The sequence below is a fragment of the Roseburia sp. AF15-21 genome, from assembly GCF_003479505.1.
Lineage (GTDB): Bacteria > Bacillota > Clostridia > Lachnospirales > Lachnospiraceae > Roseburia_C > Roseburia_C amylophila.
The window spans coordinates 1-115343 of the sequence record NZ_QUHG01000001.1 but is presented as its reverse complement, the minus strand read 5'-3'; the positions used below and the strand labels follow the sequence as shown (position 1 = coordinate 115343).

Here is a 115343-nt window from a genome sequence, read left to right as displayed (position 1 = left end):
CTAACATCAATGCCTTCTCGCTTTCGGAATGTGCCGGAAGAATTGCTGCTGTTCCTGCTTCTTTTCCTGCTTCTTTATATTTGTTCAGAATGGATTTGATCCGGACAATCGTATAAAGAATGTATGGGCCTGTATTTCCTTCAAATGAAGTAAAACGGTCGATATCAAAAATATAATCCTTGGAAGCCTGATTGGAAAGGTCTCCGTATTTTACTGCGGAAAGTGCAACTACTTTTGCGGTTGCCTTTGCTTCCGCTTCTTCTACCGTACGGTTCTCTGTAATCTTGCGGTACATCTCATCATTGATGCTGGAAAGCAGTGTCTCTAACCGCATGACACCACCCTCTCTGGTCTTAAATGGTTTTCCGTCTTTTCCATTCATGGTACCAAAGCCTAAAAACTGAAGCTCTGTATCATCATCCACAAGATGTGTCTTTCTGGCACAACGGAACACCTGTGTAAAATACAGCTCCTGACGTTTATCCACTACATAGATAATTTTATCCGGATGATAGTCTTTCATACGCCATACAATCGTCGCAAGGTCTGTTGTGTTATAAAGAGAGGCCCCATCGGATTTTAAAATCATACATGGCGGGATCTCTTTCGTATCAGTCTCTTCTTTGACATCTACTACCAGTGCACCATCACTGATATATGCATAACCGTCATCCTTCATCTTCTGTACCATGTCCGGGATATATGGCTGTGCGTCAGACTCACCCTTCCATAATTCAAAAGATACATTTAAATTAGCATAATTCTTCTTTAAATCCGTTACAGATACATTTAAAATATGGGAAAGTAATGCCTGATAGCCTCTTCTTCCATGCTGCAGTTCATAGGTTGCCTGCATGGCAGCTTCTTTATAAGCTGCATCCTCTTTGGATTTTCCGCTGGCTGTCGGATAAATTTCTTCCAGCTCGGAAATGGTAAATGGAGGCTCAACCGGATATTCTCCCTCATAATTTTCATCAAAATAGCAAAGTTCCGGTTTACGGAGCTTTAACTCAGTAATAATCAGTCCCATCTGAAGACCCCAGTCTCCCAGATGCACATCACCAATCATATTGTGTCCCATGAATTTACCAATACGTTTGATGCTTTCACCGATAATAGCAGAACGTAAATGTCCTACATGAAGTGGTTTTGCAACGTTTGGTCCGCCATAGTCAATCATGATGGTCTTTGGATTTTCCACCTTATCACAGCCTAAACGCTCTGTATCCTCCTGCATCTTACTGATATAGGAAGCCACAAATTCATTATTCAGCTTTAAGTTAAGGAAGCCAGGTTTTACAGCTTCTACGGATTCAAACATTGCGTTATCCTTAAGCTGTGCTACTACTTCCTCCGCAATCATAATCGGTGCTTTCTTATATTCTTTTGCAGCAGCCATAGCGCCGTTGCACTGATATTCACATAAGTCCGGTCTGTTTGAAACAGTTACTTTTGCATATTTTGCATCAAGTCCGGCTGCTTCAAATGCTTTCACCATCTCATCTGTTATTAAATCCAGTATCTTTCTCATTCTTTCTCATGTTCCTTTCTGAGCATTCTATTTTTCCATTTTATACTCAAAGGCAAGCAGTTGTCAACTACGCCAGAAAGTGTTCTGCCATCAGAATTGTTCCGATTTTCTGCACCTCTCCAGTAAGGAACACGCTGCCATCCTCTCCGATTTCTATCAGTAACTGCCCACCCGGCATCGTGACTTCAATTCTGTCATCCACCAGTCCCAGCTTATGGGATGCTACCGCTGCTGCACAGGCTCCGGTTCCGGAAGCTAAGGTATATCCGGCTCCCCGCTCATAGATTTCCACCCGGATATGACCTCTATCCATTACTTTACAAAGCTGCATATTAATCCGGTTTGGAAAATAAGATGCATTTTCCACATAAGGTCCTAATTCCATTGCCTTTTCTTTACTGATTTCATCTAAATGAATCACGCAGTTCGGATTTCCCATGGAAACACAGGTTGCCCGGTAAGGATGGTCATGAAAAACCAGAGGCCTGTTTATAATTTCCGGAGGCGTACCTACATAAGCAAGTACCCCTCCGGTAAATTGTGGTATTCCCATATTTACTTTCATAAGACTTCCGTCTTCATTTAAAAAATCAATCCTTACTTCGCCTGCCTTGGTATAAAGGCTAAACGGTCTGTGTCTGATATATCCGGCATCTAATAAATATTTTGCAAAAATCCGAACACCATTTCCGCTGCGCTCTGCTTCACTTCCATCCGGGTTAAATATCTTTACATAAAGCTTCTCATCCTGCCATATCGGTCCATATAAAATGCCATCAGCTCCTGCGCCAATATTTCTTCTGCATAGCTTTACAATATGACGTTCCAATAAATGTATCTTATTCTTATTCGGGTCGAGTACAAGATAATCATTTCCTAATCCATGATACTTCTGTAACAACAAGGCATCATCCATACTTATGCTCCAGTTTTACTTCTTATTACAATATATGAATGAAATATTGTCCGTTAGAACCCGACTTATTCCTGTTCTGTTTCAACGGTCGCTTCTATGACCTCAGGCACTTGTTCTCCACTGTCTGTCTGTTTCTCCACCACCTGCGGTGTTTCCACCTCCTGTGACACTTCCGCTGCCTGCGGTGTTTCTTTTCGTTCAGGACTCTTTTCTCCTAAAATAGCAGATAACTTATCATCTGAAATCGTTCCATCTGCTTCTTCTTTCTGTAAACGTGCTCTTTCTTCCTCAATCTGCTGCCTTACTGCCGCATCAATCTCACGCTGCTTTTTTTCTTCTTCCTCTGCAGCCACTCTTGCAAGACGATCAAGAATCTCCTGTGCCCGCTGTTCATCCTGCTGTTTCTTGCGTGCGGCTAAAATCTCTTCTTCCGACATGTAATGAACATTCCAGCGTTTCACAATACTATGAGCAATTCGATCTCTTTCATTTCTCTTATCTATTGCATCCTGCATATTATTCCACTTCCATTTTTTCTCTTTATGTATATCATAGCTTTCACTCATTCGTTTTTCAAGATGAAAAATTATTAAATTTTTATTGTTTTCGGCATATTTTTATGTAAATAAGGACATCCTTTCTGTATCAGCCAATGGCTGCAAAAACATTTTAACCCGGAGGTACGCATCATGTCCGTCTACAAAGTTGAAATCTGCGGTGTAAATACCGCAAAGCTTCCAATCCTAAAGGAAGAAGAAAAGGCTGCTCTATTTGCCAGAATCAAACAGGGGGATATGACTGCAAGGGAAACATATATCAAAGGGAATCTTCGTCTGGTCTTAAGTGTGATTAAACGTTTTTCCGGAAATCAGGAAAATATTGATGACCTCTTTCAGATTGGATGTATCGGACTGATTAAGTCCATTGACAATTTTGATGATACACTGGGGGTAAAATTTTCCACCTATGCCGTCCCTATGATTATTGGCGAAATCCGCCGCTATCTGCGGGATAACAACAGCATCCGTGTCAGCCGTTCCCTGCGGGATACTGCCTATAAAGCCATTCATGCCAAAGAAATCCTGATGAAGAATTCCATGCAGGAGCCTACTTTACAGGAAATTGCAAAAGAAGCCGGACTTACCAAAGAGGAAATCGTCTATGCCCTAGATGCCATTCAAAGTCCGGTCAGTCTTTATGACCCGGTCTATACGGATGGTGGTGATACACTCTATGTGATGGATCAGATTAGTGATAAAAAGAATAAAGAAGATAACTGGGTGGAAGGGCTTGCCCTCTCCGATGCAATGAACCGGCTCAACGACAGAGAAAATCATATCGTTAAGCTACGGTTCTTTGAAGGCAAAACCCAGATGGAGATTGCTGATGAGATTCATATTTCCCAGGCTCAGGTCAGCCGTCTGGAAAAAACTGCTCTAAAGACTATGAAAAATTATCTTGCCCTGCATACCTGAGTTCTGATTTTTGGTGCAATTAAAATTGCCAGTGCCATTTTCACCAGGTCACCAGGAATAAAAGGAATTACACCAGCCCATAATGCTGCCATCATGTCCATCTTCGCTTCATAAGCAAGCCATGCTGTTCCTAATGCATAGCAGACAATCGTTCCAACAATCATTGCCAGCAGACATAAGAGCCATTTCTCAGTATATTTATCAATTACAATACCGGCAATGATTGCCATTGGAATAAATCCGATTAAATATCCACCGGTTGGGCCAAAAAGTTTCGCCGGTCCTGCGGTAAATCCTGAAAATACCGGTACACCAACCAGTCCAATCAGAAGGTAAATGACGTAGCTTAACGTTCCAAGCTTCCAACCCAGTAAATACAATGAGAAGTAAATAACCAGATTGGTAAGGGAAATTGGTACCGGACCAATCGGCAATGAAAATGGTGCCAGGATACAGGTCAGCGCTGTCATGATTGCTACCAGTGCCATCTGCTGTGTTGTTATTTTTCTTTTTTCCATAATAATGCTCCTATCATTGTGTTTTTTTCAGGCGATTATGAAAGGAAATACCCTATCATTCACTAAAATTTCAGCTATTCAAAGGACATATCTTTTAAGCCACCAGATGCCGCAATTCTAAACAGCATGTTTTCCTTTTTGCTATGAAAACAGTCTTTCCAATGTTTGACAAGATAGCGGTGCTGTCCGTTGAAGGTACGGATGCATTAGAATGACTGTTAGGGGCACTTGGAATTTCGTCTGTCACCCGGCAACGCTGGCACAGGGATGTGCCAGCGAGGCGCATCTGAACATGGATGTAAATATGCGCCGGTTGCCAGACGAATCCATATATGTTCCGAAATTCTTAGTGCCCCTTGCAGACGTTCGGCTGCATCCGTATTCAACGGACAGTGCCGCTATCTAAGTCAAAGCAACGGAAAGACAGTCTGCATTCAAGGAAAACATGCCGCTAAGAATTGCTGACATCTGGTGCCGGATAAAATATAGTCCTTTGAATATCTGAATATTTTATTGGTAATATTGGTATTTCTTTTCACAATCGCCTAAAAATACCCTATAGATTTTATCCATAGGGTATTATAGGGTATTCTGGCTTATATTGTCAACCTATATTTGCAAAAGGTTAACATTCCGTTTTTACGGTGCAGATTTATTTCTGTTTTTACGCTTCGTTTGATACCTTCACCAGCTCCGCTAACTTCCCTGCTGCTTTTCCACTGTCGATTGCTTCTTTTGCAAGGGTGATTCCATCTTCAATGGTGGATGCTGCTCCACCAACATACAGGGTTGCACCGGCATTCAGTAATACGATGTCACGTTTTGCGCCTTTTTCTTCTCCGGAGAGAATTTTCTTTGTGATAACGGCGTTTTCTGTTCCATCACCACCACACAGTTCTTCTAAGGAAGCACGTTTTAAACCAAACTGCTCCGGTGTTATGGTAAATGTATTTACTTTCCCGTCCTTGATTTCAGATATTACGGTCTCGGTTGTGGTTGTGATTTCATCCATATTGTCTTTGCCGCTTACTACAAAGGCACGTTCAACGCCAAGCCTGCTCATGGCAAGGGCAATTATTTCTGTCAGGGCTGCATCATAGACACCTACCACCATATTTTTTGCTCTGGAAGGATTGGCAAGAGGTCCTAAAATATTGAACACAGTACGCACACCCATTTCCTTTCTTGCCTGGCCTACATATTTCATGGATTTGTTAAAGAGCTGTGCAAACATAAATCCGATTCCGGCTTTCTCCACGCAGGCTTCTACTTTTGCAGGCTCTGCCATAATATTTACGCCCAGTGCCTCTAATACATCACCGGCTCCGCTCTTTGAAGAAATGGAACGATTGCCATGCTTTGCTACCGGGAGTCCGGCTGCTGCAACGACAAATGCAGAAGTGGTAGACACATTAAAAGTATAAGTACAGTCTCCACCGGTTCCAACCAGATCCACATAATTAGAAACCTTCGGTGAAATAGTATCTGCCTTATCCCGGAGTACTCCTGCAAACCCGGTTAATTCATCTAAGGTCTCACCTTTCATACGAAGTCCCATTAAAAAAGCACCAATCTGAGCCTGGGATGCTTCCCCGCTTAATAAGATTTCCATTGCTGCTTTTGCCTGTTCTTCTGTTAAATCTTTTCCTTCTGCAACCAGTTCAATATATTCTTTCATCGCAAATTCCTCCTTTACTGATTCAGTTCTTTTTTAAATGTGCCACAATAAGTTTCGATTGCCTGTAAATCATAATTATTTTCTTCCATCAGCTTGATGAAATGTGAGCCTACAATTGCTCCGTCGATAATATTTTTCATCGGTGCAACATCCTCTGCAGTGCGGATACCAAATCCCATCATGACAGGAATTTTTGATACCGCTTTCACACTGCCAAGATAATCTATTACACTCTTATGGAAGGTTGCTTTCTGTCCGGTTACACCCATGGAAGATACGCAGTAAACAAATCCTCTTGCATCCTTTAAAATCTCAGGGATTCTGTCTTTCGAAACCGGAGATACCAGTTGGATAAGAATCGGTGCATTTTCCTTCTGTAAAAATTCCTTTATCTCATCCTGTTCCTCTAATGGCAGATCCGGAATAATCAGTCCGTCTACTCCACTTTCGATACATGCATCCACAAAGGCTTCCACACCATAGTGAAGTATGGTATTGTAATACATCATAAATACGATTGGAATCTCAATTTTTGCACTGCGAAGCTTTTTCATGGCTTCTAATACTTTCTTTAAATTCACACCTTTTAAGATGGCATGATAGGAAGCATCCTGAATAACCGGACCGTCTGCTACCGGGTCTGAAAATGGAATTCCAAGCTCGATGATGTCTGTCCCCGCCTGCTCCTGTGTGCGGATAATCTCCTGCATTTTATCAAAGTCCGGCATTCCTGCTGTCATATATGTAATAAATGCTTTTTTGTTCTGTTCTTTTAACTGTGCTAATTTTTCTTCGATTCTGTTCATGCTGCACCTCCTAGTTTAAATAACCCTTTCCTGCAAGATAATCTGCAATTGTATTTACATCCTTGTCGCCTCTTCCGGAAAGGCAAACCACCATAATATCATCCGGCTTCATTTTCTTCGCCTGCTTCTTTGCATATGCCACTGCATGGGCACTTTCGATTGCCGGTATGATACCCTCTAATTTACAAAGCTCCATTAATGCATCCATAGCTTCATCATCCTTGATTGCAACATATTCTGCTCTGCCGCTGTCCTTAAGATAGGCATGCTCCGGTCCAACCCCCGGATAATCCAGTCCTGCGGAAATGGAATGGGCAAGCTGCACATTTCCATCCTCATCCTGTAATAAATAGGAACGCATACCATGTAATACGCCAGGCTCGCCCAATGCCATGGCACTGGCATGCTCCCCTGTCTCAATTCCCTTTCCGGCAGCTTCTACACCAATCAGTTTTACATCCTTTTCTTCAATAAAATCTGCAAACATTCCGATAGAATTAGAACCTCCGCCAACACATGCCATAACCACATCCGGCAGTCTTCCTTCCTGCTCTAAAATCTGTTTCTTTGCTTCTTTGCTGATGACGCTCTGGAAATATTTTACCATCTTCGGATAAGGATACGGTCCAACAGCGGAACCGATTACATAAAAGGTATCCTCTGCGGTTTTTGCCCAGGTACGAATTGCCTCATTGGTAGCATCCTTTAAGGTATTACTTCCGGATGTAACCGGCACTACTTTAGCTCCCAGCATTTCCATACGCATTACATTCAGCGACTGACGTTTCATATCCTCCGCTCCCATATATACGGTACATTCCATATTAAAAAGAGCTGCTCCGGTTGCAGTTGCCACACCATGCTGACCGGCTCCGGTTTCTGCGATTACCTTGGTTTTTCCCATTCTCTTTGCCAGAAGAATCTGACCGATTACGTTGTTAATCTTATGGGCTCCGGTATGGTTTAAATCCTCTCTTTTTAAATAAATCTTTGTTCCATATGCCTCACTCAGACGGCTGGCAAAATAAAGTGGTGTCTCTCTTCCTACATATTGTTTCAGATAATAGTCCACTTCCTTTAAAAATTCTTCATCCTTTGTATACTTTTCAAAAGCATCATCCAACTCTTTTAAAGTATTCATCAATGATTCTGCTACATACTGTCCACCAAATGCTCCATAATAACTCTTCTTATTCATGTTCTCTCACCTTTCTTACAAATGCTTCTACTTTTTTATAATCTTTTCCATGTTCTCCTTCTACCGAAGAACTGACATCTACTACATCAGGTTCAAATAACCGGATACCTTCTTCTACATTTTCACTGCTTAAGCCGCCGGCTAAAATAAATGGTATCCTTCTTTCCTGCCATTCCCTTCTTTTTTTCATCGGAAAATCCTGCCAGGAAAAAGTCTTTCCACTGCCATATTCCGGTGCGTCTAATAAAATGCCTGAAGTACCATCCAGAACATTTATTTCTTCTGCTTCTTTCCTGCTTCGCACCTGATATGCTACCCAGACCGGAATTTTAAGATTTTCAGGGAATTCCTGCATCTTATGAATCTGCAGAATATCAAAACCTGCTTCTATGATTTCATCTATCAAATCCAGTGCCGGATTTACAGTAACTGCCACAGTTTTAATCGAAGGCTTCAAATGTTTCTTAATTTCTTTTGCCTGCTCTATCGAAACGTTTCGTTTGCTTTTTTCAAAGAATACAAAGCCTGCATAATCTACCTGCATCCGGTTCAGCACTTCTGTCTCAGATTCTCTTGTGATGCCACAAATCTTAATCTTTGTCATGCCATTTCTCCTTACTTTGCGGCTTCCTTATAAACCTGTTTCCAGTGGGCTGCCAGTGCCTTGGGATTTTCATGTTCCATAAATGCTCTTCCGATTAAGAATCCGCTGACACCGCAATCTGCAAGATATGCCACATCATCATCTCTTACAATTCCGCTTTCTGCGATTAAGAGTTTATCCTTTGGCACCATCTTAGAAAGTGTTTTGGTTCGTTCCAGCGAAATGGTAAAATCTTTAAGATTACGGTTGTTGATTCCAATGATGTCTGCATCCAGCTTCAATGCCCGTTCCATTTCCCATTCATCATGGGTTTCCACCAGTACATCTAACTTTAATTCCTTTGCAAGCTGATAAAAGTCATACATTTCCTTGTCATCTAAGATTGCTGCTATCAGTAATACCGCATCTGCATCAATGGCTTTTGCTTCATAAAACTGATATTCCTCAATCATAAAATCCTTCCGTAACATTGGAAGCGGAGTCAGATTTCTTACTTTCCGGAAATAATCAGTATTTCCAAGAAAATGCTTCTCTTCTGTCAGGCAGGATACCGCATCCACAGAAGCGGTATAATCTTCCATCCGCTCTTCCAATGTAATCCTGCTTTCTATCTTTCCAAGGCTTGGGGATGCATTTTTAAATTCTCCGATAATGGAAAGTCCATCTTTGGCAAGATTCTGATAAAAGCTTCTTATCTTTTCTTTCTTTGCCGCCTCTTCTCTTAACTTCTCTTCCGCTAATGTCCGCATCACGGTCAGATCTGTTTTCTGCTTATCACGAAATAGCTGCTCTCTTTTATCTGCAACAATTTCATCTAATATCATGTTCTATATCCTCCCATTCAAGAAATTCTCTATCATACGCTTTCCATGCTGTGTATAAATGGATTCCGGATGGAACTGTAATCCAGCTACCGGATAATCTTTATGGCGCATTGCCATGATTTCTCCATCCTCTGTCTCCGCCGTTACCACAAAGCACTCCGGAAGACTATCTTTCTGAACAGCCAGGGAATGATATCTTGCCACCTGAATCGGGCTTTCAATTCCCTGAAAGATTCCTGTGCCGTCATGGGCAATCAGGGACTGTTTTCCATGATATAATTCCTTTGCATAGCTCACTACGCCGCCAAAGGCTTCCCCGATACACTGATGTCCTAAGCAGATGCCAAGGATTGGAATTGTCTTATAAAATTCCTTTACCACATCCATACAGATGCCGGCATCCTTCGGTGCTTTTGGTCCCGGAGAAAGAATGATGCGTTCCGGGTTTATGGTGCGGATTTCTTCTATTGTAATCTTGTCATTCCGTTTTACGATAATGTCCTTCGTAAAAGTTCCTATATACTGATACAGGTTATAGGTAAATGAATCGTAGTTATCAATCAGCAGTATCATAAGTTCTCCTCCTCAACCAAAGTCTTTGCCAATGCCATTACTTTATTGCAGCATTCATAATATTCATTTTCCTGTACGGAATCTGCTACGATTCCGGCTCCTGCCTGAAGGTATACCTCATTTCCTTTCTTTACCATGGTCCGGATTGTAATACAGAAATCCATGTCTCCACCGAAATCAATATATCCGGTTGCTCCACCATATAAGCCTCTTCGTACACTTTCTAATTCATCAATGATTTCCATGGCTCGAATCTTTGGTGCTCCGCTTAAGGTTCCTGCCGGAAGGAAGGATGCCACCAAATCTAATGGATGGGATTCTCCTTTCTTGCGTCCCTCTACCTGGGAAACAATATGCATTACATGGGAATAATTCTGTACTTCCATAAACTGTGTTACCTTTACGGTTCCAAATTCACTGATTCTTCCCATATCATTTCTTGCAAGGTCTACTAACATAACATGTTCTGCCCGCTCTTTTTCATCGGAAAGTAGTTCATCCCGTAGCCGTTTGTCTTCTGCTTCATCTTTTCCTCTCTTCCGGGTTCCTGCAATCGGACAGGTGAACACTTTATTTCCCTGCTTCTTTACAATCATCTCAGGTGAACTTCCGATTACTTCAAAGGTTCCGTAATTAAAATAATAAAGATATGGAGAAGGATTTAATTCTCTTAATTCCTTATATAATTCAAAACCGGTCTGTCTGGTTTCAATCGTCCAGCGCTGTGACAATACGGTCTGGAACACATGGCCTTCTCTGATATAATGTTTGATTTTCTCTACCTTTTCGCCATATTCTTCGATACTGTCTGACTTCTTAATAATTTTTCCATCGTGGTAGAAGTTCCGTTTGCATTCCTTCTTCTCCATGGCTTTCTTTATCATCTGTCCTGCCTTTTCCATTGCCTGCTCTCTTCCTTCTTCCGAAGGCTCTTCTAATACTACAGCAGTCAGTGTTTCTGCTACATGGTCTACCATAAGGAAAGAAGTCATCAACATCATCTGTATGGTTTCGATTCCGATTTCATCCGGGTTATTGTCCGGAAGCACTTCAGAATATCTTACGAAATCATATCCAAGATTTCCAACCAGTCCACCGGAGAAGGACAGCTCTTCATCCTCTTTTTCGATATGAAATTCACTGTAATATTCTTTCAGACGCTCCAGCGGATTTCCTTCTCTTACTTTCTCTGTGCCATCTGCTTTTGTAATCACCAGTGCATTTCCTCTTGATGTTACAATTTCTTCCGGCTCCATGCCAAAGAAAGTATAGCGGTCATAATTCTTATCGTAACTTTCTAACAGGAAGCCTTTTTTATCTCCTACCAGACTTTCGTACATGTCTGTTGATTTTTCATTGACAATGCTCACTGTTTTTTTGAATACTTTTCTGTTTCTTACCATAATCATCCTCCTATAAACCGGCTTTATAAATGCTGCTCGTGCAAAGAAAAAGTCCCTGACCGGAAAATGTTCTTTTCCAGTCAGGGACGCTTATCGCGTGGTGCCACCCATCTTCGCTATGTCTGCTTTTTACCTGTAAGTAACTAAAAAAGCGGATATTTTCAATCAGAAAATATCCGCCACTAATTCAAACATAACCTCTTGGATACAGAAGTCTCCTTCGATATCCTCGTCCCTGTAACGTGGGAAAACGGCATCCGCTACTATTGTTCACTTTGCATCTGACAAATCCATTCCGAATAAACTATCTTACCGGCTTCCACCAACGCCGGCTCTCTGTAAAGAAATCATTTACCGTACTACTTTTGCTCACTGATTTTATTTATTCAGTTCATTAATTGAGCATAGTTTATCACTGTAAAGTGATGATGTCAATGTATTTTTATAAATTTTTGATTTTTTTCTGTAAAAAAACGCAAAAAAAAGAAAAACATTGTCAAGCTGACTTTAATATGATACCTTAGTAGAGTGTAACCATTCACATAATATATGAAAAGGAGAAAGTTATGTATAATTTAAATGGAGAAAATGTAAACGACAACCCAAATGGTTTTTCCGGAAATGAACCTGCCGGAACTCCCAGCCCAGACAACAATGCTCAGATGAACTATGGTCAGCCGGCTCCTGAGCAGCAGATTTACAACCAGCCGGACAATGGTCCTCAGACCTATGATGCACCAAATGCAAATCAGCAGCAGGCATTCAACCAGAACGATTATAGTCCAAACAGCTTTAATCAGAACGACTATAATCAGTCTGCTTACAATCAGCCAAATTACGGACAGCAGGCATTTAACAATGGAAACACCTATAATGGAAACAGCTACAATGCAGCACCTTCCTACAATATCAACGGTGATGCGCCGAAAAAATCCTGTGTTTTTGGTGTCCTTGGTCTGATTCTTGGTATCGCTGCTTTACCTTTCGGATGGTTTGTTCCAATTATCGGAATCATTCTTGGTATCGCTGCTATCATTCTTTCCATTCTTGGAATGGGTAAGAACCGTGACCTTCGTGGTGCAGCAATTGCCGGATTAATCATTTCCATTCTGGCAACCATCTTTTCTATCGGTGTTATTGTATATGCAGTTATCAATGTTTCTAAAACCTTAAGCAATGCTGGAAAAGAACTTTTTGACAACAGTGGTATCACATCTGATCTTGATGACTTTGATTTTGATTCCGATTCAGATGATAGTGATGACTATGATGACAGTGATTACAGCTATGGCGATGACAAAGAAGTTCCTTTAGATAATGTTGTATTATACTCAGCTAATGATGTTACCATTACAGCTACCAGTATTGTATACAGCTACTATGATGATTCTGTAATTCCGGAAATTAAAGTTACTGTTGAAAACAATACTTCTAACGACCTTGGAATCAATGTTGATTATTGTGCAATCAATGGTGTAACCATGTATGGTTATATTTCAGGTGACGTCGCTGCCGGCAAAAAAAGCAACGAAGAACTTAGCATTTCTTCTGATGATTTCACTTTAACCGGTTTTGACAGCATCGATAATATTAAACTTCAGGTAAGCTTCTATGATTCTGATACTTATGATACTTTGATTGATGATGGTGTTGTACAGGATATCAATCTTTCCGATTCCTATACCCCATTCTCTATTTCCTCTGTTCCGGGTGCAGTTGCATTAGATTCCTCTAATGGCATCAATGCATATTATGTCGGCACAACAACCGGTTGGGATGATACACTTGTATTTGTATTCTATATTGAGAACACTACAGATAAAACCTGTGTTGCTGAATCCGATGATTTCTCAATCAATGACTTTATGCAGGATGATTACGGATATGGATATCTTCTTCCTGGAACCGGTACCTTTATGTCAATTGAAGCAAATGATGATATTACATCTATTGATGATGTAACCAATGCTTCTATTAAATTTGAAGTACGTGATTATGATTCTTATGAGACATTCTATTCCTCTGATGAATTAACATTTATCTCAAATAACTAAGGAATTTTAAAACAATACAAATCATCATAAAAGGACCTGCCACTTATCATAAGTGACAGGTCCCTTTTCATCGCTGTGAACACCTTTTCCGAAATGCACTTCAGCTTAAATATTCTTCCTGGCTTTACAGATTCTCCTGTAAGAATGCACTTAATTTTTCAATTGCTGCATCTTCATCTTCACCTTCAGCACGAAGTGTGATTTCTGCACCTTTCTTAGCACCCAGCCCCATAACGCCAAGGATTCTCTTTGCATCTACTTTCTTACCATCCTTTTCAATGGTAATTGCACTTGCAAATCCTGCAGCTTCCTTTACCAGTAATCCTGCCGGTCTTGCATGGATTCCCTGCTCATCTGTGATTGTGTAAGTAAATTCCTTCATGTTCTTCCTCCTAAAAAGTTATATTTTTTCCCGTTTTTTATACCATAGTTTTAATTTGCAAGTATTTTGACTCGCTTATGCTCACTATTCGTGAGTACATCATTTATTATATCATACAATCTTCTTTTTTAACAATCCCAAAAGCAGACAAGATACTGCTGAACCTACAATCAATGATAAAAGATACCAGATTGCATTACCCATTACTAAGAATACGAAGATTCCACCATGTGGTGCCATCAGTGTACAGTTAAATGCCATAGACATTGCTCCTGCAATTGCAGAACCTACCACACAGGCTGGAATCACGCGCAGCGGATCCGCTGCTGCAAACGGTATTGCACCTTCTGTAATAAAGGATAATCCCATAATAAAGTTTGTCGGTCCGGCTTTTCTTTCTTCTGCTGTAAATTTATTTTTGAAAAATAAGGTTCCAAGTGCAATGGCAATTGGTGGTACCATACCTCCAATCATAACGGCTGCCATAATATTATAGTTTCCAGCGGCAATGGATGCAGTTCCAAATACATATGCTGCCTTATTTAAAGGACCACCCATATCCACAGCCATCATTCCAGCTACCAATGCTCCCAGTAATACCGAGCTTACACCATTCATATGTGCCAGTCCTGTATTAATTGCAATATTCAAAGCTCCGACCGGTGGTTCGATGATAAAGGTCATCAATGCACCTATTAACAATACACCAAGCAGCGGATACAGTAGAACCGGTTTCAATCCATCCAGGCCTTTTGGCAGTTTGTCAAAGATTTTCTTTAATAACTGGATGATAAGACCTGCGGCAAATCCGGCTACTAAGGCTCCAAGGAAACCTGATTTTCCATTTGCTGCAATTGCTCCTCCAACGAAACCTACTACCAGTCCCGGACGGTCTGCAATACTCATGGCAATATAGCCAGCCAGTACAGGAAGCATAAAGCCAAATGCCAGTCCTCCAATGGACTTAAAGAATGCTGCTGCCGGAAGAATTGTACCAAAATTAGCACGCTCATCCGTAGGAAGTGATGCAAGGTCTACACCAAAGCTGTCGATTAAGAATGCAATGGCAATCATAATACCACCACCGACAACAAACGGAAGCATATGGGAAACACCGTTCATCAGATGCTTGTAAACTTTGTGTCCAAAACTTTCTCCGCCCATGCTTTCACTTTCTGATGCTTCGCCGCTGCCTTTATAAATTGGTGCATCCTTTGCCATAGCGCGCTGTATTAATTTATCTGCTTTACTGATTCCATCGGAAACCTGACAGATGATAACCGGTTTTCCGGCAAAACGATCCATCGGGACTTTGGTATCGGCTGCTACAATAATACAGTCTGCCTCTTCAATTTCTTTTGCAGTAAGCACATTTTTTGCTCCGCCGGAGCCTCTTGTTTCCACCTTAATAAAGCAACCTAATTCTGCTGCCTTCTTTTCCAGACTTTCTGCTGCCATGTATGTATGGGCAATTCCAGTCGGACATCCGGTTACTGCAAGAATCTTTTTCTGATTTTCTTCCGGTTCCTTTATTTCTGCTTCCTTCTGTTCTTCCTTTTCTTCCTTCTCAGACTCTGCTTCATCAATGACTTTTAAGAATTCCTCTACCGAAGCTGCCTGTTTTAATCCGTTGGTGAAATTCTCATCCATCAGAAGAACAGACAGACGGCTTAATACATCAAGATGTACATTATCTTCTGTATCCGGTGCTGCAATTAAGAATATTAAATGAACTTTCTCTCCATCTAAGGCATCAAAATCTACCCCATCCTTTAATACCATTGCACTTAATCCCGGTTTCTTTACGGCTGCTGATTTGCAATGAGGAATTGCAATGCCCTCTCCAATTCCTGTGGTACTCTCTTCCTCTCTTGCAAAGACTCCTTTCCGGTAAGTCTCTTCATCTGTAATTTTTCCACTCTTTACCATCAGGGAAACCATCTGGTTTAATACATCTTCCTTTCCGGTTGCTGAACCATTCAACTGAATGCTTTCCGGTGCCAGCAAATCTCTGATTCTCATATACCTTCCTCCTTTTTCTTAAAATGGAAATGCATGATTCTTTAATAATTGTTCTACTTCTTCTTTCGTTGCAAGTTCTTCTGAAAATGCACTGGCGCTTCCGGTACAGACTCCCATCTTAAACGCCTGCGCATAATCCTTATTCTTTAAATATCCTGCCAGGAAACCTGCCACCATGGAGTCTCCTGCTCCTACGGAATTCTTTACTTTACCCTTCGGAGCTTCGCTCTCAAAAGCTTTTCCCTCTTCTGTCAAAAGCACAGCCCCGTCACCTGCCATGGAAACAAGTACATTTCTTGCACCCTGCTCCTGCAGCTTCGCTGCGTATTTCTTTACATCCTCTTTGCTGCTGATTGTCACACCAAATAACTGTCCTAATTCATGATTATTCGGTTTAATCAGGAATGGATGAAGCGGAAGTACATTTGCCAGAAGTTCTCTGGTTGCATCTACAGCAATCATGACATCCTTTCCTTCCAGGTATTTCATGATATCCATATATATGGACTGCGGCATAACATCTGGTATACTTCCTGCCAATACCAGCACATCACCGGCTTTTAAAGCATCTAATTTAGCATAAAGTTTCTCGATATCTGTGCTGCGAATCATCGGTCCCTGGCCATTGATTTCTGTTTCTTCAGTGGACCGAAGCTTCACATTAATTCTTGATATTCCTTCCTCTACCTGAATGAAATCGGTATTTACACCCTCTTCATCCAGACGCTTACTGATTTCTTCTCCGGTAAAGCCAGCTAAAAAGCCCCAGGCGGTACTCTTTAATCCCAGATGATTCAGTACGATGGATACGTTGATTCCCTTTCCTCCCGGGAACATTTTCTCCTGTTCCGTCCGATTTACCTGACCGGTTTTGAAGTTTTTTACATCCACCACATAATCCAGTGACGGATTAAACGTTACGGTATAAATCATTCTTCCACCTCCTTTATATTTTTATACTTCCGATAAGATTCTAACGTAAGACCTGTTGTAATCACATCTGCTGAAGCAAATGATGCAAATGTCACACTGGATATCTGTGCAAATTTGCTCTTATCTCCCAGAATATAACACTGTCTGCAATTTGCCATTGCTTTCTTCTTTACCATGGCTTCTTTGACATCCGGTGTGGTATATCCTTTTTCTACATTAATTCCATTGGTTCCGAAGAAGCCTTTTGTAAAGTTATATTTATCCAAGGACTCCACTGCCTCAGCACCTACCACAGCTTCTGTGGATGCCTTGAACTCTCCGCCAATGATATAAACCTCACACCCCAGTTCAGAGAGCCGTTTTGCATGGGCTACTGCGTTGGTTACCACACAGGATGGCTTCACATCCATAAAATCAATCATACAGTCTGTTGTGGTTCCCGCATCAAGATAAATAAAATCATCTGCTGTAATTAACGATGCTGCATACTTCGCTATGACTGCCTTCTCATCACGATGCATGTTTCTTCGAAGTGGCACATCATCATCCTGTGTATGAAAAACTGTTCCTCTTAAAATTGCACCGCCATGAACCTTCAAAAGCTTTCCATTTTCGTCTAAAGCATTCAAATCTCTTCGTACCGTTGACTCGGAAGCATCGAAAAGCTGCATCAGCTCAGTTACTTTAACACTGCCCTGTTCTTCCAGCAGGGAAAGGATTTTTCCATATCTTTCCTCTGTCAGCATATCATCCCTCCCATTCCTTTTTTCTATTTTCTGCTTTCTATGGTTTTATTATACGTTCAAAAACCGTCATAGTCAATCATATTCCGTCATTTTCATTCACAAAAATCCATTTCACAATTTGTGCAAAATATACAAAACAGGATACACCTTGGTACATCCTCGCAGAGCGTTTTTTACGTTACAGGAAAGCAATTTCCTGTAACGTAAAAAAAGAAGCCTGCAAAAGCATCACCTTTTACAGACCTCTTCTCGCCTTTTTAAACCGTTTTCCAGTTCTTATTCTTATTCTTATTATCTTTTAGAAGCTTCGGATTTTCTCGTTCTCTTCTCCGGTATTTTCAATTTTACGGATTATAACATCATAACTGTAATCGTCATTTACCTTCACACTGACACGGTCTCCTACCTTATGACCAAGCACTGCTTTCCCCATAGGAGATTCAATACTGATTAATCCTTTCAGCGAATTTCCACGCATGGTAGTCACCAATTTGAAGGATTCTTCCATATCATCTTCTTCAATATAAACCGTCACCGTATTATTGATACCTGCCTCGTCTTCCTTAGAATCATCTGATACAACGACTGCAGTACGAATCATGCGCTCTAAATAACGAATTCTGCTTTCGTTTTTATTCTTATCTTTCTTGGCGGCATAATACTCGAAGTTTTCACTTAAGTCACCCTGTTCTCTTGCTTCCTGTACAGCACGGATTGCATTCTTTCGTACCACTAATTTCCGATATTCAATTTCTTCTTCCATCTTCTTGATATCACTTTGTGTTAATTCGTTATGCATACCGTCACCTTTTCATTCTAACAGCTTACGCTAATGCAGCTGTAATAATTGCCATGGAATATACTTCTGATGCATTACATCCACGGGATAAGTCATTGATTGGTGCATTTAATCCAAGAAGAATCGGACCATATGCATCAAAGTTACCAAGACGCTGCGCAATCTTATATCCAATATTTCCTGCATTGATATCCGGGAAAATAAATGTATTTGCATGTCCTGCCACTTTGGATTCCGGACATTTGGTACGTGCAACTCTTGGAGATACGGCTGCATCAAACTGAAGCTCTCCCTCGATTGGAAGCTCCGGATATTTTTCTCTTGTCTTGTTTGCAGCATTACGCATCTTATCTACATCCTCGCCCTTTCCGGAGCCTAATGTAGAATAGCTTAAGAATGCCACCTTTGGATCTACACCGAATATCTTTGCACACTCTGCTGCTTCTCCGGCAATTTCAACCAGTTCATCTTCTGTCGGATGAATGTTGATTGCACAGTCAGCCATTGCCAGTACTTCATTCTCGCCGGTTGCAGAAGGACGTACCAGAATAAAGCAGGATGATACAATGCTGTTACCCGGTTTTGTCTTAATTAACTGTAATGCTGGACGAACAGTATCTGCTGTAGAATAGGTTGCTCCACCTAACAGTGCATCAGCATATCCCATTTTTACTAACATGGTTCCGAAATAATTAGCCTGTGAAAGAATTCCTTTTGCCTGCTCCGGTGTTACGCCTTTGCTCTTTCTTAAATCACAGAACATGGTAACCATTTCATCAAATTTTTCAAAATGTAATGGATCGATAATCTTGGCTCCACGAATATTAAATCCGCTCTCCTCTGCTGCTTTCTGAATCTCAGCCTCATTTCCAACCAGAATCGGGCTTAAGAAATTACTTGCCAGCAGGCGGGATGCTGCCTCTAAAATTCTTGGGTCATTTCCCTCTGTAAACACAATTTTCTTTGGGCTTTTCTTCAAAATATCAATCAGTTGACCAAAACCAAACATATCTTTCTCTCCTCTTTTTCTATGTATTATTTTAACTGCATATTATTGTACCCTCTTTTAAATAAAAATCAAGTTTTGAATTCAGTACAATTTCTCAAGAGTGCATTTTCTTCTATTACAAATATGCATCTCTGTTCAGGCAAAAATGATTCTTCCGGAAAGAAAGCCGTCCCTCATCTCTTAATTTTCCAAGCTCCGTTGACATCGCACTCCGTTCCACAGAAAGATAATCTGCTAACTGCTGTCTGGAAAATGGAATATCAAACTCTGATGTTCCATGCTTCTGTGCCTCTGCTGACAGATAGGACAATAACTTTTCCCTGGTATTGCGTTTTCCCATATGGGTTAATTTTTCATTAAAGCGAAGATTCTTTTCTGCCATATTCTCTAATAAATTCCGAAGCAGAACCAGCTTCCAGCCTTCCGTTTCTCCATCTGCATCCAATATATTCCGAACGTTCAGCCACAGCACATTTGCTGCCTCTTCTGCAATCACACTTACATTAATATTCCGCCTCTGCATACAGGCAAAAGTCTCTGCAAAAACATCCCCCGGTTCTATTTTTGCAACCAGATTCCGGTTTCCCCAGAAATCCTCCTGCACAATCAAAAGTCCGCCAGAAACCAGCAGCCCCATTTCTTTTACCTGCTCTCCGCAGTGCAGAATATAATTTTCTTTATCATAAGTCATCTCATGGGCATCTAATCCCTTTAAAACTTTCTCCTCTTCTGTTTCCTCAATTCCTTCAAAAAAAGGTGAATTTTTCATTTCTACAGGAAATTTTTTCATTTTATAACCTCCGTTGTTTTTCCAACCGATTATTTATTGCTATTATAGTATACTGACTATACAAAATCAACGAGGAGGAATCTAAAATGATTCGTAAAATAATTCATATTGATAAAGAAAAATGTAATGGATGCGGTTTATGTGCATCCGCCTGCCACGAAGGTGCCATCGGCATGGTCGATGGAAAAGCCCAGCTTTTAAGAGAGGATTACTGCGATGGGTTAGGTGACTGTCTTCCGGCATGTCCTGCCGGTGCTATTACCTTTGTACAGAGAGAAGCCGCTGCCTATGACGAAGCCGCTGTAAAAGAGCACTTAAAGAACCGTGAAGCGGCTTCGGTAAAACCTGCAGTTTCAGCCAATCACGCAGCTCCGGTTTTCAGCGGATGTCCGGGCAGCCGGATGCGCTCCATGCAGCGTAAAAACACGGAAAATACTTCTGCTGGCTCTAATACCGCATCCGGTACTGCATCCAATGCAATCACAGCAGGAAACGCACCGGAAAGCCAGCTTACCCAGTGGCCGGTTCAGATTAAATTAGCACCTACAAATGCTCCGTATTTTGACAATGCAAGACTGCTGATTGCTGCAGACTGTACAGCTTTTGCCTATGGCAATTTCCATGAAAAATTCATAAAAAACCACATCACCCTGATTGGATGTCCCAAACTGGATGATGTGGATTACAGTGAAAAGCTTACTGAAATTATCCGCAATAACAATATCAGAGATATCAGTATTGTGCGCATGGAGGTTCCGTGCTGCGGCGGCATTGTAATGGCTGTCCAGAATGCCTTAAAGCAAAGCGGGAAAATGATTCCATGGCAGGTTGTTACCATCTCTGTTGATGGCAAGATTATGGAATAAATTTCCAGATTAAATTGCTTCCACAAATCTTACTTTTCTAATTCTAAGACAACGGTTTCACAGCTGTCTAATGTAATTGTTCCATTTAAGGCTGCCTCAGCATTGATTGCTTCCTGGCGGCCTTCATTGGTTAACAATACCTTGGCAATTCTTTGCTCTAATGTGATGGTATGCTCTTCTATTCCAAAGTTTGCAAGTATCAAAAGCTTCTGACCGCTTTCTTCATTTCCCCGTTCAAAAGCAAATATGTCATCTACATTTTCATACTTTGGTTTAAAAATACCATAAGTGAAAGTATCTTTGTATTCTTTTGCCTTACGCAGTGCAATTAATTTCCTATAATAAGCCAATACAGAATCTGCCTTATGCTCCTGGGCTGCTACATTGATTTCCATGTAATTCGGATTCATGGCAAGCCATGGAGTTCCATCGGTAAATCCGCCATTTTTTCCATCGGACCACTGCATTGGTGTTCTGGCATTATCACGGCTGTTCTCATAGCAGCATTTCAAGGCTTCTTCTTCACTGAGTCCTGCACGCAACGCCTCCTGATACTGGTCGATGGTGCTGATGTCATCATATTCTGAAATATCATTTCGTTTGCAGTTGGTCATCCCGATTTCCTGTCCCTGATAGATAAATGGAATTCCACGCAAAAGAACGGATACAGTTCCAAGCATCTTCTTTCCTGCATCATTTCTGGCATGCTCCGGCAGATAATGAGTTGCTCCTCTTGGTTCATCATGATTTTCAATAATGTTTGCCTTAAAGCATTTTCCCTGTAATTCCTGCTGGGAATCGAAAATTACTTTCCGCCATTCCTCAAAACGTAATGGTTTCTGGTCGTACCAGCCATGCTCACCAAAAGTAAGCACATGGGCACTGAAATCAAACATCGTAGAGAAATGTCCATCCTCTCCGATGAATTCCAAGAGCTCATCTTCTTTCATATTAAAGACTTCTCCTACCGTAAAGGCATCATACTTTTCAAAAGTCTCATGTTTTAATTCTTCGAGAAAATCTCCTACTCCATTTACCTCTTCTACCATCCTGATGCAGGTTACAAGTCCGTCCGGTCCATCCGGCTCAAAGGACGGGAAATTAATATCTTTCTTAATATTGATAATTGCATCAATACGGAATCCTGCCACGCCTTTGTCTAACCACCAGTTCACCATTTCATAGATTTTCTGACGCACTACCGGATTCTCCCAGTTTAAATCCGGCTGCTCTTTGGCGAACATATGAAGATAGTATTTATCACTGTTTGGCACCTTCTCCCAGGTACTTCCGCCAAAATAGGAACGGTAATTACTTGGAGCCTTGCCGTCTTTTCCTTTCACAAAATAGAAATAATCTGCATACTCTCCATCCGGGTCTGCCAGTGCTTTCCGAAACCACTCATGCTGGTCGGAGCAATGATTTACCACCAGATCCATTACGATATACATATCACGTTTCTTTGCTTCCGCAAGCAGCTCATCAAACTCTTCCATGGTTCCGAATTCTTCAGCAATATTATAATAATCTGAAATATCATATCCCTGGTCTACAAATGGGGATTTATAAATCGGTGAAAGCCATACGATATCGATACCCAGTTCCTTTAAATAATCCAGTCTGGATATGATTCCTCTCAAATCACCGATTCCATCTCCGTTGCTGTCCTGAAAGCTCTTTGGATAAATCTGATATGCCACCTTGTCATGCCACCATTTTTTCTTCATGTTCTCATCCTCCATATTTCCATTATTCCTGTATTTACACTTCGTTCTTTGTATGATACTGTTATTATATACGAAGTTTTAGGAAGTTTCTTCCGTGATATTTGCGTTTTTATTGCACAATCCTGCTCTTTTATGTAAAACAAAATAAACGATATGATTATGGATTTCAGATGCAGACGGTGGAAGGTAGGTTATAGGATACAAAATAGCAGCATTTCTTAGATACATTTTTTCTTGATTATAAACTGTCTTTCCGCTTGCTTTGACGAGGATATCTGCACCGTCCGTCGAGTGTGGATGCCGCATAAAGATAGTAAGGCGCACTAAGAATTTCAGTATTAATATTATTTTATCTGCCAACCGGCGCAAATTCACATCCATGTTCATATGCGCCTCGCCGGCACGTCCCTGTGCCAGCGTTGGCTATTGCTGTATGAAATTCTAAGTGCGCCTAACAATCCTTATCATGCATCCATACTTCGGCGAACGGTACAGATATCTTGTCAAACATTGGAAAGACTGTTTTTATCATAGAAAGAAAAAATGTATTTTAGAAATGCACTGTTTTGCATCAGACCTACCTTCCATCGTCTGCATCCAAAATTCCATTTCTTTCATTTTGTTTGTATAAAAAATCAGGATAAATGCTGTTTAAATAAGCAACATTAAAAGGAGATTCCCATGAAAGATAAAAAACAACTCCCTCTGGAACAAAAAGAAAAGGCCGTTCATGGCGAACGAATTTTTCCATTAAAGAAATATCTTACTACGTTGCAGGAACGGTATCCCATTGTTACGCCACACTGGCATGAAGAGGCTGAATTTACCCTGATTACCAGCGGTGTCTGTACGTATCAGGTTGACCTTGAAAGCTTTCAGGCTATGCCTGGAGATTTCGTTTTCATTCCTCCACTGGCTCTGCATTCCATTGCCATATTACCTGCCGGGCATATGCATTCGGAAACATATGTCTTTCACCTTGATTTCCTTGGTGCATCCTCTGCAGATATCTGTGCCATGCGATATCTGATGCCCCTTGCCAAGCAGCAGCTGATTCCCCCTTTTCATATAGTAAAAGAGCACCCGGTCTACCCGGATGCCCTCGCATTGTTCTATGAAATCAGCAGCTGTTATTCCGCTGCCCAGCCGGGATATGAACTGATGTTAAAATCCCTGCTGTTAAAGCTTCTTACCCTTCTACTTCCGTACTGCAGCAAAAGTTCTGAGCAGCCACAGCTTCAAAGCGAACATACCCAGAAGATTAAGGGTGTCTTAGAATATATCGGATTACATTATACCGAAAATATTTCTATTGAAAGCCTGGCATCCTCCTGCTATTTCAGCGAATATCATTTCATGCGCTTTTTTAAGAAATATGTCGGAATGTCATGCTTAGATTATATCAAGAGCCTGCGCCTGCAAAAGGCTGCCGACCTCTTAGAACAGCAGGAGCTATCCATTACAGATGCCGCCATGACTGCCGGTTTCAGCAGCCTTTCCTACTTCTACCGGGAATTTAAAAAACGCTATGGCATGACACCACGCCAGTTTATCCATTCCCTTCCGGAACGTCAGCATACGAATCGTACCTCTACTCCAGGCAGTCCTTTTTCTCCACTTTGATTTCCCAGTGGATTAAGAAAGTCAGGGCTGCCCGGAGTGCAATATATAGGGGTTCTTTTCCATATTGTATCCTGCCTTTTATTAATTATCTACGAAAATCTACATTCCAGCCAACCTGTTTTTCCTGTGGTGTAAATACATAATCGCTCATGCTGTCATATAACATATCCTGGATTTTCTTTTCCAGTTCTTCCAACGAACCAGCAGTAACCGTTACAAGCTCTTCACTCTTACCAGTTTTATCCGTGCTGTCAGTCCTGTCCGATTTCTTAACGGAAGATGTATCTTCATCCTCCTTATTCATTCGTTTCTCATAAGCTTCCTTCTGAGCTTTCTTACGTTCTGCACGGTTTTCTTCCTGTTTCTTTTCGATACGTTTCTTCTGAAGAGATAAAGACTTATCTACAACTGCAAAAAATGATGCATTGCCGCCATCATTTACCTGAATGCCATATGCCTTCACACCACTCTGTCCATTCGCAAACCGACTCTGCATGGTTGCAAGCTGACTGGATGCATTGGCTATAATTCCCTCGTACTGTTTCCGGTAAGACTCATCTTCTGCCATCCGCTCAATCTTCTCTTCATCAATTAGAACCACCATTTTGTTGGCATTGGCATACTGTCCTGCATTGGCTTTTGCTGTCTCTTTCATATCCTTGGATACCAGAATGAAATCCATCGTGCTAAATTTCTTTTTCAGCTTCTCATAATACTCTTTCGCCTTATCCGAAAGCTTTGGCTCTCCAATGGTTTTTCCGGAGACTTTGCTGCTCTTTTCCGATTCCGTATAACCAGAAACGTTTTCTGCCACCTGATTTACTGCGTTTGTGTTCATAAAAATTCCTCCTTGAAAATATCTATAAGCAAATCCTTTTGCTTAAAACAATCTGTTCCATTCTTTATATCGGAAGAATCTCTCATTTTCTTAAGCGGTTCCTATAGTGCAAAATAGCCTAAAACAATGGCTCCAAGAATAATCCGGTACCAGCCAAATACTTTAAAATCGTGTTTTTTGATATAGCCCATCAGAAAACGAATGACTACTACAGATACCGCAAATGCTACCACGCAACCTAAGCCTAAGACACAAAGTTCCTGAGCAGAAAACGCAAAGCCGAACTTAATAAGTTTGATCAGGCTCCAGCCAAACATAACCGGCACAGCCAGGAAAAATGTAAACTCTGCTGCAGCCACACGGGATACTCCGATTAAAAGTGCTCCGATAATGGTTGCACCGGAACGGGAGGTTCCCGGAATAATTGCAAGTACCTGAAAAAGTCCGATAAAAAATGCTGTCTGATAAGTAATATCATTTAAGCTTTCCACCCTTACTTTCCGCTTTTTATTCCAGTTTTCAATCAGAATAAACGCAAAACCATAGAAAATCAATGCAGCAGCAATCACAAGCGGTGTATGAAAATGTGCATCCACATAATCATCAAACAAAAGCGTTACCACAGCTCCCGGTATGCAGGCAGCTACAACCTTAAACCATAAAGAAAAAATATCTTTCCGGATGACCGGCTGTGTCTTGTCTTTAAACTGGAACGGAAACATTTTCTTCCAGAACAAAAGCACTACCGCAAGAATAGCTCCCAACTGTATCACCACGAAAAACATCTCTTTGAATGAATCTGTCATATCAAGCCTGATAAATTCATCCACTAAAAGCATATGTCCTGTGCTGCTGATTGGAAGCCATTCTGTAATTCCTTCTACAATTCCAAGAAAAATAACCTTCAGCATTTCTACAAAATCCAATAACATTACGTTGTCCTCTTTTCCTATTATTTCCGATTTCTCATTTTAACATACTATGCCGATAATATATATATTATTTTTCTTAAGATATTCTGTTTATTTGCGGAATGCTGAAAATAATCCCTTCTTCACATATGGTTCTTTTGTTACTTCTAACGCATCATATCCACTGTTTTTAATCACTTCTTTGATTTTTTCCTCCGGAATATCGGTATCGGTAATAATTACGGTCTCTTTTTTACTGTGGGATGAAGTTACTTTCTTTACCGGAAATGCTGCCCGCACTGCATCATTTACATGTGCCTCACACATTCCACACTGCATACCATCTACTTTTACTGTTATTTTCTGCATAAATCCTTCCTCCTTCTTTTCATTCCATCACATTATAATCTCTTTTTTTCTAAAAAAATATAGGATTAACGATATTTTTTCTCACCACTTTGCCACTATTTTCGCTCTTCCTTTTCTGAAAAAATTATTGTAAAATATTTCTTTGGGATTAAATTTTAAAAAGAAAGGATTTTATATATGAAGAAACCATTCCGTCTTCTTCTATGTCTTGCACTGCTTTTTGTGAGTGGATGCAGTGGTTATCAGAAAACCATCCGCTTTGGTGCCGCTGACATAGGTGGAATCTACTATACCTTTGCCAATACCTTTACCGGACTTGCCTCCTCGGAGGATGATACCTATCAGTTTGAAGTTAAGACAACCGCAGGCTCTGCTGCCAATCTAAGGCTGCTCTCCGGTGGATATATCGAACTTGGATTAGCCCAGTCTGACCTGATTGCCTCCGCCTATGAAGGCAGTGGAATTTTTGAGGGAGATCCTTGTCAGGGATATTCCGCTATTGCCGGGCTATATACGGAAGCCTGTCAGATTGTCATCCGTGCAGACTCCAATATTCAGACGCTGGATGATTTACAGGGCAAAACCGTCAGCATCGGTGCGGAGGATTCCGGTACTGAACAGAACGCTAACCAGATTCTGACCATGAGCGGACTTACCACTGAGCTGGTGAAAACAGTAAACCTCGATTATACCGATGCTGCTGACCAGCTTATCAATGGAAAAATCGATGCATTTTTCTGTACTGCCGGTATCCAGACAACTGTAATCGAAGAATTAGCCAAAGAATGTGATATCCGTCTTTTGGATATTGATGAGAAATGCAGGAATAAATTGCTGTCTGCTTATCCATCCTATAGTGAATATACCATTCCTGCCAATACTTACACCGGACAGACGGAAGATATCCATACCCTTGGTGTCAAAGCGGTTCTCCTTGCTTCCGACAAGCTCTCTTCCGATACGGTAGAGCACTTGACGGAATGGCTTTTTTCCCATGCGAAGGATTTACAGTATGCAACCTCTTTAAACCTGCAATTAGATGAAACTTATGCTACTGATGGCATGCCGATTCCATTCCATCCGGGAGCTGTTGCCTATTATGAGAAACAGGGCATTACACTTTCTTCCGAAAACGATACACAAAACCAGAAAGGAATACTATGAATATACATTTAGATATGTACCAGACCTTAGCTGTCGCTGTACTGGTACTCATGCTGGGGAGTTTTTTACGAAAGAAAATACATTTTCTGGAAAAATTCTGTATTCCGGCACCCGTTATCGGCGGTCTGCTCTTTGCGATTTTCACCTGTATCTGTTACAGTACCGGAGTTGCAGAATTTTCCTTTGATGATACCCTGCGGGAAGTATGTATGGTATTCTTCTTTACTTCCGTAGGATTTCAGGCTAACTTAAAAGTCTTAAAAAGTGGTGGGAAATCCATGGCAGTATTTTTAGGACTGGTCATTGCCCTTATTATTACCCAGAACTTTCTTGCCGTTGGATTATCCAAACTATTAGGATTAAATCCATTAATCGGTATGTGTACCGGTTCCATTCCAATGGTGGGCGGACATGGTACAGCAGGTGCTTTTGGACCGGTACTGGAGGATTTCAATATCCATGGTGCCACTACCATCTGTACGGCTGCTGCTACCTTCGGTCTGATTACAGGAAGTCTGATTGGCGGTCCTTTAGGAAAACGTCTTGTAGAAAAGAAAAATCTTCTCTCTACTGTTGCTTCCGAAGATGACAGCCTCTTAGTGGAAGATGAGAAAAAACACGAACGCCATACCAACATGTATGCTTCCGCTGTTTTCCAGCTTATCCTTGCCATTGGACTTGGTACTATTTTTTCCTATTTTCTAACAAAAACAGGACTGACTTTTCCAATTTATATTGGTGCCATGTTAGCAGCCGCACTGATTCGTAATATTGTGGAATACTCCCATGGCAATGCCACGATCCATATGGGAGAAATTAATGACCTGGGTGGTATTTCCCTGTCATTATTTCTTGGTATGGCTATGATTACTTTAAAATTATGGGAACTGGCTTCTCTGGCACTTCCGCTTATCATTTTATTAAGCTCACAGGTCATTCTGATTGCTGTATTTACTTACTTTATTGAGTTCAATATTATGGGGCGGGATTACGATGCAGCAGTCCTTGTTGCAGGTACCTGCGGATTCGGTATGGGTGCCACACCAAATGCCATGGCAAATATGCAGGCACTCTGTGACCGCTATGTTCCATCCGTCAAAGCATACCTTCTGATTCCACTGGTGGGAAGTCTGTTTGCCGATTTCATCAACAGCCTTGTAATTACATTTTTTATTAATATTTTGTAAATAAAGGAGCACCTTATGTTTCATTTTAAAAATAAAATCAAGAATGCAAGAAAAGAACGTGAAAAGAAAAATTATGATCTGACTTATGATAATGTTGCCATTCCGGAAGTACACAAAGCTGCTTCTGATGCCACTACTCATACAGCTGAGGAACAGAACTCCTCCAAGGATGAACATGCTTCCAGCGTCAGTTTTGATAATGTCGCTATTCCGGAAGTACATATCCGAAGAAAAAAATAAGCTTCTGGCAAAACAGCCTGCCCTATCCGGCACTTCTGATAATTCAGAGTGCCCGGTAAGGCAGGCTGTTTTTGTTTTTCTAATATATATATGTCCTTCCATCATTCATAACTTAATCCAGATATGTAGTTTGCAATGCCCGCTTGATGTCTTCTGGTTTTGTTCCACGAATTTTTAAATTCTTCAATTCACTTTCCGTAACATCAAACTGCTCTATAAATTTCTCCATATCCTTTCGCACTTCGTCCGGAAGGATACACTTCTGTATAAACATGTCAGATATAATTCGGATGATATCATTTCGATGTTTTTTAATATCCGATGAATCCACATCTTTTTTCTCTCTTAGGTCCAGCCATGCTTTTGCCTTAAATGGGATAATCCATTCCGGCTTTAACACAGAGATTCCTCTCATAATTTCTCTTCCATCCATTAATGCCTGGTAGTAAGCATCATTTAAGAGTATAGCAGAAAGACTTGAGACCGAATCGTCAATATGAATTGGGGTCAGTCCATTCTCCTCCTGTAACAGATAATTAGTTCTTGAAAATAATTCTATCATCTTAGGAAATCGTTCATCTTCTGGCTTATCAAATCTATAGAACTGTGGTTCCCCATTACTTTTTGCCCTGATTCTATATTTTCCGTCTTTGATAAATTTCCAGAAACGTTCTCCAAATTCTTTTGTTTGTGCCTCCACAATCAGAACAATATCAAGATCTTTTGTTGTTCGTCCAAAATTGATATCCTGTTCTTCAAAAGACACACTGCATGCTGCCCCACCAATAAGCACATACTGATCTGTATATTCGTTAAAATACTCTTGAAAAATGTCTATTCCTTTTACCATACAAATTCCTCCAACATTTCATTTACCGAACTTTCTACACGAGGATCTTTCATTTCCTCTTCGGACAGTATCAGTGTCAACGAAAGTGGATCTATCACATTGCCCTTCTCGAAGGGCAAAATATATCCCATTTCCTGCACTATACAGACTGGTTCTTCATTCTTTGGGATTTCCCGAATAGATTTTAACCCCAACGCTCCAACCTGAGCTTTACTTATAGCATATGTGACATAGTTATCCTCTCCCAACATGGAGTACTCTGCCAAGGCAGATATGCCACTTAAAACCATATCTGCATCAGGTTTTCTTTCTGGTCTGAATTCATGTATAATAGGATTTCGCAAAAACGGACGTATCTCCTCCCACATTACTATCTTATCATTTCTGGCAAAGAAACGTCTTGATCTTCCATTTATTTTTAAAAAAGGCATTCCCAAAGCATCAATTTCATCATAGCATCTGGTTATTGACATTCTGGACACTTCCAATTTCTCCGCTGCCCGTACCGCAGATACATCCTGCCAATTTTCATATAAGGCTTTCAGTAACATTTTCTGCGTCAAAAATGAAATAACAGAACAGTTCTTTGGTGTTCTCTGCTCATTATTTTTCAAAAGCATTCCCATAAACGGTAGATAAATCTGATGATTTTCCCATATAAAAGGAATTCCCTCTTCCACCATTTTAGGAATTGAATACCAATTTGCTTTTTTTAAATAGAACACACATCGATACCCTGTATACCGCTCCAGTTGAATTCGCATTTTTCGAAGTTCTGTCAAATTCATCGTATCTACCGGTGTTGCTAAAAGAATTTCCTGGTTTTGAATTTCTATGATTGTTAATTCAAATGCATTTCTGCATCCCAATGGTAATTTCTCCACAGAGTCATAAGGACGTTCCGTGATACTTTGATGCATTATTTGTTCTAAATACTCTCTCAAAGTTCCATCTCCTTTATATATTTGAATTGTAACTCTTTTTATGTTACAAGTCAAATATTTTCATTTGCACAAGTAGATTGCAAAGCGTGTTTCCTGTAGTTTTATCCAATCACCCTATTTTTGATTCATGATTTCCTGATAAATCTCTTCTGTCTCGGTATCGTCAATACCACTCATATAGTAGTTTTTTCCATTTGCAGTAAAATACAGGAACTTTTTATTCTGTGGATTTAAGAATACCTGGCATTCCCCTTCACCACTGATTTTAAAGGTTCCTTTTTCCAAGGTTTCCATGCCGGTTCCATTTACCCTTGACCAGTTTGGCAGCTCTGTCAGCATTTCCACATCATCTAATGCATCCAATGATATCTCATAATCTGTACGGATATGTTCTGCACAAAGGGACTGATTTTCAATTTCCAAATGAATCGGTGTAAATTCTTCTGCAATCACCCATACACAGACAAGTGGAAGCATCAGTAATGCTATTATAATAAACAATATCGTGCCTTTTCCTGCTTTAGTTGCCATATTGACCGTGGTTCCGATTCCAACCCTTTTATCCACGATGGTATGTGAATCCCTCGGATTATAGTAAAGCATGCCGCCAATCCAGTTTCTATCGTCTTCGATTCCTCCATTTAAATCATGTTTATCTTCATATGCCTTTTCTACTCTTCCTAATATCACAATGGCCGGAATGCACATAGCCGCCAGAAGAATTATAAATACAATCATGCCTGCAAGGTAAATCATTCCCACCTGCTTTTGCATAAAAGATACCAGAATCAAAAACAGGATTAATGCGGTATTCAGCCAGATTGCACACAGCCACATGTTCTTCCAGATTCTTTTCTTGGCTCTGGTATAATTAATGTTGATATCGCTGTTGCTGCTTATTACCTGTACCGGCTGCCGGTCCGTCCAGATTGCCACCAGCAGAAAAATATATCCACTTGTGGCACCAATGAGACAGAAGATTCCCATCACCTTAGCAAAAGGAATAACAGCAATTGCGGCGACTGTTCCCAGGGCAAGCGGTAAAAAAAACGGCAGAAAATGCATACAATGGACAGTTCCTGCATTTTTTAATTCCACATATCGTTCTGCTGACTGCTCTTCATAGTAGCCCATTTTCCGTTTCCATTGTTTCAGACGATTATTGGCAAATACAGTTGGAAGCATCAATAGAATAATCGCTACAATCAACCACACCATCCAGATTGTCATCTGTATGGAAAAGTATGGAATAAAAAGACAGCTAAACGGAATAATTGCAAGAATAAGACTATACCATATCATTTCTTTTTTAAAGCGCTTCTGGATTGCTTTTACATTCTCATCCTCTACCCATTCACGTTTCATATTTACAGCAAAAAGCATGCCATCTTTATAGGAATTCTGTAATGCAAATACAATGCATATGATAAATAAAACAGGATACAATGTTGCAAAAAATATAATATTAAGAAACATTTTTCTCACCCCTTATACATATTCTCACATATCTTTAAGAATTCTTCCTGTGTCATACCACAGATTTTGGCTTCGGAAATAATCTGCTGCAATAGTTCTTGGGATTTCTCCGATAATTCCTTTGCTTCGGAAAATTCCTTCCGCACATGGGCTCCATTCCGCCGGTCTGTATAAATATAACCTTCCTGCTTTAAAAGTGCATAGGCTTTATTCACCGTCATGGAATTGATTCCGATTTCTCCGGCCAATGCCCGTACAGTGGGAAGCTGCTCTCCCGGCTTTAATCTTCCATTGGATATTCCAAGTACAATCTGATTTCGAATCTGCTGATAAATTGGCACTTCCGACGTTTCATTTATGGATATAACCACCCAAGGTCCCTCCTTTCCGGTATTTTCGATATTCCCTTTTGGAATTTTCTTTTCTTCTCTTTGATATGTCAGTTTTCTTTTTGTATTATGCATTATAATACAAATAATACAAATTTACAAGGGAAATCTCTTTTGTTTTTTACTTTACAGGAAAGCAATTTCCTGTAAAGTAAAATAAACCCCTCCAACCGGAGGGGCTTATCTTTAACTATATAGCATCCAGGCAATGCCAGGAATACTACATATTATATTTTGTTCCATTCTTATTTGTTAGCGATTGCTGCCTGTGCTGCTGCTAATCTAGCGATTGGTACACGGAATGGTGAACATGATACATAGTCAAGACCAATCTTGTGGCAGAATTCAACAGATGAAGGATCTCCACCGTGCTCTCCACAGATACCAACGTGAAGGTTCGGATTAACTGGCTTACCAAGTTTCAGTGCCATATCCATAAGTTTACCAACACCAGTCTGGTCTAACTTAGCAAATGGATCGTTCTCGAAGATCTTCTTGTCATAGTAAGCATCTAAGAACTTACCAGCATCGTCACGGGAGAATCCAAATGTCATCTGAGTTAAGTCGTTAGTACCGAAGCAGAAGAAGTCAGCTTCTTTAGCGATTTCATCAGCTGTAAGAGCAGCTCTAGGAATCTCAATCATAGTACCAACTTCGTACTCTAATTTAACGCCTGCAGCTGCGATCTCAGCGTCTGCTGTCTCAACAACTACTTTCTTAACGTATTTAAGCTCTTCAACTTCACATACTAATGGAATCATGATTTCAGGTTTCACATTCCAATCTGCATGCTCTTTCTGAACTTCGATTGCTGCACGGATAACAGCTTTTGTCTGCATCTTAGCAATTTCAGGATATGTTACAGCAAGACGGCATCCTCTGTGACCCATCATTGGGTTGAACTCATGAAGTCCATCGATGATTGTCTTAATCTGCTCAACAGTTTTGCCCTGAGCATCTGCTAATTTCTTAATGTCAGCTTCCTCTGTAGGAACGAACTCATGAAGAGGTGGATCCAGGAAACGAATAGTAACCGGGCATCCTTCCAGTGCTTCATAAAGAGCTTTGAAGTCTCCCTGCTGATATGGAAGAATCTTCTCAAGAGCTGCTTCTCTTTCTTCTACAGTGTCAGAACAGATCATCTCACGGAATGCTGCAATTCTGTCTTCTTCGAAGAACATATGCTCTGTACGGCAAAGTCCGATACCTTCTGCTCCAAGCTCACGAGCTTTCTTAGCATCTGCAGGAGTATCTGCATTAGTACGAACTTTAAGTTTTCTATATTTGTCAGCCCAAGCCATAACACGGCCGAACTCACCAGCGATGGTAGCGTCAACTGTCTTGATTTCGCCATCGTAGATGTTACCTGTTGTACCATCGATAGAGATGAAATCTCCCTCATGGAATTCTTTTCCAGCAAGAGTGAATTTCTTATTCTCTTCGTCCATAGCGATATCGCCACATCCGGATACACAGCATGTACCCATACCACGGGCAACTACAGCTGCGTGAGATGTCATACCACCACGAACAGTTAAGATACCCTGGGAAGCTTTCATACCTGTGATGTCTTCTGGAGATGTCTCAAGACGAACAAGTACAACTTTCTCTCCGCGAGCGTTCCAAGCTTCTGCATCTTCTGCTGTAAATACGATCTTACCACAAGCTGCTCCAGGAGAAGCTCCTAAACCTTTTCCGATTGGTGTAGCTGCTTTTAATGCTGCTGCATCAAACTGTGGATGAAGAAGTGTATCTAAGTTACGAGGATCGATCATAGCTACTGCTTCTTCTTCTGTCTTATGTCCTTCATCAACAAGGTCACATGCAATCTTAAGAGCTGCTGGAGCAGTTCTCTTACCATTACGGCACTGAAGCATGTATAACTTCTTGTTCTCTACTGTAAACTCCATATCCTGCATGTCATGGTAGTGATTCTCAAGAGTCTCACAAACCTTGATGAACTCAGCATATGCTTCTGGGAATTCCTGCTCCATCTGAGCGATTGGCATAGGTGTACGAACACCAGCAACTACATCCTCACCCTGAGCATTGATTAAGAACTCACCCATTAATTTCTTCTCGCCTGTAGCAGGATCACGGGTAAATGCAACACCTGTACCAGACTCATCATTTAAGTTACCGAATACCATAGGCATTACGTTAACAGCGGTTCCCCAGGAATATGGGATATCGTTATCACGACGATATACGTTTGCACGTGGGTTATCCCATGAACGGAATACAGCTTCGATAGCTAATTTTAACTGCTCTACAGGATCAGATGGGAAATCGGTTCCTAACTGGTTCTTGTACTCAGCTTTGAACTGCTCTGCTAATTCTTTTAAGTCAGCGGCTGTAAGTTCAACGTCGAACTTAACTCCTCTGTCTGCTTTCATCTTATCGATGAGCTGCTCGAAATATTTCTTACCAACTTCCATAACAACGTCAGAGAACATCTGGATAAAACGTCTGTAAGAGTCATATACGAAACGCTCGAATTTAGGATCTGGGTTTCCAGCGATCATTGCTGCAACTACTTCGTCATTCAGTCCAAGGTTTAAGATGGTGTCCATCATACCTGGCATAGATGCTCTGGCACCGGAACGAACAGAAACAAGTAATGGATTCTTGAGGTCTCCGAATTTCTTTCCGTTGATCTCTTCCATTTTCTTAACGCCTTCCATAGCCTGTGCCATGATTTCGTCGTTAATCTTGCGGCCATCCTCATAATACTGAGTACAAGCCTCTGTTGTGATTGTGAATCCCTGTGGTACTGGAAGACCGATATCAGTCATCTCGGCAAGGTTAGCACCTTTTCCACCAAGGAGATTACGCATGGACATGTTTCCTTCACTGAACATGTAAACCCATTTGTTTGCCATTTTGAATTCCTCCTAATAAATTTACTTTGGTTTATTGATATGCGAACATCGTCTGTTATCAACAACAATTGATATCCACAATGTCACCCATTATGCGTGCCACTTGTCCACAAGCGCACATATTCATTTTATCATAATTTTATAGTTTCGCAACCATTTTTTCGAAATCAGACCATTCAGTCATGTAAAAAATAAAGTGTTTGATTTAGAAAGTGAATTTTTCTGCAAAATATGTATCCAAATCTTCGATTTTGATACGCTCCTGCTCCATGGTATCACGGTCACGTACCGTAACTGCTCCGTCTGTCTCGGATTCAAAATCGTAAGTTACACAGAATGGAGTTCCGATTTCATCCTGACGACGATAGCGCTTACCGATATTTCCTCTGTCATCAAATTCGCAGTTGTATTTCTTGGAAAGCTGTGTAAATACTTTTTCTGCGCCCTCATTTAATTTCTTGGAAAGTGGAAGCACACCAATCTTAACCGGTGCAAGTGCCGGATGGAAATGAAGAACGGTTCTCATATCCGGTTTCTCTTCTGTTCCGATGTTCTCTTCGTCATATGCCGCACAAAGGAATGCAAGTACCACACGGTCTGCTCCAAGAGATGGCTCAATAACGTATGGAATGTATTTTTCATTCTTGGTATCATCAAAGTAAGACATATCCTGACCGGATGTATTCTGATGCTGTGTCAGGTCATAGTCGGTACGGTCTGCAATTCCCCACAGTTCGCCCCATCCGAACGGGAATAAGAATTCAAAGTCGGTAGTCGCTTTACTGTAAAATGCAAGTTCTGCAGGATCATGGTCACGAAGACGTAATTCTTCATCTTTCATGCCAAGGCTTAACAGCCAGTTATGGCAGAAGGTTCTCCAGTACTGGAACCACTCAAGGTCGGTACCCGGCTCACAGAAGAACTCCAGCTCCATCTGTTCAAACTCTCTGGTACGGAAAGTAAAGTTACCAGGAGTAATCTCGTTACGGAAAGATTTTCCAATCTGTGCGATGCCGAAAGGCACTTTCTTACGGGATGTTCTCTGCACGTTTTTGAAGTTAACAAAAATACCCTGTGCTGTTTCCGGTCTTAAGTATACCGTATTCTTTGCATCTTCAGTTACACCCTGGAAAGTCTTGAACATCAGGTTGAACTGACGGATATCTGTAAAGTTATGTTTTCCGCAGGATGGACATGGAACACTGTTATCTTTGATGAAGTTCATCATTTCTTCCTGACTCCAGCCATCTACAGAAGTCTCTAATGTAATGCCATGCTCTTCTGCATAATCTTCAATAATCTTATCTGCACGGAAACGTTCATGACACTCTTTACAGTCCATAAGAGGGTCTGAAAATCCGCCTAAATGTCCGGAAGCTACCCATGTCTGCGGGTTCATAAGAATGGCACAGTCTACACCAACGTTGTATGGATTTTCCTGTACGAATTTCTGCCACCAGGCACGTTTCACATTATTCTTTAATTCTACACCAAGGTTACCGTAATCCCATGTATTTGCCAGTCCACCATAAATCTCGGAACCCGGATATACAAAACCTCTTGCCTTTGCTAAAGCTACAATTTTTTCCATTGATTTTTCCATAAAATTCTTCCTCGCATTCTATTTATAAATAATATATCTTGCTTCTGCTGTCTCACCAGCAGGAATTTCATCCACGGTTGCAGTGTTCTTATCCTTGACGGTTACCCCGGATGAAACATACTGCAGTGTTCCATCAACCGTAACATCTACACCCTTGCTTAATACGATAACATGATAGTCATCATTTTTCATGACATCTTTGCTGTCCGCTGCATCTCCGGCAGCTCCATCTGTTACCGCTACGAAATCTGTATTAAAATCATATCCGGCAGCAATTGCCTGTACCACCGTTCCGGTAAATACGGTATCTCCCACAAATGCAGAATATGCTGTGCTGTCACTGTAATGCATACCAAGCTTTGCGACTCCGTCTTTTACGGAAAGATTTTTTAATTTTACTGTCCCGGCGCCATCATTGTCTTCATATTCTTTGATGGAATCCTTTACATACTGTTCTAACTCATTCTCATCATAATTGTCTTTGTCAAAGTCGCCTACTGCAACTTCTGTGATTCCACCCTTTTTCTCCGGAAAGAGCGTTGTGGTATCTGCATCTTTTGTAGCACCGCAGCCGCCAAATATTCCACAGGCTAACAGCATTACAAGGAGTGCACTTATCTTCTTCTTCATACGAACCTCCAAATCCCTATATCTCATAATCTCAACAATTATACTATTTTCGGTTTGGTATTTCAAGCGTTACCTCAGGCAAAATGCCCGGCTTCTCCCATAAATCAGAAAAGCCCTTCTAAAAATTGCTCTGATTTAAATGTATGGGGTGCATATTTTTCCCGAAATTCCTTCACCGTCCGAATCAGTTCAAACAACACTTTTTCTGATACTGCAAAATGAAAAAGCTTTGCTGATTCCGTGGTAATAATATACTGCATCGTATAAATGGTAGATGTATCTAACCGTCTGCCATGCTCGGTTTCGCTGCAGAAATCACAAAGAAGCCCGGCGCGCTGCACACTGAAAAACTGCATCGGTTCCTTTTTTCCACATTTCTGGCAGGAAAAAAGATTCGGATATACTCCGTTTAACACCATCATTTTCAATTCATAAATCACGCGGACCAGCCGGTTATCAAAATTCTTCTTTCCAAGTGCTTTTAAGGACTGGTAAAGCAACTTTAGCATTTCCCGGTCATCACTGTTTTCCTGGGCATAATATTCTGCCATCTCAAGAAAATAAAATCCATAGTATGTATCATTCAAGTCTGTGGTGAGTTCGGTAAAATAATTTTTAATTTCTGCCCGCACCACATTGTAGGAGGTACGGCCTTCATAGACTTCAAACTGTCCGAAGGAAAAGGGATTGCAGGCTGCCAGCAGTGTACTGTTCGGTCTTCTTGCACCTCTGGCAAACGCCGTAATCTTTCCCCTCTCCAGGGTCAGTATCGTAATTCGTTTGTCATATTCACTGATTGGCATTGCGGTAAGCACCATACCCGTAACCATCACGTTTGTGCCCACGGTCCTGTTCACCTCTTACTTTCTCTTTCAGGCTGCCCAATCCATCCTGTTCTTCTTTTTCCTGTTCCTTAAACTTAAGATAATCATCTACACTTCCGGTCAAAGTAAAATGATTCCAGCTTGCTCTTACCATATGCTTCCTTCCTGCCCTTTCTTCATACTTGTATGAAATTAGGTTTTCCAGAAGCACTTAAGATAATACTGTCAATATTTAGAATTCCTCTTCCCGGTATCCGAAGTTCTTAATCATATAATCGCTGTCACGCCAGTCTTTTTTCACTTTTACCCAAAGTTTCAAATTAACCTTGGCATCTAAGAGGTGTTCAATTTCATATCTGGCATTGGTACCAATCTTCTTTAACATTGCTCCCTGCTTGCCGATAATAATTCCCTTGTGGGAATCCCGCTCACAGATAATCGTGGCATCGATGTCAAACATTTTCCTGCCTTTGCGTTTCTTCATCTGGTCAATGGAAACGGCAATTCCATGAGGAATTTCTTCATTTAAAGCATGTAAGGCTTTTTCACGAATCAGCTCTGCCACAATCTGACGCTCCGGCTGGTCGGTAATGGTATCCTCATCATAGAACATCGGACCATACGGCAGATATTTAAAAATCAAATCAATAATAACATCCGTATTTTCTCCACGCAGTGCAGATGCCGGTACGATTTCCGCAAAGTCATAAACTTTACGATAAGTGTCAATGTACTCAAGCATTTTATCCTTGTTATCCAAGGTATCTAATTTATTGATAACCAGAATAACCGGTGTCTTTACAGTTTTTAACTTTTCAATAATATGCTGCTCTCCTGCGCCGATAAAATCACTCGGTTCCACCAGCCATAAAATGACATCCACTTCATTCAATGTGTGTTCTGCCACATTTACCATAAATTCGCCCAGCTTATTCTTTGCCTTATGGATACCAGGTGTATCCACAAAAATAATCTGTCCTCTGTTTTCATCCGTATAAATAGTCTGGATACGGTTTCTGGTAGTCTGCGGTTTATTGGATGTAATTGCAATCTTCTGTCCAATCAGATGATTCATCAAGGTGGACTTTCCTACATTCGGCCGTCCAATCAGTGTTACAAAGCCTGATTTAAAATTTTCCGTCATACTTACTCCTTCTTATGTATGCTGCGGGACTATTACCCACAGCTTTTAATAAAGATTCTTTACTTCTAAGAACATATCTTTTTCTGCTTCTACATTTTCCTCTGCACCGATGACACACAAGGCATCCTGTGCGAGTACTGCTTCAATAAGCACTGCGAGATTTTTGATATTTTCCGGCTGTGCATCTAAAACTTCATTTCTCTCACGCTGTAATTCCTCATAAGAAATATTGGTAAGATAAGCACTTACGGAACGCATGCCCTTGGCAGCCGGATTCAACGGGGTATCCATATCACTTACTGTTCCGATGATATATTTTGTCATATCACGTTCATCTGCATCAAAAGCTCTTAAATATGCCGGGATACCTTCGTAAATCTCATTGGTGCTCTTAAGGTTCGGGTCACGGTAAGAAGTAAAATATGCATCTCCGTTCCGCATAAATCCGCTCATGCAGCCATATGCACCACCCTTTACCCGGACATTAATCCAAAGGTAATCATAGCTTAAAATTACTTTTAAGATACGAAGTGCTCCGGTATAGGAATATCCTTTCGATAAATAATTTCCGGCTCTGGATACATACTGTACTTTGGATGCATCTAAGAAGCCTTCATTCTTTTTCTCACAATGGAAGGTAACTGCTTCTCCCTCTTTCTCTCCATCCGGTAAAACAGTTAAGAACTGCGGGAATTTTTCTTCTAACAGCTGATATCCTTCTGCGTCTGCCGTCAGGGAAATCAACAGTCTGTTCTTTACAAAGATTTTCTCTGTAAGGCTTCTTAATTTATCCATTAAGAACTGCTTCTTCTCGTCAAAGTGTTCTTCTAATTCTGCAATGGTCCGGTACAGTGCAATTCCGCCAACCAGGTCATTGAATCGGGCTACCGGTGAGAAATAAGACATTGCCCGCATGGCAGATACGGAATGTCCGGCAGAGCTTAAGGACATCTGCAGTCTCGATTTGATACGCGCTAAAATCTCATAGAGACGTTTTTCATCTGTAATCTGTGTGCCCATCAGAATCTCAGAAAGAAGTCTAAGCCCCTCTTCTAAATTCTGATAAAGAATCTTGGAACGTACTTCGTATTTTGCATGGAAACTGTCTTTTTTCTTGGTATCCGCATAAATATTAATCTGGGATGAGATACCGCCGGTCTTAAGATCAATCTCATTTGCTAAGTCTGCATAGTTATAATGCTCCGTATCCATATAACCCAGTACAGCTTTTAACACCCCAAGGTATGGCAGTTCTTCTTCTGTAATATCACTGATATCAAACATCAGATTCAGATAATGAATGCCATTGGAATAAATGTTGGTATGAATGGTTTCGATGCCATTGCAGCTTACCTTTTCATATACCAGCGGCTGCGCTTCACGCTTCATGTCCTGCCGTTTTAACATCGGAATCTTCATCAGGTCTTCCTTTGGTGACGGCTCTTCCTGATACTGTTTTAAATGCTTTGTATCCTCTACTAACTTATCAATCTCTTCTTCTGATAAGTCTCTCTTATAAGCAGCCAGTTTCTCTTCTAATTCTTTTTCCAGCCTGGCATTTAAGCCTTTTTCCGGTTCAATGGATACATAGGATTTATGGCTGTTATCCAAAAGATATTTCTGAATCAGTTCTTCAAAATATCCTGTTTCAATCTTTTCCTTTAATGCTGCAAATACGTCTAATATTTTAAGATATAAGAATGGTTCGTCATCATCATAAAGCCAGCTGTCCATACAGGATAATCCATAAATTAATCCCTTCGGGAAATTACCGTAATCTGCTTCACGGAATTTGAATTCTTCACTGTTGATTCCTGCTAACAGGGATTTTCTATTGAGACCGTCTTTGACGATTTTCTTTAAAGTATCTTCGATAATTCCTACAAACTTCTCTTCGTCTTCTTTATTGGCATTCTTTGCCACCACTGAAAAGATTGGCTGTAAGGTGCTGTTATCAAATCCACCCATGATATCTTTTCCGATTCCTGCATCAATAAGTGCCTGCTTCAACGGTGCTCCCGGTGCACTTAACAGTGCATAATCCAAGACATCAAATGCCAGAGTCAGTTCACTCTCAAGATTCGTTCCGATTGCCACATTATAGGAAAGATATGCATTATCCTCTAAGCTTTCGGAAGATGCAATGGAATATGGCTTGCTGATGGTTACCGGCTTTTCAAAAGGAGCCTGCAGCTGAATTGCGGAATCTACTTCGATTTTATCATAATGGCTTAAATATTCTTTATCGAGAAATTCCAGTTTTTCGTCCATATCCATATTTCCATAAAGGTAAATATAAGAATTACATGGATGATAGAATTTCCGGTGGAAATCAAGGTACTGCTCATAAGTAAGCTCCGGAATTACTTCCGGGTCACCGCCGGACTCATTACTGTATGTGGTATCCGGGAACAGGGAATTTAATACTACACGGTCTAAGACACCTTCCGGAGAAGAAAATGCGCCCTTCATCTCATTGTATACCACTCCATTGATGGTAACCGGTGCATCTTTATCCTCTAATTCATAATGCCAGCCTTCCTGTTTGAAGATTTCTTCTTTCTTATAGATATTCGGATGGAACACAGCGTCTAAGTATACATCCATCAGATTAGCAAAATCTTTATCATTGCAGCTTGCCACCGGATAAACGGTCTTGTCCGGGTAAGTCATGGCATTTAAGAATGTATTTAAAGAACCCTTCACCAGTTCCACAAACGGGTCCTTCACCGGGAACTTGTCTGAACCGCACAATACCGTATGCTCAATGATATGTGGTACGCCGGTGCTGTCCTCTACCGGAGTACGGAATCCAATATAAAAGACCTTATTTTCATCATCATTGGAAATAAGGCTGATTTTAGCTCCACTCTTTTTATGTCGAAGCAGATATCCCTTTGCATGGATGTCTGTCAGATTTTCTTCTTTGATTAATTCATATGCTGTTAACGCTGCTAAATTCAAATGTTTTATCCTCCATGTTCTCATAATCTGACTCACAGTCTTTATCAGTATAACACATTTTTTTTACATTTACACCTGATAAACCTAAAAACAGGAAGACGGATATCCATCTTCCTGCTCTGCGCTTATTTCATATTCAACTCTATACGAATTAACCTAAGCGAACTACGTTAGCTGCCTGAGGTCCTTTTTCTCCTTCTACTACCTCAAATTCAACTGCTTCTCCATCTTTAAGCTCTTTGAATCCATCCATATTTAATGCGGAGAAATGAACGAATACATCATTTCCTTCTGCATCTGAGATAAATCCATAACCCTTCTTTGCGTTAAACCATTTTACAGTTCCCTGCATTTCTTTTTCCTCCTAATACACAATAAATCTAAAAAGTTGCACAAAATTGTGCACGACTACATGGCTAACAGTAGCATATTTTCCAATATTTGTCAAACTTTTTCACTTTTTTGCCCGATTTTATACCGGATTCTTTACGTTGACATCAAGCTGCGGGAACGGAATTTCGATTCCATTTTCATCCAGAGCATTTTTCATCTCCTCAGTCAGTGCCCAGCGGATATCCCAGTATAAATCAGTCGGCACCCACACTCTTGCACCAATGGTAACACTGCTGTCTCCCAATTCCGATACAAAGACCTGCACCGCCTCATCCTTAAGCCGGCGTTCTTCGGAAAGAAGCAACTGCTCTATCACAGCCTTCGTCTTCTTTAAATCCGCCGAATAGGACACCCCTACTTCCAGGTCAATCCTGCGTTTCTCACTGTAGGTTACATTGGTAAGGCTGCTGTTAGCTAAGATTCCATTTGGAATTACGATAATCTTATTGTCAACACTCTTTAACTTGGTGTAGAAAATCGAAATCTCTGTTACCGTTCCTTCGTTGCCATGGCTGTCTTCTACAATATAATCCCCCACTTTAAACGGTTTTAACATCAGTATTAATACGCCGCCGGCAAAGTTGGATAAGCTTCCCTGCAGTGCCAGGCCTACCGTCAGTCCTGCAGAACCTGCAATTGCCATTACAGATGTGGTTGCAATTCCAAAGAGCGAAAGAATGATTACAATCAAGAAGAAATATCCAATGCACTTGACCAGTGCATCCATAAACTGTTTTACACCCTTGTCAGCATCCTTTTTATCCAGCCATTTCCGGACGAGTTTCCGGAAAAGTTTGATTAACTTTACGCCAATGGCATATACCACGCAGGCAATCACCACCTGAAAGAGAAACGCCAGTAAATCCGGCACCAGCCCCTCCAGGTAAGTACGTATCACGCCCGGTTTCTTCATCTGTTCAATAGCATCGCTGACTTCTTCCGCTGTAATGCCCTCTGTGCTGGCCTCTAATGCGGTCAGATAAAATCCCATTTTAATATCCTCCAGTTATTTATGAAAGTTATTATGAAAGTGCATGAATAAATAATCCACTGCGAAGTTTTGGCTCAAACCAGGTGGATTTCGGCGGCATCAGTCTTCCGGCATCTGCTACTGCAAACAACTCTCCGATGCTGGTCGGATACATGGCAAATGCCACTTTACAGTCACTATGTACTCTGCGCTCCAATTCCTCCAGTCCACGAATTCCACCTACGAAATCAATCCGCTTATCGGTCTTCGGGTCTTCAATGCCAAGTACCGGATGCAGTAACACATTCTGTAAAATTGATACGTCCAGCCCATCTACCGGGTCACTGCTTAAATCCGCCTCTTTCATCCGGCAGGCATACCAGTTATCCCCAAGGTACATGCTGAAACTTCCTTTTTCAGCCGGATGAACCGCTTTCTTCTGTGGTGCTCCCACTTCAAACAGGTCGTTCATCTTTCCAAGGAATTCCTCTTCTGTCATTCCATTTAAGTCTTTTACCACACGGTTATAATCCATAATCATAAGCTGGTCATCCGGGAATAATACGGATAAAAAATAGTTAAATTCCTCAGTTCCGTCATAATCCGGATGCTCTGCTCTCCGCATCAGTCCTACCTTTACTGCGGATGCTGCACGGTGATGACCGTCTGCGATATAAATTTCTTTTATCTTTGCAAATGCTTCCTCGATAGCCGCAATATCTTCTGCCTCTGCAATTCTGTATACACGATGTCCGATTCCATCCTCTGCCACAAAATCATAAAGAGGTGCTGTCTTCTTTACCTTCTCTACCACTGCATTGATGACATCATTGGAACGGTATGCTAAGAAAATCGGTCCGGTCTGTGCATCACAGATATTTACATGGTTGATTCTGTCCTGCTCTTTATCTGCTCTGGTATTCTCATGTTTTTTAATGACCTGATTCTGATAATCATCAATCGAAGCACAGGCTGTAATACCGGTCTGCACCCTTCCGTCCATGGTCAGTTCGTAAATATAATAGCACGGTTTCTCTTCTTTTACGAAATCACCTTCTGCTACCATATCCCAGAGCATGTCATGGGCTTTCTTATATACCTCCGGTGCATAAGTGTCTACGGAATCATCAAACTGTGTCTCGGCACGGTCAATGCGAAGAAAGCTTTTGTCATGTCCTTCTACCACTTTCTTTGCTTCTTCTCTGTTATATACATCATACGGAAGTGCTGCAATCTCTGCCGCCTCATCCTCTCTTGGTCTGATACATAAAAATGGTCTGATATCTGCCATTGTTTTCTCCTTCCTGCGTAATTGCGAAAAACACGCTTTGTGAGTTTCCTGCGTAAGAGAAATGGACTGTCGCGGCGTAACCGGGCAGTCCATATATTATCTTTTTCTCACCTGCATTTATTATTTTACAATACGAACCTTTAATACACCATCTAAGGTCTGAAGTTTCTCTTCTACTTCTTTGGTAACAGGTGCATCTACATCAAGCAGTGTACATGCATAATCGCCACGGCTCTTATTGGTCATATCAGAAATGTTGATATTTGCATCTCCTAAAATAGAAGTATAGCTGCTGATCATTCCCTTTACGTTACGGTGTAACAGTAACAGTCTTCCTGCACTCTTGCACTCGCCCATATTGCAGTCCGGATAGTTTACAGAATGTGTAATATTTCCATTCTCTAAGAAATCACGAATCTCTTTTACTGCCATTACTGCACAGTTATCTTCGGATTCTTCGGTAGAAGCTCCAATATGAGGAGTTACGATACAGCCTTTCTTTCCAACTGTGGTTGGATTTGGGAAGTCGCTGACATATTTTGCAATCTTTCCTTCCTCTAATGCTGCTACCATTGCCTCTTCATCAACCAGTAAGTCTCTTGCAAAGTTCAATACTACAGTGGTAGGTTTCATCATTGCAATCGCTTCTGCATTAATCATTTTCTTGGTAGAATCTAAAAGCGGAACATGAATTGTGATATAATCACAGTTCTTGTAAATTTCTTCTACAGCATTTACATGATTTACATTGCGTGATAAGCTCCATGCAGCATTTACAGAAATGTATGGGTCATATCCGTATACTTCCATACCAAGATGTGTCGCAGCATTTGCTACTTTAACACCGATGGCACCAAGTCCGATAACGCCAAGCTTCTTTCCTGCAATTTCGCTTCCGGCAAAGTTCTTCTTCTGTTTCTCAGCAAGTTTTGCAACATCTGCATTGCCTTCCTCGCCTTTTACCCATTCGATTCCACCGACTACGTCCCGGGCTGCCAATAACATTCCTGCAAATACCAGTTCCTTTACACCATTGGCGTTTGCACCCGGTGTATTGAATACTACGATACCTGCTTCTGCACATTTATCCAATGGGATATTATTTACACCTGCACCGGCTCTTGCAACAACTTCCAAAGTCTTTGGAAGTTCCATATCATGCATTGCTGCACTTCTTACTAAGACTGCCTGTGCATCTTTGATATCATCTACTTTGTTATATTCATCTGACAAAAGGTCTAAGCCTACACCAGCGATTGGATTTAAACATGTATAGTTAAACATTATGCGTTCTCCTCCTCAAACTTCTTCATAAATGCCACCAGCTTCTCAACACCCTCTTTTGGCATTGCATTATAAATGCTGGCACGCATACCGCCAACGGTTCTGTGTCCTTTTAAGTTTACAAAACCAGCTTCGGTTGCTTCTTTGACGAATTTTGCATCTAAGTCAGCATCACCGGTAACGAATGGTACGTTCATAAGAGAACGGTCTTTTGGAACTACAGTTCCCTTGAATAACTTGCTCTGATCTAAGAAATCATAAAGAATCTTAGCTTTCTCTTCGTTACGCTGTTTCATAACTTCAAGTCCGCCCATCTTCTTTAACCATTTGAATACTTTACCACAGATATATATGCCGTAGCATGGTGGTGTATTGTAAAGAGAATCTGCGTCTGCCTGAGTCTTGTATTTTAACATGGTAGGTGTTCCCGGAAGAACATCATCTGTAATTAAGTCTTCACGAATGATTACGATTACAACACCTGCAGGTCCAACGTTCTTCTGAACGCCGCCGTAGATTACTCCGTATTTGGTTACATCAACCGGTTCTGATAAGAAGCAGGAAGATACGTCCGCAACAAGTGTATGTCCTTTGGTATTTGGAAGTTCTTTGAACTTGGTTCCATAAATCGTATTGTTTTCACAGATATATACATAATCTGCATCTTCCGGAATATCAAGATCTGAACAATCCGGAATATAAGAGAAGGTCTTATCTGCTGAAGATGCTACTTCTACTGCATCCCCATACATTTTTGCTTCCTGGTAAGCTTTCTTAGCCCACTGTCCAGTTACAATGTATGCAGCTTTCTTATTTTTCATCAGGTTCATTGGAATTGCAGCAAACTGCTGGGAAGCTCCACCCTGTAAGAATAATACCTTGTAATTATCCGGGATATTCATTAAGTCTCTTAAATCAGCTTCTGCCTCTTTGATGATGTTGTCATATACTTTGGAACGATGACTCATCTCCATTACGGACATTCCACATCCTCTGTAGTCTAACATCTCATCTGCTGCTTCCTGTAAAACTTCTTCCGGTAATACTGCCGGACCTGCAGAAAAATTATATACTCTGCTCATTTTCTAATTCCTCCTCACTTCTTACACATATCTTTCTATATGTAATGGCTTATTATTTTAAATCTTCCTCGGTAAACACCTCAGATATAGCTGCCCCCGGTGCTACCATTGGCCACACCTTATCATCACTATCAATTATACAGTCTATAACAACTGGTGTACTACTTGCAAGTGCTTTTTTCAAAATATCGACAAATTCTGCCTGACTGGCTGCACGATATCCCGTTGCTCCCATGGCTTCTGCCAGTTTTACAAAATCTACTCCATCGTCTAAAACAGTTGCAGAATAATGCTTCTCATAGAAAAGTGTCTGCCACTGTCTTACCATTCCAAGCACATGGTTATTAATGATAACTTCGATTAACGGAAGCTTCTGACGGACTGCTGTTGCAATCTCATTCATATTCATACGGAAACATCCGTCACCGGCAATATTGATAACCTGTTTATCCGGATTTGCTATCTGCGCACCGATTGCTGCCCCCAGTCCATAACCCATGGTTCCAAGTCCGCCGGATGTCAGAAGTGTTCTCGGCTGTTTGTATTTATAATACTGTGCTGCCCACATCTGATGCTGTCCGACCTCCGTTACCATGATAGCATCTCCGTTGGTCTGACGATAGATTTCTTCGATTACGAACGGACCGCTTAATCCTTCCGGATGATAGCTCAATGGATATTCTTTCTTGTATTCCATGATGTGCTCCATCCACTCTTTATGCTCCATCGGAGATAACATCGGATTGATTCTTGCAAGAATCTTCTTTAAATCACCAATCACGCTGTTTGTTACCATGATATTTTTATTAATCTCTGCCGCATCCACATCAAACTGTAAGATTTTTGCATGATGGGCAAATTTCTTAGCATTTCCAAGCACACGGTCTGAGAAACGGACACCTACTGCAATCAGAAGATCGCACTCGCTGACTCCAAGATTGGAAGTCTTGGTTCCATGCATTCCAAGCATTCCGGTATAACGTTCATCCGTTCCGTTAAATGCACCTTTTCCCATCAGGGTATCACAAACCGGTGCATCCACCTTATCCACAAATTCTCTCAATTCATCCGAACAGTCGGAAATCACGGCACCGCCGCCCACAAAGATATATGGTTTTTTCGCTTTCTGAATCAAAGCTGCTGCTTCTTCTAAATCTTCCTCCCGGATGGTTTCTGTCACACGCAGTACCGGTTCAATACGCTGTGCGTTATATTCTGCCCTGTTAGCAGTGACATCCTTTGGAATATCCACAAGAACAGGACCCGGTCTTCCTTTTTTTGCAATGCGGAATGCCCGGCGGATGGTATCTGCCAGATCATTGACATCTTTTACAATAAAGTTGTGCTTGGTAATCGGCATGGTAATTCCTGCAATATCAATTTCCTGGAAACTGTCTTTGCCAAGAAGCGGCACATTGACATTACAGGTAATTGCTACCATTGGAACAGAATCCATATATGCGGTTGCAATTCCGGTTACCAGATTAGTTGCACCCGGTCCGCTGGTGGCAAAGCACACACCAACTTTTCCGGTACTTCTTGCATATCCGTCTGCCGCATGGGAAGCTCCCTGCTCATGGGAAGTTAAAATATGTTTTATTTCATTACTATGTTTATATAACTCATCATATACATTTAAAATTGCACCGCCCGGATAACCAAATACCGTATCCACGCCCTGCTCTTTCAAACATTCTATTACGATTTCAGCACCTGTTAAGAGCATTGAAATTTCCTCTCTTTCCAACTTATCTTTCTGCTGTATATTTACAGATTACCGGTTCTTATTTTTCTTCCCCGGTACCTGGAATCTGTAAAATTGCACCGCGGTTTCCTGAAGTAACCATGGAAGCATAACGTGCCAGATATCCGGTTGTTACCTTCGGTTCTCTTGGCTGCCATTTTGCTTTACGGGCTGCCAGTTCTTCATCGGATACTGCAAGTTCTAACTTCATTTCCGGAATGTTAATCTTAATGATGTCGCCTTCTTCTACCAATGCGATTGGTCCGCCTACGGCTGCTTCCGGTGAAACATGACCGATGGATGCTCCACGGCTTGCGCCGGAGAAACGTCCGTCTGTAATCAATGCTACGGAAGAACCAAGTCCCATTCCTGCGATTGCAGAAGTCGGATTTAACATCTCACGCATACCAGGGCCACCTTTTGGTCCTTCGTAACGGATCACGACTACATCACCGGCAACAATTCTGCCACCCTTGATTGCTGCAATGGCATCTTCCTCACAGTCAAATACTCTTGCCGGTCCTTCATGAACCATCATCTCTTCTACGACTGCGGAACGTTTTACAACACCACCGTCCGGAGCAAGATTTCCCTTTAATACGGCAAGACCACCGGTCTTACTGTATGGATTATCCAGTGGACGGATAACTTCCGGATTCTTATTGACTGCATCTTTGATATTCTCGCCTACGGTCTTACCGGTTACGGTCATACAGTCTGTATGTAAAAGTCCTGCATCTGCTAATTCTTTCATGACAGCATAGACACCGCCGGCTTCATTTAAGTCTTCCATATAGGTCGGGCCTGCCGGTGCCAGGTGGCAGAGGTTCGGAGTCTTCTCACTGATTGGATTTGCAAAGGAAATATCAAAGTCAAATCCTACTTCATGTGCGATTGCAGGCAGGTGAAGCATACTGTTGGTAGAGCAGCCTAACGCCATATCTACGGTCAGTGCATTTAAAATAGCATCCTTTGTCATAATATCTCTTGGACGGATATCTTTCCGATACATATCCATAACTGCCATTCCGGCATGTTTTGCTAATTTGATACGCTCGGAATATACGGCAGGAATGGTTCCGTTTCCACGTAAGCCCATACCAAGTGCCTCGGTCAGACAGTTCATGGAGTTTGCGGTATACATACCGGAACAGGAACCACAGGTCGGACATACTTTCTCTTCGTATTCTCTTACTTCTTCCTCTGTCATTGTACCTGCTGCATAGGAGCCTACTGCCTCAAACATGGAAGATAAACTTCTCTTACGTCCCTTTACATGACCTGCTAACATCGGACCACCGGAAACAAATACGGTAGGGACATTAATTCTTGCTGCTGCCATCAGAAGTCCCGGTACGTTCTTATCACAGTTTGGTACCATAACCAGTGCGTCAAACTGATGGGCTAATGCCATACACTCTGTGGAATCTGCAATCAAGTCTCTTGTTACCAGGGAATATTTCATTCCGATATGTCCCATGGCAATTCCATCACAAACTGCAATTGCAGGGAATACAACCGGTACTCCACCTGCTTCTGCAACACCTAATTTTACAGCGTTTACAATTTTATCCAGATTCATATGGCCCGGTACGATTTCATTATAAGAACTTACGATACCAACCATTGGTTTCTTCATTTCTTCTTCGGTAAATCCCAAAGCGTTAAAAAGACTTCTGTGCGGAGCCTGCTGCATTCCGGCTTTTACATTATCACTCTTCATCTTCGTTCTTCCTCTCTTTTTTATTGTTCTGTCTGAAAATTTCTTATCTCTTACAGATTCTCTACGATTAAGTCACCCATTCTGGCTGTTCCTACCTGGGTTACGGTTGCTTTCTTTGCTTCTTCCTGTGGCATAATGTCAATGGTACGATAGCCTGCCTTTAATACCTTCTTTACGGCATTTTCAATGGCATCTGCTTCTTTATCGAGATCAAAGGAATATCTTAACATCATCGCTGCACTTAAAATGGTTGCAATCGGGTTTGCAATTCCTTTTCCTGCGATATCCGGTGCAGAACCGCCGCTTGGCTCATACAGACCGAATTTCGTATCATTTAAGCTTGCAGAGGATAACATTCCGATGGAACCGGTTACCATACTTGCTTCATCCGATAAAATATCTCCAAACATATTCTCAGTTAAAATTACATCGAACTGCTTCGGGTCTTTTACCAACTGCATGGCACAGTTATCTACCAGCATATGCTCATATGTTACTTCCGGATAATCCTTTGCTACTTCTTCTACAATCTTTCTCCAGAGTCTGGAGGAATCCAGTACGTTTGCCTTATCCACGCTGGTTACTTTCCTGCGGCGTTTCATGGCAATGTCAAATCCACGTTTTGCAATTCTGCGGATTTCATTTTCGTTATATGTCAAAGTATCGGTTGCTGTCATCACACCGTCCACTTCTTCTGTCTTTCTCTCGCCAAAATAAAGTCCGCCGGTCAGCTCACGCATAATCATCATGTCAAATCCGTCTCCGATAATATCATCACGCAGTGGACATGCTTCCTTTAATTCTTCATAAAGGTATGCCGGTCTTAAGTTAGCAAAAAGGTTCAATGCTTTTCTTAATTTCAAAAGACCTGCCTCCGGGCGAAGGGATGGCTCTAATTTGTACCAAGGGGATGTTGCTGTATTTCCTCCGATGGAACCCATCAGAACTGCATCTGCCGCTTTTGCATGCGCAATGGCATCATCGGTCAGCGGTACACCGGTTGCATCGATAGAACAACCGCCCATCAGTATCTCGTCATATGTAAAGGTGTGTCCGAATTTTGCTCCAATGGCATCTAACACCTTTCTTGCTTCGCTTACAATCTCCGGTCCGATTCCGTCACCGGCAATTACTCCAACATTATAATTCATGGGTAAATCCTTCTTTCTTTTCCTATTGCATGCATCCCAATTTCATAACTACTGATTATGGTAATGCTCATTATCCTATATCATAGCTTATTTATCCGAAGAATTCAATAAATTTTACCATTATAGTTTCTCATAGTTTTTATAAACTGTGGTTATATTCTGTTCTTTTGATATGATTTGTTGTTATTATACAAATCTTTTTCTTGTCAGATGGGGACTGGTACAGTAGACTTGAGGTAGGTATTTAATGAACCAATTAACTTATCAATTTGCAAGGAGGATTTTCAAATGCCATTTATTAACATGAAAACTACTGCGACTTTAGATATTGCAAAAAAAGATGCCCTGTCCAAGGAGCTCTGCATCATCACCAGAGACTGTCTCGGCAAAGGTGAAAACTGGGTGATGACCGGGTTCGAGGGGAATGCTTCTCTTTGCTTTCTAGGAAGCACCAAAGACATTGCTTATGTAGAAGTGAAATGCTACGGCTATCCGACCAAGCCACAGATGAATCTTATGACAAGGAAGGTCTGCACGCTCTTAGAAAATGAGCTTGGTATTCCGAAGAAGCGAATCTATGTTGCTTACTTCCCGACCGAGGACTGGGGATGGAATGACAGTAATTTCTAGGGGACTAGAAAAGGCATATCACACTAATAGCTATACGTTGTGTGATATGCCTGTCTTTTTGTGTTTTATTCTATGGCAACCCTATCTTATGATTTCCAGTTCCAGTCCTCTAAAAAGCTCATCAATTCATACCAGTTATCTACCGGTTCCCAGATTACAGGATCCTGATTATCAGGGTCTATACAACCCAAGCAAAACTCTTTTACTGGCTTTTCTTTCACTTTATAAAATTTCCATATGAGTCCATTTGTATAAATTACTTTTCCATAAGAATTAGGGTGTCCTTCTATCTGCTCTGTTATCTCCATATTATCATACGGTCGTTTTGCTTCTATGCACCCATATTTAGCTGCATCTCGACTTTTCTTCCTTTCCAGCACAACAAAATCAGGAAAACCTGCTTCCACTTCTAAATTCTTTGATAATTTGCTGTCTGCTAATTTGTGGAATACTATGAAGTCCAAAAAGATATCCCAATACCAGCTTCTAAAGATGGGCATTGATAATAAAACTCTGGATGGATTAAAACACAACAAAATATTACTGTACTCACCTTGGAAAAGCTCTGCACCATTATAGGCTGTACTCCAAATGATATTATTGAATTTAAATAGAGCGATACACCTTTGTCGATGTACCGCTCTATTTATGATATGAAACTATCTCATTTTCCTATATTCCATTTTACCACAAATCATATTTTTCCATGGTTTCCGCATTTCTGAATTCGTGCTTCTCATAGTAGCCAATCAGCTTTTCCTCGGCATCCCTTAAAGCAACCATATACACATCTTTATTCTGCTTCTCATTATGGGAGGTATAGATGAGATTGTGGCTTTCATCTGCAGAGAACCAGTCGATTACCTGCTGGATGCGTTTTTGCGATTCTTCATTATGGCAGTTTAAAAGGCTTCTTCCAACAAGGCTTTCACCGCCCCATTTCTCATAGCTTTTTACTGCAGTTGGATTCATATAAATGATTTCGTGCTTTAAATTGCATATCACAACGGAACAACGATCCTGGTCAATGATGCTTTTAAAATATGCTGCGTTAATATCTGTCTGCATGGTTATGCTCCTTTTCTTTCTGTCTTGAATTTCTATTATGCTTTGCTTAATATTCCTTTTCTATTTTTCCCTCAATTCCATACATTTTTCGGAACGTATCAAGGTCTGCCTCATTTCTTATCAGCATTACTTCTTCTATCTTTCCTGTATGGATATCTTTAAAGCCTGCCACCTGTTCTCCATTGCAGATGCTGGCTTTAACGATAGGCTTCTTGTTCATTTTATCATAAGGCAATGGTGTGGATTTTTTCTTGAATATTCTCATACTGTATATCCTCATAATTAAGATTCATTCTTATATTCCAATATATACTTTTCCACCAGTTTACCAAAACATTCCGCTGTTGCATGCACTGCATTGATAGCACGAAAAATAGCATAATATGCCCTGTTATTTGCTGCCTTATATTCCCCTGCATCTAATAATATTTTTGCTGCACGTAAGTCATCTTTTGCTGTTTCCATCCTATATTGGGCGAGTTCTTTTTTCATATCATCATTATTATGCTGCTCCATATAACCTTACTCCCTCTTTCCTTACATTCTCATAAAACGGATATGCTTCACTCCATTTGCGGAAATGTTCATCATTCTTTGTTATCGGCTTAATATCCAGGTCATTATCCATATTAAAATCGAATGTCGCATAAGATAACTGATGCTGATATTGCTTCATTTCCATATCTGTTATGTCAAGCAATATCATGATATCAATATCTGAATCTTCTTTAAAATCCCCTCTGGCGTATGAGCCATACAAAATCACTTCCTGCAAATGTGTTCCATATATTTTTTTAATTTCTGCTATATATTTATCTAACAATTCTTTCATGCTGTATGACATCATTCTCACCTCATTTTCTATGAATTTATAACAATTTCTATTTGTTGCAATTTTATTCTATTATAACATACCTGCATTTTTTCAGGCAACTGTCTGTTCCTTGTATACAAAAAATCCGTGGTTTGTACATCTCGCACACTCCACGGATTTTCTAAGGTCTTATCTTATTTCTTCTCTTTGGTTTCTTTTGCTTCTACTGCTTCTTCCGGTTTTTCGATTGCTGCAATTGCGGCTTTCTGCATTGGGATACGGCAGTTTCTGTTGCTGCCAAACTCAACGATAACAGTATCATCTTCAGATACGTCAATTACGATTCCGTAGAAACCGCTGGTTGTCAGTACGGTATCACCTACTGCCAACTCTGACATCATCTGCTCTTTCTTCTTTGCTTCTTTCTTCTGTGGACGAATCATGAAGAAGTATACAAATACAACCATAATTACTACCCACATAATAATGCTTCCCCAGGCCTGTGCCTGCTGTGATGCTAAAATAGACATTTCTTTTCCTCCTGAATTACAAACTTAAGTTCATGAAAAACATTGTACACAAAAAGACTGCGTTTCACAAGTATTTTCCCGATATTTCATTCTTTTTTTAGATTTGTGCCTCTTTTTCCCTGTTTATCTGGTTCATACCATAGAGTTTTTCCTCTTTGTATGACTTGTAGCTGCCGGCATCGATGGCGTCTCTGATTTCTTCCATCATGGTATTGTAGAAATACAGATTGTGCAATACGCAAAGGCGCATGCCAAGCATTTCCTTTGCCTTTAACAAATGGCGGACATAGGCTCTGCTGTAACGGCGGCAGGTCGGACACTGACAGCCCTCTTCGATTGGACGCATATCCTTTTCATATTTCTTATTAAAAAGATTAATCTTTCCCTGATTGGTATAAAGATGTCCATGGCGGCCATTACGGGTCGGATATACACAGTCAAAGAAATCCACACCACGGTCTACTGCCTCTAAAATATTTGCCGGAGTTCCGACACCCATAAGATAGGTTGGTTTCTCAAGTGGCAGATATGGAACGGTCTGGTCTAAGATATCATACATCTCTTCGTGGGTCTCGCCTACTGCAAGTCCACCTACTGCATAGCCATCTAAATCCAATTCACTGATTCGCTTTGCATGGTCAACCCGGATATCCGGATAAATGGCTCCCTGGTTAATTCCAAACAGCATCTGATTTTTATTAATGGTATCTTCCAACCCATTCAGTCTTGTCATTTCCGCCTTACAGCGTGCCAGCCAGCGGGTTGTTCTGGCTACGGATGCCTCTACATATCCACGGTCAGCCAGTGCCGGTGCACATTCATCAAATGCCATGGCAATGGTGGATGCCAGATTAGACTGTATCTGCATACTTTCTTCCGGTCCCATGAAAATTTTTGCTCCATCAATGTGGGAATGGAAATAGACTCCCTCTTCTTTGATTTTACGGAGTCCTGCCAGTGAAAATACCTGAAATCCACCGGAATCGGTAAGGATTGGTTTGTCCCACACCATGAACTTGTGCAGTCCGCCCAGCTCTTTGATTAATTTATCTCCCGGACGTACATGCAGATGATAGGTATTGGATAATTCCACCTGTGTCTTAATCTGCTCTAAGTCTTCGGTAGAAACAGCTCCCTTTATGGCAGCGACCGTTCCTACATTCATAAACACCGGGGTCTGTATATCACCATGTACGGTATGAAAAATGCCCCTCTTTGCTCTTCCATCCTGTTTTAATAATTCGTACATATAATCTCCTGTTTCTGTTCTTTTTACAAATACTATCCTAGCATACCTTGTTTTCGCACTTTTTGCAACTGTGGGATTGCCAGTATCTGAAAAATCTTCTATAATAGAGTCTGACTTTTTTACGAAAACAAATCAGGAGGATGCTATGGCAGGCTCAACTATTGGAACTAACTTTAAAATTACAACCTGGGGAGAATCACACGGATCAGGAATCGGTGTCGTAATTGACGGCTGTCCTGCCGGACTTTCCCTTTGTGAAGAAGATATACAGACCTATTTAAACCGGCGTAAACCGGGACAATCTGCTTTCTCTACCCCGCGAAAAGAGGATGATGCAGTACATATTCTTTCCGGTGTCTTTGAAGGCAGAACCACCGGAACTCCAATCTCACTGATTGTGGTAAATGAAAACCAGCATTCCAAAGACTACCGTGAGATTGCTTCCTACTATCGTCCGGGACATGCTGACTTTACCTTTGATGCCAAATACGGTTTCCGGGATTACCGTGGTGGCGGACGTTCTTCCGGCCGTGAGACTATCGGACGTGTGGCTGCCGGTGCGGTTGCCGCAAAGATTTTAAAGGAACTTGGCATTGAGATTCTCACCTACAGTAAGAGCATCGGTCCCATCACCATTGACGAAACCAGATTTGATGCTGCAGAAATTACGAAGAATCCGCTCTATATGCCGGATGCAGATGCTGCTGCAAAAGCTGCTTCCTATCTGGAAGAATGCAAAGCCATGCAGAACTCTGCCGGCGGTATTATCGAATGTGTTATTACCGGTGTTCCTGCCGGAATCGGTGACCCGGTATTCGAAAAAATCGATGCAAATTTAGCCAAAGCAATTTTCTCCATTGGTGCTGTAAAAGGCTTTGAAATCGGTGATGGATTTGCTGTTGCTGCTGCTACCGGACTTACCAACAACGATGCCTTTGTAACGGATGAAAACGGTTCTGTCACAAAAGAAACCAACCACGCCGGCGGTATCTTAGGCGGCATGAGTGATGGCTCGCCGATTGTATTCCGTGCTGCCATCAAGCCGACTCCTTCCGTTGCCTCCACCCAGAAGACCATAAATAAAAACGGCGAGGAAATCGAAATCAATATCAAGGGACGTCACGATCCGATTATCGTTCCAAGAGCTGTTGTGGTTGTCGAATCCATGGCTGCCATTACTATTTTCGATGCCATGCTTTCTAACATGAGTGCCCGGATGGATGGAATCAAAGATTTCTACAAGAAATAAAGGCTTCTATCAGAAATAGCAAAATCCCTGTCTGCTACAAGTCACAAACTCAGGTGACCTTCCGCTGACAGGGATTATTATTATTTTCTACGCCTGCATTTTGCTTAGAATCTCATCAAAGATAGCTGAAGCCACTTCATCCTTCGACATAATCGGAAGCTCTTTTTCTTCTGATTCTGTAATCAAAGTTACCACATTGGTATCGGTACCAAATCCGGCTCCCGCTGTCTTAAGATTATTGGCAACAATCATATCAAGCTTCTTCTTTTCTAACTTGGCTTTGGAATTTTCTTTCAGATGCTGTGTCTCCATGGAAAATCCACACAGGAACTGGTTTTCCTTCCGGGCAGAAACTGTTCCTAAAATATCTTTCGTGCGTTCCATTTCCAACGCCAGTCCGCCATCGGCCTTTTTGATTTTTTCATCCGCAACGGTCTTTGGACGGTAGTCTGCTACTGCTGCAGCCATGACTACAATATCCTGTTCTGCAAATGCATCTGTAACAGCCTGATACATCTCTTCTGCCGTAACCACCGGAATTGTATTTACAAAAAAAGGCTTTTCAAGGCTGGTCGGTCCGGTGACCAGTGTTACCTCTGCCCCTCTTCTTGCCGCATTCTTTGCCAGTGCATAACCCATTTTTCCAGTGGAATGGTTGGTCACATAACGTACCGGGTCAATTGCCTCCTGGGTGGCTCCTGCTGTGATGAGAACCTTCTTTCCTGTCAGGTCTTTCTCACAGGCAGCTTCCTGCAGAATATATTCTAACAGTTCTTCCGGTTCCGGAAGTTTTCCCCTTCCGGTATCGCCACAGGCAAGATAGCCTGAGGATGGCTCAATGATGTGATAACCATATTCTCTTAGTATCTTAAGATTATCCTGTGTTACCGGATTGTCAAACATATGTGTATTCATTGCCGGGGCAAGATATATCGGAGCCTCACAGGCTAACATGGTAGAAGTGAGCATATCATCTGCAATTCCATGTGCCAGCTTTGCAATGACATTGGCAGATGCCGGAGCAATCATCACCACATCTGCCTCCTGTGCCATGGCAATATGTGCCACATGATATCCGCTGTTACGGTCAAAGGTATCGTCAATCACCTTATTTCCGGTCAGTGTCTCAAAGGTAACCGATGATATAAACTGCTCTGCATTTTTCGTCATAATTACATGTACATCTGCGTGCTTCTTTACCAGCATACTGGCAAGCGAAGCCGCTTTATATGCTGCAATACTGCCTGTCACTGCCAGTAATATATTCCTGCCCTTTAACATATGAATTACCTCCTGTGTACTTTATTCAATACCATTCCAATAGCGGCTACCAGAACGGCTGCTACAATCGCTTCTATAATTCCATTAAAGCTGATAACGCCAAGGATTACACCCATAACTGCGCCCGGTTCAATGCTCAATGCATTGGCATATGCCTCTTTATAGAAAATATAAATCATCGGCATTACAAGCAGTGTATTGGTCAATGCACCGGTCACGCCGGCATAGACATAGCCCAGGAATCTGCCATCCTTCTTTCTTCCGGTCAATTCCACTGCAATAAAATAAATAACTGCTGCAGCTGCACCTGATATCCAGCCAATCATTTCCTTCGAATCTGTTGTCAGCATTTTAGCAAAGAACGCATGGATACCAACCAGTAAAAGTACACTGATTACAAGATTACTGATTACCTTTGCAGCCTTTGCATGGCTGGATGTGGTTAATTTTACAATTCCACGATATACGAAATATGGGATGATACCTACTAAAATTCGTGGTACAAAACAGATAATGGTACTCTTTACCACTCCTGCTGCGCCATCGATGCTGCTTGCCAGTATCGGTGAAAATACAAATGCTGACATAGAAGTTGGCATCAATGTATTTTTAATAAAACTGGTTAATCCAAATACAAATCCCAAAAAGGCACCTTTTTTCGGTCCGCAGAAAATTGCACCTAAAATAACCGGTATATGGATAATCGTTGCATTAATAACTACTAAAGGAATAAATCCTAACGGGGTAAATGCCATTACGACAATAATGGCGGTAAATAAAGCTGTCAGAACCAGCTCATAAGATTTTGGGATACTTCTGTCCCTGGTAAAAGCTACGTTTTTTTCACTCATAGTCTCTTCCTCTTTTCTTAAATTTTCTTTTTCTATTTTCTTTTTTCTCCGCATTTTAAGGCTTTGCGGCCAAGCACTTCCATTGATAGCCTCCGGACCGGTAGGCTTCAACTGTGTTATTCTATCATAGTTTTTCCCAAAAAGAAAGATGTCATCTGTTATTTTTTTAACAAACGACATCTTTTTACCCTTTTTACATGAATACCGAAAAATGCCTGGCTAAAGCATGTTTCCTGCAGTTCGCTTTTAACTTAGTTTATGGATATAAATACAATTCGGCTTGTCTACCGGAATCGGCTTCTCTTCCATCAGAATGTATTTCTTCTCATAATCTACCTTAAACATGGTAATCTCATTGGTCTCATTATTAAGGCTCATGAAATGCATTCTGTCCGGACAGATACCAATCATTTTCGGATAATCACCACTGATTTTCGAATTACACATCATGGTAAGACATCCACTCTCTTTATCAATTTCATAAATCGATACGGAGTTTGCACCTGCATTACTGCAGAATAAATATTCACCATCCATTGTCACTTCCAGACCGGATGCAGCACAGACATCAGCTTCCTTCGGTGTGGTCGTTGTAATGGTCTGAACCTTCTCGAAATGCGGCTGGTCATTTTCTAACGTATAGGAAAATACCTCTATCTGATTCAACAGCTCATAGAGAATATAAGCAAATCTTCCATCACGGCTGAAGCGAATCATATGCGGTGCAGATTCCAACGGACAACGGATGATATCTGCAAGCTTCATCCTGCCATTCTCATAGTCAATCCGGTAAATCTTTACATGATCTAATCCATTATCCACTGCACACAAGAACTTCTCGTCCGGTGTCAGCTTCACGCAGTCTACATGTGGCTTGGAACTTCGCTCTGCAATGGTCCGTCCTATTCCCTTATGAAAAATACCGTCTGCGATTTCTCCGATGCTGCCGTCTTCTTCCAACTTCATCATGGTCACTCTGCCATCATGATGACCGCCTACGAAAAGATAACGGTTCTTACTGTCCACTTCCACATAACAGCCACGCATACCGCCAATCCACTGCTTGTTCATTGGCTCAAGGTCTCCATCCGGCAGAATGTGAAATGCTTCCACGCCTTCATCTGCAATGGAATATAAGAATCTGCCATCCTTCGATACCAGCAAATCGGAAGGATTATTGATGGGAACCACTTTCCGTTCCTTCATTTCTCCGCTTTTTGCATCCAAATCATATAAATGGATTCCGATACTGTTCTCATGGGTATACGTTCCGACATAAACAACATACTTTTCTTCCATAGGTCATTCCTCCTGTCTGCGTAAAATATCATACATCTCCAGTTCCTGTCCTAAATCAATGTAAAGCACCTGTTTTGGATGTGGTGCTGATTCCATTTCATTTCCATCTTCGTCCACAATCCGTTTTACGGTAACCGGAATATTTCTTCCATCCGGTTTCATGACTTCAATCTGTTCCCCTACGGAGAATTTATTTCTCTGTTCAATCTGATATAATCCCTCTTCGTTGCGTTCTCCTACAATTCCAAGGTAGGTATACTCTTTGATATAAGTGTTATTATCGTAAATCTGGCTCTCTTCCGAAGGCTTTCCAAAGAAAAAGCCGGTGGTAAACTGGCGATAAGTACAGTTAGAAATCTGTTCTAAATACCAGTCCATATTTTCTTTATATTTCTCCGGTGAGGTAAGATAATCATCAATGGCTTTCCGGTAAGTACGTGCTACAGTAGCAACATAAAGTGCTGTCTTCATACGTCCTTCTATCTTAAAGGAATCAATACCTGCCTCAATCAGTTCCGGGATGTGCTCAATCATGCACAAATCCTTGGAGTTAAAAATATAGGTACCACGTTCATTTTCATAAACCGGCAGATACTCTCCCGGACGTTTTTCCTCTACCACTGCATATTTCCAGCGGCACGGATGAGTGCAGGCTCCCTGGTTGGCATCTCTTCCGGTAAAATAATTACTTAAAAGACATCTTCCGGAATAGGAAATACACATTGCTCCATGCACAAATGTCTCGATTTCCATTTCATCCGGAATATTTTTGCGAATCTCAGCAATCTCATTTAAAGAAAGCTCTCTTGCTGTTACCACACGCTTTGCGCCCTGGTTCCACCAGAACTGATACGTTCCATAGTTGGTATTATTGGCCTGGGTACTGATATGACGCTCGATTTCCGGGCAGATTTCTTTTGCAATGGTATAAATACCCGGGTCAGAAATAATCAGGGCATCCGGCTTGATTTCCTTTAACTGGGTAAAGTACTCTCTTACACCTTCCAAATCCCCATTGTGAGCCAGTATATTTGCTGTTACATAAACTTTTACACCATGCTCATGGGCAAACTGGATGCCCTCTGCCATATCCTCCATGGAAAAGTTTTTTGCCTTCGCACGAAGTCCAAATACTTCTCCGCCGATATATACGGCATCCGCTCCATAAATGACTGCAATTTTTAATACTTCCAGACTGCTGGCTGGAATCAGTAATTCTACCGGTCTCATTGATTTATTTCTCCTAATATTTCAATCTGTATCATCTATTTCTTAATGCTAATGGTAACACCGTCTCCAATCGGAAGCACCGATGTGGTAAGACTGTCATTGTGTGTCAGTTCATAAAGATATTCCCGCATTCTCTTATGAATGGTCCGGTTTCTTCTGGTTACTGCATAATGGGATTCGATAATATCTCCCTCCTGCAGCACATTGTCAGATACCAGTAATGCACCAGGCTTCATCAGCCGAAGAATATCCGGCAGGAAATTGATATACTGTCCCTTTGCCGCATCCATAAAAAGAAAATCATAAGAATCTTCTAACGTCTTTAACACCTCTGTGGCATCTCCCGGAATCAGTGTGATTTCTTTCTCTTTTCCGGCACGTTTGAAATTTGCCTGTGCAATAGGAATTCTTTTCTCGTAATTTTCTATGGTTGTAATCCGGCATGGCACCGGATTATATTCTTCCATCAGAAGTGCAGAAAATCCTACTGCAGTTCCCACTTCCAAAATCCGCTCCGGCCGCTTTAATGCCAGCATGGATTTTAAAAAGCTCTGCATTTCCTTACGGATAACCGGCACATAATTCTTCTTTGCCTCTGCCTCAATTTCCTCTAAAAGCGGTGTATTTCCACTGTCTAAGGAATTGATATACGTTACTAATCGTTCCTCTACTATCACGTTGTACCCTCTGTATCTTTTTCCGAAACCGGTGACATGGCTTCCATCATTTCTTTCGCTGTCATGGAAGTATTCAGCGTATATATTCCCGGTTTGATTTTTTTAGAATACGCAGAAAGCTTTAACTGCACTGCAAAAAGCCTGGCATCACGGATAAGTCCTTTCTCCTCTAACATACTTCCAATATCACTACCGGACATTCCAGCCTCTATCTGAACCACAATATCCTTGCCATCACCGGATGACACCGGCTGCTCTGTATACACGCGATATCCGAAATCATATGCATAGCTTCCTGCCTTAAAAAGTACAAAAATCACCAGTACAACAACAAGAACAGAAAAACTGATTCGGACAATTTTCATCACAATCTTACTGGCACTCATCGCACAACCTCTCCATTATCTTTCGTTTACAAAACCTACTTCAAAATTCAGGCCGCCAACCAGTCTGAAATTAATTTTCTGCAGCAGACGGCAGAATGCAAGCTCTGCTGTCATAAATTCTTCTGCAACCGGATTCTTGCGGATATCTATATTTTCCCGCTCCAGCTGGTCTACTTCCCAGAACAGATCCACATTTTTACTGTTCTGGATCTGGTAATTCTTCTGGCGGAATGCAAATACAATCTGCTCTAATTCCGGATTCGCATGCAGCTTATTCTTTGCTTCCTGATAACGCTTATATTCATTGGTATCCTGAATTGCATTTACAAGTTCTGTTACCTTATCTTCTACTACGCTCATGTTCATCCACCCACATTAAACTTCCATAATAATTGGAATAATCATCGGTCTGCGCTTTGTCTCTTTCCAGACAAAATCACCTAAAGCATCTTTGATTTCTGTCTTAATCTTGCTCCAGTCTGTAATATTCTTATCCATGCAGTGTTCCATGGTTCCCTCTAATACATGACGAGCTTCCTCCATCAGGCTTTCTGCCCCACGTACATAGACAAATCCTCTGGATACGATGTCCGGTCCTGCCAGCACCATTCCGGAGCCACTTTCCAATGTCATTACAACAATAATGATTCCTTCTTCTGCCAGATGCTGTCTGTCACGCAATACAATATTTCCTACGTCACCAACACCAAGTCCGTCTACCATGACATCGCCTACCTGTACATGTCCGGTAACTGCTGCGCTTTCCTCATCCAGTTCTAATACATCACCGGAAGACAAGAGGAAAATATTTTCTTTATCAATGCCAAGTTCTTCTGCAATCTTAGCCTGGGCAACCAGATGACGGTATTCTCCATGAACCGGAATTGCATATTTCGGTTTTACCAGTGAGTAAATAAGTTTGATATCCTCCTGACAGGCATGACCGGAAACATGAACATCCTGGAAAATAACCTCTGCACCTTTCATGGTCAGTTCATTAATGACACCGGACACTGCTTTTTCATTACCCGGAATCGGGTTGGAACTAAAAATAATGGTATCCTTTGGTTTAATTGTTATCTTACGATGCATGCCGGATGCCATACGGGATAATGCCGCCATGGATTCTCCCTGACTTCCTGTTGTAATGATAACCGTCTGCTCATCCGGATAATTCTTCAGCTGTTCAATATCAATCAGGGTCTGCTCCGGGATGGTAAGGTATCCCAGCTCAGACGCAATCGTAATGATATTTACCATGCTTCGTCCTTCAATCACTACTTTTCTGCCATACTTATTGGCAGAGTTCATAATCTGCTGTACACGGTCTACATTGGATGCAAAAGTTGCAATAATGATTCGTGTGTTCTTATGGTCAGCAAAAATATTATCAAAGGTCTTTCCTACGGTACGCTCCGACATGGTAAAGCCAGGACGCTCTGCATTGGTGGAGTCACACATCAATGCCAGTACACCCTTCTTACCAATCTCACCAAAACGCTGTAAATCGATAGCATCACCATATACCGGTGTATAATCCACTTTAAAGTCTCCGGTGTGGACAACTGTTCCTGCCGGTGAATAAATGGCAAGAGCTGCCGCATCCTGAATACTATGGTTGGTACGGATAAATTCCACGCGGAAGCAGCCTAGGTTAATATGCTGTCCGTATTTTACTACCTTACGTTTTACTTTCTTGAGCATATTATGCTCTTCTAACTTGTGCTCGATAATTGCAATCGTAAGCTTGGTTGCATAAATCGGCACATTGACTTCTTTTAAAATATAAGGGATTGCTCCGATATGGTCTTCGTGACCATGGGTAATAAAAAATCCCTTTACTTTGTCAATATTATCTTTTAAATAAGTCACATCCGGGATAACAAGGTCTACACCAAACATGTCATCCTCCGGGAATGACAGACCGCAGTCCACAACAATAATACTGTCTTCGTATTCAAAGGCAGTTATGTTCATTCCAATCTGCTCTAATCCGCCTAATGGAATGATTTTCAATTTTGAGTTTGCTTCTTTTTTCAAAATATTACCTCCATAAATTCTTTCTTTTCGCGCTCATTGCATTTGTCCGCAATTACATAAGTTCTCCTAGAATTCAATGTCTACATCTTCCATTAATTCTGCGAAAATTTTTGCAAGTGCTTCTAACTCTTTATCATCTTCCACCATTTCATAGATGGTATTGTGATCATCTTCATTCTGTGTTTCTTTTAAAATAAATGCATCCGAATCACCCTCTTCGTCTACTGTGACAAGAAGGTAATTGATTCCCCGTATGGTTGTCTGCTCTAATACATAAAATTCTGCTGACTCATTGGTATCCGGGTCTGTAAAATTTACTTTTTCCATATTTACTCCTGATTCTTTTCATTCTGCAGATAGTCAAGGTATCCCTGTAAAATAAAGGATGCCGCTATCTGATCCACATATTCTTTGCGATTCTCTCTTCGGATTCCGGCTTCCATCATAAGATTATCCGCCGCAACAGTAGTAAGGCGTTCGTCCCACAGCTCTACTGTAAGTCCGGTACGCCTTTCTAACATTTCTTTAAATTCTAAGGTTTTTTCACAACGCTCGCCTTCACTATTATTCATATTTTTCGGAAAGCCGAGAACAATTTTCTCCACGTTATATTCTTTGATTAATTCTTCAATACGTGCCAATGTCTGACGCAGCTTATTTTCTGATTTTCTGCGCACAATCTCAATTCCCTGTGCAGTAATAAGCAGTTCATCGCTAACGGCAACTCCAACGGTTTTAGAACCGAAGTCAAGACCGATTATCCGCATCAACTGCCTCCTACTTCCATGAATTTGTATGGATATATTCCTTTAATATCTCTTCTACAAGTTCGTCACGTTCTACTTTCATAATCAGACTTCTTGCATTATTGTGACTGGTAATATAAGTCGGATCACCAGACATAATATATCCAACAATCTGATTGACCGGATTGTACCCTTTCTCGGATAATGCCTCGTATACAATCTTAAGTACATCATGTACCCTGATTTCCGGTTCTTTTTCAACTCTAAAATATTGTGTGTTATTCATGTTCTGCATTTTTTCACGCCCTTATTTTGCTCTTTTGTTCTTCCTAATGAAAAAGCATCGCTAAATCTATTCTAATATAAAGTACTGCAAAATTCAACCATTATTCAAAATACACTTCTCATACACTTATCTTTTCCCGATAATTCTACTCTGCTTTTTCAATATTTTCCATCCGGTATACATCCGCTGAAATCCGTCCGGTCACTACACCTTTCACCAAAATATTTTCTTCCCCTTCTGCCTCCGGCACTGCTATCTTTACATATTCTTTGGTATATCCGGTAAAATATACATTTCCTGCGATTTCATCGGTTTCTTCTAATAATATTTCTTCCGGTCTGCCAACATAATACTCCCGGAATTCTTCTGACATTTCCTGTGCCAGTGCCAAAAGCACCTTACTGCGTTCTGTCTTCACCTGTTCTGGCACCTGATCCGGCATCACTGCTGCCTTCGTACCTTTGCGCTTGGAATACTTGAAAATATGCATCTCATAAAAATGAATCCGCTCTAAGAATTCCTTCGTTGCCTCAAATTCTTCCTCTGTTTCTCCCGGGAATCCTACGATAACATCTGTGGTAATTGCCGGATGGGTAAAATATTTCCGAATCAGCTTACAGCCTGCTTCATAAGTGGCTGTATCATATTTCCGGTTCATCCGCTTTAAGGTTGCATCACATCCGCTCTGCAGGGACAGGTGAAAATGCGGACAGATTTTTTCTAATTTTGCCAGCTCTTTCACAAAATTCTCATCGATGATTCCAGGCTCCAAGGAACCCAGACGAATCCGGCGGATACCTTCTACTTTATGCACTTCCTGAATCAGATGTAAAAGATTATCTCCATGGTCTAATCCATAGGAACTTAAATGGATTCCGGTCAGTACCACTTCCTTACAGCCATTTGTTGCAAGTGTCTCCACTTCACGCACGACCTCTTCTGCCTTACGGCTTCTGATTCTACCTCTCGCATATGGAATAATACAATATGTGCAGAACTGGTTGCAGCCATCCTGCACCTTTAAGAAAGCTCTGGTATGTTCTTCTGTCCGGCTGATAGACAGCGCTTCATATGCTCTGCCTTTCTCATTAATATCGCAGATATTTTCCTTCCAGTCATCCACTCCTTCAGTTTCTTCGTTTGCATTTTTCTTCTGGTTCATACAGTTTTCAATAAGCTCCACCAGTTCATGTTTCTTGTCATTTCCGATAATGATATCCACGGATAAATCCCTTGCTGCTTCTTCCGATGAAGTCTGGACATAACAGCCGGCAGCGACAACGATACTGTCCGGATTTTCTTTTTTTGCTTTATGAAGCATCTGGCGGGATTTCCGGTCTGCCATGTTGGTTACCGAACAGGTGTTAATCACATAGACATCCGCCTGTTCCGTAAAAGGAACAATCTCATAACCTGCCTGTTCTAATAACTGCTGCATAGCCTCCGTCTCATATGCGTTCACCTTGCATCCCAAATTGTGCAATGCTGCTTTTTTCATTCGATTTTTTCCTCACTTCTAGTTGACTTTTACCTCCAAAGAAGTTACTATTAAGAAAAAGTATTTATAGCAACCAAGGAGGTCTTACTATGAAAACAGTTCAAATTTCATTAAACTCAATCGATAAGGTGAAATCCTTCGTAAACGCAATCACACAGTTCGAATTTGATTTCGACTTAATCTCTGGAAGATACGTTATCGATGCTAAATCTATCATGGGTATCTTCAGCTTAGATTTATCCAAACCAATCGACTTAGCAATTCATGCAGAGTCTAATCTGGATGAGATTATGGAAGCATTAAAACCTTATCTTGTATAATTGAATTGATGTAAATGAATTGGGGGGATTGCGAAAGCAATCCCTTTTTTTATTTGTGCAGGAACCCGCTACGCTGTGCGGGTCCCTTATTTAATTCCGTTTCTATATATTGCTCTGCTTTTATATATTATCTGTTTCTACGTAATATTCTGCTTCTAAACAGCATTCTATTTCTATTCACACTACTCTGCTTCTACGTGAATCACTTCTACCGTATCAATTGCAGTCTGCATCAGTTCATCAATCTTCTCTTCTAACTTTGTTTCAGATTTCTTGATGTATTCAATGTTCGGTTTGGTAACCGGATGCTTTGCCACAAAAATGGTACAGCAGTCTTCAAACGGCTGGATAGATGTCTCATAGGTATCAATTTTTTCTGACACTTCTACGATTTCCTGCTTGTCAAATCCAATCAATGGGCGATATACCGGCATGGTACATACTTCGTTGGTTGCCGCTAATGACTGCATGGTCTGGCTTGCAACCTGTCCGATACTCTCTCCGGTAATCAGTCCTAAACAGCGGTTTTCTTTAGCAAAATGCTCTGCCAGTTTCATCATATAGCGGCGCATGATAATGGTAAGCTCCTCATGTGGACATTTCTCATAAATATAAAGCTGGATATCGGTAAAATTCACTACATGAAGATTGATAGGTCCGCTGTATCTTGCTACCAGTTTTGCCAGATCCACTACCTTCTGTTTTGCACGTTCTGAAGTATATGGCGGTGCATGAAAATAAGTTGCGTCCAACGCTACTCCACGTTTTGCAATCATATAACCTGCTACCGGACTGTCGATTCCGCCGGATAATAATAACATGGCTTTTCCGTTAGAACCTACCGGCATTCCACCCGGTCCCGGAATTTCCTTGGAATAAATATTGATAAGGCTTCTGATTTCAATGCAGACCATAACCTCCGGGTTATGCACATCTACCTTGCTCTCCGGGAACGCATCTAAGATTTTTCCACCCAGTTCAGCATTGATTTCCATGGAATCAAGAGGATAATTCTTTCTTGCTCTCCTTGCATTTACTTTAAAGGTAAAGTTCTTTTCCGGATATTCTTTACCTAGATAATCTACCACTGTCTCCGCTAATTTATCGAAGCCTTCATCCTCTACCTGAAGTAATGGACAGAATCCTACAATACCAAATACACGGCTTAATGCTTCTACGGTCTCGTCATAATCATAGTCATCGGATACTACATTGATATAGATTCTTCCCTGCTTTTTGGTTACTTCAAACTCGCCCTCTGCTGTCTTTAACGCATGGCGGATCTGCTCCATTAACATATTTTCAAAAATGTAGCGGTTCTTTCCCTTTACTCCGATTTCTCCATATTTTACCAGAAATGATTTATACATATGATTTCCTTTCTCTTTTAATGTCTTGTATATTTCTTCAATACCGGAAGCAGCTCTCCCAGTACTTCTAATGCGTAATCAATCTCTTCTTCCGTTGTATGCACACTGAAGGAAAAACGCAGTGTGGAATCCAGAAGGTTTTCCTTTAAATGAATGTTTCTAAGGGTCTTGCTTCCCTTCTGTTTGCCTGCATGATTATTGGAAGAACAGGCAGAACCGGAAGATACATAAATCCCCCTGTCTTCCAGTGAATGTAATAATACTTCACTTCGGATTCCTTCAAAGCTGACGCTGACGATATGTGGTGCAGAATCCTCTCCGGTCTTTCCATTTACATGGGTTCCTTCCAGCTTTTCGATTCCGTCGATAAAACGCTGCTTTAATTCGTAAAGATGCGCTCTCTTTTCATCGAGATTCTCATAGATTTCTTCTGCTGCTTCTCCAAGACCTGCAATTGCCGGTACATTTTCCGTTCCGGAACGCATTCCCTTCTGCTGCCCACCGCCTAATATCAGCGGCTTTAATTTCGTCTTTTCCTTCACCCAGAGGAATCCGCTTCCCTTTGGACCGTGAATCTTATGTCCGCTGACGGAAAGCATGTCTATGCCAAGCTTCTTTGGATAGATATACATTTTTCCATAAGACTGGATTGCATCTACATGAATCAGTGTATCCGGATTCTTTTTCTTAATAAGCTCTGCAGCTTCTGCAACCGGCTCAATGGCTCCGATTTCATTATTTACCTGCATCATGGAAACAAGAATGGTCTGTTCCGTCACTGCTTCTTCTAACTCTTCCAGTGAAATAATTCCATTCTCATCCACAGAAAGATAAGTAATGTCAAAGCCCTGCTCCTTTAAGAATTCCATTGGATTCTCTACGGATGCATGTTCAATGGATGTGGTTATAATATGATTTCCCGCTCTGCGGTTTGCCATTGCAGCACCGATAATCGCAAGGTTATTTGACTCCGTTCCACCGGATGTAAAGATAATTTCTTTTTCTAATACTCTTAATGTTTTTGCTATTTTCTTCTTTGCAGTCTCAACAAATCGTTCTGCCTCAATTCCTTTCATATGAAGGGAAGATGGATTGCCATAATCCTTCGTCAGAAGGTCTACCATTAACTGACACGCCCGGTCACTGCAGCGGGTGGTCGCAGAATTATCCAGATATGCTTCCATACTTTTCTACACTTTCTTACTGTTTTTTCGTTATATACGGCTCTCTAATTGCAGCATCAACATGGACATCATGCAGATACCTGCTGTATCTGTCCGAAGTATTCTTCTTCCTAAGGAAATGGACTGCATGGTCTCTCTTGCTTTTGCAATCTCTTCCTCTGCAAATCCGCCTTCCGGTCCTATCATAATGCTGATACTCTTCCCCGGTTCGATTTGCTCTAATACTGTCCTGGTTCCTTCCATGCCATTTTCATTTTCATAAGGCACTAAGCGGATATCACAGTTTTCTGCCAGCTTTAAGGCTTCCTTGAAAGATACTACTTCATGAATCTTTGGAATGATACTGCGCTTTGACTGTTTTGCTGCAGTCTCTGCCTGCGCCTGCCATTTTTGTACCCGTTGTGCTGCCTTTTTTCCTTCCAGTTTTACCACACAGTATTTCATGGCTACCGGAATGATTTCATAGACACCAAGTTCTACTGCCTTTTCAATCACCGTTTCCATCCGATCTCCCTTCGGCAGTGCCTGAAATAAATAGATTTTAGACGGAAGCTCGGTTCCTTCTTCGTCCACAGATACTATGTCTGCCTGCACGAAATTTTCTCCGGTTTCTGCAATCTTACAAAAATAATTGCCACCTTCCCGGTCACTGATGCGAATCGTCTCTCCGATTTTCATACGCAGTACATTCCGGATATGATTTACATCGCTTCCGGTTATGGTAACATATTCTTTGCCCACCTGGCTTTTTTCAACAAAAAACTGATGCATCTATTTTACCTCTGATTTTTCCGTGCAGTTACATTGACCCATTCGCCCTGATGGTTGACTTCTAAGATTTCAAAGCCTGCCTGCTCTAAAGCTTCTTTTACTTCGTTTTCTTTAAAATCAATAATTCCGGAAGTAATAAGCACTCCCTGCTCTTTCGCACACTGATAAAGTGCCGGTGCCATCGGAATAATAATATCCGCTAAAATATTCGCTACGACCAGATCATAACCTGTGCCAATCTTTTCCTGAAATGCTTTATCGTCAATCAGGTTTCCAACATAAAATTCACCTGAATTTTCTGCCAGATGATTGACTGTCATATTTTCATGAGTTGATGTGATACAATCTCCATCCACATCCGTACCCACTACGCTGCCTGCACCAAGCTTTAATGCTGCAATGGATAAGATTCCGCTGCCGCATCCTACATCCAGAACACGCTCGCCCTCTTTTAAATATTTACGAATCTGGCGGATACAAAGCTGTGTTGTCTCATGCTTTCCAGTTCCAAAGGAAATACCCGGGTCAATCTCGATTAAGAATTTATTTTTATCCTCTTCCTTTAATGGTTCCCAGGTTGGTTTGATTAAAATATCATCGATATAAAAAGACTGAAAAAACTGTTTCCAGTTATTAATCCAGTCAATATCCTCGGTCTGGCTGGAGGTAATATCTCCGCTTCCGATTTCTACCATGCTTCTTAACTGCTCTAAACCAATGCGGACTGCCTTTAAAGTCTCGGTATGGTCTTCGCCTGCCTCTAAATAAAAGCTGACTTTGCTTTTTCCTTCGTCTGGTGGAAGCTCCGGCGGAAAATCAATAAACATTTCTCCTGTTTCTTCTTTCGTCAATGGTACATTATCTTCGATTTCAATTCCTTCAATGCCATTTTCTGATAACATCATGCTGATAAAATCCTCAGCTTCTGTTGTTGTATCTATTGTATATTTATCCCATTTCATAGTTTCTGCTCCTGTTCTTATCTTAACCTTCTATTATAAAAAGCAAACATTTTAATCTTAACATAGCTTTTTATTTTTCGCAACTGTAAGGGAATCAACGGCAACCAGCAGACAGCTTCTTTAGATACATAGCGACGCCTATGCATGTCTGGTAACACAAAAACAGCGGAACATATTTCTTCTGCCCGCTGATTTTCCTGTTTATTGCTATGTCATTGCTGTGCTATTATTGCAATCTTATTACTGATATTTTACTTCCAGTTTCTGCATCAGCACCTGATATTCCCGGTTAATTTCCTGAATGGTACCGGTGTCTCCATTGAGATTATCCGGATGATATATTTTAATCAAATCCTTATAACGCTTCCGCAATGATTTTTCATTGCCCACGCCCATAAAGAACATTTCTCCCTTCACCACATTGGATGATTGGTTTCTATTCTCCTGTTCAAATTCATGTACTCTGCTGTAAAAGTCTCTCTGACGCTCCATTTTCTGCTTTTCGGCAGCAAGTTTCTGAAGTTCACTTTCTAATATTTTCCACTTCATGTCAAAAAGATGCTGTTCCCGCTTCATCCGCTCCTGTTCAAGATTCTTCTCCATCTCGAATTTCCGCTTCTGACGTTCTAACTCCCTCTGATGGTGTTCCATCTCGCGTTTGGAATTTTCCAGTTCTCTCCTTGTATGTTCCAGTTCCACAGTCTGCTGAAAACACCATTTATCAAACTGTGCTGCATCCTTCTTAATCACAGCGCTGTTATGCTGCTTCATAAATCTCTCTCCTTGTCTCATAAACGGTTGCCTAAATCAACATATGGTTACAAAAAACTTATGAATCAGAAACAGTATACAATATGTTGTCACAAAATGCAACAACGAGAAACTCACTTTTGCAGTTTTCCCGAGTTATCACAATACTCAACTACGAGAAACACGCTTTGCGAGTTTCTCGAGTTATCGCGGTGCTCGCCAAATCTGCATGCAAGCATGCGATTTTTCTCGCTACTCGCGTAAAAAAAGCTGCCTCCATTTTTCAGGAAACAGCTTTATCATTTTTATAAATCATCGAAGGACTCTTTAATTTTTCCCATAAATCCCTTTTTCTTTTTCGTGCCTGCCGCACCATTCTGTGTCTTTAATGAATTACCGGTCTCTGCATCAAACTGGCGCAGCGCCTCTTTTGCAGCTTCATTTAATCCGGTCGGGACCTGAACCACAAGTGTAACATACTGGTCACCACGGACTGCCTTGTTACGCAGGGATGGGATTCCTTTTCCTTTCAGACGGATTCTGGTGTCGGTCTGTGTACCAGGTTTTACTTCGTAGACCACATCGCCGTCGATGGTTGTAATTCTTACTTCTCCGCCCAATGCTGCCTGTGCAAAACTGATTGGTGCTGTTGAATATACATCCATGCCCTGTCTCTGAAGGATTGGATGGCGGGATACTACTACTTCTACCAGAAGATCTCCTCTTGGTCCGCCATTTACCCCCGGCTCACCTTTTTCACGGATTCTTACACTCTGACCGTTATCAATTCCGGCAGGAATGCTGACCTTAATCTTCTTCTTGCTGGCAATGTAGCCGGTTCCACGACAGTCCGGACATTTGTCACGAACAATTTTACCGCTTCCGTTACATTCCGGACAGGTCTGTACATTCTGTACCATACCAAATAAGGACTGCTGGGTATATACCACTTTTCCTTTTCCCTGACATTTGCTACAGGTCTCCGGACTGGTTCCCGGCTTCGCTCCTGTACCATGACAGGTCTTACATTCATCCTTTAATACTAAATCAATTTCTTTCTCACAGCCAAATGCTGCCTCTTCAAATGTAATTCTGACACTGGCACGTACATTGGCTCCCTTCATCGGTCCGTTGCTGCTGCTGCGTCTTCCGCCGCCAAAGAAATCTCCGAAAATGTCTCCAAAGCTTCCAAAAATGTCTCCCATATCCATACCTGAGAAATCAAATCCGCCTGCTCCGCCGGCACCTCCATCAAAGGCTGCATGGCCAAACTGGTCATACTGTTTTCTCTTCTCCGGGTCGCTCAGTACTGCATATGCTTCAGATGCTTCCTTGAATTTCTTTTCTGCTTCTTTATCCCCCGGGTTCATATCCGGATGATATTTCTTGGCAAGGACACGATATGCTTTTTTTATTGCTGCGTCATCTGCGTTTTTATCAACGCCTAAGACCTCGTAATAGTCTCTTTTCTGTTCTGCCATAATCTATTCCCTCTTTACCGTTTGTAAGGGTTGACAGTAAAACTGCCAACCCTTTCTACTGCTTTTTATCTGTAGAATTATACTTCTTTGTAATCAGCATCTACCACATCATCATCTGCGGAACCTGCAGCTGCTCCACCGGCTGCACCTGCTCCCATATCAGGGCCTGCACCAGCGGCTCCCTGAGCTGCCTGAGCATTCTCATACATCTTAGCAAATACTTTCTGTGCACTTTCCATCAGTTTCTCTTTTGCTGCTTTCATCTCAGCAACCTGATCCTCTGTCATGTTTTCAGCCTGTGGATTTGCATCTACTAAAGCTTTCAGTGCATTTAAGTCAGCCTCTACTGCAGATTTATCTGCCGCATCAAGGTTATTTCCAACCTGGTCTAATGCCTGCTGTGTCTGGAATACGAAAGCATCTGCATCATTTCTGGTGTCAATTGCTTCTTTTCTCTTCTTGTCCTGTGCTTCAAATTCAGCTGCTTCTTTTACTGCTTTATCGATATCTGCATCAGACATGTTAGATCCGGCAGTAATTGTAATATGCTGTTCTTTTCCGGTTCCTAAGTCTTTTGCAGATACATTTACAATACCGTTTGCATCGATATCGAAAGTAACTTCAATCTGAGGAACTCCACGACGTGCTGGTGGGATACCATCCAGACGGAACTGTCCAAGAGATTTGTTATCTCTCGCGAACTGACGCTCACCCTGCACTACGTTGATATCTACTGCTGTCTGATTATCTGCTGCTGTTGAGAAAATCTGGCTCTTTCTTGTAGGAATTGTTGTATTTCTCTCAATCAGTCTTGTTGCAACTCCACCCATGGTCTCGATAGACAGTGACAATGGAGTAACATCCAGAAGAAGGATATCACCTGCGCCGGCATCTCCTGCTAATTTACCACCCTGGATACAAGCACCAAGTGCTACACACTCATCCGGGTTTAAGGATTTACTTGGCTCTTTGCCTGTTAACTGTCTTACTTTATCCTGAACAGCCGGGATACGTGTAGAACCACCAACCAATAATACCTGGCCTAAGTCTGCATTGGTTACGCCTGCATCCTTCATAGCGTTCTGTACCGGGATTGCTGTTCTTTCTACTAAGTCATGTGTCAACTCATCGAATTTTGCTCTTGTCAAGTTCATATCAAAGTGCTTTGGTCCTTCTGCTGTTGCAGTAATGAATGGCAGGTTGATATTGGTTGTTGTTGCTGAAGACAACTCTTTCTTAGCTTTCTCTGCAGCTTCTTTTAATCTCTGAAGAGCCATCTTATCAGTAGATAAGTCAACGCCTTCTGCTTTCTTGAATTCGTCAATCATCCACTGTGTAATCTTGTTATCGAAATCATCTCCACCTAATCTGGTATCACCATTTGTAGATAATACTTCGATGACTCCGTCACCGATTTCGATGATAGATACATCAAATGTACCACCACCTAAGTCGTATACCATAATTTTCTGTTCTTTTTCGTTGTCCAGTCCATAAGCAAGTGCTGCTGCTGTCGGCTCGTTGATGATACGTTTTACATCAAGTCCTGCAATCTTACCTGCATCCTTGGTTGCCTGACGCTGTGCATCATTGAAGTATGCCGGTACAGTAATAACTGCTTCTGATACTTTTTCTCCTAAATATCCTTCTGCATCAGCTTTTAATTTCTGTAAAATCATTGCAGAAATCTGCTGCGGAGAATACTGTTTGTCATCAATGCTTACTTTGTAATCGGTTCCCATATGTCTCTTAATGGAAGAGATTGTTTTCTCTGCGTTGGTTACTGCCTGACGTTTTGCAGGTTCACCAATCAGACGCTCACCTGTTTTTGTAAATGCTACGATAGATGGTGTTGTTCTTGCACCTTCCTGGTTTGCTATAACGGTAGGTTTTCCACCTTCCATAACTGCCACACAACTGTTTGTTGTTCCTAAGTCAATACCAATAATTTTACTCATGTTCTTATCCTCCTATGCTTAATTCGCTACTTTTACCATGCTATGTCTGATTACATTTTCTTTGTACTTGTAACCTTTCTGTAACTCCTCGGCTACTACATTCTCACCGAGTTCTTCATCTTCCACATGCATTACTGCATTATGGAGATTCGGGTCAAACTCCTGACCGGCTGCTTCAATCGGTGTTACACCAACCTCTGTCAGCACTGTCATCATCTGCTTATAAATCTTATCCATACCTTCTACGAAGCCATTGTTTTTGTCTTCTTCCGGTACAGCTGCAAGCCCTCTTTCAAAATTGTCGATAACTGGAAGGATTTTCTCTAAGATTGCGCTGGCTCCCATGTCATACATCTGGCTCTTTTCCTTTTCCGTTCTCTTACGGAAGTTTTCAAATTCTGCCATCTGACGTTTCAGCCGGTCGGTTAAATCTTCAATCTGTTCGTCCTTCTTATCTTTCTTGTCTTTCTTTTTAAAGATACCTTTCTTTTTCTCCTCATCTTCTTTCTCTATTTCTTCCGGTTCAGATTCGGTATCTTCCGTTTTTTCTTCTGCCTCAACTTCTTTTTCTTCTGAGGCGGTATTCTGTGCTTCTTCCTGCTTTTTTGCATCCTCTGCTTCTAAGTCTTCTAATACTTCCTCAAGCACTTCTTCTTTCTTTTCTTCTGCCACTTCCTTACCACCTTTCTATGCTATTCTTTCTTCGGCTTATCAAATATGCCTTCTAGTTGTGATTTCAAATTTTTCAGATTATCCATGACGTTCTCATAATCCATACGCTTCGGTCCGATAATTCCTATCGTTCCCTTCACGCCTTTACCAAGTTCATAGGTAGCTGTTACCACACTGCAGTCCTTCATGGTCTGAATTGGAGATTCATCTCCTATATAAACCTGTATGCCGTTCTCCTCATTGCTGAGGTTATCCGTCACCAGACTTACTAACTGTTTCTTCTCTTCTAACGCATCTAAAAGCTCTCCTGCTTTCTGCGAATCCGATAACTCCGGATATTTTAAGATATTCGTTGCACCACTGGTATATATCTCCAAATCCTCATCTTCGCTGATTGCTTCTGCTACTGCATCCAATACATCACTGATGACTTTGGAATGGATACCGGCTTTCTCTTTCAACACTGCTATGGTGCCCAGATTAATCTGATCTAATGACAATCCATTTAAATGTGTATTCAAAAGCATGTTAAGTTTTAACATATGCTCATTATCTATCGGCTCTTCTATCGGAATCATCTTATTTTTCACAAGATTGCCTTCCAATACGACAACTGCCAGAATATGTTCATCATCCACATTGGATAACTGGATGAACTTCAGGCTGTTGTGGTGATACTGCGGTGCTGTTATCATGGTGGTGTAATTCGTGTTGTTTGCCAACAGCTTTGCCACCTGCTGCAATACCTGTTCCATCTTCTCCGTATGTTCAATTACGAACTCTTTCATATCGGATACTTCTTTGTCCTTCTCTGCAATCAGATTATCTACATAGAAGCGATATCCCTTATCGGATGGAATTCTTCCTGCCGATGTATGTGGCTGCAAAATATATCCCATCTCTTCCAAGTCCGACATCTCATTCCGGATTGTTGCGGAACTTAAGTTCAAATCCGTATACTTGGAAATGGTTCTTGAACCAACCGGCTCACCTGTTTCCAGATAGTTGCGAATGATTGCATTTAAGATTTTTGTTTTTCTTTCATCTAATTCGTTCTCGTTCATTCACGTTCTCCTGAAAATGAAACTTTTATAGGTATTTGAAAAAGCTTTTTATACTGCTTTTTCTTTGTTGTTAGCACTCAACTTGAAAGAGTGCTAATTTCTATGTACTTAAGATAGCACCATTCGTTTTTTTTGTCAACAGCATTTTATAATTTTATATTTTCTTTAGATTTGTTCTGATTCAATGCGGTTCAACACCGCACTACTTAATCCAGTAAAAACTGGGCGAGTACATAGTTGCTGATGTCCATGCCATGGTCGCTGAGCTTTATTACACCGGCTTTTTTCTCGATTAAGTCCTCTTCCTGAAGCTGGTTTAAGACTTCGCCATATACTGCTTCTATTTCCACGCCAAAAGTCTCTTTGAATTCTGTTCTTGTAACTCCCTTTAACATACGCAGGCCTAAAAACATGAATTCTTCCATCTGGGCATGGCGGCTGATTGCATCTGCACTCTCATGGAGATTCAATGCCGGTACTCCATCTATTTCCTTCGCCGAAATATTACCGCATGCTTTGATATACGCTTCAATCTCTCTTATATTACTGTAGCGTACTTCTCCAATCAGGGAAGCCGCCCCAAGTCCTACCCCAAGATACGGTACCCGCTTCCAGTATCCGATATTATGCCTTGCCTCTTTCCCCTGCTTAGCATAATTGGATACTTCATAATGCTCATAACCTGCCTCTGAAAGAATCTCCTGAGTCTTTTTATAAATTTCATACTCCGTCTCTTCAGATGGCAGATGCTCTGTCGGCTTTCCGGCTTCCCGGAGCACTGCCTCGAATTTGTATTTTTCATAAAATGGTGTTCCCTTTTCGATAATCAGGGAATAGGCTGAAATATGCTCCGGTTTTAATGCTATGACACGCTTTAAGCTGGTGACAAATTTCTCCGTACTCTGATAAGGCAGGGCACTCATCAAATCAACGTTGATATTTTCAAAGCCACATCTTCTGGCACATTCATAATTCTCCAAGAACTGCCGGTAAGTATGGATTCTTCCTAATATCTTTAATTCATCATCAAAGGCAGACTGTAACCCTATGCTGAGACGGTTAATGCCTGCTTCTTTATAGGTAAGAAGTTTTTCCTCATTTAAAGTTCCGGGATTACATTCTATGGTAATCTCTGCATCTGCTTCCACCTCAAAGCTTACCTGAATCTGTTTTAAAAGAAGTGCGATATATTCCGGTGCTAAAAGAGACGGTGTTCCGCCCCCTATATATATAGTAGAAAGAGCCGGACGTCCCATTGTCTGTCCGTAATATCTGATTTCATGCAAAAGAGCACCCACGTAGCGGTTTTGTAACCGCTCGTCCGCAGGTGCTGATAAGAAATCACAATATTCACATTTTCTTACACAAAAAGGAATATGCACATAAAGTTCCATCTATGTTCTCCTGTCATCTATTTCTCATCTAACTTCAGTACACTCATAAATGCTTCCTGTGGAATCTCTACATTTCCCACCTGACGCATACGTTTCTTACCTTCCTTCTGTTTCTCTAACAGTTTACGCTTACGACTGATGTCACCGCCGTAACATTTTGCCAGCACATCTTTTCGCATTGCTTTTACTGTCTCACGGGCAATTACCTTGCTTCCAACGGCTGCCTGAATCGGGATTTCAAATAAATGTCTCGGAATCTCTTCCTTTAACTTCTCACACATCTTTCTTCCACGCTCATAGGCGGTATCCTTAAATACAATAAAGGAAAGAGCATCCACTTCTTCTTTATTAATAAGAATATCCAGCTTCACAAGCTCTGACTGCTCATAACCCTTCATCTCATAATCAAAGGACGCATATCCTTTGGAACGTGATTTCAATGCATCAAAGAAATCATAAATAATTTCATTTAACGGAAGGTCATATTTAATAACTGCACGGGTCTGCTCAATATATTCCATACTCTTATAGATACCACGGCGTTCCTGGCACAAATCCATAATGGCACCTACATATTCGGATGTCACCATAATTTCTGCTGCAACCATCGGCTCTTCCATATATTCGATTTCGGATGGATCCGGAAGATTGGATGGGTTTGTCAATTCTATCATGGTACCATCAGTCTTATGTACCCGGTATACAACGCCTGGTGCTGTCGTCACTAAATCAAGATTAAATTCTCTCTCTAACCGCTCCTGAATTACCTCCAAGTGAAGCAGGCCTAAGAAACCACAGCGGAAACCAAAGCCCAATGCAATGGAAGTCTCCGGTTCAAACTGTAAGGCTGCATCATTTAACTGTAATTTTTCCAAAGCGTCACGAAGATCCGGATATTTGGCTCCATCTGTTGGATATAATCCACAGTATACCATCGGATTAACTTTCTTATATCCCGGCAATGGTGCATCACAAGGACGCTTTGCTTCTGTTATGGTATCACCCACACGGGTTTCTTTCACATTCTTAAGGCTGGCAGTAATATAACCTACCATTCCGGCTTCTAACTCATCACATGGAATGAACTGTCCGGCTCCGAAATATCCTACTTCTACTACATCTGCTTCTGCTCCGGTTGCCATCATGCGGATGGTTGTCCCCGGTTTTACGGAACCTTCCCGGATTCTGCAGAATACAATAACACCTTTATAAGCATCATACACAGAATCAAAAATCAACGCCTGAAGAGGCGCTTTGGCATCCCCTTTTGGTGCCGGTAATTTATGCACAATCTGCTCTAATACTTCTTCCACATTCAACCCTGTTTTGGCAGAAATCCGTGGTGCATCCTGTGCCTCAATTCCAATCACATCTTCAATTTCTTCTACTACTTCTTCCGGCCTTGCACTCGGCAGATCAATTTTATTAATGACTGGAATCACTTCCAGATCATGGTCTAATGCCAGATATACATTGGCAAGGGTCTGTGCCTCAATCCCCTGTGCCGCATCTACTACCAGCACTGCACCGTCACAGGCAGCAAGACTTCTTGATACTTCATAGGTAAAGTCCACATGTCCAGGTGTATCAATCAGATTGAAAATATATTCTTCTCCATCTTTGGCATGATATATAATACGGACTGCCTGGGACTTAATGGTAATTCCACGTTCCCGCTCCAAATCCATATTATCTAAAACCTGCGCCTGCATTTCGCGGCTGGTCAGAAGCCCTGTCATTTCGATAATACGGTCTGCAAGGGTTGATTTACCGTGGTCAATATGGGCAATGATACAAAAATTACGAATCTTACTCTGGTCGATTGACATATATTTACTCCTTCTTTATTCCATGTTTCAAAAGGAAATCCGTCCACAGGGAATAATATTTTCCCAGCAGGTGAATCTCATCATAAGTATATTCCGGATTCAGATTTCCTGTTTCGTCAGTCACTACTTCATTTACATCAATATAAAATATATCGTGATTATTTGCAAGCATTGCAATTCTGTCATTCCGTTCTTTGATTGCCGGATTGTTAAAAATCGGGTCAGTCTCTGACTTTTCCTGTTTTACATACATAATGCCCTGTAAGAAAATCAGTGCATCCGGCTGTAATTCCCGGATATGATTGACAGCTTCTTCATATTTTTTCATAAAGCTGTCTACTGTACCGGTTCCCATTTCGTTGATTCCAATCATCAGATAGACTTTACCAAACTGATGCTCGCTTAATGCTTCTTCAACGGTAATCTTCGCGCCGTTTTCCTCGACAATCGGCGTATCAAACATATCATAGACCGTAAGTCCGATACTGGCATAATAAGTTGCATTATCCCAGCCGCCATAATCCCTTAATCCAACGGTTCTGGAATCTCCGATAAATACCGCATCATCAAAATAATCCTGGGTTACATCGGTAAAAGTATAAGTCTTATCCTCTTCTGCCTCCGTATCTGCAACTGCTTCTGTTGCTTCTTCCGTTGCCGGCTCCTCTTTGTCAGCATATACGCCTTCCAAATCCTCCTCCGGTTCTGCCTTATCCCATGGCAGAATGCCCTCTTTGGATGCCTGCATCATGCCAGCCACCGCCGGAACCTTCGGCCAGTCCTTATTATATTCTTTATATGCGCCCTTTGTTCCGGCTAATGCGACACCGCTTACCAGCAGCATACTGATTGCCGTAACAATAAGAAGCGGACATTTCTTCCATTTCTTCATGACAGCCTCCCATTAAAAACTAAAATACATAAACGGATTGTTCAGTCCATTTGCAATCTGATAAATACAAATCCATAATACAACAAACAAAATTGCTTTCATCCACCACTTCTTCCAGCATTTTTTTAATATCTTATCCATAAAAGGAAGTGATACCACAAATGCCAATAGGAAAAACACTCCATAGGTTCTGCCGTATTTCAGATAATCGCCTGCATTGACTGCGATTCCGGTTCCAAAGAACGGGAACAGTCTTGCAAAATATACTTTCAAATCAGATAACTTCGTAATTGCAAACACGACCCAGGTCAGAGGGATTACAAACCAGATGTAAAGGTGTGCCAGCCATCCATGTTTCTCCAAAAAATTTCTGATTACAAATCGTTCCAACGCAATAAATACAAATAAAATCAAGCCCCATAATGGAAAATTAATGGTAGAACCATGCCACATTCCGGTTACAACCCAGACAATCAGCAGATTGAAAAATGTCCACGCATTTCCCTTCCGGTTGCCTCCCAACGGAATATATAAATAATCACGGAACCATCTTCCCAGTGTAATGTGCCACCGGCGGTAAAACTCAGACACTGTCCTGGAACGATACGGATGGTCAAAGTTCTTCGGCAAATCAAATCCAAGCATCTCTCCGATTCCGATTGCCATCAGGGAATATCCCTGGAAATCAAAGAATAACTGTGCAGAATAACCGAATGCTCCCATCCACGCTAACGGTGTGGAAATACTCTCAAAGCCAATGCCCTGAATATCACGCCAGAGAATTGCCAGATGATTTGCAATAATTACTTTATATCCCAATCCTATTATAAAAAGAGTCAGACCATGTTCGATTTTCTCCAGACGGATTGGATGTTTCTTTAACTGCCCTGCCATATCGGCAAACTGGGCAATCGGTCCGGATATCAGCTTTGGGAACAAAAGGATATAAGTTCCATACTCCAGATAATCCCTCAACGCTGCTGTTTTCTTCTTATAGACATCCAGCACATAGGAAAGCATGGTAAAAGTATAAAAGCTGATTCCAAGCGGAAGCGACAATCTTGTATACTTAAATATACACAATAATCCGATATTATAGCAAAGCAAAATCACAAGCATGGTATTTCTGCTGCTCTTCCTACTTATATGATCCATCAGTAATACCAGAATGTAGTTCAGGCTCATGGAAAACAGTAAAAGAAGTGCATCCTTCCAGCTTCCCATGGCATAAAATACCAGACTGCCAAAGAAAAGTACCGGATTTTTATACTTTACCGGTACCAGATAATATATAATAAGAAAAATCGGCAAAAACCGAAATAAAAATTCTAAGCTTGAAAATTCCATGCTAACTCCATATCTTTCGTTTTATTTTACGCATCTCTTTTATTATATAAGAAATGCAAGTGATTTCAATGTGTTTTTCCGAAAAAGTTATTACATTTTCATTACGAAATATTTTTCTAATTTTCTCCATGCAGCACTCTGTTCAAAAGGTCTGCCAGTGGAACCATGGCATTGCGTGCCTCCTCCTGCGTGTTGGTATAGGAACCCATTTCGATCAAAAGATATTTCTCTTTAAAATGCATATTATACCGGTATCCTTTTAAATAAATCGGGCGGGTAAGATTCGGATAATACTCTGCCGCTGCAATCTGCATCTGCAGGGAAAAAGCAAGATTCCCGGTAAGGTTTGGATTATTGAGATAAGAAATATCTCCTAACGCTTTTGTCCGGCTCAGTCCGTTAAAGAACATAATCGGTGCCATCTGCACCCCGTTTACCTCCCGCACCATATGCTTATCCACTGCATCACGATGTAAATCTATTACCACTTCTATGCTTGGATTCTCTGCTAACAGCTGCTCAATGGGCCCCTCCGCATTGGCATAGGCGTGATCTCTGTCTCCCACATCATACTGTCCCATATGATGCATGACCTGAAATCCATATTTTTCCTGTAACAGGCTGGTAAGATATTCCCCTGTTCCCATAACGCCCGTCATTACATCATTTGGGTCGGAATCTGCAAACATTTCCTGGGAATGGGTATGGTAAATCAGAATCTGCGGCTGGTCTGCCGGCGTTTTTATGGTTAAATCCATACTTAACAATTCTTCTGCATTTAACTGACTGCTATTGATGGTTGTTGTATTGTCCACCTGATAAAAATTCTGAATCAGATAATCAAAATCATTTAATTTTTCTCTTGGAATCTCCACCAACGGCTGAGAGCTGACTGCTGTATTATCCAGGGCTGCCGGCTGCTCTGCCGCTTCTGCTGCCGCATCTGCTCCTGCCTGCGCATTTTCCTGCTCCATTTCTGCCACTATGCAGTCCTGATTCTCTCTGCTGGCTGCCTCCGCCATCTGCTTAGCCTCTACTTCCGCTTCATCCTTTCCTTCCAGTGCAACAATCTCTTCTTCTGAAAGGCTGCTCTCAATTGTCGTATCATAAGTCCTTATGGTATCTGCATATCCGATAAGTGGTATCTGGTCTGTCACTTTTTCCAGCAAAAAATCACTCAGTGTCTGTTCCTGCCTGCCCTCTGCCATATAGGCAACAGTCGGAATATACTGTCTGGTCATGGACATGGATATCTCATTTTGTATATAAGAAAAAAAACGTTTTGCCAGTGTTTCCCTTCCGGTTCCCGCTTTCACCATAAGAAAAAATGCATACAACAGAAAAAGTGCAATAGCAGACTGCCTGTACCATTTTTTTCGTTTCCTGACCAGTTCCGTTTTTCCCTGATATCTTTGCCCATAGACTCTCATGCTGCCAGCACCTCCTGTTCTGCCATAGCAAACACTATATTCTATGCAGCTTCTGTCCCTTTAGAACCGGGAGAATGCCAGATTCAGTCCCTCTGATATGGTATAGCTCAGCCTTTTTACCGCTTCATCAATATCTTTCGGGGTTACAAACATTGCATTCAAATGTGGAGATAAAAGTTCTCTTGCCAGCTCATGCTTTTCAATTTCATCCAGACCTGCCAGCCCATTTCCCACGCTTTTTAGCTGCGCTGACTCCCGCATGGCTCCGATTAAGTCACTCATGGTATCCGAAACTATCGTTGCGGCATCTACTACGGTAGGAATTCCTATGGCAATTACCGGAATTCCCATGCTTTCTTTATTAATGGCGTGCCTGTGATTGCCCACACCGGAACCGGGATTGATTCCGGTATCCGTAATCTGGATGGTACGGTTCAGACGCTTCACGCTGCGGGCCGCCAGTGCATCCACCACAATTACAATATCCGGTTTCGTCTCTTCAATGACTCCCCGGACAATCTCTCCTGATTCCATGCCGGTCTGTGCCATTACGCCCGGCACAATTCCGCTTATCTGGCTCCTCACCTTATTTCCAAAGGCATATTGTCCATATTCCTTGATAATGTGCCTGGTAATCATCATATTATCTACTACATAAGGTCCTAATGCATCCGGTGTCACTTCCCGGTTACCAAGACCTACTACCAATATTTTGAGTTCATCTTTTTTCCCCGGCAGCATGGTTTCAATCACTTTTGCCAGCTGCCCGGACACTTCTCTGTGATAATCCTCATCTTCTTCCATCATGTCCGAAGCCTCAATGGTAATATAGGTTCCCTTCGGTTTTTTCATTGCCTTTGCTCCGTTTTCTGTGTCAATGAACACTCTTGTAATCATGATTTCCGGTGAAATTCTCTCCTCATCTACCCGTACTCCCTTTACTTCAATATGATCTTCATCAAATTTTTCTCTCGTCTCTAATGCGAGGTCTGTTCTTATCTGAAACATAGCTTCACTTCCTGTAAACAATTTTTCCAAATAAATTTTCTTTATTATTTTTTACATTTTTTCTCCAAATATGTATTGACAGATGCAAATATGTGGGATAAACTAACATGGTATGTTTACATTAGAACGTCCGTGTCCGGCTTTAATGAAACAACCAAAAACAATAAAACAATCATATTGGAGGTGTACAGGTTGGCTAACATTAAATCTGCTAAGAAAAGAATTCTTGTAAATCAGACCAAAGCTGATAGAAACAAAGCTATTAGATCAAAAGTTAAAACATCTATTAAGAAAGTAGACGCTGCAATCGCTGCAAACGATAAAGAGGCTGCTGCTGCTGCATTAGTTGCTGCAACATCTGAAATCAACAAAGCTGCTACTAAGGGTGTTTATCACAAGAACACTTCTTCCAGAAAGATTTCACGCTTAAACAAAGCTGTGAACAAAATGGCATAATTGCCGGAAGAGCATAGATTATAAACGATTATAAAAAAGAACGTTTCGTACCGTCATTCGAAACGTTCTTTTTTTATGCACTGTATTTTACAATCAGAAGCTCTACGGCTAACTGGTCTGCCATTCTTCCCGTCTTGACATCCTCTTCTGCCTGTCCGCAGTCTTCAATTGCTTCCTTTAACTGATTTATTTTAAAAGCTCCTGCCTGCCGAAGATTCTTCTGCACTGCAAAGCTTGGCATCCCTGCAGTCTTTGCAATACTGACAGCAGGATATCCTTTTGCTGACATACTTTTTATCAAAAGCAGATTCTGGAACTGTCTTGCAATCAGGAATAAAATCCGCATGGGTGCTTCCTTTAATGCCAGTAAATCGTAATATAAGTCCAAAGCCTTCTTCTGATTCCTGGCAGAGATGGCATCAATCATTTCAAAGATTTTATTTTCCGTCTGTCCGGTACAGATTGCCTCTACATCTGCCGCAGAAATCTCTGTCTTATCCAATGTATAACAGATAAGCTTTTCTAATTCCTTATCAATATTTTCCATATCGGAACCGGTCTTTGACAGGAAAAGCTGCATCACGGACTGGGTAATTTTCTTCCCTTCCCGCTGGATTCTGCCCAGTATCCAGCGAATCAGCATATCTTCCTTCGGGGTCTCAAATTCTACGGCACTTCCAGCCCTGGATGCTGCTTTAAATAATTTGGAACGCTTATCCACTTCTTCTTCCACAAAAACAAAGCAGGTGGATTCCGGCACCTGGCTCATATATTCTGCCAGATCATCACAGCTGTTTTTAAAGAAGCCACTGTTTTCCACCAGAATCATACGCTTTTCTTTAAAGAATGGCAGTGTCTCCGATAAATCAATCAGTTCCTTTGGATTAATATCCTTTCCCTCATATGCTGAAAAATTCATCGTATCATCCGGCTCTACCAGTGCATGTTTTAGCTTATCACGATACTGCCGTTTCAGATAGTCTTCCGTTCCATATAAAAGATATACGTTTTTTAATTGTCCCATTTTAATGTCATTATCTATTGTTTTCATAAAGGATATTATACTATATTTTTACTTCTTTATCAAAGCATACTTACCGAAAGCTTTGAATTGTGATCCTTCCCTTTTCCTCTTCCAGCGAAATCTGACCGCCTTCCATCGTATCAAAAATTTCTGCCGAAGCTTCTTTTAATCGATTTATGGTCTCCTGATGAGGGTGTCCATATCGGTTGTTTTCCCCACAGGAAATCAATGCCAGTTCCGGCGAAAGTGCTTTTAAAAATTTTTCTGTCGAGGAATACTTTGAGCCATGATGTCCTACTTTAAGAAAATCTACTTTCCACAACCGCTGCTTTTCTAAGAGCCAATTTTCTTCTGCTTCTCCGGCATCTCCGGTAAATATCCCGGAAATATATTTCGTCTGATAGAGCAATATCATGGATTTTCCATTCTCATCCTCTGCCTGATACTCTCCGTCCGGAAGGAGGCAGCTTATGGTATCCTCGCCACTTCTTATGCAATCTCCTTCTTTCATATATAAGATGGGAATGTTTCTCCGCTCTGCCAGTGCACATATGCTCTGATAATTCTTTACATCCGGCTGTTTTCCAGGCAATATAATATTTTCAACAGAATACTCCGTCTCAAGAACTTCTAACAATCCGTTCACATGGTCTTCGTCATAATGGCTTATAAACCAATAATCTATCTTCGTGATTCCATTGCTTTTTAGAAATGGCAAAATCCGATACGTTCCCACCTTAGACACATCAGTGCTTCCGCCATCCAGAAAAAGATTGGTATCTTCCCCCAGTCGTACATAGATGCCATCTCCCTGCCCCACATCAAGAACTGCCATAAGATGATTACTCTTTACCGGACGAAGAACCAGAAGTAACACCACGCTTCCAATCAAAACAATCGTAAACTTTCTAAGGAGTATATTTGTATTTGTATTTCTATTCCCATCTCTGTTTCCTCTTTTCTTTGTCCGGTTTTTTATCAGCAAGCAGATGGCTGCAAGCATCAGATAATAGAATATGATGCGCTGTATCGGCCACTGTCCTACTATCTTCGTAGCTCCCGGGAGCCGGCTGCACCAGCTGACTCCAACATAAATTCCGTCCAGCAATAATTCCAACATCATGATTACCGGTCCCGCAAACAGCCTTCCTACAACAATTTTTTCCATACACATGAGCAATGTTGCAACTATCCCGTTTATTAAAACTGCGCTTAACAAAGAAACTATCAACAGATTCAGAATCAAAGCATAGACCGGCACTTCATAATAATAGTATGCCACCAGTGGAAGTGTTGTAAGTTGAACGGAAAGCGAAACTAAAAAGTTCTGCCGGATTTGCCGTTTCCATTTTTCCCGTATTTTATTTGCCGCCTTATCGCCTGTTTTCCGTTCCTGTGTTTGCTGTTTTTGCTCCCTCAGAAACAACTGTCCAATACATTTTGCCACTACTACCACACCAAGAATTGCAGCTACCGAAAACTGGAGTCCTGCATTTTCAACCAGATACGGGTTTTTCCATAAAAGCACCAGCACTGCCACAGAAAGAGCGGTTCTGCTATCATAGCTTCGCCCGGACAACTTGGCTGCCATAAGAAGTGCAAACATAATCCATGCCCGGATAGCAGATATTCCCATCCCGGTCATTTTCACATAACAGAACAAAAATACAACCGCTGCCGTACAGGCACAAAGAGAATTTCCTTTTTTTCTAAGAAGTCCATAACAGAACAGTCCAATGCAGGAAATATGCATTCCACTGATTACCAGCACATGGCTGGCTCCTGCCTGTTGAAAGACTGTTGAAACCTCCTTTTCCAAAAGTTCTTTATCTCCTAAAAGCATTGTTCCAAGAATCCCAGCATTTCTTTCTGATAAATTATTTATATAATCTTCTTTTAACTTTTCTTCTATCATAAATAATTTCTCTGCCAGTACATCTTCTCTTCCATATTCCCCACAAATCCTTTCGGCATCAAAATGATAATCCATATTCAGACTGTGATAATATTGAAATTCATCATAATTACCATCATTGGCAGCGCGATTCAGTTGTCGGATATTTCCTTCTAATACAATGGTTGTTCCAATACGACACGATTGGTCAGATGGTTCTTGCTTCAGTCGAACCAGGACAGAATTGGTTTTATAGGTTTTATCTCCAATCCGTAAGAAAACATGATTAAGATATAATCTTGTCTGATTGCTTTTTCGTTCTTTTTTCTCTATCTTCCCCTGTAAAATTGTCTTTTCATTTTCCGTCTGCCAGCCTCTGGAAGCATCTGTTTCTACAGAAAGGCTGGTCTCCTGCTCTTTTAAGATCGTCTCAATGGTATAGCTTTGCTGCTGCACATACCAGATTCTTGCAATTCCCAGCAGAAAAAATCCTATTCCAAGTACTGCTGTAAACCGGTATACCCTCCGTTTTCTTTGCCGCAGGGCATACAGCAGATACATCTGACACCCTGCTACAAAGCTGATAAGGATAACTTTTATGACCGTCGGAACAGACAGGCAGACAATAATACCACACAGGAACAATATCGTTCCATAGCATAAGGGGCGTTTTATAATTTCGATATAACCCCTCCTAAATATTTTTCTAAGATGTTTCTTCTTAATATGTTACTTATAAGATACTTCTTCTTAAGACCTTCTCCTAAGGTGTCTCTTCTGTTTGTGCTTCTGTAGATACCGTCTCGTTCTCATCTGCACTTACCACATAGTCAAGGTTCCGTTCATAAAGCTGGTCTAATGCAAAACTATCCCGGTAAACACCGCTGGTCTTTCCATTTACAGAAATCTGCACCTTACTGATGGTTGAAATCTCCGATAAAGAGTCTACAATAGAATAAATGACAATTGGCTCCTGTATTTCATAATTCTGATTCAGGAACGCCTCATCTAATGTAACATAGCAGGTTCCATTGGTTGTCGTAACATTGACAAGATTTGTTCCTTCCGGAAGTGGTGCTTTCAAATTCTTATCATCCGGTCCCTTTAAAAGATTCTCCATAATCAGTTTTTCCAAGGAAATGTTACTGCTATACTGTACTTCTTTTTCGCATTCTACCAGTCCGTTTCCATCAGCATTTGCATAATATAAATGTAATGTTGTTGTCTGAATGGAATTAATCTGTTTTCCCGGATTCTCAACAAAGCTTTCTTCTGTCATCAGTCCGATTACATTATCCCGGCTGTCTGCCAACGGTGCATCTCCCACATAAAAAGATACATATTTTACATCCGGAAGCTGTACCAGTGTCTTTACCACTGCTGCCCGGCACAACACCTCATCCGTAGACTGCATTTTGGAATAATTACCATTAAAGTAAAGGAACAGCTGATTGCTTTCCAGTGACCAGTCTGTAATTGTAACATCACCAGGAACCGGTTTCTGATACTCCACGCTATCCGTATTGGTGCACAACGCATCTAAAAGAGTGGCTATCATGTCCTCTGTCTTGCCCTCTTTTAAATCATATGGCTGCTCTACCACTTTTGTTTTTTCTTTATTCAGATAATAAATATGATACGCCGGGTCATCCGTCTCCTGTCTGCCACACCCTGTGAACAGCGATACCAGAAGGATAAAACCCAGCCATCCTGCAATTTTCTTCATGCCAGACCTCCTAGGCAATGTAATTCAGCGGAATCCGCACAGTAAAGAGCGTTCCCTCACCCTCTGTACTAAATACCTTAATTGCACCACGGTGCATTAATATTGCATTTCTTGTAATGGCAAGTCCAAGTCCGGTTCCACCTATTTCTCTGGAATGGGACTTGTCTACGCGGTAGAATCTTTCATAAATATGCTCTAAGGAATCCTCCGGAATACCGATGCCGGAATCCTCTACCTTAAGATAGAAATACTGATAATCTGCATTCAGGGACACATGTACCCAACCGTCTTCCTTATTGTATTTGATTGCATTTTCCACCAGATTGGTAATGGCAAGCGTCAGCTTTACCTCATCAATTTCCGCTGTAACAGGCCGGAAGCTTTCCAACACCAGATCTACATGCTGTTTTTCCGCAATCGGTTTTAATCTCTTTAAAATCAAATCCAGCATCTCATTGATGTTAACTGACGTGATATTCAAATCTGATGCAGACTTGTCCATCTTAACCAGCGAGAGCAAATCATTGATAATTTTATTTTCACGTTCAATTTCATTTCCAATGTCTAACATAAATTCACGATACAGTTCTACCGGAACATCTTCCTGTCCATTCAGTGAGTCTGCCAGTACCTTCATAGAAGTAAGCGGTGTTTTCAGCTCATGGGACACATTGGACACAAATTCCTGTCTGGAGTCATCCAGCATCTTCATTCTGCTATAAAGTTTATTAAATTTTTCCGAAATCTGAACTGTTTCAGAATAATCCTTAATCATCAGCTCCCCATCACTGGTTCCATATCCATTCTGAATCTCAGCAATAGAGGATGCCATATTCTTCAACGGGTTTGTCAGACGAACGGATAAAAATACGCTGACTGCAAACAGTAAAACTGCCCCGAAAATCTGAAGCACTAATGCAGCATTTCTCATATATTCCAGATTGGCAAGAATACTATCTGTCGAAACACTGATAAGAAGCACTCCGATAATACTCTTCTCCCCTGACTCTACGTTATCTGTAGTCAGCGGAATAGTCATTTCCACATAATGATTATCCACATCATAATTCATAGAATCCTCACCGCGGAATGACTTTATGACTTCTTCTGAAATAATTGTTTTATCGGTATCCAGATCATAAGTATCTTTTATAATATGAAAAGAAGAATCTATCAGAAGAATTCTTCCATCATAAATACGTGACATCTGCTGCAACTGTGAAGTGATGCTTTCCGACTCCGCTCCATTGATATAATCTGTGGATACCATCTGGTTTGCAAGAATCTTTGCCTGACCAATTACATCTACACTCCGGTTAGAAACCGCATGTTTCTCATACGCAGTTAAAATTCCGGTCCGGATTAAAATTCCGGTCAAAATACCAATCAGCATAAAAAGACAAATCAGCCGGAATTTCATGCTTTTCAAAAAATTACGAATACCTTTTTTTCTATTCATAAGTCTGTACCTTCATCCTCTGCTTATCGCTGTTATTTCTGATAGAAATAACCTACACCCCATTTCGTATGCACATATTTTGGCTCACTCGGATTCGGTTCAATCTTCTCACGCAGTCTACGCACATGAACATCCACCGTTCTGACATCGCCCGGATATTCATAACCCCATACCAGATTCAACAGATTCTCACGGCTGTATACCTTATTCGGATTCATAACAAGAAGTTCTAACAAGTCAAATTCCTTGGCTGTCAGATTAATCTCTCTTCCCTGGACAAACAGTCTGCGGCTCTCACAGTCTAATTTTAAATCGCCGCTCTCTATCACTTTGGAATTTTCTTCCTTCGGTTCACTGGCAGCAGTTCTTCGCATAATTGCTTTGATTCTGGCTTTCACCTCAAGAATATTAAACGGCTTGGTAATATAATCATCTGCACCATATTCCAGTCCTAAGATTTTATCCATATCATCGCCTTTTGCTGTCAGCATGACAATTGGCATATTAGAAAACTCCCGGATTGCCTGACACACTTCAAATCCATCCATCTTCGGAAGCATGATATCCAGTAAAATCATATCAAACTTATTCTCCTGTGCCAGATGCAGTGCCTCTTCACCATCATACGCACAGGTTACTTCCATTCCATCCTGTTCCAATGAAAAACGGATTCCTTTCACTATTAATTTTTCGTCGTCCACAACCAGAACTTTTTTTGCCATTTTACACCTCAGTTAACCCTTATATTATCTTTTATTTTTTCAAAAACGCCATTTTTAATTCCGGGAATATTCATTAAATCTTCAATAGTCTGAAATGCGCCATTTTTTTCCCGGTAAGAAATAATTGTCTCAGCTTTTGATTCTCCAATTCCGGAAAGTGTCATAAGCTGTTCCTTTGATGCAGTATTCAGATTGATTCTGCCATCCTCCGGCTCTGCTGCCGAATCAGCACTCCCTGTCTGCTGTAAAAGGTAAGTTTCCTGATCCGGCACCTTTATCATCTGTCCGTCAACAACCGGTTCTGCCTGATTGAGTGCCTCTTTTGCTGCAGCCTCGTTAAAACCTCCTGCCAGCTCCAATACATCGCAGATTCTGGCTCCATCTTCCACTTCATATACTCCCGGGTGCACTACCTCACCACAGACATATACATAACAAGAAGCCGGCGGGCATAAGACAGCTTCTGTAACCTCTTCACTCTCCATTTGCGTATCCGGCTCAAAATATACGGTATCTTCTTTTCCACATGCCGTATATATAATCCCACAATATAAAGCCAGAGCTAATAACCCGACTTTTTTCATCTGTATCACTCCCTTACATAAATTCTGTTATGCAAGAAAGTCCCCTAATGCTTACTGTTTTCTATTTTAACGAAAATTTGCCCTTTATACAAGTAGTATTTTCAAATTATTCCTGTGGCAGGCTTCCACCATTCCACAATGCCTTCATCTGCCTTGTAAATTCTGACCAGAACTCACCTGCATTTGCAGCATCCGGTACCAGCTGGCTGTTCTGATACTGCATAAAAGCTGCCTGTTCTGCTTCATCCCGGCTGGCACCTTCATCTGTAGAAATATGACCAGTCATTGCATGCAGGGTATCCACTTCTTCTTTTTCTATAAAAGCAGCAAAATCAGACGCCATATCTTTTTCCCCCGAAAATTCATTTACCAAAAGAATCCCCGCTCTGGCAACCCCCTGCATCGGTGTGGTATCGTCTAACATCGGCAGCCCGCAAACGCCATAATTTTCTGCTGTCATCTTATTTAAATCATCAGAATCAATGATTGCACACAAAGATGCTCCCTGATTAAAATTCTCCACCACCTGAGTTCTGCTAATTTCATCCGTATCAATTCCCACAGTTTCCGAAAGGTTTTTAAAGAAAGTTAATTCATCATTATATTTTTCTCCATATGTCGTCAAAAGGGTATAGTCCGTCTCATTCCATTCCACTTCAGTCCCCACAAATGGATAATCATAAAATCCATCTGCCACATTCCATTCCAGCAGATTTCCTACACCTTCTCCTAAAAGGTTATTCTGTCCATAGCCTAAAATTTCCGAAATACTCTCCGGTGCTTCCGGGAAATTCTCTTTCTGATATACCATCACCAGTGTATCAAAAAACAATGGGTATTCTTCTTCCGTTGCAACACCATATAAATACGCCTTGTCTTTTGCATCATTCCAGGCAAGATACAAATCCGGATAGTCTTCTTCCGTCATTGTTGCATCATAAATCTGTTCAAGATAAGATTCCTCATCTACATAACGGATTCCCACTGCGATACCGGTTTTGGCATAATAATCCACTGCACACTGTTCAAAATAATTCCTGCAGTCTGCATCGCTGTACCAAAAGGATAGCTCCTTTTGTGCTGCTTCATATGCTTCTTTTGTTTCCTGCTCAGATGTTATCTGCTCTTTTCTGTCTGTTTTTAACTCTGTTTTCCCTGTTTCTTTGCTGCTGTAAAAAGCAGCCGCTGACAGCAGGATAACTCCCACTGCCAGCGTTGTTGTTTCTATGATTTCCTTTGTTTTCTTTTTCATATACCCTGCCTACATACGATCCAGTACGTTTTTCAGTTTCGTTATCATTTCATCCACATGCTCTTTTTCAATCACAAGTGGCGGCACCATACGGATTACATCTGCGCCGGCTGTTATAATAATTAAACCTTCTTTTAATGCTTCTGCCGCGATGGTTCCAACCGGTTTTGTGCTTACAAGCCCCTGCATCAGTCCCATACCACGGCGGGCTGTAATAAAATCATATTCTTCTACCAGCTTATCCAGTTCGCTTTCCAGATAAACTGCGATTTCTTTTACATGGTCTGTAAGCTTTAATTCTTCAAATAAGTCCATTACCTTACTGACCGCTGCTCCGACAAACGGATTACCTCCATATGTGGTTCCATGGTCACCCGGTGCCAAGGATTTCTCTGCCACACGTTCTGTCATGGCAAAAGCTCCTACCGGCACTCCACAGCCCAATGCCTTGGCACTGGTCATAATATCCGGTTTGATTCCATAATGCTGCCATGCAAACATTTCTCCGGTTCTTCCCATTCCACACTGGATTTCATCTAAAATAAGAAGAATATCTTTCTCTTTGCAGAGTGCTGAAATCTCTTTCATAAAGGATTCCTCTGCCGGATAAATTCCACCCTCTCCCTGCACGGTTTCAAAGATAATGGCACATGTTTTTTCTGTTACCTGAGCTTTTACACTTTCAATATCATTAAAATCAGCAAATTTCACACCACCGCAGAGTGGCTCAAACGGTTCTCTGTAATGGGCATTTCCGGTTACAGATAATGCACCCAGGGTTCTTCCATGGAAGGAATGGTTCATGGCTATAATCTCATGGTCTGCATGACCATCTCTGGTATAGGCATATTTTTTTGCTGCCTTAATTGCTCCCTCAATGGCTTCTGCTCCACTGTTGGTGAAGAAAACCCTGTCCATTTTGGAAACTTTTAAGAATTTCTCTGCAGCTTCCATAATCGGGACATTATAATAAAGATTTGAAGTATGTGTAATTTTATCAATCTGATCCTTCAATGCCTGCTTATATGCTTCATTGCTGTATCCTAACGCTTCTACCGCAATACCTGCCGCAAAATCAAGATACTTCTTTCCATCGGTATCATAAAGATATACGCCCTCACCATGATCTAATACCAGAGGGAAACGATTATAAGTATGTAATAATGCTTTATCTTCACAATCCATATATTCCTGTTTATTCATGATAAAACTTTTCCTCCGCATCTCCTAAAATTGCTGTTCCGATTCCTCGGTTTGTAAAGATTTCCAGTAACAGACAATGTGCAATTCTACCATCTAAGATATGTACTCTGGACACACCATTTTCAATGGCATCGATACAGTTATTTAATTTTGGAAGCATTCCGCCGCCAATATAACCATCTTCAATCAGCTTGTGTGCATCTGAAATCTTAAGTTCGGAAATCAGTGTAGATTTATCATCCGGGTCTTTGTATACACCTTCAATATCTGTAAGGAATGCAAGTTTTTCCGCCTGTACGGCACGGGCAATTGCACACGCTGCATCGTCCGCATTGATATTGTAAGTATCATAATTATCATCAAGACCTACCGGGCAGATAATCGGCAGGAAATCTTTTTCGAGAAGATCATATAAAATCTTTGGATTTACTTCCTTAACTTCACCCACATACCCGATATCCTGTCCATTGGATAATTTCTTATTTACCTTCAGCAGTCCACCATCTTTACCGCTGATACCTACTGCGTTCACGCCAAGCTTTTCTACCATCTGAACCAGTGATTTATTGACTTTTCCAAGAACCATTTCTGCAATTTCCATGGTAGGTGCATCGGTTTTACGAAGTCCATTGATAAATTCCGGCTCCATTCCGGCTTTTGCAACCCATTTGCTGATTTCCTTACCGCCACCATGAACGATAATCGGTTTGAAACCAACCAGTTTTAAAAGAGTTACATCCTGGATAACGCTCTGCTTTAACTCTTCATCTACCATTGCACTTCCGCCGTATTTTACTACGATAATTTTGCGGTTGAAACGCTGGATATATGGCAATGCCTCAATTAATACCTCAGCTTTTTTCAATATTTCCTGCATACTGTTTTCTTCCATCTGTCCAATCCTCTTTCCTTTTCTTAAAAAGTCTTTTTTCGTATATTTTTTCAATCAAATCTTTTTTAAGAACGATAATCCGCATTTATTTTAATATAATCATAGGTCAAATCACAGCCCCATGCTGTTGCACAGGCTTCACCCATCTTCATATCTGCAATGGCAGTTACTTCTTTTTCAGATAAAATCTTAGTTGCCTCTTCCTCGGAATAATCTACGGCAACACCATCTTTGATAATCATCAGCTTGCCGGCTGCACTTTCAAAGTAAAGGTCAACCTGCTCCGGATCAAATTCCACGCCGGAATAGCCCAATGCACATAGGATTCTTCCCCAGTTAGCATCATGTCCAAAGATTGCAGCCTTGGTAAGGCTTGATGTTACTACGGATTTGCTTAAGATAACCGCATCTTCTTTGGATGCCGCATGCACTACTTTTACTTCAAATAAAGCAGTTGCGCCTTCGCCATCTCCTGCCATCATCTTAGCCAGTGCTTCATTGACATAATAAAGTGCTTCACAGAATGTTTCGTAATCTTCATTCTTCTCTTTGATTTTTTCATTGCCTGCAAGACCATTTGCCAGTACCAGGCAGGTGTCGTTGGTGGAAGTATCTCCATCTACGGAAATCATGTTATAAGTATCTGTTACGGTACTGCTCAGTGCTTCCTGCAACATTTCTTTTGAAATTGCCGCATCTGTTGTGATAAAGCTTAACATGGTACACATATTCGGATGAATCATGCCAGAGCCTTTACACATTCCACCGATGGTAACCTTCTTACCGGAAAGCTCTACCTCCACTGCAGCCTCTTTCTCATGGGTATCTGTTGTCATAATAGCAAGTGCTGCATTATGTCCACTAGTTAAATCACCACTTAATTTTTTACTCATCTGTTCCACACCGGCACAGATACGGTCAATCGGAAGCTGTTTTCCAATTACTCCTGTGGATGCCACAAGAACTGCATCCTCCGGAATATCCATTAACTCTGAAGTTTTCTTTGCGGTATCTTTGCAATATCCTAATCCTTCTGTTCCGGTACATGCATTGGCAATTCCGGCATTTACTACAACTGCCTGTGCAAATGCACTGTTCTTTACAATGTCCTTATCCCATTTTACCGGTGCTGCCTTTACGACATTCGTGGTAAATGTTCCGGCAACTGCACATGGCTCTGTGGAATAAATCATTGCCATATCTGTTCTGTCTTTATACTTAATACCTGCTGCTGTGGATGCTGCCTGAAAACCTTCTGCTGCGGTAACGCCGCCTTCTACTTTTTTCATAATATGCCTCCTGTCCTGCTTTCCTCTGTCTTTTATCTTAAGCTGTCTGCTTTCCAAATTTATTTATGGATTAAATACAGTTACATTTTCCGGATTCAAATCAAATTCATAATAATTCATATCCTTCCGGAATGTCCAGCCCATATTCTTCCAGAATCCATTGCCCAGCTCATTACTGGTAAATGCCACCAGATTTACTTTGTTGATGCCCTCTTTTTTCAATGCTTCCATTGCCATCATTGCCATTGCTTTTCCAATACCATGTTTCCGGTAATCCTCATGGACGCATACATGATAAAAGCATCCTCTTCTTCCATCCTGTCCGCAAAGAATAGCTCCTACGATTTTTCCATCCATACATGCCACAATACTGGTGTCCGGATTTCTTCGGATAAAACGTTTCACATTTTCTTCCGAATCATCAATGCTCCGGATGCCAAATCCGTGAATGCTCATCCAGAGTGCATGGACTTCATTAAAATCGTCTTCTTTCATTGTTCTTAATATATATGTAGCTTCTGCCATATTCTCTCCTGCTTACGGGAACATCGGTACCAGTTCGAGACCTTCCGATTCCTTTAATCCAAATAATAAATTCATATTCTGAACCGCCTGACCGGCTGCTCCTTTTACCAGATTATCCAGCGCACCCATCATAATCACTCTTCCGGTACGCTCATCTACTACAAAGTTCACATCTACATAGTTGCTTCCTTCTACCCATTTGGTTTCCGGGCACACACCATCCTCTAATACCCTGACGAATTTCTCGTTCTTATAATATTTTTCATAAGCTGCACGAATCTCTTCTTTGGTTGGATAACTTCCGTCTGCTTTCTTTACCAGTGATGCGTACTCTGTTGCTAAGATACCACGGTTCATTGGAACAAGATGTGGTGTAAAGCTGATGGTAATCTCTTTTCCGGCTGCATAACCTAACTGTTCTTCAATTTCCGGTGTGTGTCTGTGGGTTGCCACGCCATATGCCTTCATATTTTCATTTACTTCACAGAACAGATTATTGACCTTTGCTCCACGTCCTGCACCGGAAGTACCGCTCTTTGCATCCACAATCAATGTATTGGCATCAATCAGTCCCTCTTTTACCAACGGATATGCGGTTAAAATAGAACAGGTGGTATAGCATCCCGGGTTGGCTACCAGTCTTGCATTTTTCACCTTTTCACGATTGATTTCGCAAAGTCCGTAAACGGCTTCTTCAATAAACTGTGGACTCTTATGCTCAATTTTATACCATTTTTCATAAGTAGTCACATCTTTAATACGGTAATCTGCGCTCAAATCAATTACCTTTGTCTCGGATAAAATCTTCTCATTCAATACAGAACCAAGGAATCCCTGCGGTGTTGCTGTAAAGATAACGTCCACCTGCTTTGCCAGCTCTTCTATATTATCATCAAGGCAGGTATCCTCTACGATTTCAAACATATTACGGTAAACATCTGCGTACTTCTTATCTATATAACTTCTGGAGCCATACCACTTAATCTCTACGGAAGGATGTCCCATAAGAATTCTTACCAGTTCTGCTCCTGCGTATCCGGTTGCTCCGATAATTCCTGCTTTAATCATTTTTACATCTTCTTTCTTCTTAAGATTATGGCACACATGGAATTTACATGCCATTTACAGTGCATAATTATACATTCGTTTTATTCATTATGCAAGTACTATTTTCTGTTTTCACGCTTTTTCAGTTAATTTATGATTCTATAAGTCTTCTTTTATTAATATATTATCCGTTTTTTATACATAAATATGTACCCTTTGTATATAATTATGCATTTTTATAAGCAGATTATGTATATTTTTTCGCTTGCGTATTTATTTTTTTTGTTGTATATTAATCCTAGTTAAAAAACATCTGAAGAAAGGATACCTATTATTATGAAAGAAAAAGTTGTTTTAGCGTACTCTGGTGGACTTGATACAACCGCTATCATCCCATGGTTAAAAGAAAATTATGATTATGAAGTAATCTGCTGCTGCGTTGACTGCGGACAGGGTGAAGAGCTGGATGGTCTTGATGAAAGAGCAAAATTATCCGGTGCAACCAAATTATATATTGAAGATATTACAGATGAATTCTGTGATGACTATATTGTTCCATGTGTTCAGGCAGATGCCGTATATGAGAACAAATATCTCTTAGGAACTTCTATGGCTCGTCCTGGTATTGCCAAGAAATTAGTTGAAATTGCACGAAAAGAAAATGCTGTTGCTATCTGCCACGGTGCAACCGGTAAGGGAAATGACCAGATTCGTTTCGAGCTTTCTATCAAAGCACTTGCTCCTGATATTAAAATTATTGCTCCTTGGCGTGATGACAAATGGAAAATGGATTCCCGTGAATCCGAAATTGAATACTGCAAAGCACATGGCATTCATCTTCCATTCTCTACTGACCAGAGCTACAGCCGTGACCGTAACTTATGGCACATCAGCCACGAAGGTCTTGAGTTAGAGGATCCTGCAAATGAGCCAAACTATGACCACCTTTTAGTTCTTGGTGTTTCTCCGGAAAAAGCTCCGGATGAGGGCGAATACGTAACCATGACCTTTGAAAAAGGTGTTCCTACTGCTGTTAATGGAAAGAAAATGAAAGTTTCCGATATCATCCGTGAATTAAACCGTTTAGGCGGCAAACATGGAATTGGTATCATCGATATCGTAGAAAACCGTGTTGTTGGTATGAAATCCCGTGGTGTATATGAAACTCCTGGCGGAACTATCCTGATGGAAGCACATCGTCAGTTAGAGGAACTCGTATTAGACCGTGCTACTATGGATGTTAAAAAAGATATGGGCAATCGTATGGCTCAGATTGTTTACGAAGGAAAATGGTTCACACCTTTACGTGAAGCAGTTCAGGCATTCGTTGAGTCTACCCAGGAATATGTAACCGGTGAAGTGAAATTCAAGCTCTACAAAGGAAACATCATCAAAGCCGGAACAACTTCTCCATACTCTCTCTACAGTGAGTCACTGGCAAGCTTTACAACCGGAGACCTTTATGATCACCATGATGCAGATGGATTCATCACACTGTTTGGTCTTCCATTAAAAGTTCGTGCTATGAAAATGCAGGAATTAGAAAAAAATAACCAGAAATAGAATTTTCTAACGCAATATAGAATGTAAAAAAGGCATTACATTCGACAGCCGCCGATATGTAATGTCTTTTTTATTTATCCAGAATCTCTCTTAATACAGCAAGACCCTGTTCCATTTCATCTTCTGTCAGATTACCATATCCAAGCACCAGTGTCGGAACTTTCTTTTCCTTTGGCTTTTGAATCACATATTCACCCAGTCCATGAATTTCAATATGCTGCTCTCTCGCCTGCTCTACCACTTCTTCTTCCTTCCACTTCACATCCAGTTCTACCAATACATGCAGGCCGGCATTATCACCGTAAATGCGGCAGACCCAGTCTTCCTGCTTTAAAAGACGCATAAAAGTATCATGCTTATTCTTATAGTTATTACGCATACGGTTCAGATGCCGTTCAAAATGCCCTTCTTCCATAAAATGGCACAATACTTCCTGACTGTTCCGCGGCACCGTACAGGCATAGAAACCACAGGAACTGTGGTACCGCTCCATCAGGGAATGGGGCAATACCATAAAACTGATTCGAAGAGAAGGTGCAATACTTTTTGAAAAAGTTCCTATATAAATCACATGCTCTCCGGTATCATTTCCCCACAAAGCCGGAATCGGCTTTCCTTTATAACGGAACTCACTATCGTGGTCATCTTCTATGATATAACGTTCTTCTCCTTCAGACGCCCACTGTAAAAGTTCCAGCCTTCTTCGCAGCGGCATGACATTTCCCAACGGGAACTGATGGGATGGCATGACATAAACCATATCCGGATTTTCTTTCCGGATAGCCTCCATACAAATTCCATCTTCATCAATTTCTTCTGCCAGCACCCGATATCCCATATTACAGAAAGTATAATATGCCTGCAAATAAGTATAATTCTCCATTGCCACTTTCTTATCCCGCCCCATAATCTGAGCTAACAATAACAGAAGATACTCATTACCGGCACCAATAAGAATCTGTTTTTCATCGCAGACTACCCCTCTCGCCTGATAGAGATAGCGGCTGATTGCCATTCTAAGATTCAGTTCTCCCTTTGGATTTCCCGAAAGCAATAAATCCGGGTTATCCTCCGGCACTACACTCTTATGCATCCGATACCATATTCCATAGGGAAAATGCTTCCGGTCAATCTCATAAGGAGAAAAACTGATTTCATACTGCTTTTTCTGCCGCTCCATGAGTCTTCCCTCTTCTGGCTTTTCCTGTCCACGGCTTAGCTGATACAGCATGCTGATATCGCATACAAAATAGCCTGCACAGGGTTTTGGTTCAATATAACCCTCTGCTGTAAGCTGTTCATATGCCAGTTCCACGGTACTCCTGCTGATTTGCAGATTTTTGGCCATAAAACGAGTAGACGGTAATTTTTCCCCCGGGGAAATCTTACCGTCTGCTATATCCTTACGAATATATTCGTAAATCTGCTCATAAAGTGCGTGTGGAGAATCCGGCTGTAAATCAATCCATAATTCCTTCATCCCGTTATCCACCTATCGGTTTTTCTTAAGCTCTTTTAAAATAATTTCTTTTAATTCCAAGGATTTATCCTTAATCTTACGATTTGCACTTGCGGAACTCAAAACACGGCTTAAGCATTTTGATGTTATATCATACTGCTTATAATGGAATGCCATATTTGCAAGAAGATAATCCATAGTACTCTGATCCATTCCACAAATCGGGAACATCTCTGTACTTACTGCCTTCATCATGCCATCATAGGCCTCTTTATAGAAAGATTCCTCTTCCTGTCTGCAGGCTGCTGCCTCTTCTTTTTTACCGGCAGTCTCTAATTCCTCTGCTTTGGTGCGAAGCAACCATGCAAGAATCAGACAGTTATATGCTTTTTCACTGGTTCTCGCTTTCTTTACCATCGAATTAAACAGGGATAACTTATGCATTTCAATTGCCTTATCATAATCCCATGTTGCATCGTCAGATGGTGCCTGCGGATGAAAATTCCGGCTAATCTGTTCCTTAATCAATTTAATCTGACCCATGGTAATATGTTCAAAATAACGATTCAGTGAAGTATATCCGCAATTCGGGCAGGATGCCACATCATATTTCAAAGAATCCACATACTGCTGTCTCGGTCTCAAATCTGCATCCGGCTCCAATCGCTTCACCTTACCGGCTTTTACCATTTTCGTCTTAAATTCTTTATCACATACCGGGCAGCGCACGGTCTTATCTAAAAGGAAATCCTCTTCCTTTGGCTGTACTACGGCTGTTTCTACTTTTTCTTTTGTTTTCTTTTCTGCTACTTTCTCATCGGCATAAAGGTCTGTACTGTCAGTTGCCTTTATTCCGAATTTTTCCAATCCAGAAAATAAATTCATATCTATTCCTCCGCTCTACTGCTGAGCTGGCAGTTTATAAGAACTCTTTAGTGAAACGATGCGGTTAAATACCAGTGCATCTTCTTTTGAATCTTTCGCGTCTACGCAGAAATATCCCTGTCGTACAAACTGGAAGCTGTCATATCCTTTTGCATCTGCAAGACCTGGCTCTACATAGCACTCTTTTAATATGGTAAGAGAATTCGGATTTAAGTTCAGGCTTCCGTCTTCGTTATATACGCCCAACTCTTCGTCCACAATATTTTCGTATAATCTTACCTCTGCTTTCACTGCGGTTGGTGCTGCTACCCAGTGAATGGTTCCTTTTACCTTTCTTCCATCCGGGCTGTTTCCGCCTCTGGATTCCGGGTCATAGGTACAGTGAATCTCTGTCACTTTTCCGTTCTCGTCTTTTACAAAGCTGTTGCATTTCACAAAATATGCATGCATCAGACGCACTTCGTTACCCGGGAACATACGGAAATATTTTCTCGGCGGTTCTTCCATGAAATCTTCTCTGTCAATGTAAAGTTCTCTTGCAAACGGAACCTTACGGCTGCCTAGAGTTTCATTTTCCATATTATTGACCACATCAAAGTATTCTATCTGATCTTCCGGATAATTGTCAATAATAACCTTAATTGGATCTAATACTGCCATCACGCGGGAACGTTTTAATTTCAAATCCTCACGGATACAATATTCTAACATTGCATAATCTACCGAACTGTTTGCCTTGGAAACGCCGCACAGCTCTACGAACATTTTAATAGACTCCGGTGTAAAGCCTCTTCTTCTCAAAGCGGCAATGGATACCAGACGCGGGTCATCCCATCCATCTACAATATGTTCCTCTACCAGCTTCTTAATGTAACGCTTACCGGTTACCACATTGGTAAGATATAATTTTGCAAACTCAATCTGCTTTGGTGGATTCTCATACTCTAACTCACGGACAACCCAGTCATATAAAGGTCTATGGTCTTCGAATTCCAGCGTACAGATAGAATGTGTGATTCCTTCAATGGCATCCTCGATTGGATGTGCAAAATCATACATCGGATAAATGCACCATTTATCCCCTGTATTCTGATGAGTCATATGTGCCACACGGTAAATAACCGGGTCACGCATATTCATATTTGGAGAAGCCATATCAATTCTGGCACGCAATACCTTTTCACCGTCTGCATACCTGCCATCTTTCATTGCTTCAAACAGTTCTAAGTTCTCTTCTACACTTCTACCGGCTGACGGATCTTCTTTTCCCGGCTCCTTTAAGGTTCCGCGGTACTCGCGCATCTCTTCTGCGCTTAAGTCAGAAACATATGCTTTCCCTTTCTTAATCAGTTTTACAGCTGCTTCATACATCTGATCAAAATAATTGGATGCAAAAAACAATCTGTCGCCCCAATCCGCACCCAGCCATTTAATATCCTCTTTGATTGACTCTACGAATTCGCTTCGCTCTTTGGTCGGATTGGTATCGTCAAAACGCATATTAAATAAGCCGTTATATTCCTGTGCAAGTCCATAATTTAAAAGAATAGATTTGGCATGTCCGATATGCAAATAGCCATTTGGCTCCGGTGGAAATCTGGTATGCACCGTTTTGCAATGTCCTTCTGCTAAATCTTTGTCGATAATCTGCTCAATAAAATTCTTGGAGACAGCTTCGTTTTCCATTTTGTCTTCCTCCTGGGTTCGTTTCTTCGCTAATATATCTATTATAAAGTCAAACGTCCGCTAAATCAATAACGATTTTTGGAGTTCCGTCAAAATGTTCCGTCAAAATGTTGTCCGGTCGCATTTTCCTTTTCTAGCTGTGCTTAATATGCTGATGGGTAAACAGATGATCCTGACAATATTCGTAATTGCCATCGCACTTGGAGCAGAAACGGAATTCCAGGTTTGGATCATCCAGCTCGGTTCTTCCGCAGACTGCACATTTATGCTTTGTCACCATGCCGCCTCTCCTCGGCTCCCGCATCTGAGCCTTAAATACCTGCTTCCGGTGAATTTCCTTCGGGGATACCCTTCTGTAATTTCTGGTAGACAGGAAGAAAATCAGGAAATTTAAAATAGACATAATGATAGCAATTCTTCCGCCCCAGCTGGTTAAAATCAGATTAATCGCAATCAGTACTGCATATACCACTGCCATCCACTTCATTTTTACCGGAATAATAAAGAACAGTAAAATCTGCATTTCCGGATACATGACCGCAAAGGCAAGGAATATGGTCAGATTGATATAATTCGTAGTGAAAGTAAGGCTTGAAATCAATGAAATTGTTTCTAAGCTTCCTGTTCCAGCTGCTGCATATATTCCATATAAAATAAACGCTCCGATTACGGTAAATAACATTCCGCCGAAAATATAAACATTAAAACGGAACGTGCCCCAGCTCCGTTCCAGTGCAGAACCAAGCTGATAATAAAGAAGCGCCATAATCAGCAGTGAGAATACTCTGGTGTCTGTCGGCATCAGAATCCAGGTAATCAGTCTCCATACCTGTCCATGCAGAATGTGATAAGGGCTTAAGGTCAGCATCAACATAAAGTTCGGATTTACCGTATAAATCACAAATCCGATGCAATATGCTGCAATCAGATAAATCATCAGATTCGGGATGGCGTATTTTCCAATTTTGCGCTCCATTTTATTCAAAAAATTCATATTACACCTCATATTTCATAAATTAGTTTATTGCAATCTGTCTACTATTATAGAAGTATCCCCAAAGATTTGTCAACGACACTGGGATTTCTTCATAAAAATTTCAGATTCCCCACTATTTCTAAACAATCCATAAATTCTTTTATTAGGAATTGTTTTTTGAAAAATACTGTCGTATAATGGATTTTGTTTTGGAATTTATGAAACACATTATTAATATGAAGTAACAGACTAATACAGGGTGATTATTATGGAAAACAAAAATCTTAACAAACTGGGAATAGACATCGGTTCCACAACCGTTAAAATTGCTGTTCTTGGAAAAAATAACGAGCTGCTGTTTGCAGACTATGAAAGACATTTTGCCAATATCCGTGAAACCTTAACGGATTTATTAAAAAAGGCATTTGATAAGCTTGGGAATTTAAAGCTGGCACCGATGATTACCGGTTCCGGCGGACTTACCCTTGCCAAGCATCTTGGCATTCCGTTTGTGCAGGAGGTTATTTCCGTATCTACTGCCTTACAGGACTATGCGCCACAGACTGACGTTGCCATTGAGCTTGGTGGTGAGGATGCCAAAATTATTTATTTTGAAGGTGGTAATGTTGAGCAGCGTATGAATGGTATCTGTGCCGGTGGTACCGGTTCCTTTATTGACCAGATGGCATCTTTGATCCAGACAGATGCATCCGGTCTGAATGAGTATGCCAAAAATTATGATGCCATCTATCCGATTGCTGCACGATGCGGTGTATTTGCAAAAACCGATATCCAGCCATTGATTAATGAAGGTGCTACCAGAGAGGACTTATCTGCTTCTATTTTCCAGGCAGTCGTAAACCAGACCATCAGTGGTCTTGCCTGTGGAAAACCAATCCGTGGTCACGTTGCTTTCTTAGGTGGACCACTGCACTTCCTTTCTGAATTAAAGGAAGCTTTCATCCGTACCTTAAAACTGGATGATGAACACATTATTGCACCGGAAAATTCCCATCTGTTTGCAGCCATTGGTTCTGCATTAAATTATAAAGAAGATGTCACTTACGATTTATCCGATATTTTAGACAAATTGTCTTCTGATATTAAAATGGAATTTGAAGTAGCCCGTATGGAGCCTCTTTTTGCAACCCAGGCTGACTATGACGCCTTTACTGCCCGTCATAACGGACACAATGTAAAGACAGCGGACCTTTCTACTTACAAAGGAAACTGCTATCTTGGAATTGATGCCGGTTCCACCACAACCAAAATTGCACTGGCAGGAGAAGACGGTTCTCTTCTCTATTCTTTCTATAGCAGCAACAACGGAAGTCCTCTGGCTACTGCAATCAAATCCATCAAGGAAATCTATTCCTTATTACCGGCGGATGCACATATTGTACACTCCTGCTCCACCGGTTATGGAGAGGCTTTATTAAAAGCTGCCCTTATGCTGGATGACGGTGAGGTAGAAACCGTTGCCCACTACTATGCAGCGGCATTCTTTGACCCGGATGTAGACTGTATCTTAGACATCGGTGGTCAGGATATGAAATGCATCAAGATTAAGAACCAGACCGTTGACAGTGTTCAGTTAAATGAAGCCTGCTCTTCCGGATGCGGTTCCTTTATCGAGACTTTTGCAAAATCATTAAATTACAGTGTGCAGGATTTTGCCAAAGAAGCTTTATTTGCTGAAAACCCAATTGACCTTGGAACCCGTTGTACCGTATTTATGAATTCCAAGGTAAAACAGGCTCAGAAGGAAGGTGCAAGTGTTGCTGATATTTCCGCCGGTCTTGCTTATTCCGTTATCAAGAATGCTCTTTTCAAGGTTATCAAGCTTTCCGATGCAAAGGATTTAGGTGAGCATATCGTAGTTCAGGGTGGAACCTTCTACAATGATGCGGTACTCCGGAGCTTTGAAAAAATTTCCGGCTGTGAAGCAGTAAGACCTGATATTGCAGGAATCATGGGTGCTTTTGGTGCTGCTTTAATTGCAAGGGAGCGTCATGAGGAAGGTTACCAGACTTCCATGCTTTCCATTGATGAAATCAATGCACTGACCTTTGATACCAAGCTGACCCGCTGTCAGGGATGTACCAACCACTGTCTTTTAACCATCAACCGTTTCTCCGGCAACCGTTCCTACATTACCGGTAATCGTTGTGAACGTGGACTTGGCAAAGAAAAGAATAAAGAAAATATTCCAAACCTTTTTGAATATAAGAATGAACGGCTTTTTGCTTATCCTCCACTGAAGAAAGAAGAAGCCACCCGCGGAACCGTAGGACTTCCGAGAGTATTAAATATGTATGAGAATTACCCATTCTGGGCAACCTTCTTTGCAGCTTTAAAATTTGAAGTAGTACTCTCTCCACAGTCAACCAGAAAGATTTACGAGCTGGGTATTGATTCCATTCCAAGCGAGTCCGAATGTTATCCGGCCAAACTTGCCCACGGTCATGTATCCTGGCTGATTCAGCATCAGGTAGATTTCATTTTCTACCCATGTATTCCTTATGAAAGAAATGAATTCCCGGATTCTAACAATCACTACAACTGCCCGATTGTTACATCCTATGCCGAAAATATCAAGAATAATGTAGATGAAATTACTTCAGGTCAGGTTCGTTTCTTAAATCCGTTTATGGCATTTACCAACCTTGACGTTCTGACCGAGCAGTTAGTACATACCTTTACCGAAGAGTTCTCCATTCCGGCAGAAGAAATCAAAGCTGCCGCGAGAACTGCATGGCAGGAGCTTTCCAATGCCAGAGAGGATATCAAACGCAAGGGCGAAGAAACTTTAGCATATTTAAAAGAGACTGGGAAACGTGGTATTGTACTTGCCGGCCGTCCATATCATGTGGATCCGGAAATCAACCATGGTATTCCGGAACTGATTAATTCCTATGGTCTAGCTGTACTTACAGAGGATTCCGTAGCACATCTCCATGAAGTAGAGCGTCCGCTTATCGTTATGGATCAATGGATGTATCACTCCAGACTGTATGCTGCAGCAAACTTTGTAAAGACACAGGATAACCTTGATTTAATCCAGTTGAATTCCTTCGGTTGTGGATTAGATGCCGTTACAACAGACTGCGTCAATGACATTCTAAGCAAATCCGGCAAGATTTATACCTGCCTGAAAATCGATGAGGTAAATAACTTAGGGGCTGCAAGAATCCGTATCCGTTCTCTTCTTGCTGCTATCCGTGTCAAAGAAAAACGTCATGAAAAACGTACCATCGTTCCTGCTAACTTTAACCGTGTGGTATTTACCGAAGAAATGCGTGACAGTTACACAATTCTCTGTCCGCAGATGTCACCGATTCATTTCGAACTCTTAGAGCCTGCTTTCCAGGCTGCCGGATATCATCTGGTTGTACTTGATAATGATAACCGCGACTCTGTGGATGTGGGATTAAAATATGTAAATAACGACGCCTGCTACCCTTCCCTTATGGTTGTCGGTCAGATTATGAGTGCTGTTATGTCCGGAAAATATGACATGACAAAGACTGCAATTTTAATCTCACAGACCGGTGGTGGATGTCGTGCCAGCAACTATATCGGTTTCATCCGCCGTGCCTTGGAAAAAGCCGGTTATAAAGACGTTCCGGTTATTTCCATCAACTTAAGCGGCTTAGAGAAGAACCCTGGCTTTAAATTTACACCACAGCTTATCCAGCACGGTCTTTATGCCTTAGAGTTTGGCGATATTTTCATGCGCTGTCTCTACCGCACCAGACCTTATGAGGAAGTACCTGGTTCTGCCAATGCACTTCATGAGAAATGGAAGGAACGTGTCATTGCATTTATTTCCAGAAAGGGCTTTGTCTCCCACCGGAAATACAAGAAGATGTGCCGTGAAATCATCCGTGACTTCGACCGTCTTCCGATGAAAGACATTAAGAAACCTAAGGTTGGTGTCGTTGGTGAGATTCTGGTTAAATTTCTTCCAGCCGCAAATAATTATCTGGTAGACTTACTGGAGTCCGAAGGTGCTGAGGCTGTTGTTCCTGACCTTACCGACTTCCTGCTCTACTGCTTCTATAACCAGAACTTTAAAGCAGAACACCTTGGCATGAGCAGGAAATCCGCAAGAGTCTCAAACCTCGGTATCAGATTTTTCGAATGGCTCCGTTCCGCTGCCCGTGACGAATTTGAAAAGAGTGAACACTTTGATCCACCTGCCCACATTGAAACACTGGCAAAATATGCTTCTGAGATTGTATCACAGGGTAACCAGACCGGTGAAGGCTGGTTCTTAACCGGCGAAATGTTAGAGCTGATTCATACCGGAACCAATAATATCGTATGTACACAACCATTTGCCTGTCTGCCAAACCATGTGGTTGGTAAAGGTGTTATCAAGAAACTGCGTCACCAGTACCCTCTTTCTAACATCGTGGCTATCGACTATGACCCGGGTGCCAGTGAAGTAAACCAGTTGAACCGTATCAAACTGATGCTCTCTACTGCCAACAAGAACCTTGCAAAGGATTGATTCTTTTATGCAAACAATGACGATTATTGTACCCTGCTATAACGAAGAAGAAGCACTTCCGTATTTTTACGAAGAGATCTCAAAAATCAGACAACAGCTTACAGAGATTTCTCTTAAGCTGCTGTTTATCAATGATGGCTCAACGGACAATACCCTTGCCACCCTAAAGAAGCTTGCTTCTTCCGATAACAGTGTATATTATATTTCCTTTTCCCGTAATTTTGGAAAAGAAGCGGCTATTTATGCCGGTCTGAGAAATTCAACCAGTGATTATACTGCCATTATGGATGCAGATTTACAGGATCCGCCTTCCCTGCTTCCTTCGATGCTTCATGCCATCCGGGAAGAAGGCTATGATTCGGTTGCCACACGACGGGTAAACCGCAAAGGAGAACCGCCTGTCCGCTCTTTCTTTGCCCGGATGTTCTATAAGCTTATCCGCAAAATGTCCGATACAGATATCGTAGATGGTGCCAGAGATTTCCGGTTGATGAACCGTCCTTTTGTGGATGCGTTGTTAGAATTAAATGAATACAACCGCTTTTCCAAGGGGTTATTTGGCTGGGTCGGTTTCCGTACCAAATGGATTGAATTTGAAAATACAGAGCGGATTGCCGGAGAAACCAAATGGTCTTTCTTCCAGCTGGTCCGCTACTCCTTAGACGGAATGATATCCTTCTCTACAGCTCCGTTGAAGCTTGCATCCTTTACCGGAATGTTTATGTGTATCATTTCCTTCCTTGCCATTATCTTTATTATTGTAAGGCAGCTTTTATTCGGTGGCTCCGCTTTCGGCTGGCCGTCCATGGCATGTATCGTTATCTTTATCGGAGGTATCCAGCTTCTGTGCATCGGAATCTTAGGTTCCTACCTTTCCCGCACTTATATGGAGGTCAAAAAACGGCCTATTTATATCTGCCAGGAAAGCAATTTAAGCCCAGATAAAGCTGTTAAATCTGAATGAAAAAATGATTAAAAAGAAAGTTTATAAACTTTTAAGAAATCCGCAACGTCCAATAAATACTGGTGTTGCAGATTTTTGTTAGCACTCTTTTTTAAAGAGTGCTAATTTTCTATTGACTTTTAAATTTGCAAAGTATAATATTTCTATTAGGATTTGTAGTCTGACACTGCAAAATAAAGTAAGAAATTATATAGAGAAAGAAAAGGAGTGTTTTAAATGAGTAATAAACATGGAAATTTATCAATTAGCAGCGATAACATTTTTCCAATTATAAAGAAATGGATGTATTCCGATCACGATATTTTCTATCGTGAACTGATTTCCAATGGCTGTGATGCCATTACCAAATTAAAGAAGCTGGAAATGATGGGAGAATATACCCTTCCAGCCGATTATAAGCCTGAAATCCACGTTATTGTCAACCCGGACGATAAAACCCTTACCTTCATTGATAACGGTCTTGGAATGACTGCTGACGAGGTAGAAGAATATATCAACCAGATTGCCTTCTCCGGTGCTACTGATTTTCTGGAGAAATACAAAGATAAAGCCAATGAAGACCAGATTATCGGTCATTTCGGACTGGGCTTCTATTCCGCTTTCATGGTTGCAGATGAGGTTCACATTGATACCCTTTCTTATAAAGATGGTGCTGCTGCTGTTCACTGGGAATGCGATGGCGGCACAGAATTTGATATGAAAGACAGTGACCGTACCGAAGTCGGCACCAAAATTACTCTTTTCTTAAATGAAGATGCTTTGGAATTTGCCAACGAATATCGTGCAAGAGAAGTCATTGAGAAGTACTGCTCTTTCATGCCGGTACCAATCTATCTGACCAAAGCAAATGATGAGCCACAGTATGAGACCATCAAACCGGAAGATAAATTAGATACCGATACTGTCATTGAAACAATCGTGGAAGAAGCAAAAACTGAAGAAAAAGAAAATGAAAATGGCGAAAAAGAAGTCGTAGAAGTATCTCCAAGGACCGAAAAACTTAAGATTTTAAAACGTCCGGTTCCATTAAATGATACAAACCCACTTTGGACCAAGACCCCAAGCGAGTGTACTGACGAAGAATACAAAGCTTTCTACCGGAAAGTATTTATGGATTATAAAGAGCCTTTATTCTGGATTCACCTGAATATGGACTATCCATTTAACTTAAAAGGTATTCTGTACTTCCCGAAGATTAATACGGAATACGATTCCATCGAAGGAACTATTAAATTATATAATAACCAGGTATTTATCGCAGATAACATTAAGGAAGTGATTCCGGAATTCTTAATGCTCTTAAAGGGCGTGATTGACTGTCCTGACCTTCCGCTTAATGTTTCCCGTAGTGCCCTGCAGAACGATGGCTTTGTAAAGAAGATTTCCGATTACATCAGTAAAAAAGTTGCAGATAAATTAATCGGTATGTGCAAGACCGAAAAGGAAAGCTACGAAAAATACTGGGATGACATTAGCCCATTTATCAAATTCGGCTGCTTAAAAGATACCAAGTTCTGTGACAAGATGAATGATTACATTCTCTTTAAGAACTTAGACGATAAGTACCTTACTCTTCCGGAGCTTCTGAAAGAAGACGAAAAAGCAGAAGAAAATACGGAAGGAAATACCGAAGATACAAAGGCTGAAGATACCGCTTCAGACAATGTGTCTGATGCTGATAAGACCGCTGATACTGCTTCTGACTCAGACGAAAAGGATGAAAGAAAACCGATTTACTATGTTACCGATCCGGTTCAGCAGGGACAGTATATCAAGATGTTCAAGGAACAGGGCATGGATGCAGTTATCTTAAATCACAATATCGATACCTCCTTCATCAGCCAGTTAGAGCAGCGTAATGAGAAATTCAAATTCATGCGAATCGATGCAGACCTTACCGATTCCCTGAAAGAAGAAAATGCTGAAGAGACTAAAGAGACTGAAGAAACACTGTCCAAAGTATTCAAAGATACTTTAAAGAATGATAAGCTTACGATTAAAGCTGCCAAACTGAAAAATCCCGACATTGCTTCTGTTATTACTCTCTCCGAGGAAGGCAGACGTATGCAGGATATGATGAAAATGTATGCCATGAATGGCATGGGCGGTATGGATACTTCCATGTTTGCGGCAGACCAGACACTGACCTTAAATACCAGTCATCCTCTGGTCCAGTACATCTTAAATCACAAAGATTCCGAGCATGTACCAATGTTCTGTCAGCAGCTTTACGATTTAGCTGTTTTAAGCAACCAGCCATTATCCGTAGATGCTATGACAAAATTCATCCAGCGTAGCAACGATATCATGATGCTGCTGGCAAAGTAAAAGTTCAAGAAGAACTACTAAAAGGGAATCTGATTTTCTGATGTGACCCCAAAAAGTTAGACTTTTAAGCGTAGCAGTTTTATTGGCTGCTACGCTG

The 115343-nt window shown here is 41.2% G+C and carries 109 protein-coding genes and 1 other annotated feature (1 of these 110 running past the window's edge); of the genes, 17 read left to right on the top strand and 92 right to left on the bottom strand.

The genetic code is table 11. The features are described 5' to 3' along the window. The 3 genes from argS to DWW33_RS00530 all read right to left on the bottom strand — a co-directional run. A protein-coding gene (gene argS / locus DWW33_RS00540; protein WP_022242603.1) for an arginine--tRNA ligase crosses the window boundary here: on the bottom strand, nt 1–1531 show its 5' portion. 239 nt of this gene lie to the left of the window's left edge; 1531 of the gene's 1770 nt are visible here — the first part of the coding sequence; its start codon is at nt 1529–1531; the stop codon falls past the left edge of the window. A 67-nt stretch (nt 1532–1598) separates the two neighbouring features. Next, entirely contained in the window at nt 1599–2447 is an 849-nt protein-coding gene (gene dapF / locus DWW33_RS00535; RefSeq protein WP_118638655.1) for a diaminopimelate epimerase, read from the bottom strand. Nucleotides 2448–2512: 65 nt separating this feature from the next. After that, complete coding sequence (locus tag DWW33_RS00530) at nt 2513–2962, bottom strand: hypothetical protein (protein ID WP_118540617.1); 450 nt, start codon at nt 2960–2962, stop codon at nt 2513–2515. A 174-nt stretch (nt 2963–3136) separates the two neighbouring features. Between DWW33_RS00530 and sigG the strand changes: the two genes are divergently transcribed. Further along, nucleotides 3137–3922 carry an RNA polymerase sporulation sigma factor SigG gene (gene sigG, locus DWW33_RS00525; RefSeq protein ID WP_022242606.1) on the top strand — a complete coding sequence of 262 codons (786 nt, stop codon included), beginning with the start codon at nt 3137–3139 and terminating at the stop codon, nt 3920–3922. Here sigG and DWW33_RS00520 read toward each other — a convergent pair. Next, nucleotides 3901–4440: a biotin transporter BioY gene (locus DWW33_RS00520; protein ID WP_118638654.1), complete on the bottom strand. Its 540-nt coding sequence runs from the start codon at nt 4438–4440 to the stop codon at nt 3901–3903. The two genes, sigG and DWW33_RS00520, sit on opposite strands and share 22 nt — an antisense overlap. Nucleotides 4441–4651: 211 nt before the next feature. Here DWW33_RS00520 and DWW33_RS15535 point away from each other — a divergent pair, with 211 nt between their 5' ends. Continuing rightward, nucleotides 4652–4846: a hypothetical protein gene (locus tag DWW33_RS15535; RefSeq protein WP_147337963.1), complete on the top strand. Its 195-nt coding sequence runs from the start codon at nt 4652–4654 to the stop codon at nt 4844–4846. Between the two features lie 258 nt (nt 4847–5104). Here DWW33_RS15535 and trpD read toward each other — a convergent pair whose 3' ends face one another. The 7 genes from trpD to trpE are packed head-to-tail and all read right to left on the bottom strand — an operon-like array spanning nt 5105 to nt 11526. Next, the gene (gene trpD / locus DWW33_RS00515; protein ID WP_118638653.1) at nt 5105–6118 is read right to left on the bottom strand and encodes an anthranilate phosphoribosyltransferase; all 1014 of its coding nucleotides are present in this window, start codon (nt 6116–6118) and stop codon (nt 5105–5107) included. A 14-nt stretch (nt 6119–6132) separates the two neighbouring features. Continuing rightward, on the bottom strand, nt 6133–6924 hold the full coding sequence (trpA, locus tag DWW33_RS00510) for a tryptophan synthase subunit alpha (protein ID WP_118056751.1): 792 nt from the start codon (nt 6922–6924) through the stop codon (nt 6133–6135). 10 nt (nt 6925–6934) lie between these two features. Then, nucleotides 6935–8122, bottom strand: coding sequence for a tryptophan synthase subunit beta (trpB, locus tag DWW33_RS00505; protein ID WP_022242610.1), 1188 nt, complete (start codon nt 8120–8122; stop codon nt 6935–6937). Continuing rightward, nucleotides 8115–8726, bottom strand: coding sequence for a phosphoribosylanthranilate isomerase (locus DWW33_RS00500; protein WP_118638652.1), 612 nt, complete (start codon nt 8724–8726; stop codon nt 8115–8117). Before DWW33_RS00500 ends, trpB begins: the two co-directional genes overlap by 8 nt. Before the next feature lie 11 nt (nt 8727–8737). Further along, complete coding sequence (trpC, locus tag DWW33_RS00495; RefSeq protein WP_022242612.1) at nt 8738–9550, bottom strand: indole-3-glycerol phosphate synthase TrpC; 813 nt, start codon at nt 9548–9550, stop codon at nt 8738–8740. A gap of 3 nt (nt 9551–9553) precedes the next feature. Beyond that, nucleotides 9554–10123, bottom strand: a complete 570-nt coding sequence (locus tag DWW33_RS00490; protein ID WP_118638651.1) for an anthranilate synthase component II — start codon at nt 10121–10123, stop codon at nt 9554–9556. Beyond that, complete coding sequence (trpE, locus tag DWW33_RS00485; protein WP_118638650.1) at nt 10120–11526, bottom strand: anthranilate synthase component I; 1407 nt, start codon at nt 11524–11526, stop codon at nt 10120–10122. Before trpE ends, DWW33_RS00490 begins: the two co-directional genes overlap by 4 nt. 79 nt (nt 11527–11605) lie before the next feature. After that, nucleotides 11606–11908 (bottom strand) — a binding site (T-box leader). A gap of 184 nt (nt 11909–12092) precedes the next feature. Between trpE and DWW33_RS00480 the strand changes: the two genes are divergently transcribed. Beyond that, a complete protein-coding gene (locus DWW33_RS00480) occupies nt 12093–13580 on the top strand; it encodes a hypothetical protein (protein WP_117946880.1) in 1488 nt (495 codons plus the stop codon). A gap of 124 nt (nt 13581–13704) precedes the next feature. Here DWW33_RS00480 and DWW33_RS00475 read toward each other — a convergent pair whose 3' ends face one another. The 7 genes from DWW33_RS00475 to DWW33_RS00445 form a co-directional block, all read right to left on the bottom strand. Beyond that, nucleotides 13705–13962, bottom strand: coding sequence for an HPr family phosphocarrier protein (locus DWW33_RS00475; protein ID WP_117697112.1), 258 nt, complete (start codon nt 13960–13962; stop codon nt 13705–13707). A 111-nt stretch (nt 13963–14073) separates the two neighbouring features. Continuing rightward, complete coding sequence (locus DWW33_RS00470; protein ID WP_117697110.1) at nt 14074–15984, bottom strand: PTS fructose transporter subunit IIABC; 1911 nt, start codon at nt 15982–15984, stop codon at nt 14074–14076. 18 nt (nt 15985–16002) lie between these two features. Then, nucleotides 16003–16917, bottom strand: coding sequence for a 1-phosphofructokinase (gene pfkB / locus DWW33_RS00465; protein WP_117697109.1), 915 nt, complete (start codon nt 16915–16917; stop codon nt 16003–16005). Continuing rightward, nucleotides 16914–17663 carry a DeoR/GlpR family DNA-binding transcription regulator gene (locus tag DWW33_RS00460; protein ID WP_118638649.1) on the bottom strand — a complete coding sequence of 250 codons (750 nt, stop codon included), beginning with the start codon at nt 17661–17663 and terminating at the stop codon, nt 16914–16916. Before DWW33_RS00460 ends, pfkB begins: the two co-directional genes overlap by 4 nt. A 298-nt stretch (nt 17664–17961) precedes the next feature. Continuing rightward, nucleotides 17962–18462, bottom strand: coding sequence for a GreA/GreB family elongation factor (locus DWW33_RS00455; protein ID WP_022242620.1), 501 nt, complete (start codon nt 18460–18462; stop codon nt 17962–17964). 25 nt (nt 18463–18487) lie between these two features. Further along, nucleotides 18488–19471: a phosphate acetyltransferase gene (gene pta / locus DWW33_RS00450; RefSeq protein WP_117697104.1), complete on the bottom strand. Its 984-nt coding sequence runs from the start codon at nt 19469–19471 to the stop codon at nt 18488–18490. Between the two features lie 115 nt (nt 19472–19586). Next, the gene (locus DWW33_RS00445) at nt 19587–20261 is read right to left on the bottom strand and encodes a Crp/Fnr family transcriptional regulator (protein WP_117697103.1); all 675 of its coding nucleotides are present in this window, start codon (nt 20259–20261) and stop codon (nt 19587–19589) included. A gap of 86 nt (nt 20262–20347) precedes the next feature. Here DWW33_RS00445 and DWW33_RS00440 point away from each other — a divergent pair, with 86 nt between their 5' ends. Further along, entirely contained in the window at nt 20348–21127 is a 780-nt protein-coding gene (locus DWW33_RS00440) for an ATP-binding protein (RefSeq protein WP_118638648.1), read from the top strand. A 29-nt stretch (nt 21128–21156) separates the two neighbouring features. Here the strand turns inward: DWW33_RS00440 and DWW33_RS00435 are convergent, their stop codons facing one another. Both DWW33_RS00435 and DWW33_RS00430 read right to left on the bottom strand, forming a co-directional pair. Continuing rightward, nucleotides 21157–22854 carry an alpha-glucosidase gene (locus DWW33_RS00435; RefSeq protein ID WP_118638647.1) on the bottom strand — a complete coding sequence of 566 codons (1698 nt, stop codon included), beginning with the start codon at nt 22852–22854 and terminating at the stop codon, nt 21157–21159. Nucleotides 22855–22932: 78 nt separating this feature from the next. Further along, on the bottom strand, nt 22933–23235 hold the full coding sequence (locus DWW33_RS00430; RefSeq protein WP_118638646.1) for a hypothetical protein: 303 nt from the start codon (nt 23233–23235) through the stop codon (nt 22933–22935). Nucleotides 23236–23535: 300 nt separating this feature from the next. Between DWW33_RS00430 and DWW33_RS00425 the strand changes: the two genes are divergently transcribed. Further along, complete coding sequence (locus DWW33_RS00425) at nt 23536–24477, top strand: AraC family transcriptional regulator (protein WP_117840968.1); 942 nt, start codon at nt 23536–23538, stop codon at nt 24475–24477. An 85-nt stretch (nt 24478–24562) separates the two neighbouring features. Here DWW33_RS00425 and DWW33_RS00420 read toward each other — a convergent pair whose 3' ends face one another. The 3 genes from DWW33_RS00420 to DWW33_RS00410 form a co-directional block, all read right to left on the bottom strand. Beyond that, a complete protein-coding gene (locus DWW33_RS00420; RefSeq protein WP_118638645.1) occupies nt 24563–25315 on the bottom strand; it encodes a DUF6033 family protein in 753 nt (250 codons plus the stop codon). A gap of 101 nt (nt 25316–25416) precedes the next feature. Next, on the bottom strand, nt 25417–26247 hold the full coding sequence (locus DWW33_RS00415) for an undecaprenyl-diphosphate phosphatase (RefSeq protein ID WP_117946872.1): 831 nt from the start codon (nt 26245–26247) through the stop codon (nt 25417–25419). A 90-nt stretch (nt 26248–26337) separates the two neighbouring features. Continuing rightward, nucleotides 26338–26595 (bottom strand): heavy-metal-associated domain-containing protein, encoded by a 258-nt coding sequence (locus DWW33_RS00410; RefSeq protein ID WP_022242629.1) that lies wholly within the window; start codon nt 26593–26595, stop codon nt 26338–26340. 177 nt (nt 26596–26772) lie between these two features. On the opposite strand from DWW33_RS00410, the gene DWW33_RS00405 reads away from it, so the two are divergent. From DWW33_RS00405 to DWW33_RS00395, 3 genes are read left to right on the top strand one after another with little or no spacing between them, the layout of a single operon-like run. Continuing rightward, complete coding sequence (locus tag DWW33_RS00405; RefSeq protein ID WP_118638644.1) at nt 26773–27759, top strand: TAXI family TRAP transporter solute-binding subunit; 987 nt, start codon at nt 26773–26775, stop codon at nt 27757–27759. Beyond that, on the top strand, nt 27756–28946 hold the full coding sequence (gene gltS / locus DWW33_RS00400; protein WP_118638643.1) for a sodium/glutamate symporter: 1191 nt from the start codon (nt 27756–27758) through the stop codon (nt 28944–28946). Before DWW33_RS00405 ends, gltS begins: the two co-directional genes overlap by 4 nt. A 15-nt stretch (nt 28947–28961) precedes the next feature. Next, nucleotides 28962–29186: a hypothetical protein gene (locus tag DWW33_RS00395; protein WP_118638642.1), complete on the top strand. Its 225-nt coding sequence runs from the start codon at nt 28962–28964 to the stop codon at nt 29184–29186. Nucleotides 29187–29298: 112 nt separating this feature from the next. Here DWW33_RS00395 and DWW33_RS00390 read toward each other — a convergent pair whose 3' ends face one another. From DWW33_RS00390 to leuB, 19 genes are all read right to left on the bottom strand, one after another. Beyond that, a complete protein-coding gene (locus tag DWW33_RS00390) occupies nt 29299–30036 on the bottom strand; it encodes a hypothetical protein (protein WP_118638641.1) in 738 nt (245 codons plus the stop codon). Continuing rightward, nucleotides 30030–30980, bottom strand: coding sequence for a hypothetical protein (locus DWW33_RS00385; protein WP_147404692.1), 951 nt, complete (start codon nt 30978–30980; stop codon nt 30030–30032). The genes DWW33_RS00390 and DWW33_RS00385 overlap by 7 nt, the downstream gene beginning before the upstream one ends. 114 nt (nt 30981–31094) lie before the next feature. Beyond that, nucleotides 31095–32456: a DUF5808 domain-containing protein gene (locus tag DWW33_RS00380; protein ID WP_118638639.1), complete on the bottom strand. Its 1362-nt coding sequence runs from the start codon at nt 32454–32456 to the stop codon at nt 31095–31097. Nucleotides 32457–32461: 5 nt separating this feature from the next. Beyond that, nucleotides 32462–32827: a GntR family transcriptional regulator gene (locus tag DWW33_RS00375; RefSeq protein WP_118638797.1), complete on the bottom strand. Its 366-nt coding sequence runs from the start codon at nt 32825–32827 to the stop codon at nt 32462–32464. A gap of 263 nt (nt 32828–33090) precedes the next feature. After that, nucleotides 33091–35727 carry a pyruvate, phosphate dikinase gene (ppdK, locus tag DWW33_RS00370; protein WP_117840960.1) on the bottom strand — a complete coding sequence of 879 codons (2637 nt, stop codon included), beginning with the start codon at nt 35725–35727 and terminating at the stop codon, nt 33091–33093. 205 nt (nt 35728–35932) lie between these two features. Next, nucleotides 35933–37330 carry a glycine--tRNA ligase gene (locus tag DWW33_RS00365; protein ID WP_022243038.1) on the bottom strand — a complete coding sequence of 466 codons (1398 nt, stop codon included), beginning with the start codon at nt 37328–37330 and terminating at the stop codon, nt 35933–35935. A gap of 18 nt (nt 37331–37348) precedes the next feature. Further along, on the bottom strand, nt 37349–37960 hold the full coding sequence (locus DWW33_RS00360; protein WP_117697063.1) for a hypothetical protein: 612 nt from the start codon (nt 37958–37960) through the stop codon (nt 37349–37351). Nucleotides 37961–38064: 104 nt separating this feature from the next. Next, nucleotides 38065–38805 (bottom strand): DNA repair protein RecO, encoded by a 741-nt coding sequence (recO, locus tag DWW33_RS00355; RefSeq protein WP_118638638.1) that lies wholly within the window; start codon nt 38803–38805, stop codon nt 38065–38067. Beyond that, nucleotides 38750–38938: a YqzL family protein gene (locus DWW33_RS00350; protein ID WP_117697057.1), complete on the bottom strand. Its 189-nt coding sequence runs from the start codon at nt 38936–38938 to the stop codon at nt 38750–38752. Before DWW33_RS00350 ends, recO begins: the two co-directional genes overlap by 56 nt. A gap of 78 nt (nt 38939–39016) precedes the next feature. Continuing rightward, nucleotides 39017–39928, bottom strand: coding sequence for a GTPase Era (era, locus tag DWW33_RS00345; protein WP_022243042.1), 912 nt, complete (start codon nt 39926–39928; stop codon nt 39017–39019). Between the two features lie 45 nt (nt 39929–39973). Beyond that, complete coding sequence (locus DWW33_RS00340) at nt 39974–42892, bottom strand: insulinase family protein (RefSeq protein WP_330415571.1); 2919 nt, start codon at nt 42890–42892, stop codon at nt 39974–39976. Between the two features lie 151 nt (nt 42893–43043). Continuing rightward, nucleotides 43044–43244 (bottom strand): cold shock domain-containing protein, encoded by a 201-nt coding sequence (locus DWW33_RS00335; protein WP_022243044.1) that lies wholly within the window; start codon nt 43242–43244, stop codon nt 43044–43046. Nucleotides 43245–43364: 120 nt separating this feature from the next. Continuing rightward, complete coding sequence (locus DWW33_RS00330; RefSeq protein ID WP_117697049.1) at nt 43365–44276, bottom strand: mechanosensitive ion channel family protein; 912 nt, start codon at nt 44274–44276, stop codon at nt 43365–43367. A gap of 31 nt (nt 44277–44307) precedes the next feature. Further along, nucleotides 44308–45546: a DUF1015 domain-containing protein gene (locus DWW33_RS00325; RefSeq protein WP_118638637.1), complete on the bottom strand. Its 1239-nt coding sequence runs from the start codon at nt 45544–45546 to the stop codon at nt 44308–44310. Nucleotides 45547–45666: 120 nt separating this feature from the next. After that, nucleotides 45667–46830, bottom strand: a complete 1164-nt coding sequence (locus DWW33_RS00320; RefSeq protein WP_022243047.1) for a phosphoglycerate dehydrogenase — start codon at nt 46828–46830, stop codon at nt 45667–45669. Continuing rightward, nucleotides 46830–47912: a 3-phosphoserine/phosphohydroxythreonine transaminase gene (gene serC, locus DWW33_RS00315; RefSeq protein WP_022243048.1), complete on the bottom strand. Its 1083-nt coding sequence runs from the start codon at nt 47910–47912 to the stop codon at nt 46830–46832. Before serC ends, DWW33_RS00320 begins: the two co-directional genes overlap by 1 nt. 52 nt (nt 47913–47964) lie before the next feature. Then, nucleotides 47965–49638: a biosynthetic-type acetolactate synthase large subunit gene (gene ilvB / locus DWW33_RS00310; RefSeq protein WP_118638796.1), complete on the bottom strand. Its 1674-nt coding sequence runs from the start codon at nt 49636–49638 to the stop codon at nt 47965–47967. Nucleotides 49639–49696: 58 nt separating this feature from the next. Then, complete coding sequence (ilvD, locus tag DWW33_RS00305; RefSeq protein WP_117840956.1) at nt 49697–51379, bottom strand: dihydroxy-acid dehydratase; 1683 nt, start codon at nt 51377–51379, stop codon at nt 49697–49699. A gap of 50 nt (nt 51380–51429) precedes the next feature. After that, nucleotides 51430–52530 (bottom strand): 3-isopropylmalate dehydrogenase, encoded by a 1101-nt coding sequence (gene leuB, locus DWW33_RS00300; protein WP_022243051.1) that lies wholly within the window; start codon nt 52528–52530, stop codon nt 51430–51432. Between the two features lie 288 nt (nt 52531–52818). Between leuB and DWW33_RS00295 the strand changes: the two genes are divergently transcribed. Further along, a complete protein-coding gene (locus DWW33_RS00295) occupies nt 52819–53160 on the top strand; it encodes a phenylpyruvate tautomerase MIF-related protein (protein ID WP_022243052.1) in 342 nt (113 codons plus the stop codon). 86 nt (nt 53161–53246) lie between these two features. On the opposite strand, the gene DWW33_RS15890 is transcribed toward DWW33_RS00295, so the two are convergent. After that, nucleotides 53247–53696 carry a hypothetical protein gene (locus DWW33_RS15890; RefSeq protein ID WP_243088473.1) on the bottom strand — a complete coding sequence of 150 codons (450 nt, stop codon included), beginning with the start codon at nt 53694–53696 and terminating at the stop codon, nt 53247–53249. A gap of 18 nt (nt 53697–53714) precedes the next feature. On the opposite strand from DWW33_RS15890, the gene DWW33_RS16245 reads away from it, so the two are divergent. Then, the gene (locus tag DWW33_RS16245) at nt 53715–53774 is read left to right on the top strand and encodes a helix-turn-helix domain-containing protein (RefSeq protein WP_243088492.1); all 60 of its coding nucleotides are present in this window, start codon (nt 53715–53717) and stop codon (nt 53772–53774) included. A 70-nt stretch (nt 53775–53844) separates the two neighbouring features. Here DWW33_RS16245 and DWW33_RS00280 read toward each other — a convergent pair whose 3' ends face one another. The 6 genes from DWW33_RS00280 to tgt form a co-directional block, all read right to left on the bottom strand. After that, nucleotides 53845–54228: a PAS domain-containing protein gene (locus DWW33_RS00280; protein ID WP_118638635.1), complete on the bottom strand. Its 384-nt coding sequence runs from the start codon at nt 54226–54228 to the stop codon at nt 53845–53847. Nucleotides 54229–54274: 46 nt separating this feature from the next. Next, nucleotides 54275–54493, bottom strand: coding sequence for an aspartate dehydrogenase (locus DWW33_RS00275; RefSeq protein ID WP_118638634.1), 219 nt, complete (start codon nt 54491–54493; stop codon nt 54275–54277). Nucleotides 54494–54510: 17 nt separating this feature from the next. Then, nucleotides 54511–54744: a HEPN domain-containing protein gene (locus DWW33_RS00270; protein WP_118638633.1), complete on the bottom strand. Its 234-nt coding sequence runs from the start codon at nt 54742–54744 to the stop codon at nt 54511–54513. Continuing rightward, nucleotides 54731–55072, bottom strand: a complete 342-nt coding sequence (locus DWW33_RS00265; protein ID WP_022243060.1) for a nucleotidyltransferase domain-containing protein — start codon at nt 55070–55072, stop codon at nt 54731–54733. The genes DWW33_RS00270 and DWW33_RS00265 overlap by 14 nt, the downstream gene beginning before the upstream one ends. Nucleotides 55073–55236: 164 nt before the next feature. After that, nucleotides 55237–55572 (bottom strand): preprotein translocase subunit YajC, encoded by a 336-nt coding sequence (yajC, locus tag DWW33_RS00260; protein ID WP_022243061.1) that lies wholly within the window; start codon nt 55570–55572, stop codon nt 55237–55239. Nucleotides 55573–55669: 97 nt separating this feature from the next. Beyond that, nucleotides 55670–56821: a tRNA guanosine(34) transglycosylase Tgt gene (gene tgt / locus DWW33_RS00255; RefSeq protein ID WP_117840953.1), complete on the bottom strand. Its 1152-nt coding sequence runs from the start codon at nt 56819–56821 to the stop codon at nt 55670–55672. Between the two features lie 145 nt (nt 56822–56966). Here tgt and aroC point away from each other — a divergent pair, with 145 nt between their 5' ends. Beyond that, complete coding sequence (aroC, locus tag DWW33_RS00250; RefSeq protein WP_118638632.1) at nt 56967–58070, top strand: chorismate synthase; 1104 nt, start codon at nt 56967–56969, stop codon at nt 58068–58070. Between the two features lie 87 nt (nt 58071–58157). Here aroC and coaBC read toward each other — a convergent pair whose 3' ends face one another. From coaBC to mtaB, 12 genes are all read right to left on the bottom strand, one after another. Next, entirely contained in the window at nt 58158–59351 is a 1194-nt protein-coding gene (gene coaBC / locus DWW33_RS00245) for a bifunctional phosphopantothenoylcysteine decarboxylase/phosphopantothenate--cysteine ligase CoaBC (protein ID WP_118638631.1), read from the bottom strand. A 5-nt stretch (nt 59352–59356) separates the two neighbouring features. Beyond that, nucleotides 59357–60202, bottom strand: coding sequence for an ECF transporter S component (locus DWW33_RS00240; RefSeq protein WP_118638795.1), 846 nt, complete (start codon nt 60200–60202; stop codon nt 59357–59359). A 246-nt stretch (nt 60203–60448) separates the two neighbouring features. Continuing rightward, a complete protein-coding gene (locus DWW33_RS00235; RefSeq protein ID WP_118172665.1) occupies nt 60449–61501 on the bottom strand; it encodes a lactonase family protein in 1053 nt (350 codons plus the stop codon). Nucleotides 61502–61504: 3 nt separating this feature from the next. Next, on the bottom strand, nt 61505–62731 hold the full coding sequence (locus DWW33_RS00230) for a peptidase U32 family protein (RefSeq protein ID WP_022243067.1): 1227 nt from the start codon (nt 62729–62731) through the stop codon (nt 61505–61507). A 35-nt stretch (nt 62732–62766) separates the two neighbouring features. Further along, the gene (locus tag DWW33_RS00225; protein ID WP_118172666.1) at nt 62767–63408 is read right to left on the bottom strand and encodes an O-methyltransferase; all 642 of its coding nucleotides are present in this window, start codon (nt 63406–63408) and stop codon (nt 62767–62769) included. Beyond that, nucleotides 63405–63794, bottom strand: coding sequence for an endolytic transglycosylase MltG (locus DWW33_RS00220; RefSeq protein WP_022243069.1), 390 nt, complete (start codon nt 63792–63794; stop codon nt 63405–63407). The genes DWW33_RS00225 and DWW33_RS00220 overlap by 4 nt, the downstream gene beginning before the upstream one ends. A 15-nt stretch (nt 63795–63809) precedes the next feature. Further along, nucleotides 63810–64154, bottom strand: a complete 345-nt coding sequence (locus DWW33_RS00215) for a YlbF family regulator (protein WP_022243070.1) — start codon at nt 64152–64154, stop codon at nt 63810–63812. 15 nt (nt 64155–64169) lie between these two features. Next, nucleotides 64170–65834 carry a ribonuclease J gene (locus DWW33_RS00210; RefSeq protein ID WP_022243071.1) on the bottom strand — a complete coding sequence of 555 codons (1665 nt, stop codon included), beginning with the start codon at nt 65832–65834 and terminating at the stop codon, nt 64170–64172. Nucleotides 65835–65900: 66 nt separating this feature from the next. Beyond that, on the bottom strand, nt 65901–66161 hold the full coding sequence (locus DWW33_RS00205; RefSeq protein ID WP_022243072.1) for a DUF1292 domain-containing protein: 261 nt from the start codon (nt 66159–66161) through the stop codon (nt 65901–65903). A gap of 2 nt (nt 66162–66163) precedes the next feature. Then, nucleotides 66164–66601: a Holliday junction resolvase RuvX gene (ruvX, locus tag DWW33_RS00200; protein WP_022243073.1), complete on the bottom strand. Its 438-nt coding sequence runs from the start codon at nt 66599–66601 to the stop codon at nt 66164–66166. 10 nt (nt 66602–66611) lie between these two features. Then, nucleotides 66612–66875 (bottom strand): IreB family regulatory phosphoprotein, encoded by a 264-nt coding sequence (locus DWW33_RS00195; protein ID WP_022243074.1) that lies wholly within the window; start codon nt 66873–66875, stop codon nt 66612–66614. Nucleotides 66876–67011: 136 nt separating this feature from the next. Continuing rightward, complete coding sequence (gene mtaB / locus DWW33_RS00190) at nt 67012–68364, bottom strand: tRNA (N(6)-L-threonylcarbamoyladenosine(37)-C(2))-methylthiotransferase MtaB (RefSeq protein WP_118172667.1); 1353 nt, start codon at nt 68362–68364, stop codon at nt 67012–67014. A gap of 89 nt (nt 68365–68453) precedes the next feature. On the opposite strand from mtaB, the gene DWW33_RS00185 reads away from it, so the two are divergent. After that, nucleotides 68454–68684 carry an HPr family phosphocarrier protein gene (locus DWW33_RS00185; RefSeq protein ID WP_022243076.1) on the top strand — a complete coding sequence of 77 codons (231 nt, stop codon included), beginning with the start codon at nt 68454–68456 and terminating at the stop codon, nt 68682–68684. Between the two features lie 182 nt (nt 68685–68866). On the opposite strand, the gene thiI is transcribed toward DWW33_RS00185, so the two are convergent. The 15 genes from thiI to gpr all read right to left on the bottom strand — a co-directional run bounded on the left by thiI (nt 68867) and on the right by gpr (nt 86796). Next, nucleotides 68867–70054, bottom strand: a complete 1188-nt coding sequence (gene thiI, locus DWW33_RS00180; RefSeq protein ID WP_118638630.1) for a tRNA uracil 4-sulfurtransferase ThiI — start codon at nt 70052–70054, stop codon at nt 68867–68869. 17 nt (nt 70055–70071) lie between these two features. Next, complete coding sequence (locus DWW33_RS00175; protein ID WP_118638629.1) at nt 70072–71238, bottom strand: cysteine desulfurase family protein; 1167 nt, start codon at nt 71236–71238, stop codon at nt 70072–70074. Nucleotides 71239–71268: 30 nt separating this feature from the next. Continuing rightward, the gene (locus tag DWW33_RS00170; protein WP_022243079.1) at nt 71269–72009 is read right to left on the bottom strand and encodes a 16S rRNA (uracil(1498)-N(3))-methyltransferase; all 741 of its coding nucleotides are present in this window, start codon (nt 72007–72009) and stop codon (nt 71269–71271) included. Between the two features lie 5 nt (nt 72010–72014). Continuing rightward, entirely contained in the window at nt 72015–72971 is a 957-nt protein-coding gene (gene prmA / locus DWW33_RS00165; protein ID WP_117840942.1) for a 50S ribosomal protein L11 methyltransferase, read from the bottom strand. Between the two features lie 240 nt (nt 72972–73211). Further along, nucleotides 73212–73742, bottom strand: coding sequence for a molecular chaperone DnaJ (locus DWW33_RS00160; RefSeq protein WP_242986051.1), 531 nt, complete (start codon nt 73740–73742; stop codon nt 73212–73214). 284 nt (nt 73743–74026) lie between these two features. Next, entirely contained in the window at nt 74027–75202 is a 1176-nt protein-coding gene (dnaJ, locus tag DWW33_RS00155) for a molecular chaperone DnaJ (RefSeq protein WP_022243082.1), read from the bottom strand. Nucleotides 75203–75279: 77 nt separating this feature from the next. After that, nucleotides 75280–77160, bottom strand: coding sequence for a molecular chaperone DnaK (gene dnaK / locus DWW33_RS00150; protein WP_118638628.1), 1881 nt, complete (start codon nt 77158–77160; stop codon nt 75280–75282). Between the two features lie 18 nt (nt 77161–77178). After that, the gene (grpE, locus tag DWW33_RS00145) at nt 77179–77832 is read right to left on the bottom strand and encodes a nucleotide exchange factor GrpE (RefSeq protein ID WP_022243084.1); all 654 of its coding nucleotides are present in this window, start codon (nt 77830–77832) and stop codon (nt 77179–77181) included. Nucleotides 77833–77852: 20 nt separating this feature from the next. Continuing rightward, nucleotides 77853–78896, bottom strand: a complete 1044-nt coding sequence (hrcA, locus tag DWW33_RS00140) for a heat-inducible transcriptional repressor HrcA (protein ID WP_022243085.1) — start codon at nt 78894–78896, stop codon at nt 77853–77855. Nucleotides 78897–79102: 206 nt separating this feature from the next. Further along, the gene (gene hemW, locus DWW33_RS00135) at nt 79103–80290 is read right to left on the bottom strand and encodes a radical SAM family heme chaperone HemW (RefSeq protein ID WP_118638627.1); all 1188 of its coding nucleotides are present in this window, start codon (nt 80288–80290) and stop codon (nt 79103–79105) included. A 17-nt stretch (nt 80291–80307) separates the two neighbouring features. Further along, nucleotides 80308–82119 carry a translation elongation factor 4 gene (gene lepA / locus DWW33_RS00130; RefSeq protein ID WP_022243087.1) on the bottom strand — a complete coding sequence of 604 codons (1812 nt, stop codon included), beginning with the start codon at nt 82117–82119 and terminating at the stop codon, nt 80308–80310. Between the two features lie 4 nt (nt 82120–82123). After that, nucleotides 82124–83011, bottom strand: a complete 888-nt coding sequence (locus DWW33_RS00125; protein WP_118638626.1) for a GDSL-type esterase/lipase family protein — start codon at nt 83009–83011, stop codon at nt 82124–82126. A gap of 12 nt (nt 83012–83023) precedes the next feature. Next, a complete protein-coding gene (locus DWW33_RS00120) occupies nt 83024–84358 on the bottom strand; it encodes an MBOAT family O-acyltransferase (protein WP_118638625.1) in 1335 nt (444 codons plus the stop codon). Between the two features lie 116 nt (nt 84359–84474). Continuing rightward, the gene (locus DWW33_RS00115; protein WP_243088470.1) at nt 84475–85788 is read right to left on the bottom strand and encodes a stage II sporulation protein P; all 1314 of its coding nucleotides are present in this window, start codon (nt 85786–85788) and stop codon (nt 84475–84477) included. Nucleotides 85789–85848: 60 nt separating this feature from the next. Beyond that, nucleotides 85849–86796, bottom strand: a complete 948-nt coding sequence (gene gpr / locus DWW33_RS00110) for a GPR endopeptidase (RefSeq protein WP_118638624.1) — start codon at nt 86794–86796, stop codon at nt 85849–85851. 192 nt (nt 86797–86988) lie between these two features. Between gpr and rpsT the strand changes: the two genes are divergently transcribed. Next, on the top strand, nt 86989–87252 hold the full coding sequence (gene rpsT, locus DWW33_RS00105; protein WP_022243092.1) for a 30S ribosomal protein S20: 264 nt from the start codon (nt 86989–86991) through the stop codon (nt 87250–87252). A 73-nt stretch (nt 87253–87325) separates the two neighbouring features. Here the strand turns inward: rpsT and holA are convergent, their stop codons facing one another. From holA to argC, 12 genes are all read right to left on the bottom strand, one after another. Continuing rightward, entirely contained in the window at nt 87326–88303 is a 978-nt protein-coding gene (gene holA, locus DWW33_RS00100; protein ID WP_118172672.1) for a DNA polymerase III subunit delta, read from the bottom strand. A 43-nt stretch (nt 88304–88346) separates the two neighbouring features. Continuing rightward, nucleotides 88347–90815: a DNA internalization-related competence protein ComEC/Rec2 gene (locus DWW33_RS00095; RefSeq protein WP_256385575.1), complete on the bottom strand. Its 2469-nt coding sequence runs from the start codon at nt 90813–90815 to the stop codon at nt 88347–88349. A gap of 118 nt (nt 90816–90933) precedes the next feature. Beyond that, nucleotides 90934–91896: a GerMN domain-containing protein gene (locus DWW33_RS00090; RefSeq protein ID WP_118638622.1), complete on the bottom strand. Its 963-nt coding sequence runs from the start codon at nt 91894–91896 to the stop codon at nt 90934–90936. Between the two features lie 10 nt (nt 91897–91906). Continuing rightward, nucleotides 91907–93355, bottom strand: coding sequence for a sensor histidine kinase (locus DWW33_RS00085; RefSeq protein ID WP_022243096.1), 1449 nt, complete (start codon nt 93353–93355; stop codon nt 91907–91909). Nucleotides 93356–93387: 32 nt separating this feature from the next. Next, the gene (locus DWW33_RS00080) at nt 93388–94077 is read right to left on the bottom strand and encodes a response regulator transcription factor (RefSeq protein ID WP_022243097.1); all 690 of its coding nucleotides are present in this window, start codon (nt 94075–94077) and stop codon (nt 93388–93390) included. A gap of 8 nt (nt 94078–94085) precedes the next feature. Beyond that, nucleotides 94086–94661, bottom strand: coding sequence for a helix-hairpin-helix domain-containing protein (locus DWW33_RS00075; protein WP_117696976.1), 576 nt, complete (start codon nt 94659–94661; stop codon nt 94086–94088). A gap of 106 nt (nt 94662–94767) precedes the next feature. After that, nucleotides 94768–95913, bottom strand: coding sequence for a hypothetical protein (locus DWW33_RS00070; protein ID WP_118638621.1), 1146 nt, complete (start codon nt 95911–95913; stop codon nt 94768–94770). A gap of 9 nt (nt 95914–95922) precedes the next feature. After that, complete coding sequence (locus tag DWW33_RS00065; protein ID WP_117696970.1) at nt 95923–97116, bottom strand: aspartate aminotransferase family protein; 1194 nt, start codon at nt 97114–97116, stop codon at nt 95923–95925. After that, on the bottom strand, nt 97109–98008 hold the full coding sequence (gene argB / locus DWW33_RS00060) for an acetylglutamate kinase (RefSeq protein ID WP_022243101.1): 900 nt from the start codon (nt 98006–98008) through the stop codon (nt 97109–97111). The genes DWW33_RS00065 and argB overlap by 8 nt, the downstream gene beginning before the upstream one ends. A 65-nt stretch (nt 98009–98073) precedes the next feature. Continuing rightward, a complete protein-coding gene (gene argJ, locus DWW33_RS00055; RefSeq protein ID WP_022243102.1) occupies nt 98074–99297 on the bottom strand; it encodes a bifunctional glutamate N-acetyltransferase/amino-acid acetyltransferase ArgJ in 1224 nt (407 codons plus the stop codon). Between the two features lie 63 nt (nt 99298–99360). Then, complete coding sequence (locus DWW33_RS00050) at nt 99361–99822, bottom strand: GNAT family N-acetyltransferase (RefSeq protein WP_117696967.1); 462 nt, start codon at nt 99820–99822, stop codon at nt 99361–99363. A gap of 12 nt (nt 99823–99834) precedes the next feature. Continuing rightward, the gene (argC, locus tag DWW33_RS00045) at nt 99835–100890 is read right to left on the bottom strand and encodes an N-acetyl-gamma-glutamyl-phosphate reductase (protein ID WP_118638620.1); all 1056 of its coding nucleotides are present in this window, start codon (nt 100888–100890) and stop codon (nt 99835–99837) included. A gap of 315 nt (nt 100891–101205) precedes the next feature. Between argC and DWW33_RS00040 the strand changes: the two genes are divergently transcribed. After that, nucleotides 101206–102432, top strand: coding sequence for an argininosuccinate synthase (locus tag DWW33_RS00040; RefSeq protein WP_022243105.1), 1227 nt, complete (start codon nt 101206–101208; stop codon nt 102430–102432). Between the two features lie 70 nt (nt 102433–102502). Here the strand turns inward: DWW33_RS00040 and pdxR are convergent, their stop codons facing one another. The 4 genes from pdxR to DWW33_RS00020 form a co-directional block, all read right to left on the bottom strand. Further along, complete coding sequence (gene pdxR / locus DWW33_RS00035) at nt 102503–103912, bottom strand: MocR-like pyridoxine biosynthesis transcription factor PdxR (RefSeq protein WP_118638619.1); 1410 nt, start codon at nt 103910–103912, stop codon at nt 102503–102505. Between the two features lie 12 nt (nt 103913–103924). Further along, nucleotides 103925–104776, bottom strand: a complete 852-nt coding sequence (locus DWW33_RS00030; RefSeq protein WP_117840930.1) for a DUF2225 domain-containing protein — start codon at nt 104774–104776, stop codon at nt 103925–103927. Nucleotides 104777–104791: 15 nt separating this feature from the next. Continuing rightward, nucleotides 104792–106462, bottom strand: a complete 1671-nt coding sequence (locus tag DWW33_RS00025; RefSeq protein ID WP_118638618.1) for a glutamine--tRNA ligase/YqeY domain fusion protein — start codon at nt 106460–106462, stop codon at nt 104792–104794. Nucleotides 106463–106595: 133 nt separating this feature from the next. Continuing rightward, entirely contained in the window at nt 106596–107456 is an 861-nt protein-coding gene (locus DWW33_RS00020) for a hypothetical protein (RefSeq protein WP_117840928.1), read from the bottom strand. A 250-nt stretch (nt 107457–107706) separates the two neighbouring features. On the opposite strand from DWW33_RS00020, the gene DWW33_RS00015 reads away from it, so the two are divergent. The 3 genes from DWW33_RS00015 to htpG all read left to right on the top strand — a co-directional run bounded on the left by DWW33_RS00015 (nt 107707) and on the right by htpG (nt 115246). After that, on the top strand, nt 107707–111954 hold the full coding sequence (locus tag DWW33_RS00015; protein WP_118638617.1) for a 2-hydroxyacyl-CoA dehydratase: 4248 nt from the start codon (nt 107707–107709) through the stop codon (nt 111952–111954). Between the two features lie 7 nt (nt 111955–111961). Continuing rightward, on the top strand, nt 111962–112918 hold the full coding sequence (locus DWW33_RS00010) for a glycosyltransferase family 2 protein (protein ID WP_118638616.1): 957 nt from the start codon (nt 111962–111964) through the stop codon (nt 112916–112918). A 216-nt stretch (nt 112919–113134) separates the two neighbouring features. Then, nucleotides 113135–115246, top strand: coding sequence for a molecular chaperone HtpG (gene htpG / locus DWW33_RS00005; protein WP_118638615.1), 2112 nt, complete (start codon nt 113135–113137; stop codon nt 115244–115246). The last annotated feature ends 97 nt before the right edge of the window (nt 115247–115343 follow it).

Coding starts and splice junctions, on each gene's coding strand:
- dapF (WP_118638655.1), bottom strand. CDS start 2,447: ATGGATGATGCCTTGTTGTTACAGAAGTATCATGGATTAGGAAATGAT.
- DWW33_RS00530 (WP_118540617.1), bottom strand. CDS start 2,962: ATGCAGGATGCAATAGATAAGAGAAATGAAAGAGATCGAATTGCTCAT.
- sigG (WP_022242606.1), top strand. CDS start 3,137: ATGTCCGTCTACAAAGTTGAAATCTGCGGTGTAAATACCGCAAAGCTT.
- DWW33_RS00520 (WP_118638654.1), bottom strand. CDS start 4,440: ATGGAAAAAAGAAAAATAACAACACAGCAGATGGCACTGGTAGCAATC.
- DWW33_RS15535 (WP_147337963.1), top strand. CDS start 4,652: ATGACTGTTAGGGGCACTTGGAATTTCGTCTGTCACCCGGCAACGCTG.
- trpD (WP_118638653.1), bottom strand. CDS start 6,118: ATGAAAGAATATATTGAACTGGTTGCAGAAGGAAAAGATTTAACAGAA.
- trpA (WP_118056751.1), bottom strand. CDS start 6,924: ATGAACAGAATCGAAGAAAAATTAGCACAGTTAAAAGAACAGAACAAA.
- trpB (WP_022242610.1), bottom strand. CDS start 8,122: ATGAATAAGAAGAGTTATTATGGAGCATTTGGTGGACAGTATGTAGCA.
- DWW33_RS00500 (WP_118638652.1), bottom strand. CDS start 8,726: ATGACAAAGATTAAGATTTGTGGCATCACAAGAGAATCTGAGACAGAA.
- trpC (WP_022242612.1), bottom strand. CDS start 9,550: ATGATATTAGATGAAATTGTTGCAGATAAAAGAGAGCAGCTATTTCGT.
- DWW33_RS00490 (WP_118638651.1), bottom strand. CDS start 10,123: ATGATACTGCTGATTGATAACTACGATTCATTTACCTATAACCTGTAT.
- trpE (WP_118638650.1), bottom strand. CDS start 11,526: ATGGTAAGAAACAGAAAAGTATTCAAAAAAACAGTGAGCATTGTCAAT.
- DWW33_RS00480 (WP_117946880.1), top strand. CDS start 12,093: ATGTATAATTTAAATGGAGAAAATGTAAACGACAACCCAAATGGTTTT.
- DWW33_RS00475 (WP_117697112.1), bottom strand. CDS start 13,962: ATGAAGGAATTTACTTACACAATCACAGATGAGCAGGGAATCCATGCA.
- DWW33_RS00470 (WP_117697110.1), bottom strand. CDS start 15,984: ATGAGAATCAGAGATTTGCTGGCACCGGAAAGCATTCAGTTGAATGGT.
- pfkB (WP_117697109.1), bottom strand. CDS start 16,917: ATGATTTATACCGTAACGTTTAATCCGTCACTGGATTATGTGGTGGAT.
- DWW33_RS00460 (WP_118638649.1), bottom strand. CDS start 17,663: ATGCTGACAGAGGAAAGATATGGAAAAATCCTTTCCCTGCTGGAAGAA.
- DWW33_RS00455 (WP_022242620.1), bottom strand. CDS start 18,462: ATGCATAACGAATTAACACAAAGTGATATCAAGAAGATGGAAGAAGAA.
- pta (WP_117697104.1), bottom strand. CDS start 19,471: ATGTTTGGTTTTGGTCAACTGATTGATATTTTGAAGAAAAGCCCAAAG.
- DWW33_RS00445 (WP_117697103.1), bottom strand. CDS start 20,261: ATGAAAAAATTTCCTGTAGAAATGAAAAATTCACCTTTTTTTGAAGGA.
- DWW33_RS00440 (WP_118638648.1), top strand. CDS start 20,348: ATGATTCGTAAAATAATTCATATTGATAAAGAAAAATGTAATGGATGC.
- DWW33_RS00435 (WP_118638647.1), bottom strand. CDS start 22,854: ATGAAGAAAAAATGGTGGCATGACAAGGTGGCATATCAGATTTATCCA.
- DWW33_RS00430 (WP_118638646.1), bottom strand. CDS start 23,235: ATGGATGTGAATTTGCGCCGGTTGGCAGATAAAATAATATTAATACTG.
- DWW33_RS00425 (WP_117840968.1), top strand. CDS start 23,536: ATGAAAGATAAAAAACAACTCCCTCTGGAACAAAAAGAAAAGGCCGTT.
- DWW33_RS00420 (WP_118638645.1), bottom strand. CDS start 25,315: ATGAACACAAACGCAGTAAATCAGGTGGCAGAAAACGTTTCTGGTTAT.
- DWW33_RS00415 (WP_117946872.1), bottom strand. CDS start 26,247: ATGTTATTGGATTTTGTAGAAATGCTGAAGGTTATTTTTCTTGGAATT.
- DWW33_RS00410 (WP_022242629.1), bottom strand. CDS start 26,595: ATGCAGAAAATAACAGTAAAAGTAGATGGTATGCAGTGTGGAATGTGT.
- DWW33_RS00405 (WP_118638644.1), top strand. CDS start 26,773: ATGAAGAAACCATTCCGTCTTCTTCTATGTCTTGCACTGCTTTTTGTG.
- gltS (WP_118638643.1), top strand. CDS start 27,756: ATGAATATACATTTAGATATGTACCAGACCTTAGCTGTCGCTGTACTG.
- DWW33_RS00395 (WP_118638642.1), top strand. CDS start 28,962: ATGTTTCATTTTAAAAATAAAATCAAGAATGCAAGAAAAGAACGTGAA.
- DWW33_RS00390 (WP_118638641.1), bottom strand. CDS start 30,036: ATGGTAAAAGGAATAGACATTTTTCAAGAGTATTTTAACGAATATACA.
- DWW33_RS00380 (WP_118638639.1), bottom strand. CDS start 32,456: ATGTTTCTTAATATTATATTTTTTGCAACATTGTATCCTGTTTTATTT.
- ppdK (WP_117840960.1), bottom strand. CDS start 35,727: ATGGCAAACAAATGGGTTTACATGTTCAGTGAAGGAAACATGTCCATG.
- DWW33_RS00365 (WP_022243038.1), bottom strand. CDS start 37,330: ATGGAAAAATCAATGGAAAAAATTGTAGCTTTAGCAAAGGCAAGAGGT.
- DWW33_RS00360 (WP_117697063.1), bottom strand. CDS start 37,960: ATGAAGAAGAAGATAAGTGCACTCCTTGTAATGCTGTTAGCCTGTGGA.
- DWW33_RS00350 (WP_117697057.1), bottom strand. CDS start 38,938: ATGGTAAGAGCAAGCTGGAATCATTTTACTTTGACCGGAAGTGTAGAT.
- era (WP_022243042.1), bottom strand. CDS start 39,928: ATGACGGAAAATTTTAAATCAGGCTTTGTAACACTGATTGGACGGCCG.
- DWW33_RS00335 (WP_022243044.1), bottom strand. CDS start 43,244: ATGCAGGGAACTGTAAAATGGTTTAACGCAAAGAAGGGTTATGGATTT.
- DWW33_RS00330 (WP_117697049.1), bottom strand. CDS start 44,276: ATGGGATTTTATCTGACCGCATTAGAGGCCAGCACAGAGGGCATTACA.
- DWW33_RS00325 (WP_118638637.1), bottom strand. CDS start 45,546: ATGGCAGATATCAGACCATTTTTATGTATCAGACCAAGAGAGGATGAG.
- DWW33_RS00320 (WP_022243047.1), bottom strand. CDS start 46,830: ATGTTTAACTATACATGTTTAAATCCAATCGCTGGTGTAGGCTTAGAC.
- serC (WP_022243048.1), bottom strand. CDS start 47,912: ATGAGCAGAGTATATAATTTTTCTGCAGGTCCGGCAGTATTACCGGAA.
- ilvB (WP_118638796.1), bottom strand. CDS start 49,638: ATGCTCTTAACAGGTGCTGAAATCGTAATAGAATGTTTGAAAGAGCAG.
- ilvD (WP_117840956.1), bottom strand. CDS start 51,379: ATGAAGAGTGATAATGTAAAAGCCGGAATGCAGCAGGCTCCGCACAGA.
- leuB (WP_022243051.1), bottom strand. CDS start 52,530: ATGAATTATAATGTTGGAGTAATTGCCGGTGACGGAATCGGACCGGAG.
- DWW33_RS00295 (WP_022243052.1), top strand. CDS start 52,819: ATGCCATTTATTAACATGAAAACTACTGCGACTTTAGATATTGCAAAA.
- DWW33_RS00280 (WP_118638635.1), bottom strand. CDS start 54,228: ATGCAGACAGATATTAACGCAGCATATTTTAAAAGCATCATTGACCAG.
- DWW33_RS00275 (WP_118638634.1), bottom strand. CDS start 54,493: ATGAGAATATTCAAGAAAAAATCCACACCATTGCCTTATGATAAAATG.
- DWW33_RS00270 (WP_118638633.1), bottom strand. CDS start 54,744: ATGGAGCAGCATAATAATGATGATATGAAAAAAGAACTCGCCCAATAT.
- DWW33_RS00265 (WP_022243060.1), bottom strand. CDS start 55,072: ATGTCATACAGCATGAAAGAATTGTTAGATAAATATATAGCAGAAATT.
- yajC (WP_022243061.1), bottom strand. CDS start 55,572: ATGTCTATTTTAGCATCACAGCAGGCACAGGCCTGGGGAAGCATTATT.
- tgt (WP_117840953.1), bottom strand. CDS start 56,821: ATGTACGAATTATTAAAACAGGATGGAAGAGCAAAGAGGGGCATTTTT.
- aroC (WP_118638632.1), top strand. CDS start 56,967: ATGGCAGGCTCAACTATTGGAACTAACTTTAAAATTACAACCTGGGGA.
- coaBC (WP_118638631.1), bottom strand. CDS start 59,351: ATGTTAAAGGGCAGGAATATATTACTGGCAGTGACAGGCAGTATTGCA.
- DWW33_RS00240 (WP_118638795.1), bottom strand. CDS start 60,202: ATGAGTGAAAAAAACGTAGCTTTTACCAGGGACAGAAGTATCCCAAAA.
- DWW33_RS00235 (WP_118172665.1), bottom strand. CDS start 61,501: ATGGAAGAAAAGTATGTTGTTTATGTCGGAACGTATACCCATGAGAAC.
- DWW33_RS00230 (WP_022243067.1), bottom strand. CDS start 62,731: ATGAGACCGGTAGAATTACTGATTCCAGCCAGCAGTCTGGAAGTATTA.
- DWW33_RS00220 (WP_022243069.1), bottom strand. CDS start 63,794: ATGAGTGCCAGTAAGATTGTGATGAAAATTGTCCGAATCAGTTTTTCT.
- DWW33_RS00215 (WP_022243070.1), bottom strand. CDS start 64,154: ATGAGCGTAGTAGAAGATAAGGTAACAGAACTTGTAAATGCAATTCAG.
- DWW33_RS00205 (WP_022243072.1), bottom strand. CDS start 66,161: ATGGAAAAAGTAAATTTTACAGACCCGGATACCAATGAGTCAGCAGAA.
- ruvX (WP_022243073.1), bottom strand. CDS start 66,601: ATGCGGATAATCGGTCTTGACTTCGGTTCTAAAACCGTTGGAGTTGCC.
- DWW33_RS00195 (WP_022243074.1), bottom strand. CDS start 66,875: ATGCAGAACATGAATAACACACAATATTTTAGAGTTGAAAAAGAACCG.
- mtaB (WP_118172667.1), bottom strand. CDS start 68,364: ATGAAAAAAGCAGCATTGCACAATTTGGGATGCAAGGTGAACGCATAT.
- DWW33_RS00185 (WP_022243076.1), top strand. CDS start 68,454: ATGAAAACAGTTCAAATTTCATTAAACTCAATCGATAAGGTGAAATCC.
- thiI (WP_118638630.1), bottom strand. CDS start 70,054: ATGTATAAATCATTTCTGGTAAAATATGGAGAAATCGGAGTAAAGGGA.
- DWW33_RS00175 (WP_118638629.1), bottom strand. CDS start 71,238: ATGGAAGCATATCTGGATAATTCTGCGACCACCCGCTGCAGTGACCGG.
- DWW33_RS00170 (WP_022243079.1), bottom strand. CDS start 72,009: ATGCATCAGTTTTTTGTTGAAAAAAGCCAGGTGGGCAAAGAATATGTT.
- prmA (WP_117840942.1), bottom strand. CDS start 72,971: ATGAAATGGGATAAATATACAATAGATACAACAACAGAAGCTGAGGAT.
- DWW33_RS00160 (WP_242986051.1), bottom strand. CDS start 73,742: ATGAAGCAGCATAACAGCGCTGTGATTAAGAAGGATGCAGCACAGTTT.
- dnaJ (WP_022243082.1), bottom strand. CDS start 75,202: ATGGCAGAACAGAAAAGAGACTATTACGAGGTCTTAGGCGTTGATAAA.
- dnaK (WP_118638628.1), bottom strand. CDS start 77,160: ATGAGTAAAATTATTGGTATTGACTTAGGAACAACAAACAGTTGTGTG.
- hrcA (WP_022243085.1), bottom strand. CDS start 78,896: ATGAACGAGAACGAATTAGATGAAAGAAAAACAAAAATCTTAAATGCA.
- hemW (WP_118638627.1), bottom strand. CDS start 80,290: ATGGAACTTTATGTGCATATTCCTTTTTGTGTAAGAAAATGTGAATAT.
- lepA (WP_022243087.1), bottom strand. CDS start 82,119: ATGTCAATCGACCAGAGTAAGATTCGTAATTTTTGTATCATTGCCCAT.
- DWW33_RS00125 (WP_118638626.1), bottom strand. CDS start 83,011: ATGAAGAAATGGAAGAAATGTCCGCTTCTTATTGTTACGGCAATCAGT.
- DWW33_RS00120 (WP_118638625.1), bottom strand. CDS start 84,358: ATGGAATTTTCAAGCTTAGAATTTTTATTTCGGTTTTTGCCGATTTTT.
- DWW33_RS00115 (WP_243088470.1), bottom strand. CDS start 85,788: ATGAGAGTCTATGGGCAAAGATATCAGGGAAAAACGGAACTGGTCAGG.
- gpr (WP_118638624.1), bottom strand. CDS start 86,796: ATGTTTCAGATAAGAACAGACCTCGCATTAGAGACGAGAGAAAAATTT.
- holA (WP_118172672.1), bottom strand. CDS start 88,303: ATGAAAACAATAGATAATGACATTAAAATGGGACAATTAAAAAACGTA.
- DWW33_RS00090 (WP_118638622.1), bottom strand. CDS start 91,896: ATGAAGAAAATTGCAGGATGGCTGGGTTTTATCCTTCTGGTATCGCTG.
- DWW33_RS00085 (WP_022243096.1), bottom strand. CDS start 93,355: ATGAATAGAAAAAAAGGTATTCGTAATTTTTTGAAAAGCATGAAATTC.
- DWW33_RS00080 (WP_022243097.1), bottom strand. CDS start 94,077: ATGGCAAAAAAAGTTCTGGTTGTGGACGACGAAAAATTAATAGTGAAA.
- DWW33_RS00075 (WP_117696976.1), bottom strand. CDS start 94,661: ATGAAAAAAGTCGGGTTATTAGCTCTGGCTTTATATTGTGGGATTATA.
- DWW33_RS00070 (WP_118638621.1), bottom strand. CDS start 95,913: ATGAAAAAGAAAACAAAGGAAATCATAGAAACAACAACGCTGGCAGTG.
- DWW33_RS00065 (WP_117696970.1), bottom strand. CDS start 97,116: ATGAATAAACAGGAATATATGGATTGTGAAGATAAAGCATTATTACAT.
- argB (WP_022243101.1), bottom strand. CDS start 98,008: ATGGAAGAAAACAGTATGCAGGAAATATTGAAAAAAGCTGAGGTATTA.
- argJ (WP_022243102.1), bottom strand. CDS start 99,297: ATGAAAAAAGTAGAAGGCGGCGTTACCGCAGCAGAAGGTTTTCAGGCA.
- DWW33_RS00050 (WP_117696967.1), bottom strand. CDS start 99,822: ATGGCAGAAGCTACATATATATTAAGAACAATGAAAGAAGACGATTTT.
- argC (WP_118638620.1), bottom strand. CDS start 100,890: ATGATTAAAGCAGGAATTATCGGAGCAACCGGATACGCAGGAGCAGAA.
- DWW33_RS00040 (WP_022243105.1), top strand. CDS start 101,206: ATGAAAGAAAAAGTTGTTTTAGCGTACTCTGGTGGACTTGATACAACC.
- pdxR (WP_118638619.1), bottom strand. CDS start 103,912: ATGAAGGAATTATGGATTGATTTACAGCCGGATTCTCCACACGCACTT.
- DWW33_RS00030 (WP_117840930.1), bottom strand. CDS start 104,776: ATGAATTTATTTTCTGGATTGGAAAAATTCGGAATAAAGGCAACTGAC.
- DWW33_RS00025 (WP_118638618.1), bottom strand. CDS start 106,462: ATGGAAAACGAAGCTGTCTCCAAGAATTTTATTGAGCAGATTATCGAC.
- DWW33_RS00020 (WP_117840928.1), bottom strand. CDS start 107,456: ATGAATTTTTTGAATAAAATGGAGCGCAAAATTGGAAAATACGCCATC.
- DWW33_RS00015 (WP_118638617.1), top strand. CDS start 107,707: ATGGAAAACAAAAATCTTAACAAACTGGGAATAGACATCGGTTCCACA.
- DWW33_RS00010 (WP_118638616.1), top strand. CDS start 111,962: ATGCAAACAATGACGATTATTGTACCCTGCTATAACGAAGAAGAAGCA.
- htpG (WP_118638615.1), top strand. CDS start 113,135: ATGAGTAATAAACATGGAAATTTATCAATTAGCAGCGATAACATTTTT.